The following is a 112,248-nucleotide window of genomic DNA, read 5'->3' as shown; positions in this document are numbered from 1 at the left end:
GTCGCATAGAGGGCGAGATCGGTGCGGCCGAGCGCCCAGAGGACGAGCAGCGGGACGGCGATCGAGACGCCGGCGCGCAGGGCGACGCGATGGGCGCCGGCGTGCGGGCCGAAGGCGAGGAGCTCGCGGGGGTGGGGCAGAACGGGGGTGGCGGCCATCGGGTCCTCTGATCGGGGTCCGAGCGGCGGCGGCCGGAGAAGTGTTTCACGGGTGAAGCAGATATACTTTACGTGTGAATCAGTCTGAAAGCCAGCCGGGCGACGCGGTCGACGAGATCAGGGCGGGCTGGGCGGTGCTGCGGCCCGAACTCGACACCTCCGCCGTCGACGTCGTCGGGCGGCTGATCCGCGCCTCCGCGCTGATCGTCCGGGCGACGGAGGAGCTGCTCGCCGCCCACGGGCTGACCCGCGGCGAGTTCGACGTGCTCTCCACGCTGCGTCGCGCCGGCGCTCCGCAGTCGCCGACGACCCTCCGGACGATCGCCCTCGCCTCCGCTCCCGCGATCACCAAGCGCGTGCACTCGCTGGAGCGTCGGGGCCTGGTGCGGCGCGCCGCGAACCCGGCGGACGGGCGCGGCTCGCTCATCACGCTGACTCGCGAGGGGGAGGAGCTGGTCGACCGGGCCTTCCCCGAGGTGCTCGACGCCGAGCGGGCGCTGCTCTCGGGTGTGCCCGCCGATCTGCGGGCGGAGGCGTCGCGCTCGCTCCGCGCGGTGCTCGCGAGCGTCGAGGCGGCCGCGAGCCGGTGATGCGCGCGGGGACCGCGAGGCAGCGGGTGCTCGCTACCGTGGTCCCATGCGCCTGACCTCGAGCTTCACCGTGCCGACGCGGCCGCCGGTGCTGCAGCTCGTCAAGACGGCGGCGGCCACGGTCGTCACCTGGCTCCTCGCCGGCGTCGTCTTCCCGGGGACGCTGCCCGTCTTCGGCGCGATCGCCGCGCTCCTCGTCGTCGCGCCGAGCATCAACCAGTCGTTCTCCAAGGCCCTCGAGCGCTCGGTCGGCGTCATCATCGGCGTGATCGTCGGATCAGTGATCGGCACAGTGCTCGGCGGCGAGAGCATCATCGTTCTCCTCGCGATCGTGGCCGCGATCGCCGTCGGGTGGGCCGTGCGCCTGACCCCCGCCTCCGCGGTGCAGATCCCGATCAGCGCGATGCTCGTGCTCTCGGTGGGCGCGGTCACGCCGAACTACGCGCTCGACCGCATCCTCGAGACCCTGCTGGGCGCGGCGGTGGGAGTCGTCATCAACGTGCTCATCGTCCCTCCGGTCGTGCTGGCACCGGCCGAGCGGGCGATCGGAGACCTCACCGCTCAGCTCGCCGCTGCCCTCGACGACCTCGGCGACGCCCTCCAGGCCCCCGTCCCGCGACGCCGGCTCGACGAGCTGCTCATCAACGCCCGGCTGCTGCAGACCATGCAGAGCAAGGCGGAGGAGGCGATCGCGACCGGCGAGGAGTCCCTCCGCCTCAACCCGCGCCGCTCCGCCCACCGCGACCGGCTGCTGGCCCTCGACTCCGTCGTCCCGCGGCTGGGGCGCATCGTGACCCGGGTCCGCGGCATGACGCGGACCGTGCACGACCTCTACGACGACGAGCTCGTCGGGGAGCCGACGATCGCCGACATCGCCGTCCAGCTGCACCGGGCCGCCCACGATCTGCGGCTCCTCGTGCAGTCCTCGGTCGACGTTCCCGAGCCGGAGGCGATCACGGACGAGCTGCCCGCTCTCACCGCGCCGCTCGTGATCGCGACTCCGCACCCGCAGCACTGGATCCTGCTGGGGGCGCTCGCCGAGGACCTGCGGCGCATCCGCGAGGAGATCGTCGGCGCGGAGTCCTGACGGGCGGGCGCCGAGTGGCGTCGGCGAGAGGGCTGCACTTGCTGCGCTCGGCGTCTCACGCCGCGCGACGTGCGGGTGGTGGCGGCCTGCGGTGGTCAGCCGTCCTGCTCGCCGTCCTTCCTCGATCCGCCGCCCTCGACGAGTTCGCCGTCGCCCGGGTCCGGAGCGACCTGGTGCAGTGCCTCGGGATCGCTCGCCTCGGCGTGGAGGGTCTTGCCCTCGGCGATGAGGGAGTCGTCGTCCACGAGGATCCCGGCCAGCTCGGTGATGCGTCCCCGGAGAGCGCCGATCGGGTCCTCGGTGGGCGCGTCCTCTTCGGAGTGGTCGACCTCCGAGTCGGGGTAGCGGCGGAGGGCGGCCTCGTCCCGGTCGGGCTGCGGCGCCCGCGCGTGCTCGACGCAGAGGCGGGCGACCTCCTCCGCGTGCGCGTGCATCACGGAGTGGGAGGCGTCGGGGATCTCCCAGGCCCGCGCATGCGGCATCGACCGGGCGATCTCCTCCGCCCACTCGCGCGGCACGAGCCGGTCGAACTCGCCGCGGATGACGAGGGCGGACGCGCGGATCCGGGGGACGGTCTCCTCGATCCGGTAGTGCATCATCTCGGGCAGCACGCGGGAGAACCAGCGCGGTCCGCAGAGGAGGTAGGCGCCCGCGGCGAGGATCGCGACCTTGAGGGGCTCGCGGACGCTCGACTGGGCGAAGCGGAGCGCGGCGGTCGGGAGGCGGCGCTCGTGCCGGTTCATCACGGGTCCGAGCAGGACGATGGTGGTCAGCTCCGGACGGCGCGCGGCGAGCTCGGCCACCACCTGCGTCCCCATCGAGTGGCCGAGGACGACGGGATCGTCGAGGCCGAGCTCGTCGATGACGGCGCCGACCAGCTCGGCGTAGTCGCCGATGTCCATGCGCCGCGCGTCGATCGGGTGCGGTACGCCGCCGAAGCCCGGCAGGTCGAGAGCGTGCACCGGACCGAACTCGTTGAGCGCGGGCGCGAGGCGCTCGAAGTAGGTGGCCGCGACTCCGATCCCCGGCACGAGGACGAACGTGCGCTCGCCGTCGCGCCCCACTGTGCTCACCCGCGCCCAGACGTCTCGGTGGTGCACCCGCTGGACCGAGACGTCGGTGCTGCGGGTGCGGCGGTGCGGATCCCGCCCCCGGGAGCGCGTGGTCGCGAAGACGTCGCGGACTCCGCGCCGCAGGGTCGTGGCGAGGGTGGGGAGGAGGTCGCTCGGGCGGAGCACGGGGCCTCCTTCGATCGGGGGAGTCGGTCGCTGCGAGCCTAGGCGCTCGCCGCCGGGCTCAGATCAGCATGTCGTCCGACCTGTGGAGGATCAGACGGGCCGGCCCGGTGTGGAGGACGCCGTTGGTCAGGGGGGCGGTCCGGACGCCGCCGCGCCTCCGCATAGCCCGGAACGCCCCGGGGGCGAGCACGACGTCCATCCAGGCGCAGGGGTTCGCTGGTCGTCCGCCCTGGAACTCGATCCGCTCCCCGCCCTGCTCGATCGCGAACGTGCGGCCGGCGAGCGCATCGACGTCGGCGCCGCGGACGATGATGTTGCGGCGGGTGTCGGCGGGGTCGAAGGGCCCTGCGCCGAGCTCGGCGGCGATGTGCTCGAGGGTCTCGACCGCGAAGAGCGTGATCGCCGCGGGGCGGTGCGCGCGCTGGGCGAAGAAGCGGTCGCCGACGATGCCGAGGCCTGCGCGGATCTCGATCCGCTGGGGCTGCTCGTTGCTCTCGGACGGCACCGGGCCATCGGCGGGGCGGCCCTCGTAGCGGTGCAGCGGAGAGACGACAAAGCCCACGAGCTCGATCGCGGCGGCCTCCATGAGCCCACGGTACGCCGTGAGGGGGAGCAGCGGCGTCCGCCCGTCGGAGGCTCTGCGAGGCGCTCCGGGACACCGCGACGGAGCCTGGGTTCTCGTGGCTGCGGCGGCGTCCCGAGAGGGAGCCGTCTGCGCCGCCGCCGCCGATTCGCGGAGGGGGCTCCCGGCATGTATAGTCGTACCTCGTCGCGTGCGCCTCTGGCCCACGCGATGGACTGCGCCCGTAGCTCAACGGATAGAGCATCTGACTACGGATCAGAAGGTTGGGGGTTCGAATCCCTCCGGGCGCACTCTGGTTGAGACAGAGCAGAACGGTCCGCTTCGGCGGGCCGTTCTCGTTTTAACGGTCGCTCGTTCCGGTGGCTGTCGGCGTCGGTCTCCCGGTGAGTGCAGGGCGAGGGAACAGCCGGTTCTCCGCCTCGCAGGACGCCTCTTCGCGCCGTCGACGACGTCGACCGTCTTCCGCCCGCATCCGCGATCAGTCCGCGCCCGCGCTCGCCCTCAGTCCTCGCAGGCTCTGCGATCACGTGTCGCGAACACGCAGCTCGGCTCTTCTCGCGCGCCGTTTCCTCCTCCACAGCGCCCATCTCGCGCCGTTCTCCACGGATGCAACCGTCCCGGCCGCGGTGACGTCGAACCGAGCAATACTCTCCTTCCGTGGGGCTGAACGGTCGCCGCCGACGCAGTGCGCTCGGTCGGCAGAGGAGAGGACATCGGATGAGTCGAACGGAACAGTCGGGGCGGGACGAGCGCGGACGACCCCGAGCGCGGACGGCGCGAGCGCTGGTCGGCACGACGGCGGGCTGCGTGCTCGTGAGCGGGCTGCTGGGCGGAGGCCTCGCGCCGCCGCCCGCCCTCGCCGCCGACGGTCCTCACACGACGATCGAGAACACCCTCCTGCAGGGAGGCGCGACGAACGCCGGCGTGACGACCGTCTCGGCCTGGGTCCAGAAGGGCGAGACGCTCCGGGTGGACCTCCACCCGCTCCAGGCGGGCTCGGGCACCGGCGAGGGCGAGACCGGCGGCGGTACCGCCCGGGTGACGGCTCCGGGCGGAGCAGTCCTCGACGAGCAGGACTTCGCGCCCGGAGCGGCGCCCTCGGTGTCCGCCGGCGGCTCGTTCGTGGCGGACGAGACCGGGGTCTTCCAGATCCGGGTGTCCGACGACGACGTGACGGCGCCGGTGAACCTCGTCTGGAGCATCGGCGTCCAGGACGCGCGGGGCGCGGCGGTCGCGGGCCGGGTGTGGTCCGAGTCCTATGCGATCCAGTCCGGGGCGAAGGAGTCCTACTCCTCGCCCGAGGAGCGGCGCTCCTCCTTCACCCTCCACGCCGTCACGGAGACGGGCGCCCGCTACGAGCTCGGGCTGCGCGGCTACGACGGGGTCGCCTCGACGGTCCAGGCCACGAACAAGGGCAACGTGAAGGTCGGGTCGTCCGATCCGTCCTACCTCTCGGTCCCCATGCCGCAGTCGAGCGAGGCGGGCGGCATCGGGGCGCAGTACGTGCAGGCGTCCGGACGCTCCGGGATCGACGGCCTGCAGACCTACAAGCTCTTCCTGGACCCGCCGTCGTCCGACCTGCCGGAGTCGATCGCTCCGGCCTACCGCGCGCCGACGATCGAGGGCCTCGCCTTCCGCCGGTCGACCGCGGGCTCCGACGCGGGCACGCTGACCGGCGTCCTGGGGACGCAGCCGGGCACCGTCGTCGTGGACGTCGATGCGGACGGGGACGGCTCCTACGACGGCGAGCGCGACGTGCACCTCACCCGGATCGCGGGGACGACCGGTCCCTTCTCGGTCGATTGGGACGGACGGGACGCGAAGGGCGGGACGGTCGACGTGACCGACCCCGACGTCACCTTCCGCGCCTCCATCGGCCGCACGAACGAGTTCCACTTCACGCGGGTCGACGCCGAGACGTCCGCCGGCGGCGTATCCGTCGTGAGGTCGACCGGCGGCGGCGACGACCCGTCGATGGTCCACTGGGACGACTCGCTCCTCGCCGGATCGAACTCGGAGCGGTACTCCGGCACCTCCGCGGTGACGTCCGGCGACGGCGGCATCGACTCGTCCGGCGGGGTGCACCGCTGGGAGGGCGACGACTCCGGGCGAGGCCGCATCCCCAACGCCAACGACTCGGTGCACGGCTCCTACGGCGACCTGCGGGCGATCGACGACTGGGCCTACGGCTCGGACGGTGCGGTCGCGGTCGCACGCCTCGATCCGCTCGCGCCGCACGTGACCATCGCGAAGACCTCGTCGGTCGACTCCGCCACTCCGCTGCTCCGCGGCGCCCGCGTGCCCTACCGGGTGACGCTGACCTCGGACGGGACCGGGGACTACTCCGACGCCGCCGTCATCGACTACCTCGACAAGGGCGTGCTCGACGACGCCGAGCTCGACTCCGGCTCCCTCCGCGCCTCGCAGGGCACGGCCACGATCGATGCGGAGACGGGCCGCATCTCCTGGGCGGCCGGCAGCCTGCCGGTCGGGGCGACGGCTGAGCTGACCTTCGACGTGATCGTGACCGGCGAGGGGGACCGCGCGCTGACGAACACGGCCTGCCTCGCCGATGCGCCCTTCGCTCCCGCCTCGTCCGGCACGGGGACCGACGCGAACCCCTGCGCCACCGTCCCGCACGACATCGGCGAGGGGTCGCTCCTGATCCGGAAGACCGCGTCCCAGGCGAGCGCCGAGCACGGCGGCACGGCGGGCTTCGACATCGTCGTGGCGAACACCGGAACGGTCGACGCGACGGACGTGACCGTGACCGACGTTCCGACGCTCGACCACCTGCTCGAGGCGACCATCGAGAACGGCGCCGGAGGAACGCAGCCGGCCACGGAGCCCGTCACGGGTCTCGACATCCCCGCCGGCGGCCAGGTGTCGCTGCACGTCAGCGGCCGGGTCGCCGACGGGTACGACGCCGCGACCCTGCCCAACCGCGTCTCGATCACCCACCAGCCCGAGGGCTTCGACCCGCCGACGGTCGAGAACGCCTGCGCTGACGATGCGACCTCGTCCTGCGCCGAGATCCCGGTGCCGCCCGTCGAGGGAAGGCTCTCCATCGAGAAGACGGCGATCGGGAATCAGGTCGACCACGGCGGGCGTGCCGGGTTCAGGATCGTGGTCGCCAACGAGGGGGCTCGGCCGGCGGACGGGGTGACCCTCACCGACATCCCCGAGCTCGCGCACCTGAGCGACGTCACGATCTCCCGGGACGGCGGCCCGGCGTCGTCCGACCTGACTGTCGAGAACCTGTCTCTGGCCCCTGGAGCGTCGACGACGTTCACCGTGACCGGACGGGTCGCCGACGGCGTGGACGCGTGGACCATCCCCAACCGGGCGCGCCTGACCGAGGTCCCGGAGGGCTTCGATCCGACGACCGTCCTGCACCCGTGCGCGGACGACGGCGGAGCCAGCTGCGCCCAGGTGGCGGTGCCTCCGGTCGGACTCGTGCCGACGGTGCTCGCCTCGACGGGAGCGGCGGCCGGGCCCCTCGCGGCCGGAGCCGGCGCTCTGCTCCTGGCCGGCGGCGCCCTGACGGCGCTGCGCCGTCGCTCGACCCGCACCTCGTGAACCGGAGCCCGGGCCGCTGCAGCGCGGCCCGGGCTTCCGGACCCTCTCCTCGAAAGGCACTACTGCATGACCGAGCACGGCCTCCCGTACCGCATCACCGAGCGCTTCCCTCTCCCCGATGGACGCGTCGGCGTCAGCACCTGGTGGTCCGCCGACCCGGAGCAGCTGGAGCAGCAGCTCCGCACGCGCTCCGGGCATCCGCATCCCGAGAGGGAGCCGGTCCGGAGACTGCACCTCGCGACCGCGACGATCGTGCTGATCGAGGAGCGGACCGAGGGAGGCTTCCGCCCGCTCGACCCCCACCTCCGGGCCCGCACCGATCCGCGCTGGCGCCGGGCTCTCCTGCGGTCGCGCAGGTCGGCCCGGCTCCGACGGGTCATCGGTCCGCGGGACCTGCCGAGGACGGATCCGCCGGTCGAGGTGTCACGGCACGTCGATCCGACACGTCGAGTGTGAAGGAGGCGGGCGGAGAGCTCGGCACCTGATGCGCGGTGAGGGTCTCCCCGCAAGGACGCCGTCAGGTCAGGCGGCTTCCTCGAGGTCGTCCTCGACTGCGACGGGCGCGTCGACCGGGGCGCACGGGGGAGCCGACTCGGCCGGGGATGCCGAGGCCGCGATGCGCGAGCGCTCGAGCCCGGCGAGGAGCACGGCGAAGGCCTCCTCGAGCTCGGCGGTGTCGCGGAGCAGGACGCGCTCGCCGCTCGTCGGGTCGAGGCGGACCGTCCGGTAGGCCGGGCGGGGGAGATCGGAGACCAGGGTGATGATGCCGAGGACGACGCCGCTGCGGCGGGCGCGCGCGGTCCAGCGGTTGGCGTGGGTGCGGAGAAGGATCATGACCGGGGCCGTCCTCGGTGACGTGGTGCAGGAGCGGGGGGAGGGGGGTGTCGCTGGCGGTGCGGGGATCCTCTCGAAGCTTGCTGCACGAAGGGCCTCCGCTTCCTGTGCTTGACAGCAGAGCCGAGCAGCGGTCACCGGCGCCGGGCGGCCGCCGCGGCGTGCAGGGCCCGCAGGAACTCGGGGACGACCGGGTTCCCGGTGTCGCGGGCGAGCACACCGATCTCACGGCTCGCGCCCGGATCGTCGATCGGGATCTCGCGGACGTCGTCGTCGACCGAGGACGGGCTCGGCGGCAGGATCGTGAGTCCGAGGCCGGCTGCCGCGAGTCCCCGGGCGGCGCGGTAGTCGCCGACCTCGAACGCCGGCACGGGGTCGCGGCCGTCCACGGCGAGCAGGCGCCGGGCCGACTCGTGGAGGCCGTAGCCGGGCGCCAGCATGATCAGGTCGAGGCCGCGGAGGTCCTCGACCGTGACCGAGCGCCGCGAGGCCAGCGGATGACGGGGGTCCACGACCGCGAGAAGAGGCTCCGAGTAGAGGGTCGTCGTGGTGGTGCCGGGGAGATCGGGCGGATCCGCGACGATCGCCAGCTCGGACTCTCCCTCCGCCACGGCCCGCAGGCAGAGGGCTCGGGAGCCGTGACGGAGCCCGAAGCCCACCTGCGGCCAGCGGCGGCGGAACCGGCGGATCACATCCGGCACGAGACTCTCCCCGAGGAGCGTCTGGAAGGCGAGGTCGATCCGGCCGTGCTCCACGTCACCCGCCTGCCGCACCTCAGCGAGCCCGGCGCGGATCACCGACATGCCGTCCTGAGCGGCCTCGGCGAGACGGGTCCCCGCCTCCGTCAGCACCACCCCGCGGCCCTCCCGGCGGACCAGCGGAGTGCCGACCAGGGCGGACAGCCGGGCGAGCGACCGGCTCGCGGTCGGCTGCGGGATCCCGAGCTCGGCGGCCGCCGCCGTGACGCTCCCGGTCTGGGCGACCGCGACGAGCAGGGGCAGGAGGCGGAGGGTCGCGGGCCAGTCGTCGGACACGCCACCACCCTAGATCCGGACATGACCAGAACGCATGAACAGTACGAGAAAGGGCATTAGTGATGCACCCGCAGGCGGTCTACCGTCGGAATCATGAGCACCGCCGCACGCACCCGACCGATGCGCGCAGCGGCACCCTTCTCGCAGCGGAGGCTGACCATCGCCCTCCTCGCCGCCGGAGTCGCGACCTTCGCCGAGCTCTACGCCGTGCAGAGCGTCCTCCCGCAGCTCGCGCGGGAATGGGCCCTCGCCCCGTCCGACGCCGCGCTCACCGTCTCGGCCGCGACCCTCGGACTGGCGCTCTCGGTGCTGCCGTGGGCCTCGGTGGCCGAGCGCATCGGACGGCTCGAATCCATGCGGATCGCGGTCCTCACGTCCGTGGTCCTGGCGCTGCTCGCCTGCATCGCCCCGACCTTCGAGCTCCTGCTCGTCCTGCGCTTCCTCGGGGGAGCGGCACTGGGTGCCGTCCCGGCGCTCGCCGTCGCGGCGATCCACGACCGGGTCGGAGGCGCCGGAGCGACGGCCGCCGCGACCGCCTACGTCTCCGGGACCACGATCGGCGGTGCCGCCGGACGACTGCTCGCCGGACCGCTCGCGGCGGCGCTCGGATGGCGCGGAGCCCTGCTCGTCGTGACGGCCGTCTGCGCGGCGGCGGCGATCGTCTTCGCCGTGCTCGCGCCCCGGGGCGGCGGCGCGCGCGAGGCTGCTCCCGGCGGCTGGCGAGGGAAGACGGCGCAGGTGCTCCGCGATCCGATGCTCGTCGCGATCGCGCTGCAGACGTTCCTCGCGGTCGGCGTGTTCGTCGCGGTCTACAACTACCTGGCGTTCCGGCTCGAGGCGCCGCCGTTCGCGCTGGCGCCCGCGCTCGTCTCCCTCCTCTTCGCCGCCTACCTCGCGGGAACCGTCTCCTCCCGACTGGCGGGGAGATGGGGTCCGCGGATCGGTCCCCGCCTCGTCATGCGGATCGGCGTCGCCCTGATGATCGTCGGATTGCTGGTGATGCTCGCCGAGAACGTCGCCGTGGTGATCGCCGGACTCCTCGTCTTCACGGCCGGCTTCTTCGCCCTGCACGCGACCGGCGCCGCCTGGACGGGAGCGCGGGCGGTTCCGGCACTCCGAGGGCACGCCGGTGCGGTCTACACGATCGCCTTCTACGCGGGCTCGGCCGCTGGCGGCTGGCTCCTCGGCCTGGCCGTCGGAGCCGGTGGCTGGCCGGCGCTGACGGCGGTGACGATCGGCCTGCTGCTGGTCGGAGCGGGGATCGTCAGCCTCCCGTCCCGCACCACCGCGGCCGGGCGCTGAACCCCCGCCTCCGCCGACCGCACCCCGAGCTCCGCCCGGCACCTCCCCGCAGCGGGCGAGGTGCGACATGATGGCCCGACTGCACGAAGCGGGGGACGGCATGGCGCGGAGCACCGGAGCGGACGGCTCCCCACGCGAGAGCGGCGGGACGGACGAGGGCGGCACCGACCCGCGCTACCACGCGGGCTTCCAGCGCGGCTACGACGGACGCGAGGCCGAGCGGCGCGGCGGCGGCGAGGAGCGCCTCCGCTCCCCGTTCCTGTCGGGCGGGACCTCGGGCATCGGGCGATCGGCCGGCCGGCGAGGTGGTGGGTCCGCTCCCGATCAGGAGGACGTGCGATCGGTCGACGGCCCGACGGGCTCCCGAGTCTCCGGCCGACGGACCGCTCCTGAGCGCGCGAGAGCGGCGGTGCGGGCCGTCCCGACATCCGCGGAGCCGACCGCGCCCCGACCCGCGGAGCCGACTGTCCCACTCCCGACCGAGCCGACCGTCCCGCTGCCCACCGAACCCGACTCCGCTCCCGGCGACGCGGCACCCGACTCCGGTGACCGTCACGACGCGCCCGACGCCGACCCCCGCCCCGCTGTCTCCACTCGCCGCATCGCCGGAACCCTGGCGGTCGTCGGCGCCGTGAGCGTCCTCGTCGGACTCCTCGCCCTCTGGAACAGCTCCCACAGCTGGTACGACTACTCGCCGTCGCAGAGCGCCTTCGGGCCCGAGCAGTACCTCCGCGTGCTCAGCGACAACGCGATCGGACCGTTCCTCACCGTCGGCCTGATCGCCCTCGGCCTGGCGGTCGTGGTTCCGCTGCTGAGGGCTCCCCGCCGATGACGCGGGTCCGCCTGCTCTGGGCCGCCGCCATCGCGGTCACCGTCGTCCTCTGGGCCGCCGTGCTCGCGCTCCCGGTCGTGGTCCTCCTGCTGCCGAACCAGTACCAGGGCGACTCGATCACGGTCCCGCCGGAGCTCTACGTGCGGCAGGCGCTCGCGATGGTCGCGCCGCCGCTGCAGACCGCCGCCCTGGTGATGCTGGGGGCGCTGATCGTCGTCGCGGTCGCGCGGCGCCCGCCGGCGAAGGCCCGCACGACGGAGGCGGCGAGCGGCTGGGACGACGCCGTGCTCCTCGACCGGGACGGCCGCGAGCAGCGCGGGACGGGCCCCGCAGGCCGCTGAGCATCCGCTGCTCGATCGGAATCCGCCTCCCGGGAGCATCCGCTGCTCCCCGGTCGGAAGCCGCTCCTCCGGACGCACCCGCCCCTCACGCCGGCAGCAGCTGGAATCGCTCCCGCGCCGCTCCGCCGGCGACGAGGTCCGCGAGCAGCTCGCCCAGGACCGGTCCGAACGTGAAGCCGTGCCCCGAGAACCCGGTCGCCAGAGTCACGCGGCCCACGCGGTCGAGCACGAAGTCCTCGTCGGGCGTGCTGTCGTAGAGGCAGCTGATCGGAGCGGCGCTCGCCGCGTCCACGCCCGGGATCCACTCCGCGACGTAGCCGACGAGGCGGGCGAGCGCTCCGGGCTCGGGCTCGAAGGTGCGCTCGTCCGGATCGACGACCACTCCGGTGCTGTGCTCGCCCACCTTCACCCCGACTCCGGGCGTCGCGAGCCCGTAGACGACGGGCAGGCCCGCGCGGTGGTGGGCGAAGCTCGGCCAGGAGTCGAGGGGCAGGTCGGTCGCGAAGTGCGCGGGCTGCTCCTGTGTCACGCGCAGCGGAGGGAGGCGTCGGCCGGCCGCGCGGACGAGGCCGTTCACGAGCGGCGGCGTCCAGGATCCGCCGGCCACGACGACCGCGTCCGCGTCGAGAGCGCCGTCGGTGGTCAGCACGCGCACGTCGTCGCCGCGCTCCTCGATGCCCAGCACCCGCGTTCGCGTTCGGAGGACGGCGCCGCGTCCGAGGGCGGAGTCGAGCATCGCGTCGATCGCGGCCGCCGCGTCGAGGCGTCCGCCCTCGGCGTGCAGCAGGACGTCGGTCTCGAAGCGGAGTCCCGGCCAGCGCCGCTGCGCCTCGTGCGCCTCGATCCGCACCACGGGGATCCCGTCGCGCAGGAGGACAGCCTCGACGGCGGCCAGGACGGCGGGGTCGCCGTGGTCGATCGCGCCGACCGGGTGCAGCAAACGGCGGCCGGTCTCGGCCTCGAGCCGTGCCCAGGCGCGCCCGGCCCGTCCGGTGAGGGCGCGGTAGTCGTCCTCGAGGTAGCCGCGGCGGAAGATGCGCGTCTCGCCGTGGGACGAGCCGCGGTCGTGGCCCCGCTCGAACTGCTCGACGAGCACCACGCGATCGCCGCGCTCGGTGAGGGCGCGGGCTGTCGCCGCTCCGACCAGGCCGGCTCCGACGACGACGATGACCTCTCGGGTCACGGGGTCTCCCGGGAGGCCCGGCGCACGCCGAGCAGGACCACCAGGCGGAGGAACCCGACGAGTCCCATGCCGATCAGCGCGGCGATCAGCATCAGCACGGCGATCCCGGCCACCCAGGTCGTGTCGCCGGTCACCGACTGCGCCGCGAACTCGGTGCAGAACAGCGCCAGCCCGGCGTAGCTCAGGATGAGGACGGTGATCGTCCCGGGACGGCGGAGGCGCTGCGCAGGCGTCCGCCAGAGGGCCGGCGGCTCGAGCCAGCGGCGCAGCAGCCGGATCACGAGGGTGCCGACGAGGCCGAGGAAGCCGGCCGCGATCAGGATGATGCCCGCGCCGCCGAGCCCCGACGCCTCGACGCCGGCCAGCTCGAGGGCGATCCCGATCGCGACGCCGACGGCTCCGGCGCCCCCCGCGATCATGGCCGCCCACACTCCGAAGCCGCCGCGGAGGACGCTCTCACGCTCGGGACGTGACGGGTCGGCGTCCATCGGACGCTGCTGACGCGGACGGATCGGCGCAGGGGGAGCCGACGCCGGCGCTGCTGCCGGAGCGGCCGCGGCCTCGGACACACCCCAGATCGGAGCGGCGTCCGGCGTCTGCGACTCGATCACGTTCTCGCGCACCGGCACGTAGCGCAGCGGCGCGTCGATCCGCACCTGCGGCCGCCCGCGCACGACGATCGTCGCCCCCAGGTCGGCCCCGCGCTCCAGCGCGACGGGTCCGAGGAGGAGCCCGACCGCCGGATCGATCCGCCACGCGTCCGACCGGGGAGCCGACCCGTACCACTCCGCCGACACGGCCCCGCCGAGATCGACCGAGATCGGCCGCCCGTCGCTGTAGCTCGTCACCGGCACGAGCGAGCGGCCGGAGTTGCGCACTCGCGCGCCCACCCGCCACCAGTCGTCCCCGGCGTGCGTCAGCCGCACCTCGACGTCGACCAGCGACGCCGGCACCGCCCGCCGCCGTCCGATGACCACCGCGACGACCGCGAGCCCGGCGATGACCAGCCCGCCGAGCAGGCCGACCACTCCGATGAAGATCTCCATGGGAGCAGTCAAGCAGGCGCGGGTCGCCGGCGCGGGCGCGACGAGGTGGCCTCCGGGAGACTCGATCCCGGGCGTCGACGCCGTCGCTCCGCGCGGCCGCCCCGTTCCCGACGCTCCGCCCGACCGTCGAGCCCGGAGCGGGTCACTCCGCATACTGAGGACGCGCGTCGCGTCGACCGCATCGCGGGTCTCGTCGCAGGAGGGGTCGATCATGCGCCACTGGCCTACGTCCCCCGTGCGCCGGCGCCCTCGTCGACGGGCCGGTGCGATCCTCGCTCTGCTGGGGGCTGCGGCGCTCGCCGTCGCAGCCGTCGCACTGTCGGACACGGCGGGAGGAGGCGGACCGGAGGCGGTGTCCTCCTCGGCCAGTGCTTCTGCGGCGTCGAGCAGTCCCGCGGCTCCCGCGTCGAGCAGCCCCTCGACGGACGTCGGGCCGTCCACTCCGGAAACGGAGCCGTCCGCTCCGTCCCTCGCGACGCTGGCCGCTCTCCCCTCGGTCGAAGGCCCCGCCGCCGTCCCCTACGACCGCGACCTCTTCGGACAGGCGTGGTCGGACGTCGACCGCAACGGCTGCGACACCCGCAACGACGTCCTCGGCCGCGACCTGCTCGCCCCCGTGTTCAAGCCCGGCACCCGCGACTGCAAGGTCCTCACCGGCACCCTGATCGACCCCTACGACGGCGCCTCGGTCGCCTTCGTCTCCGGGACCGACACCTCCCGCCTGGTGCAGATCGACCACGTCGTCGCCCTTAGCTGGGCCTGGCACCACGGCGCCTGGTCGTGGACGGACGACCAGCGCCTCGCCTTCGCGAACGACCCCGCGAACCTCGTCGCCGCCTCCGAGCAGTCGAACCGCGCGAAGAGCGACGCCGGCCCGGGGGAGTGGCTGCCACCGGCCGCGGAGCTGCGCTGCGGGTACGTGGAGCAGTTCGTGGAAGTGCTCAGCGTCTACGGGCTCGGGATCGACGCGCGGGACCGGGCGGCGTCGGAGGCGGTGCTGGCGGGGTGCGGGGAGTGAGGGGTGGAGGCCTGAATCGAGCGCGACGAGCTCATCCGGACACGGCAGTCTTGAACAGGTACTACCTCACCGTCGAATCCGCGCGAACCTACGAGACTCGGGACACATTGTGCAGCTCTTAGCGGACCTCCGCTACAGCTGCCGCCTGCGCTGCGCTGACGAGGGGCTGGAAGAAGCCGTTCTCGCCGACGAGTGAACTCCGATCCAGAAGCAGATTCATCGATTCGCAGGACGTCTCCGGCGCCATCAAGCAGGAGTGGCACGCGGCGAGATTCAAGCCGTCGATGCTCTGCGGGGAGGATTCGGCACAGACCGGATCGTTGGCGCACCATGTCATGGCCGTCAGCGCATTGACTACCGCCTCGGGAAGGCGGTCATGCTCTCCTTCTCGAGCAAGACCACCGAGCGTGCCCGCGGTACCACCGGTCGTCGTGTAAACGAGGATCCCGTAGTCGCCCTGCGAGGCGTAAACCCTCTCGCGAAGAGCCGGAGCGGTGTATCCCGCTGTGTGTGCCAGCCTCGCCATCACGACATGGGCGAAGGAATGCAACATCATGTACTGCGGAGAAGGATCGGCGAGCCGCGATCGGAGGTTGGACGCGTCTCGATTCCGCCGCAAAGCGTCGTACCGATCCGCTGTCGTTCGGAGGTTCGCCCAGTCATCGACCGGTGCGGCAGCGAAGCGAATGAAGACACCTTCTCCGTAGTTCTCTACCGCTGGAAGCCAGCTCTTGGAGATCGTGGAGACAGGCACCGAAGGGACGAGTGCGGTGTCGGGCTTGTATCGACGGAACCCGACCGAGGCGCGGACCTCACGCAACCTGTCGACGATGACCACGGCTTCGAACGTTCGTGACAAGATGCCACCCACCTCCCCGGCTCCTGTCATCTCGTCAGTCCGGGTCACGAAATCCTGGGTCGCTGCTGATCCGTGCTGCGCGGCGTGGAACGCCTCGAATTCTTCGTCGAGGATCGAGCGACTGACTTGCGCGTGGTCGAACGACGGTCGCCCGGATCGCAACTGTAGGACCGCCTCCACAGACACGTCGAGGTCGTCCGCGATCATTCGAGCGATCTGATCGATCTTGCCTGGCGATTGAGCCGCGAGCAGCGCTTCGTGCATCAGATGGGAGCGAATGGCGTCGGTTGCCTCATCGGCTCTGGAAGGAACCCACGGAATGTCGATCGCTGACACCACGTCACCGAACCTGACGTTGGTCGCGCCGCGTTGCTGGGCGTCCAGCGGCTCGCCACAAGATGTCTCTTCGCGACGACGGTCCCACGGCTGTCGTCCTCGACAGGTGTAGCCGTCGCGAGCCAGCCTGCTCTTGTTCAAGTCGCCGAGAGAGCGGCTGCGGCCACAATCGCATTCAACGCGAAGCGCCGAAAGCCCTGCGCCTCGCCCGCTCGTCATGAATCGCAGCTTCGGGCTTCCGCACATTTCTCCAAGACGATGGGCCCAGCGGTCCCAGGGCACGTCCTCCGCATGTCCTCTCGTCGTACAGAGCAGGACGAAACGCATCGGAACCAGCCGGCCAGCACAGTCCGCGCACGTCGGTGCCGAACCGCCCTTGACGTTGTCCGACGCCTTCCACTTGTTCATGAGGCTGCATCTGTCGCAGAACATCCACGCCGGGAATCTGGTGAACTCGAGGGCGACCGACGTCTGGTCCTGATCGTCGTAGACAGGAGCGGACCGCAACTCGCTCACCGTCCGCCCTTCGATCTGCAACTTTTCGAGAAGACGAGGGCAGTCGACCGCGGGCAGTGCCTGCGGTGAGGGCCACGCTTCGCCCGTAGGAACCATGAAGGATTCCCCGAGGATGTCGACGACCGCTCCTGGTCCGAAAGGAGCGATGGTCTCAGTGAGCCGCAGAGTGCGCGCGTCGATCACGCCCTTCCGTGTCCATTTCTTCGCACCATTGCCGGTCACGACTTCTCTCCCCACGCTTTGATTCGGACGACCGCGTCGACAGTTCGCATTGAGTTCATCGCAGGCCATCCGATCCCCGCCTCGTCGAAGTTCTTCAGGAGGCGCTCGTTCGGCTCGGAGCCTTCATAGAGGAGCTCCTCGTTCGTGTCTCGAGCGTTCTGTGCCCGACGACCCCACTCGGCGATGGCGGCATCGAGCTCCCGCCGGGAGGCCTCGGATTCTCGAGGGTCGGAAACGCTTATGTGCTCGAGGATCAGGGTGTACGCCTGTCTCACCGCAGCCGAATCGACCTCGAATCGACGAGCCGCGTCGTTCTGCCGCAACGACAGTTGCCTCACAAGCATCGCGAAGGCGGCCCGGAGGGACCGCTGACGCGCCTGGAGAGACCACGGCGTCACTGACGCGGGCTCGACGAAACGGTAGTAGGAGTCGTGGTAGACGCCGAAGCTCTCGAAGACGGACCGGTCTCGCGGCTTGTGACTCCGGAACAACGTGATGACGATTCCGGGAACGGATCCGCGCCCGACTCGACTCGTCGCCTGAATGTACTCGGAGGTGGATTTGGGGTGTCCGTTGACGAGCATCAGTCCGAGTCGGTCGACATCGATGCCGACGGAGAGGATGTTCGTCGCCGCGAGCGCGTCGATCACTCCGTCGGAGCCGGGACCTTCGCTGAGGCGGTTCAACAGCTCGATCAGCTCCGAGTCGCGCACGTTGCTGTTCAACTCCTCCACAGCGTACGTCCTGGCCGCCGACGAAGTCAGTTGCGCTCGACGGTCGAGATCACTCTTGACGTCGTCACGGAGGATCGTGACCGTGCGCCCAAGCTCTCGAAGGCTGTTGTGGTAGAGAACCAGCGTCCAATATGCGCTTCTCTGCGCGCCGGTGAGTCCGAGCGCGTCAGGCGCTGAGCCCGCCTCGATCGCGAGCCTGCCGAGGGCCCAGGCCGGGCTGTGAGCCTGGGGCATGATGCCGACGTATGTGCGGCCGGGGCGGTCCCGGTCGGGCTCGGCGAAGAAGCTGTCGTCGGCGTTCAACCCGCTCGGAGGAAAGACGGCAGTCCGCGGTCGAGCGAAAACCCCGCGTACCTGATCCGACGCAGCTCGCACAGTCGCCGAAGACGCCACGATCTTCGGTGGTCGGCCGTTCGAGGACAACATCGCGGAGATGGCTGCCTCATATGTGCCGACCACGGTTCCGAGGGGACCGGAGAGAAGATGAAGTTCGTCTTGGATGACCAGGCTCGGCGGACGGTTCTGTGTTCCCAGACCCAGCAGTGTGCCTGCCGTCGCGAGACGCGAGAGGCGAGCGAACTTGTCGACCGTTCCGACGACCATGGTCGGCGGGTGCGCATACATCGCTTCGTCGACCACCTGCACAGGTAGGCGCTTGAAGAAGGGGCACTGTGCTCGAGTGCAGTGGATGCGGAAGGAGGACTTCGTCGCGTCGAAGCCGTACTCGTCCCAATTCGAGCTACGTTGCTGCGGGACCAGGGAGGTGTCACACCACGGACACTCGCGGATCTGAAAGCTGTTCTGGGGACGATGTTGACCGCGGAGCAGCTCGAGGCGTTCCTTGGCCTGCGCGAACGTGTTCGGCGTTGCGTTCTTCCCCACCCAGAGGCCGACGGAGAACTCCGCAGTCCCCCGAAGGAGAGGCTCATCCACCCTCATCAGCTCGAGGGCGCAGAACAGCCGAGACGCACGCTGGAACTGCTGTGCCGTCAGGAGTCGCATCGTGTAACGGGTGATTACTGCCGTGCCGCCTCCGTGGATCGGTTCGACCAGGCGACGCCGGATCATCTCGATCGCGGCGAGCCCGAGATACGCCTCCGTCTTGCCGCCTCCCGTCGGGAACCAGATGAGATCGACGAGGTCCCTATCGGGATGCTGAGGGTCGGTCGTGGAGCAGAGCCCGACCAGGATGAACGCGAGCTGGAAGGGGCGCCACGACGGCTCTTCGCCCACGACCGGAACGCGGCCACGGAGCATCTGGTCCCGCATGGCTCGATTCCCGAGCTGGAAGGACTGGAAGATCGTCTCATCCGAGGCGAGGAGGTCGACGCCCTCGGACATGCGTCTGACGGCGGACGTCATCTTCTCCAGAAGCGATGAAGCGGTGCGTCGATCATTCAAGCCGCTGGCCTCTTCTCGTCGCGCCTCTACCCAATCGGAGTATTCGTCGATGAACCGGCGAAGGCCGTCGATGACGTCGGTGCGAGCGACACCTCGATCGGAGAGACGATCCAGCCGGAGGAAGGAAGCGGACGATTCCCGAGCTTTGATGGGGGGTACTGTCTTCACGGGAATCGTGACGGAGCGCAAGCCCGCAGGCTCACCCGGAGTCTCGTCCCACTCGACAGAGACCCCGTGTCCGACGCCGTACGTACGCCGCCCGCGATACCTCAGGCGTAACTCGTCCTCCTCGGGAGTCCGAGTGAAAGAGAGGGCCTCAGGGTACGGGTGAAGACGGCCGCCGACGACCTCGCAGCCGAAGCCGACCTGGAACAGGCAGTCCGCGCTCGCGGATTTCGCCCTGCCCTCCTCGACCTCACGAGCGTTCGCGAGGGAAACGGTCGTCAATGTCAGACCGCCGAAAGGGCGGTTCCGCCAGTCGATTCGAGCTCGGCCGTCGAAGACGAGAACCGAGCCGGCGAGAACCTCGGAGGAGATCGGTACAGTCGCGGGCGGCAGAGACGATCGACGCCAACCGTCCCCTTCGATCGGATAGAGCGCGGCTTCGACCTGCACGGCCAACGACTCACCGTCGTGGAGGAATGACATCCCCAGGGTGCTCGGTGCCCATCCGAACGCGCTCGTCAAGTCGAGTCCCTCCTCGGACTCCTCTTCTTCCGCTGCGAATCCACCTACCACCTCTTCATCGGGGAGAAGGTCTGATCGCAGAACCGCGTCCTCGTCCATGGAGAGGGAGAGTTCACCTCGACCACTGCGTTTCTCGGTCGGGTAAAGAGTTCCGACCAGGTAGGCGTACACCGGATCCTGGTCCAAAAGCTCATCGCTACCGCCCCTGGGCCCCAGCCAAGCCGCCCGAAGTGTCTCCACCATGGCGTCGCGGCTCTGTTCCATCGTCGGTTCCGCCGTCATGACCGGTCCTCCCACAGGTAGTCGAACTCGGTATAGGCGAGATCTGCGCCGAATTGATCGAACGTGTCAGCTACATTCACAATTGTGCAGACGTCTGTTCCGCCGTTTATCCGGCCGCGAAGTCCGCGACCGACCATCTGGATGTAACGATTAGGACTGAAGGTCGGGCGTGCGATGTAGAGAGCACGTACCTTCGGTGCGTCGAAGCCCTGGGTCAGGAGATCGCAGTTGATGAGGAACTGAGCGTCTCCGGATTTGAATCTTTCGACGGCCCTTCGCCGTGCGGGACGTCGCATCCCGCCGTCAACGGACTCCGCCGTCCTGCGTTCGAGGCGAAGTAGAGCAGCCAACGTATGAGCGGACGCGACCGAGGGGGTGAAGACGAGGATCGGCCACTCGGTCGGTTGGGCGAGGAGGTCGTCGAGGAGCAGCTGGGTCCGGTCGAGGTCGGCGCCGATGCGCTCGAGCAGCGAGCGGTTGACCTCGTTCAACTTCCGGAGGTCGGCGAGCTCCTGCGCCGTTGCCTCATAATCGCCGCCGGCGAGCACTCGGTGGTCGATGTCGGAAAGAACCCCGCGAGCCCGCAATTCGCTGACGGCACTGTCGGCTGGAAACGCCTCGAGGCGCCGTTCTCCAAAGCGGAGGGCGAGAGTTCTGTTGTTCTCGTATCCTCGGCCCTTGAAAGCTGTCGCAGTGAGTCCGAGTAGTGGTCGGGAAGTCTGGGACGACGTGAGCCCGAGCCAGGAAAGGATCTCGGTGTAGGTCTTCGAGGTCGCGGTGTGGGCTTCGTCGATGACGACGAGCGCGGGGTCGGCGAGCCATTGCAGACGGGATGCCGCGGTGTTGATCTGGCTACTCAGCTTGTCGTCGATCGCGACGACGAGTTGGAAGTCGGCGTCGGCCTCCTCCACGGCGTAGTCGCCCCAGAACCGGCTGATCTCGAGGACCCGAGCGTCCCCGAGCGCTCTCCAGACGTCGGTCCAGGTCTGAATGGCCTGTTCGCACAGCTCTTCGGATTGCGCGATCCAGAGAACGGGGCCACTGAGTTCTCCGGCCAAGACCATACGAACGACAGCCTCGACGCTCACTCGGGTCTTGCCTGCACCGGTCGGTAGCGTCAGTAGTGCGCGCTGCGGAGTCCCGGGCTTCAAGACGAGTTCGCGGATCTGGGCGGCGAGATCCTCTTGGAAGTCGTGCAGCTCCGAGAGCTCGATCCTTCCCTGGATCTGAACCGACCTCGGTTTCGTGACTTGCTGCGAACCGGCGAAAGCGATCGGGAACCCGAGGTTCTCGACGAAACCGCGCGCGGCGTCCGCGCCTGCCCAGGCTTTCGGGACGCCGTCCAGATCGTCGAGCCGCTTACGGAGCACCCAGAGAGAATCGTCCCCATGGATCTCGAGGAATATCTCAGCGACGCGCGCGTCGGATTGTGCGCCTAAGCGTTCTTCGACGACCTCCAGGAGCCCGCGCGGAAGCTCTTCTCGCAGCGCTCTCGGTCCGGCCAGGAGAAGGAGGCGCAGCGAGTCGGATGGAGCGGCGCGACACTGATTCACCAGCTCCGTCCTCCGTAGTGCTTCGTCCTCGCTGAGCACGCGCTCGACTTCGTCGAGAGTCAGTCCGAGTCCTATACAGTTCGACACCTCGAGGAGCGTGTCGATGCTGTCCAGATCGGAGTCGACGAAGATCGTGAGCCGATCTTCCGACAGAGCACGCCGCTGGCGCTGCTCGGTGCTCCCGTCAGGCCCGGACAGGCGCCGTACGATCCTCGGGCTTCGTACGATTTTGACGTTGTCGAGTTTCGCGTACCGGAATCGCAGTGACGGGTGCACGTCCTCGACCAGCTCCGCAGGAGTTCCTGGTTCGATGTCGATCGATCTTGCGAGAGCGACTTGCGCTTCCTGGAGACGCCAACTCTCCGCGAGCGCCTCGACCCCTGGAACGTGTACAGGCAACCAGGCGATCTGCAACTCGTCCAGGTCGGCGATGTCCTCGTTCTGGGCGATGAACACGGAGCCCGTGGAAGCCCACGTCACTGATCCGCGGCTGAAAGCGGGCATTTCCGCCGGTCGGTTCCTCAGCCGGCCGGCGACGGCGACGATGAATTCCACCAGTTCGCGTTGGCCTAGCGAAGCCCCGCGTTCGATGACCTCGGGAGAGAAGGACCGAAGGAGAAGAGTGTCGGAGACGTCGATCAATCGCTCCGGAGCCTCGAAGAATTCGGAGATCCGCTCGTCCGCGACCGGGAGGAAGGCACCGAACCGCTTGAGGCTCGAGCCCACGAAGTCTCCAGGTCTCCGGATCCCGTTCGACGTCTTGACTCGGCCGTGGGTACTGAGCACCCATCGTTCGAAGGAGAAGTGCGATGCGGACGCCTTGCGCCCGCCGACCGCGACGGCGGTGTATCGGCGTCGCGGTTCAGCGCCGCGCATGACGAGCTCATGTGTCCACGTCGCGGCGTCTCGAGGGGCTTCCGCTAAGCCGGGCAGGATGTCGAGGGGACCGAACGAGGAGAGGTCCTGGAGCTCGACTCGGTCCATCCGCAGGCTCTCCGCTCTGAAGGCCTGCGCGAATTCGGAGGCGAGCCACGTGCGGTAGCTCGGGAAGAGCCTGTCGTTCTCGGCGGCGGCACGGCGAGGAGCCGCTTGGAGACATCCCGCGGCGACGAGGGTGTTGAGCGGGACTCCTGCCGCTGCAGCTCGTCGTTCGGGTGGTATCCCGGAGAAGGGGGAGGAGGCGAAGAGGTCGGACGCGGGCCTGAGCTCGCCGGTCTCCGAGATGACCTTTATTCCGACTCGAAGTCGAAGCGCGTCGATCACTTTCGCGGACTCCTCACGTTCTGCGCTCTCGACGAGCTTCCAGAACATGCTCCAATCCTTATCGGGTGACCGCTCCCCGAGGCGAGAGACAAGGGCTTTCAAGGCAGTGGTCGCCGACGCGCTCCTCATGCCGAGCTCGGACAGTCGTGTCCGAACGGCCTCGTCAGTCGCAAAGCGTGGGTCGACGGACGGAATGCTCTCGGGCGACTCGAAGCCCTCCACTGGAAGCAGCGCCGTAGCGACTGCCCGCTCAATCGAGAGCCGACCCGCGGTGGTCGGAACGATCGCGGCGTGCCGAACGGCGTCGTCGCCGCGAGTCCGTTTGAGCGCACCGACGATCTCGAGGGAGGCGACGAGAGCTGCCGGCGTTCCTACCGCAGCGAGCTCCTCCAACCATTGATCGAGGCGGACCTCGCCGCCGGTGCGTTCGCCGGACTCTCTCGTCAGTGTTCGCAACCGGGAGGAGCGGGTCCGTGTCCGATAGCAACTCGAGTGCGGGGTGTCGATTCGAGAGATCTGGTCCTGCCAGAGCGCGACGATCTGCTCCGTGGCGGGTGCTGCACGGCCGTCGTCCTCGTCGGCCGCTTCGGGGAACCTGGAGAACTCGCCTGGCGCCCGTAGTGCTCCCGAGGCATCAGGAATGATCTCGCGGAACCTTGCGAGGCGTGGAATCGCCTCGGAGAGCCTGTGATCGCCGGGGCCCCGGACCTCTCGTCCACGTCCGGGGAAGAGGTCCAGATGAGCCGCCGGGTCCTTCGGATCCGATGAGCGAATCGCCACATCGAGGAAGAGCTCGGCGCAGACGTCCAACATCTCTCCGTTGAGGCGGCTTCCGGCGAGCATCGTCGTCCGGTCGTCGTTGACCTGCCAGGGCGCATTGAAGATACCGCTGGCGGTAGTGAGATCGTTGAGAGGGAACCACGCCCAGAAGTGCCCGAGGCCGGCTCGGACACCGGGCGGTACGGCGTACGAGACGGTCATGGCGGTTCTTCGCGCCGTATCCGGCAGAGTTGCAAGAGTCTCCGGGGACGGCTCGAACCGCCTGTCGGCGACAAGCCAGCGGACCTTCTTCCCGCTCGGCCCCATGAGGAAGACCTCACCACGGTCAGAAGCGTCCTCGCGCACGTGCCGCACCGTGGTCAAGGTGCCGTCGGCGTTCTGCGTGGATACCGCGAGCTCGCTGATCGAGCGCATGAAGAGCAGCAGCTCGGTGTTCAGTTCGAGGAGTTCCTCTCTGATCCGCGGGCCGCCGGAGACCAAGGGGACTTTGATGACCGTCGAGGCCCAGCCGAGCAACTCAGCCAGATGCGGATCCTCGGCTTGCGCCGCACCGGAGTCGATCGGGGTCGGTACACGCATCACAGGAAGGCGGCCGGACTGTGACTGCATCCCCTCGAAGAGCTCGACGACGTCGTCACCGTTGAACTGAAAGGACGCCTCTCTGCTGTGGATCTGCGGATTGTTCGTGATTCCGAGGAGAGATTTGAATCCCAGGCCGAATCGCCCGATCTCGTCGCCGCGCTTCTCGCTGAGGAACGCCATGGAGACAGCTCGTACACCGTCCCGGGTGAATGGTGCACCCTCGTTCGCGCAATAGAGCGCCCTGTTGGCGACTCTCAGTTCGACTCGGCCGGGAGTGGATCCCAGGGCGTCGGCGGCATTCTGGAGCAGCTCGCTCACCTGGCGCGTGCCGTATCCGCCGAAGCGGTAGCTGTCCTCCTGCCGAACATGTTCCTCCATCAGATCCCGATTGCGACGATAGGTGTCGATCGCCGTCGCCTGCAGCTCAAGCACGTATCCGCGCAGGTCAGCCACCTGTCCTTCATCCATCGAGGGTCTCCTTGTTCTGGCGCTACTGCTGGTGTGTGCACCGAGATGGGAACTCGGCCGATCGGTGGGCGGTGGTCGCGAAGGATCAGGATCCGCGATCCGAGTCGTCGGCACCGTGGGCGGCGAGCTGTTGAAGGATCATCCTGTCGAGGACATCGATGTCGACGAGCCCGTAGAAGTCGACCATGTGCTCCATCCGGCCGGCCGCACTCTGCATCGGGGCCAGTCGCGACACGGCGAGTACCTCTTGCAGAGGCACCTCCAGAAGGCGCCGGACCCCCAGCGGTCGGATGCGGAGTGCCGGCGTTCCCGCGATGCGCAGGGTGCGTTGGGACCCGAGGAGGGGGATCTCGAAGTCGTCGGCTTCGATGCGGCGGGAGTCGAGCAGTGAGGCGATCGCTCCGTTCATCGCCGCGTCCGCCGATCCGAGGATGGACTCGTCCTCCACAGTGCCCGCGATCAAGCGGCGGAGGCGCGATTGCAGGACGGGTCCTTCCGCCGCGATCGCCGCTTCGACCACTCCTTCGAGCGCGGACTCTTCGAGCAACTGCGTGGCGGACAGGGCGGCGGGACGGACGTAGGCGATGTACTCCGGTTCGACGAGCCCGAGTGCACGCTCGGGAACCTGTTCCTCGGGGACGACGGAGACGGAGGCGCCAATGGTGCTTCCGGTGTCGTGCGACGCGTTCAGGCCGCCCGTCACCTGGAGGGTCGACTGCTCGACGACCTCGTCCGCCAGGGCGCGGATCTCGTCCTCGTCGAGGGCGGGCGTCTGGACGAAGGCGAGGAGTCGGCGGATCCTCTTCGTCGCGTCCCGGACGATCGCCCGACGATCACCGGTGACGGTGACGAAGGACCGGGCGAGCGCGCGCACGAGGGCGCTGTCGCCGCCGATCGACCGACGCTCGAACAGTTGGTTGAGGTCGCTCTCCGACAACGGGCCGAGCAGTTCGGGCTCCTGTCGGAACGCTTCGCCCTGCCACCACAGGCGAGCCCAGGTGTGACGGGTCAGGTCGCTTCCGATCCATCGTTCTTTGTTGCGGTGCCCGAACCGCCATTCCGTGACGTCGGGCAGCACCGCGAACGAGACGAAGGACCAGACGTCCCCGGTCGCCGCTTCGGCGAACGGCACGTCGATCAGCTCGCGGACCACGAACGCGGCCTCACGGTCGAAACGCCCGAGGTCGTCTCCGGCGGAGTCCGGGAATCCGTGGCTCTCTGCGAGAGCGGTGACCCGCTCCCGAAGGGTCTCGAACTCCTGCTCGTCGGCGCGGTTCCCGATCGCGCGCCAGTGGGCGTCGCGGATCAACTGCCGTCCGCTCGCGGACCCGTCGTTCTTGACCCGGTCCCATTCCCCTGCCGCGATCGCCCTGCTCAGCCTCGGCCAGATGATCACGAGAGCTGCCTTCCGACGCCGAGCGTGCGCACTTTCGACATGATCGCCGCCCGCCACATCGCCAGCTCGGAGGGGACGACGGGGACGGATCCGAGGTCGTCCGCCCGGGTGAGGAGTGAGCGGAGCACGTGACCGACTGTCTCCTCCTCCCAGTCGTTCTCCATCAGGTCGTGCTGAAGCATCGAGGCGGACTCCAGCAGCAGTCCGAGAACGCCTTCCTCGAGGCCGTCGAGCAGCATCTTCTCGCGGTCGGTGGGCCTCCTGGATCCGATGGCCTTCGTGAGTTCCGCATCGCGCTCGTTGATCTGCAGCCGGAAGCCCGCGAGGAAGGCCTGGTCCAGCTCCTGAGCCGTCTCGAGGTGCCAACTGGCGGCGTTCGGCAGTCGCGTCTTGACGAAGTCGACGACCTCGACGGGGAACATGCCGATGGTGCCTTCGAGTGCCACCGAGTACCGGCGCTCAGCCAGCACGGAGCCGCGACGGCGGGCCGTCCCGGCTCCGACGTCCGCGTTCGGCAGAGCGACGACGGCGGTGGTGATCTCGACCTTCCCGTCGAGGCGGGCTCCCGGCATCGTGACCGTGAAGTCGGTGACTCCGGCGTCCGCGAGTGGGATCCGGGGAGCGGCCGCGCGGAACCTACTGGACGAACAGGACCAGGAGACGGCGAGCGCCATCTCGCGCAGCGTCAGACCGGTCTCCGTCTCGACGGCGCGAGGGTCGATCTCGACGGAGCCGCGGATCACCAGGTCGATCGAGGGGTCCCACCCCTCGATCTCGTCCCGGAGAGGAACCCACGCGTCCCCGTCGAGGAGATCCGGCGCCGACCAGCTGATCGTCGCGGGTGAGGGTGTGCGATAGGGCGCGAGTGCGTCCGCCATGTCAGCTCTTCCAATCCACAGTGAGACGCAGGGCGGCGTCGTCGACGATCGTCACGGAGAGCCACCACCGATCCGCCGCATCGGTCTGCGGCGACAACACGGGTCCCTGAACGACGGAGGCGTCGTCCTCCTGCCGACGCCAGACGAAGTCGGGCGCTGCGGCGCCCTCGGGCGGGTCCTCTTCGAGGCCACCGCCGTCTAGGACGACCTGCGCCGAGGCGACCACGGTCTGCTCGTCCTCCGACGGGGGGACCTCGACCAACGCGCGTAGGACAGCGATCCCGTCCTCGACCACGACACTCGGACCTTCGACGATGCGCGGCTTCGTCGCGCGCCGACGCCGAGAGCCGACGCCCCCGCCGCCTCCCGAGCGCTTGTCCGCGACGGGACCGTCGGACCCGGCACCCGTCCCCGAGAAGCTGCGAGTGACGGAGCCGAGACGGGCGGCCAGTCGACCGAGGCCCGCCGTCTCTGTGGAGGACTTGAACGTCTTCTTCGGTCCCGTCTCCTTCTGGATCGCCCCTCGGAGGAATGCGCCCAGATTGTTGACGACGCCGAGGTCGGTGCCGCGCAGTCCGGCCGGTACCCACGCGTCATGAGTCGGAGGTTCGGCACGACCGAAGACGTCGTCGGCCTCTTCGGACCCGATGAAGACACCGGAGTAGCCGAATCGAGGGTCGGGGTGCTCTTCGCCGATGAAGTAGTCGACGACGAGTTCGACCCTGCGCATCCGTGCGATGTGACGGCGTGGCCCACTGATCGGACATGCCGCGTCGAACTCGTCGTCCTCGGAGGGAACGGCCGGGGACAGCTGCAGTGCCATCGTTCCCACGTCGAACGGCGCTCGCTGGCGGGTGTAACGGTGGCCGTCGAGTCGACGGGCCTTCTCGAGGGCCATCGCGAAGGGTGCGACCGTCGGAATCCGATCGGCTGAAGGGACCGCTTCCTGCTTCCCGTCGACACTCGTGGAGAGGAGGAGGACTCCTTCCGGCGCGGGGACCGTTTTCGGCCAGAGGTGCCAGACCATGGAGGAACGGAGGAAGGCGATCGCTTCATCGACGGTCCTCGGTCGTTCCGAGTCGAACATCCCCAGGTCGGGGTCGATGATGACGACGTCCGTCCCGTGCTCGCCCTCGGTGAATCCCGGCAGCCCCAGTCGCGCAGACAGGTCCGCCGCTTCGAACCCCGTCACCGGGTCGGGCACGCCGTCCACCACGTCGCCCCACCAGTGACGGCCCGTGTAGACGTCGTTCCCGTCCATCCACTTGTGCGTCATCGCTGCGCCCATGACTCGCCGGCCGGCCTTCCGATCGACCGCGTGGGTGTCGACCAGGATGGCGCTCGCCCGACTGACCGAATAGTAGATGCCCTTGCCGAAACCGTAGGTCCCGCCCCCCAGCGACTGGTTCCGTGGCTCGCCCACGTTGCGGAGGAACTGGACGAAGTCGGGGCGCTCGTCCTCCTCGACGCGTGCATCAGCGCGCGCGGGACCACCGAGTCCCACGGTCCCTCGATCGCTGACCGTCATGACGAGAGTGTCGGGGGTCCATTCGGTCTTCTCGAAGAGTCCGCTCTCCGTCGGAAGCTTCGACTCGAAGTTCTCCTGCCACACAGCGGCACGATCACCGAGGCGGGAGATGTCGATGGAGAACCGGACCTCGAGCCCGGCCCGAGCGTCCCAACTGTTCTGAGCGGCTTCTCTCGCCAGGACGGTGAGGGGATCGAGTCTGGGCTGACCGAGTTGCTTCTTGATGCCGTCGGCCGCTGCCGAGCCTTCCGGCGCGAAGCGCTGGGACCACCATTCAGGCATGTAGGACCTCCTGCAGGAGTTCGTCGACACCGCGTGCCGAGGCGAAGGGAAGAAGCGCTGCGGTCCGCAGTCGATAACTCACGTCGGAGTAGTCCTCCTCGGCACTACCGGGCAAGGGGACGAGTCGGGGTGTCGTGTCTTCGACATCGAGCACGATGACGGAGCCCGTCCGGAATCGAGTCAGTGGAGGACCGTCGACCGCGGTCGACAAGCCGAGTAGAGCGAGCGGTCGGTCGAGATCGACGTCGTGAACCTCGCGGAGTCGCGCCGCGGTCTCGAGGACGGTGGCACCGTCCTCCGCTTCGAACACCTCGATCAGAAGGAGGTGCAGGCTTCGCCCGTCGTGCCTCGCCAACTGTCGGAGGCCGTGGACTTCGATGGAGTCCGAGTCCGCCACGGCCTTGACCTCGACGCAGCCGGAGGGGAACTCGAAGTCGTGCGGTTCTCGGAAGGGCCCACGCCAGGCGTCCGCGACGGTCGCGTCGATGCTCAGAGCCCGATCGAGAACGGCGAACTCCGCCGCGATCCCCATCTGCTCGATGAACGACAACCGCTTCCCTCGCTCCAGGGCGAGAAGACGCCGCCATCGGTCGATCGCTTCGAGAGCCGCCGCGCCCGCTGACCGCGGGTCGTCGACGCTCGCGATGACGTCCTCGATGAGGAGGTCGAACTCCGCGTGCACGGAGGAGTCGCCGCACGCGACGTCCAGGACGATTCCGCTGTCGACGCCGAAGGCCAGGTGGCGAACGGCGAAACGAACGGCGTCCCCGTCCCCCGGGAGCGACGGAGGTGCGATGACGAGAGGGACGAAGAGGTGACGTCGACCCTCACCGTCCACACCGAGACGGACACTTCTCGGACCCACGTCCTTCATCGGGAAGGATTCGAGCCGATTCCCCGAGGCACGGACGAGGACCGCCCAGGCGCCGACGGTCGTTCCCGTCGGACTCACGCCGTCGTTTCCGCTTCGGTGTCCTCATCGACGCCTTCGACGCGATCGTCGGGCTCCTCGATCTCCATGTTCGACAGATCGACCGAGACCTTCGTCGCCGCGACGACGAGCTCAGGGGAACGCTGGCCCGGGAAGACGACGCCGATACCGACCGGGACGACCTCGGCGTCCATGGACAGGCGGAGTCCGTCCCTGCCGCCCAGCGCCCCACCCTTCGGAGCGATGAAATAGAGGACGAGCAGACCCTCCGCGCGGGCGACGGGATCGAGGTCTCTGAGCCTGATCAGGTCCTCCTCACTGGCCTTGCGCGCGTCCTGACGGGACAGACCGAGATCGGCGACACGGTCCTCCTTGCTCATCAGGGTCTTGATGTCGGCCCCCTCGAAGCTCTCCTTCCCGTTCACCCGGCCGCGCGTGACCATGTGCACCTCGAGATCCCCGACCTGGACGGGCTCACCTTCCGGGCTCTCGACGATCGCGACGGACCACGTCTCGAGGCTCTTCTCTTCAGCAGTGGTGCACTTCTCGATGTACTGCCGCATGAGGTCGGGATCGACGTCCTTCGACTCCGTGTGCACCGAGTAGTCCGACAGGAACCTCTGAACCAGATCCACCGGAACGTGACGGTAGAGTCGCGCTCCTGTCGCTCCGGTCTCCAGAGGTCGTTCCGATCGTCCGCACGCGTCGAGGAGTGCGGTCGCGGCGTCGAGGTTGTTCTGCAGCCACCTCCGGTCGTGGTTCCGGAAGTACCGCGTCTGGAAGCGCCGCCCCTCGAACGACACGAATCGAGGGGAGGCGGCCCCCATCTTCGCGGTGATCCGCAGCGCCGGGTGCGTACTGATACGGACAGCCGCCTGTTCCGGCGTGATGTCCTCCCGCTGGAATCGGTCGATGTCGTCGCGCATCTCGTACTCGACCCGGGAGAGATGGCGGAAGTTGTCCTGCAGCTCCGCCGTCATCCAGATCCGGGGCAGGTCCTCGTAGCCGGTCCGGTAGCCGAACCAGCGCCCCATCTGCATCAGAGTGTCGTACGCGCTGGCGGCTCGAATGAAGAAGCTGACGACCAGTCCTTCAAGGGTCAGGCCGCGCGAGAGAGTGTTTCCACCGACGGCGATGACGACCTGCGAGGGCCGGGAGTTGTAGTCGAGGCGGTCGGTGCTGCGGAAGTTGTCGAGGACGACCCGGGACTCGTCGACGCTCGATCGCAGGAACGGGAGGATCTCGTCGAACGTCGAGACGGACTTCGTAGGATCCTCGAGGGGCACTCGCGTGCTCTCCGTCGCCCAGAGTGCGCGCAGTCGATCCTCCGTCCCGGACCCTTCAGTGGCGAGACCGAGCGCTGTGGCGCCCCGGTACTGCTCGATGACCGGTTTGAAGGCCTCGTGCACCGACGTCTTGACCGTGGTGTGCACCAGCATCGAGCTGTGGTCGCGGTCGCCGCGTGCTCGACGGGCAGCCGTCGCCAGCCAGAACCAGTCGAGCGCGTCGGCGAACTCGGCGGTCACCTCCGGTACGAAGGTCGCGGCGTCCTTGGTGCCGGGCCGCAGTTTCGCGACGTCGTCGTCCGGCACGATCCGGACCATGTCGTATCCGTCTTCGGGCTGATCGGTCGATGCCAGGTCGGACGTCACCGTGTCACGACCGAAGATCTTCTCGGGTCCGAAGTAGCCGTCCGGCCTGGGCAGGCTGAGGATGAAGTCCCGCGGGTACAGATCGCTCTTGTCGTAAGGGTTGATGAAGACATTGGCGAAGGGAGTCGCGGTGTAGCCGATGTAGGTCGACTTGGCGGCGAGGCCGAGCAGATCCGTGATGAGCGGATTGATGGTCGACGTCTCAACGGACGCCTGGTCCGCCTCGTCGTCGATCACGAGCATCGGGCGCTCCCGGAGCGCCGTCCGGGCCCCGTCCGTCTCGAGCCACTTCTTCAGCTTCCTCAGGACGGAGGAGTTCTTCTTCACCACCGCGACTCCGGTCTTGTTCCCGGAGAGGAGCGCAGCAGCGTCGAACGGAGGGAGTCGGAAGTCGCGGTCGAGCTCGGTCAGTCGGAACCAGTCCTTCGCCGGAACCCGCGCGAGCGCTTCCTCCAAGCGCATCTGCGTCTGCTTGCGGAGGGCGTTGTGGATACCGGAGAGGACGATGATGAGCCCGTACTCGAGATCGGCCATCTTCGCCGCCGTGGCGAGGAAGTTCGTCGTCTTGCCGCTCTGCACGTAGCCCACCACGAGACCGCGGGTACCCCAGCCGGCCTTGTCGGGTCGTTCGGTGTGAGCGACGACCTTGTCCGACGAGCTGTTGACGCTCATCAGGCGGTCGTCGTTCCAGCCTTCCGAGCGGAACTGCTCGTACAGACCGCTCCAGAACTTGTCGTCCGGGGTGGGGCCCGGGTACCAGTCCGCCTTGCCCGCGGCGATGATGACCGGTCCGCCCGTCACCACTTTCTTCTTATCCGCTTCGAACCGATCGCGGAGCTGGGCGAGTACGCCCGCGTCCAATACACCTGACATCGATTCTTCTGCGGCCTCGACGCCGTGCCGGCGCGCGTACGAGGCGAACATTCCGTAGAACATGTCGATGCTGATCGAGACCACTTATCCTTCGTCGGACGATGATGCTCGTGCAGCCTATTGAGGCCCACCGACATGGGCAACTCGAAGTCGAACCGGTTCAGCTCGATGAAGCGGCATTCGAGTCGACCCTCAGAAAAGTGAGATCGAATCCGCTTCGCGAGGACCGGCGACGAGGACGTCGCCGTCCAACGCGCCGATGAGGTGAGTCGCGATCGCAGCGCCGAGCGGGATGGGCACGGCGTTACCGATCTGCTTCGCGATGGCCGTCCGGGACCCGACGAATCGGTAGTCGGTGGGGAAGCCCTGCAAGACGGCCGCTTCGAAGAGGGAGATCGACCGCATCGCTTCGGGGTGCAGGTAGCGGCCCTTCTCCGGCTTGAAGAACTCGGTCCTGATGGTCACGGCCGGCTTGTCCCAGTGCAGCCGTCCCATCACGTCAGCCGAGCCTGTGCGGTGGTTCCTCCAGCAGTTCGCCTGCAGCTCGTAAGGGAGGTCGAACCGATTACCGCCGGGCGGGATCCGGGCGAAGCGCTGGAGGGAGAGTGATGAGTAATTCCTCCCGGTGTGCAGTTCGAGACCGGAATACGGACCCTTGAGCAGTCTTCCCGCGAACTCGATCGACCGCTCGGGGAGGTCTCTCTCATCGATGGTCTCGAAGGAGATCCGGTGCTCTGCCATCAGAGCGTCGCGAACGGTCCGGTGACGTCCGAGGTGGGAGGGCTCGGGGAAGCCCGGCGTGACGAGATCGCGACGGTGACCGATGAGTACGGCGCGCTTCCGTGCCTGAGGAGCGCCGTGGTCGGCGGCGTTCAGGATCCGGCACTCGAAGGCGTAGTCCTCGAGGACCTCTCCCGGCTGTACCGCCGCTTCGAACTCGCGGAACTGCGGCGACTTCATGAAGGCGGCGACGTTCTCTACGACGAAGTACTTCGGCCGCACGCGACTGATCGTCTCGGCGTAGGTCTTCCAGAGGTCGTTCCGCTCGTCCTCGACGTCCTGCTTGCCGAGGGTGGAAAAGCCCTGGCAGGGCGGACCGCCGATGACGATGTCGATGTCCGTCGGCATCGGCGCGTCGGCCAACCAGCTCTGAATGCTTCCCGCCCAGGCCTTGCCCCTGCCGAAATTGGCCTCGAAGGTCGCAGCGGCCGCGATGTCCCACTCGACAGCCGCGACCGTCTCGATTCGGGACGAGGCGGAGTGGAACCCTGCGGTGAGGCCGCCCGCGCCGGCGAACAGATCGAGGGTTCGAATCGGGCCGCGTTCCATGTGACAAACGTACTGTGACAAACGCACTGAAAACGGCGGCACCGCAGGCCCGAGGCGGTGGATCCTCTTACGCTCGGATCATGTCCTGGGCTTCGAGCGACGGCGTCCGGCGCTCGATGCGCAGCAACCGCGGCCGAGACACCAAGGCGGAGCTCCGCATCCGATCGGCGCTCCACGCCGCGGGACTGAGGTACCGCCTCCAACGCAAGGTGCCGGGGTCGTCCCGGCGCACCATGGACGTCGCCTTCCCCCGACAGCGCATCGCGGTCTTCGTCGACGGCTGCTTCTGGCACGGTTGCCCGGTGCATCACACGGTGTCGAAGACCAACGCCGGCTTCTGGGCGGAGAAGGTGACGAGGAATCGCGAACGGGACCGCGACACCGACCGATTACTCCGAGAGGCAGGCTGGATCGCACTTCGTTTCTGGGAGCACGAGGACCCCGACGAGGTCGTCCGGGTCGTCACGGAGACGGTCGCGTCCCGACGAGTTCAGTGACGCTCCCGCCTACAAACCCCCTCTTTGACGCCCCACCCACCCCCGTGTTACGTTCGCTCTCGGACATGTGACTGGTCGTGCAGGCAGGATCCGACGAAACGCGTAATGAGCGTCGTCGGGTCCTTTTTTTGTGCCCGGACGCCTCCTGACGCTCCGCCGGAGCACCGATGACGGTGCCGGAGGGGGCGGGGACGGCGACGGACGGCCGGGCAGCACAGCGCAGGGAAGCGCGCGTCCCCCCACACCCGGAGGAGTACCGATGAGTACCCAGGAGAGCGCGAAGGCGATCCTCGAGCACGTCGGCGGCGCCGCCAACGTGGCGAAGCTGCAGCACTGCTCGACCCGTCTGCGGTTCGCGCTGGCGGACGACGCGAAGGCCGACGTCGAGGCGCTGAAGGCGGTGCCCGGCGTGATCGGCGTCGTCACCGGCCCGCAGACGCAGGTCATCGTCGGCAGCGGCGTCAGCGAGATGTACGCGGCGGTCGAGAAGCTGCGCGGCGGCACCACCACGTCCACGGCGCGGGCGAAGCAGCCGCGGTCCCTCAAGCGCCTCGGCGCGACGATCATGGACTTCGTGGTCAGCGTGTTCACGCCGATCATCCCGGCCATCGCGGGCGCCGGCATCTTCAAGTCGTTCCTCGTCCTCGCCTCGGCGCTGGGCTGGCTCGACCCGGCCTCCGACAACTTCAAGCTGCTGTCCGCCATCCCGGACGCGGTGTTCGGATTCCTGCCGCTGCTCGTCGCCTACACGAGCGCGAAGAAGCTCGACGTGAACCGGCCGCTCGCGCTCGGGCTCGTCGGCGTCCTGGTCTTCCCGGCGTTCACGACGCTGCTCAACCAGGAGGGCGGCGTCGCGCTCTTCGGCATCCCGGTGCCGGTCATCGCCTACAACGCCCAGGTGTTCCCGGCGATCCTGGCCGTGCTGCTGCTCTCGGTCGTCGAGCGCTTCTTCACGAAGCACTCGTGGGGCCCGATCCGCACGTTCTACGTGCCGCTGATGTGCCTCGTGATCGTCGCTCCGGCCACGATCTTCCTGCTCGGCCCTCTCGGCTACTGGCTCGGCTCGATGCTCACCGGCGCGATGATCGGCCTCTACGGGGCGCTCGGCTGGGTGGCCGTCGCGCTGCTGGCCGGCGTGCTCCCGCTGATCATCTCGGTCGGCATGCACAAGGCGTTCATCCCGCCGACCATCGCGACGATGGCCAGCGCGGGCAAGGACACCTTCTACCTCGCCTCCTCGCTCGCCCACAACGCGGCGGAGGCGGGCTCCAGCCTCGCGATCGCCCTGCGCACCAAGAGCGCGACCCTCCGCGCCACCGCCTTCTCGGGCGGCCTCTCGGCCCTCTTCGGGATCACCGAGCCGGCGCTCTACGGCGTCACGCTGCAGAACAAGCGCGCCCTGGTCTCCGTCATCACGGGCAGCGTCGTCGGAGGCGCCTACATCGGCGCCACGCAGGTCGCCGCGTTCGCCCTGGTCAGCCCCGGCGTCGCGAGCATCTCGATGTTCATCGACGGGCTGAACCCCTGGAACCTGCTCAACGCCGTGATCGGCCTGCTGATCTCGGTCGCCGTCTCGTTCGTGGTCTCCTTCGTCATCTGGCGCGACGACGCCTCCGCCAGCGTCCAGGCGCTCGGCGACGTGGCGGCCGACGCCGGGAGCCCGCTCGCGCTGCAGGCGCCACTCGCCGGCTCCGTCATCCCCCTCTCGGAGGTGCCGGACCCCGTGTTCTCGGCCGGCGTGCTCGGCGAGGGGCTGGCGATCCGCCCCACCGACGGAGCCGTCCGGGCGCCGTTCGCGGGCGAGGTCATCGCGCTGCTCTCCTCCCGCCACGCCGTGGGGCTGCGCCGCGCGGACGGCGTCGAGGTGCTCATCCACGTCGGGATCGACACGGTGCAGCTGGACGGCGCGCCGTTCGAGGCGCACGTCGCGGTCGGCGATCGGGTCGAGGCCGGGCAGCTGCTCCTCACCGCCGACCTGGCCGCGATCACCGCGGCCGGCTACGACACCACGACCCCGGTGCTCGTGACCAACTCCGCCGAGTACACCGTGCTCGTCGAGGCCGCCGAGCGGATCACCGCCGGCGACCGGATCATGACCGTGACGCAGAGAGAGAAGGAGCTCGCCGATGGCGCTTCCTGACGGATTCCGATGGGGCGGCGCCCTCGCCGCCAACCAGGTCGAGGGCGCGTGGCGCGAGGGCGGGCGCGGCCCGGCGGTCAGCGACGTCGCCTCCTACAAGCCGAAGGCGGACCCGAAGGAGTACGCGATCCACCACCGCAACACGGTGGAGAGCATCACGACGGCGATGTCCGACGACGACACCGAGTACTACCCCAAGCGCCGCGGCATCGACTTCTACCACCGCTACCCCGGCGACCTCGCGCTGTTCGCCGAGATGGGCTTCACCACCCTCCGCGTCTCGATCGCCTGGACCCGCCTCTACCCGACTGGGGAGGAGGCGGAGCCGCTCGAGGAGGGCATCGCCTACTACCTCGCCCTCTTCACCGAGATGCGGCGCCTCGGGATAGAGCCGCTGGTCACGCTCTCGCACTACGACCCGCCGCTCGCGCTCGCGCTGAAGCACAACGGCTGGGTCGACCGCCGCACGATCGGGCTGTTCGAGCGCTTCGCCCGCACCTGCTTCGAGCGCTTCGGCCACCTCGTCGACATGTGGCTGACCTTCAACGAGATCGACGGCATCATCCGCCACCCGTTCACCTCGGGCGGGATCATCGAGGAGACCGTCGAGGGCAGCGTGGAGCAGGCCTGCTACACGGCGCTGCACCACCAGTTCGTCGCCTCCGCCTCGGTCACGAGGACGCTGAAGGAGCTGTGGCCCGAGTCGCGGATGGGCTGCATGCTCACGATGCTGACCACCTACCCCAACACCTGCCACCCCGACGACGTCGCGGCGACGCAGGCGAAGGAGCGGATGCTCTACCTCTGCACCGACGTCCAGGCGGGCGGCGCCTACCCGCGCCTGGCGCTGCGGGCGCTCGAGAGCCGCGGAGTCGAGATCCCGTTCGAGGCGGGCGACGCCGAGCTGCTGCGCGAGCACCCCGTCGACTTCATCTCGTTCAGCTACTACATGTCGATGACGGAGTCCGTGCGCCCCGACGCCGAGCGCACCCCCGGCAACACGGTCCTCGGCGTCAAGAACCCGTTCCTCGAGTCGAGCGAGTGGGGCTGGCAGATCGACCCCGTCGGGCTGCGGATCTCGCTGATCGACCTCTACGACCGCTACGGCAAGCCGCTGTTCATCGTCGAGAACGGGCTCGGGATGCGCGACGAGCTGACCGAGGACGGCCGGGTCCACGACCCGTACCGGATCGACTACTTCCGCGCGCACTTCGAGCAGATGATCCAGGCGGTGGACGAGGGCGTGGAGCTGCTCGGCTACGTGAGCTGGGCGCCGATCGACCTGATCAGCGCCTCCAGCTCGCAGATCTCGAAGCGCTACGGGTTCGTCTACGTCGACATGGACGACCTCGGCCACGGCAGCACCGAGCGCTACCGGAAGGACTCGTTCTTCTGGTACCAGAAGGTCATCGCCTCCAACGGCGCGGATCTGGGATGATCCTCCTCTGCCCGGAGGCGCCGTCCGGCTCTCCGGGCAGAGGCCCCGCCACCCCCACCCCAGCCCTGACGCGGCCGTCGACGGAGACACGCATGCAGACCATCAAGAAGGTGCTCAACTCGAGCGTCGTCCTCGTCGTCGACGAGCGCGGCGTCGAGCGCGTGCTCCTGGGCAGGGGGATCGGCTTCGGAGCGAAGGCCGGCGAGGCGATCGAGCCCTCGAGCGTCGACCAGGTGTTCGTGGCGCTGGACGACTCGGATCAGCGCAACCTCGTCGAGCTCCTGGCGCAGATCCCGCCGGAGTTCGTCGAGCTCACCCGCGCGGTCGTCGCCGACGCGGAGGAGCAGGGGCTGAAGCTCGACCCGCACGTGTACCTCGCGCTCACCGACCACCTGCACTTCGCGGTGGAGCGGCAGCGGCGCGGGCTCTCGGTCGCCAACCGGCTGGCCTGGGAGATGCGGACGGTCTACCCCGTGCAGTACGCGGTGGGGGAGCGGGCGGTCGAGCGGATGCGCGAGCGCCTGGACGTGGAGCTGCCCGCCGACGAGGCCGCGAACGTCGCGTTCCACCTCGCCAACGCGGAGCTCGGCAAGGTCGGGATCGACTCGCTCCGGATCGTGCAGCTCATCCGCTCGGTGACCGCGATCATCCAGCACTCCAGCGGAGCCGCGCTCGACCGCGACGACCTCCGCTCCGCCCGCTTCGTGGCGCACCTGCAGTACTTCGCCGAGCGCTTCTTCTCGGGCGGCCTGCTCGAGAGCGAGGACGACTTCCTCTTCACCAGCCTCAGCGCCCGCTACCCGCGCGCGATCGCCGCCGCCGAGCGGGTCCGCTCCTTCGTGGCGGCCGAGTACCAGGCCGCCCTGCCCAACGAGGAGGTCGCCTTCCTGGCCCTCCACATCGCGCGCGCCGCTCCGGAGTAGCGCGCTGACCCCGGAGAACCGCATGCACCGCACCACCCCCGCCCGCCCGACGACGCCCGCGAGCGAGCGCCCGTGAGCGGCACGATCCACCTCGTCCGCCACGCCGAGACCCTCTTCAACGTCGCCGGCCAGCTGCAGGGCTGGTGCGACTCGCCCCTGACCGAGCGCGGCGAGCGCCAGGCGGCGGCCCTCGGCGAGCGGATGCGCGGCGTGCCGCTCGTCGCGGCGTTCACGAGCGACCTCACCCGCACCCGCACCACGGCGGCGGCGGCGCTCGCCGGGCACCCGTCGCTCGAGGCCGAGCCGATGGTCGAGCTCCGCGAGTGGCACTTCGGCGCCTTCGAGGGGCAGCCGAACGCCTCGCTCTGGGAGCCGGTGTTCGCCGATCACGGCTACTCCTACGTGCCCTCCTCCGCCGACTGGCCGCGGATGACCGACGCCGGTCTCGACTCGGTGCTCGACGCGATCCACCGCCACGACCCCTCCGGCCGGGCCGACAGCGGTGCCACCGTGCGCGCCCGCGTGGAGGCCGCGATCGCGCGGTTCGCGCCGGCGGCGGAGCACGGGGACGTGCTGGTCGTGACGCACGGAGCGGTGCTCGGGAGCATCCTCCGCGCGCTCGACCCCGCGCACCGGCCGCAGCGGGGCTACCCGAACTGCGCGGTCGTGTCGGTGACGGACGGCGTCATCGGCGAGGTCGACGGGAGCTGCGCGACGGCCTGACCCCGCCCCTCCTCCTCCACGGACGCCCCTGTGCGCTCCGGTCGCCGACCGGACGAGCACGGGGGCGTCCGTCGTGCTCGGGACGCAGGCGGCCCGCACCCGGGCCGCCCCCGGACCTGCACGCGCGGCCGCCTCGGGACCTGCACGTCCGGTGATCCGGGACCTGCACTTTCGGCCACCTCGGCGCTGTACCGAAGTACAGGAGCCCGTCGCGAGAGCGTCCGTAGCGTCTGAGGAGTCAAGAGAAACGACTTCGAGGAGATGACATGCGAGGGCTTCAGCTCAGCGGCGTGAGCCGTGCATTCGGCGGCCACCGGGTCCTGCACGACGTGGACCTGTCCGTGGGCCGCGGCGAGATCGTCGGCTTCATCGGCGGCAACGGCGCCGGCAAGACCACGACGATGCGGCTGATCCTGGGCCTGCTCACCCCCGACACGGGGACCATCACCTGGGACGGCGCGCCGATCACCGCCGAGGACCGCCGCTCGATCGGCTACATGCCGGAGGAGCGCGGCCTCTACCCGCAGATGCGGGTCCGCGAGCAGGTGATCCACTTCGCTCTGCTCGAGGGGCACGACGCCCGGGGAGCCCGTGAGACCGCCGAGGAGGTGATCGACGCGCTGGGCCTGGCCGAGCGGGCCGACACCCTGGTGCAGGACCTCTCGCTCGGCAACCAGCAGCGCGTGCAGCTGGCCGTGTCCCTGGTGGGCGATCCGTCGCTCCTGGTGCTGGACGAGCCCTTCTCGGGGCTCGACCCGGTCGCCGTGGAGACGATGGCCGGCCTGATCCGGCAGCAGTCCGCCCGCGGCGTCGGCGTGCTCTTCTCCTCCCACCAGCTCGACCTGGTCGAGCGCCTCTGTGACACCGTCTGCGTGCTCGACTCCGGCCGCGTGACCGCGAGCGGAGCGGTGGCCGAGCTGCAGGACGACGGCCGCAGCCGCTGGCAGCTGCAGTTCTCCCGCCCCCTGGACGACCTGCTCGTCGCCGAGCTCGGCGTCACACCGGGACTGTCGGCCGAGCCGGTCCCCGGTGAGCCGGAGTCGCTGCTCGTCTCGATCGAGGGCAGCGGCCGGGACGTCCCCGAGCAGGTGCTCGCGACCCTCACCCGCCACGGCGGCCTCCGGAGCATCCGCACCGCGCAGCGCTCGCTGACCGAGCTGCTGTCCGAGCGGCTCACCGCCGCCACCACCCCTGCGGCCGAGCGCCGCCTCGAGATCCAAGGAGCAGGACGATGACCACCACGCACCCCCGCGCCGCCCACGCCCGGACCGCCGAGAGCTCCGCTCCTCCGACGCCGGCCCGGGGAGCCGCGACGATCGTCCGCCGCGAGATCCTGACCCGCACCGGGAACCGCACGATCCTCACCGCGACCCTCGCGCTGGCCGCGATCGCCGGCCTCGGCGCCGGGATCGGCGGCTGGTTCCTGGTCGACGCGACGAGGGAGGCGGGGACCGTGGTCCTCGACACCCGGATCCTGTTCGCGACCGCGATGATCAGCGCCCTGCTCGCCGCGATGGTCTACTCCTCGTCGAGTCTGGCCTCGGGGGTGGTCGAGGAGAAGTCGTCCCGGATCGTCGAGATCCTGCTGACGAAGATCGGCGTCGCCCCGCTGCTCGCCGGGAAGATGATCGGCGTCGGCCTGGTGACCCTGGCCCAGCTGCTCGTGATCGGCGGCGCCGTCGTCGGCGGGTTCAGCGTGGTCGGCGGGTGGTCGGTCCTCGAGATCGAGCTCGGCCCGAGCCTGGTCTGGTTCCTCGTCTGGTTCCTGCAGGGCTACGTGCTCTTCGCGCTCCTCAGCACCCTGCTCGCCTCGACCGTGTCGAGGCAGGAGGACCTGGGCACCGCCGCCATGCCACTCTCCGTCGTGCAGATGGCGCTGCTGATCATCGCGCTCTACGTGGTGCCGGCGAACCTCGACGAGGCCTGGGTGCACGCGCTCTCCTTCGTCCCCCTCTTCTCCTCCTACCTGATGCCGATGCGCTTCGGCCTCGACTCGGTCGGCACCCCCGAGATGGTGATCGCCGCCGTCGTCGCCGCGATCACGGTGCCGCTGCTGTTCCGCCTGGTCGTCCGCGTCTACCGCAACAACGCGCTCCGCACCGGCTCCCGCGTCTCGCTCCGCGCCTCCCTCAAGGCCGCCGACGCCTCCTAGGCCCGGCTCCCGATATCCACCACCACCACCCCTCGGAAGGACACCACCATGACCACCTCGCGCACCGCCTCGACCCGCCCCTCGCCCCTCAAGAAGCTGCTCGTCAACACCGCCCTCCTCGTCGGGGGAGCGGGCGGCGCCTACCTCGTCGTCACCTACCTCTTCTGATCCGCTCGACCGACCGAAGGACACGATCGTGACTCTCCTCGCGACTCCCGGGCTCCGCCCCGCGACCCCCGGGCACCGCCCCGCGGATCCGGCGGCCCTCCGGGCGGCGGCCTCGACCGAGCGGCTGCTCGGCGGCGGACGCCACCGCGTCGCCGCGATCGACCGCCCCGCCTTCGCCGGCCGGAACGCGTCGTGGACGATGACCCTCGACGACGGCGCCCGCGTCTTCGTCAAGCACGTCTCGCCCCGGACGGCGGGCCCCGCGGCCTTCCGCCGCTCCAGGGACTTCGCCGGCTTCGCCGCCCGGAGCCCCGAGCACGCCCCGGCCGGACCCCGCCTGCTGGCGGCCGACGAGGACGACTCCCTGCTGGTGTTCGAGCACTGCCCCGGCACCAGCCTGGCCCTCCTGCTCGTGGAGGAGCGCGTCCCCGCGGACTTCCCCGAACAGGCCGGCCGGCTCCTGGCCCGGCTGCACGCCGGCCCGGTGGCTGGCCTCACCGCGACCTCGCACCCCAGCCCTCCCGTCGAGATGCTGCGCGTCGGCATCCCGCACACCCGCTACGTCGACCTCACCCTCGCCGAGCTCGCCTTCTGGGGCGACCTGCAGCACGACGAGCAGCTCGTCTCGGCCACGGAGGATCTCCGCGAGTGGGAGAGCGGCAACCGCACGGCCCCGATCCACGGCGACCTCCGCCTCGACCAGTTCCACCTCCGCGACGGGCGCCTCCAGCTGCTCGACTGGGAGGAGTTCGGGATCGGGGATCCGGCCCGCGACCTCGGCACGCTGGCGGGGGAGTGGATCCACCGCGCGGTGCTCGACACCGTGACCACCCGGGAGGGCGCCTCCGCTCCTCCCCTCGCCTTCGACACCGCGGCCGCGGACGCCCGCATCGCGGAGCGGATGGCGGCACTGGTCCCGAGGATCCGGCGGATGTGGCTCGCCTACGCCGCCGAGACCGCCGGCGCGGACGACGCTCTCGCCGTCCGCGCCACCGCCCACCTGGGCTGGCACCTCGTCGACCGCACCCTCGCCCGGGCCTCGATGGTCTCCCGCCTCCCCGGGATCGAGCGGGCCGCCGCCGGCATCGGCCGCCGCGTCCTGCTCGCCCCCTCCGCCTACTCCACCGCCCTCGGATTCGACAGGAGCCCGCGATGACCGCCCTCACCACCCGCTCCGTCCTCGACGAGGCCGTGATCAGCGTCGACGCCGCCCGGCTGCGGGCCGAGGTCGACGGGACCGTGATCGAGGCCACCGGGCCGATCGAGCTGCGGGCCCGACTCGCCGCCACCCTCTACACCCACCTGCACCTCCGGAACCCGCTGCTCGGCGAGACCGCCGGAGGCGACGGCCAGGACCTCGCCCCCCGGCTGATCGACGCGATCCCGCACCGCACGGTCCTGCAGCCCGCTCCCTCCGGGGTGCTCGGCTCCGCCACTGTGCAGGGGGAGGAGCGCCGGGTCGTCGAGCTGGGCCGCGTCCGGGTCCTCGTGCCCGAGGTCGATCTCGTCCGCTCCGCCGACGGGGCCGTCGCCGGCGTCCGGCTGCCGAGCTGGCGCACCCGCACCACTCCCGGCTACCTCCTCGCCCTCGGCCCGATGGGACTCGATCCCGCCGACCGGGTCGTGCGCCTCTCGCTCGTCGCCGACTCGGCGGAGGACGCGCTCGCCCTGTGGGGCCCGCTCCTGGAGGCGCTCGCCGCCTCCGGAGCCCGCCACCAGGTCAAGGCGCTCTCGGACCCGCGGGCCTTCCCCCGCTCCGACGCCCTCGTCGTCTACCTGCCCGCCGACTCCGCCGACGACGTCGCCCGGAGGATCACTCCGCTGCTCGATGCCCGGCCCTCGCCCCGCACCGCCGTCTCGGCCTTCGCCGAGAGGCTCGCCGACGGCCTCGCCTACGCCGAGGACCCGGCCGACGAGCGCTCCTCCTACCGCGGACTGAGCTTCGGCCAGCACCGCTCCCGCGTCCTCGCCGAAGCGCTCCTGCGCTCCTCGGCCGAGACGATCCCCGCCGCCGACGCCTGGGCCGACGCCGCCCGCGCCGCGCGCATCGACCCGGACCGCCCGGGACTCACCGCCCGCTAGGGCCCCACGAACCTCCCCTCGATCCCGAGGGGACCACCACCTCAGCCCGAGGTACTCCACGAAAGGGACACATCATGACCACCATCTCCACCGACGCCCAGTCCGCCGACCTCACCGCCCTCGCGGGAGCGCACGACACCTTCGCCACCGTCGATGAGCTCGGCTCGGACGCCGCGACCGAGGCGCCCGCCACCACGCCCCTGTGCGTCGGCATCATCGTCGGCGCCACCCTCGGCGCGGGCTGCTGACCCGGCCCTCCTCCCGCCCGGGTGCTCCCGCAGCACCCGCTCCCCGGCCCTCCGGCCGGACCACCCGCACCACTCCCCGCACGACCCGGCGGATCCGCCGCCACCACTCATCCAAGGAGAACACCATGTCGACCATCACCGCCCAGACCGTCCAGCCCGCCGACCTCGCCGAGCTCGCCACCGCCCACGACACCTTCACCGCCGCCGACGAGATCGGCACCGACGCCGCCTCCGAGGCGCCCGCCACCACCCCGTTCTGCGCCGGCGTCATCATCGGCGTCACCCTCACCGCAGGGTGCTGACGGGCACGGGGCGACCGGTCCTCGACCGCGTCGCCCCGGCCCCTCCCGGGCGCGTGCCGTCCGCTCGCGCCGTCCGCCCATCCCCGTCCGCCCTTTCCGCGGGCACGGTCCGCCCATCCCCGTCCGCCCTTTCCGCGGGCACGGTCCGCCCGTCCGCCGCCGTCCTCACCGCCGGCCGCGACCCGATCCGCCCTCCCGCCCGCCGCCCTCTGAGGAGACCGCCATGACCACCCCGCCCGGTGCGCAGAGCGCCGCACTCTCCGACCTCTCGCTCGGCCGCTTCGGCTACTCCCGGGTGGCCCTCGTCCTGACCGGCTCCGCCATGACCCAGGTCATGCCCTACTGGATCCAGTGGGCGCGCGCCGCCGCTCCGGCGACCGAGTTCCGCGTGCTCGTCCGCGACTCGGCCTACCGCTTCACCACCCGGCACAACCTGGAGTCGCGACTGCGCGGCCGGATCCAGGACGACCGCTGGGACGACGAGATCGTCGTCGCCCACGTCGACCTCGCCGAGTGGGCCGACCTCATCCTGATCTACCCGGCCACCCTCGACTACGCCTCGCGCCTCGCGCACGGCATCACCGACTCCCCGTCGCTGCTCGCGGCCCTCACGACGGAGGCGCCGGTGTGCATCGCCCCGTCGCTCCCGCCGCGGGCGCTCGGCAACCCGGTCGTCGAGTCCACCCTCGCGCTGCTGCGCGAGCCGGCCAACTTCACCGTCATCGACCCCGTGCCCGGGCCGAGCGAGTCCAGCGACACGGCGCTCGCCTGGGTGCCGCCCGCGTTCCCCGCGGTGCTGCGCCACCTGGAGTCGCTGCGCACGGCACCGGCTGCCGCGGAGGAGGCGAGGTCGGCGTGAGCACCACCGCCCCTCCGCGGGCCCTCGTCACCGGGCTGCTCGTCACCGAGCTCTCGGCCGGACCCGACGGGACCACCGTCTGGACCCGCCGCCTCGGAGAGCAGGCGCCGCTGCCGTTCTCGCCGGTGCCCGTCCGCCTCGCAGCGCCCGATCCCCGGATCGTGCCGGGAGGCGCCGACCCGTCGATCCGCCGCTACCGCACGACCGCCCGCGCCCTGCTGCCCGCGCTCCTCCACGAGCTGTCGGAGGAGGCGCTCGTCTCCGTCGGCCGCGAGTGGAAGGGCGCGCTGGACGCGCTCCACGGCGCCCGGCCCGCCGGGGAGCCGCTCCCTCCGCGTCCGCTGCAGCGCGCCCGCGGCTGGCTCGCCGGTGGCTGGACGCCCGCCGCCGAGGAGCTCGGCGCCGGCGGTCTCCTCGAGCTCGCCGACTGGGCGGAGGCGGTCGTCGCCTCGCCGGGCGCGGTCGTGGTCCACGGCCACCCCGGCCTCGCCCACCTCGTCGTCGACGGGACCCGCGTCGCTCTGCTCACGGGCGAGGACGTCGGGCTCGCCGACCCGGTCTGGGACGCCGCCTGGGTGCTCGGGGAGCTCGCAGAGCTGCACGCCTTCCACCCCGCGCTCCGCCCGGCCCTCGACGCGCTCCGCCGCGGACTCTCGCTCGAGGAGGACCACGACGCCGAGCTGCTGCGCGTCGGCACCGCGTTCCGGCTGGCCCAGCACGCCGTCGACTGGCACCGCTCCGGGGGCGCCAGCAGCGATCAGGCGCGGCTGCTGCTGCGCCTGTCCGCCGCACAGCTGGGGGAGCGGGCGGAATGAGCGCCCGCGACGTCCCGACGCTGTCCGCCGCCCTGCCCTCCGGCGCCCGCGCGCTCGTCGTGCACCGGCCGGAGGTCCGCAACGACTCGGTCGCCCTCGCCGTGCCCGCCGGCATGCGCCACGAGCGCGACGGCGAGGAGGGGATGCTGCACCTGATCGAGCACCTCGTCTACCAGGACAGTGAGGGGGTCGCCGGTCTCGTCCGGCAGACCCGCGTCGCCGAGAGCGGCGGCGTCCTCGGCGGTCACACGCACCTCGACTACTCCGAGTTCTTCGAGACGGGTTCTCCCGGGTCGGCCGCCGTGATCGCGGAGCGGCTCGTCGAGCAGGTCTTCCGCCCCGCCTTCCGGCCGGAGCAGATCGCGGAGCAGATCCGCGCGGTCGCCTCTGAGCGGGCCGCGCGCCTCGCCCCCGCTCCGGGCGGCGTGCTGCCGTGGCCGCACCTGACCGCCCGCTACTGGGCCGACGCCCCGAACGCGCACGACGGCAGCGGCGACCTCGACCTCGAGGGCCGCGCGACCGAGCCCGTCCTGCGCGCGCTGCACAGGCGCCACTACCGCCCGGCCGGCTCCGTGCTGGTCGGCGTCACGGCCGACGACCCCGCCCGGCTCCTGGACCGCCTGGTCGCGGCCCTCGCGGAGACGCCCGATCGCGCGGCAGGACCGGTCGCCGTCCCACCTGGGACGGCCCGCCCCGAGTACCGCGCCGAGCCCGCCGCCCGCCGGCTCGCCGCGACCGCCGCCGCGCCGTCGACCCGCGTCTCCGACGAGCTGCTCGGCGACCTGATCGCCGCCGAGGCACTCGCTGCGCAGGCCGGACTCGACGCGAGCGCCGGACTCTTCGGCCCGGGCGACACCGTCGCCGACGACCTCTTCGTGCTGGTCGACGACACCGCCGTGCCCGTCGATCCGTGGCACCGCCTCCGCGCCCTCGCGGTGAGCGACGACTCCGCCCTCGAGCACGCCCGGCACCGCGCGGTGCTGCGTGCGGAGCGGCTGGTGCACGACGACGAGCGTCTGGCCCGCACCGTCGCCCGGGATGCCCTGCTGCGCGGTGCGCCCGGCTTCGCGGGCGAGCTCGTCGACTCCCTCGCCGCGCGGCCGCCGCGCCCGCTGCTCGCGGACGCCGCGGCCCGCCTCGCCGAGCAGCCCTTCGCCGCACTGGGCGTTCCCGCCGCCTCCACCCGTCCCGGAAGGAGGAGCCCATGACCGCCGCACCCCCGCTCGCCGTCGTCGACGAGCGCTCCCGCTTCGCTGTCGTCGCCCTCGGCTGGCGCGACCCGGCCGGAGACGACGGGCCCGACCGCGCTGCCCGCCTCCGCTCGGCCGTTCCCCCCGGAGCGGTCTCGCTCGCGTGGACGGCGACGGCCGGGGCGCAGAGCCTCACCGCGGTGCTCCCTCCGGAGGGCGCCGCGGCCTGGACCGCCCTGACGCTCGAGCGCGCCCAGGGAGCCGGGGATCCGGTGCTCGCCGTGGTCGGGCCCGAACGCGCCGTCCGCGAGACGTCCCGGCCCGTCTCCGTGCCCGCCGCGGCTCCGCTGCCGAGCGCTCTGCACCAGTCCCGCGAGCAGGGCTACGAGAGCACGATCGTCACCGGCGCGGACCCGTCCGGCGAAGTCGGCCACGCTGCGACGTTCCTGGCGCTGTGCCGCCTCACCGCGGGGGCCGAGCCGCTCGTCCCCGCCGCACTGCGCTCCGCCGGCGGCGATGCGGTCGCCCAGGTCGCGCGGGGCCTGCGCTCGAGCCGCCCCTCCCTCACCTGGCAGGTCGTCTCCCCGGCCGGCCAGGGCATCCCGACCCTCGAGACCGTGCTGCGCACCGTCCTCGACGGCCGCGCCGCGCACGGGGAGGGAGCACGCGCCGCGCACGCGTTCGCGCGGGCGAACCTCCTCCGCGCCTGGCGGTCGCCCGAGACGCTCGCGCGCACCCTGGTGGAGTACGAGGTGATGGGCTGGGGCGGCGCCCTGGTGCTCGATCCGGAGTCGGCGCTCGCCGCGGTCGACGAGAGTGCGCTCGAGCGGGCGGTCGCGGGGCTCCTGCGGCCCGTCGCCGACGTGGTCGGCTGGGGCTGAATCCGGCGGGCTCGATCAGCTCCGGCCGGGACGCGTCCCCAGGTCGACGAGCCCGTGCTCGATCGCCGAGACCAGGATCTGCACCCGGTCGCGCACGCCCAGCTTCTCCATCACCTTCACGAACCGCGCCTTCACGGTCGACTCGGTGACGAACAGCTCCTGCGCCATCTCGCGGTTGCTCATCCCGCGGGCGAGCAGGCGGATCACCTCGAGCTCCTTCTCGGTGAGCGCCTCGAGCAGATCGGGGTCCGGCACCGTCTCCGCCGGCACCGACTCCTCGAGCCCCTTCACCACGTGGCGCGTGACCTCGGCGGAGAGCACGGACTCGCCCGCGAGCACCGCGTGCACCGCCGCGATGATCTCCCGCGGCTTCGTGTCCTTGACCAGGTAGCCGGAGGCGCCCGCGCGGAGCAGGTCGACGACGTAGCGGTCCGTGGTGAACGTGCTGAGCCCGAGGATCGCGATGCCCGGGTGCTCGGCGTGGATCCGCTCGGTCGCGGCGACGCCGTTCATGACCGGCATCTGCATGTCCATCAGGATCAGGTCGGGCTGGAGCGTCGCCGCCTGCTGCACCGCGATCCTCCCGTCGGAGGCCTCGCCCACCACCTCGATCGCCGGGTCCTGCGAGAGGTAGTCGCGGAGGATCTCGCGGGTCATCGATTCGTCGTCCACCAGCAGCACGCGGGTCATCGCTCTCGTCCTTCGTCGGTCGCCCCCGCGACGAGCGCACCGGACGCCCGGCCCTCGAGGGGGATGGTCATGGTCGTAGTCCAGCGGCCGCCGCGGGCTCCCGCATCCAGCCGCCCGCCGAAGACGGCGCAGCGGGCCGACATCGCCTCGATCCCGAGGTGCGAGGAGACGATCGGAGCCGCGGAGGCGATCGCGTTGGAGGAGCTCAGCTGCACCTCGCCCCCCGACACCTCGAGCCGGAGCTGCACCTCACCGGCGGTGTCGCCGTGCTTGAGCACGTTCGTGCCCAGCTCCCGGACCGTGCGCCGCAGCACCTGGCGGAGGCTCGCGGGCACCTGCGCCACGGAGCCCGCCACGTCGAGGCGGACTCGGAAGCCCGCGCGCTCGATCGCGTCGGCGACGTTCCGCACGTCGTGGACGAAGCCGACAGCGGTGGTCGTGGCGCCCGAGACCTCCGGGGTCCCGAGCAGGTCGGAGTCGCCGCGGGCGGGAGCGCCTGCCTCGTCCTCGTCCTGGAGGAGCGTCACGAGGCTCCGCAGATCCTGCAGCGCCTGCTGCGCCGCGTCGCCGATGCTCTCGAGGATGCGCTCGGTCTTGGCCGGGTCCTCGACCGAGGTCGCGCGGCGGGCCTGCATGGCGATGATGGTGACCTCGTGCGCGACGATGTCGTGCAGCTCGTGCGCGAGCCGGGTCCGCTCCTCGTTGCGGATCCGCGCCTGCTCCTCCTGGATGCGGTCGGCCCGGCGCTCGCTCCGCTCGCTGCGGCCCCGGAAGGCGTTCAGGCCCAGCCCGGCGGTGCCGCCGAAGAGGACGAACGCGCCCAGGACGTAAACGGCCGTGCCCATGGCGCGGTCGACGAGCAGCACCGCGGGCAGGAGGACGAGGGTGCCGAGCACGAAGACGAGCCCCGCGCGCCAGGGGAGGAGGAAGGTGACGAAGCCGACCACCACGATGGTCGGGAAGATCAGCGCCGCGAGCAGCAGCGGCGGGGCGCCGAGCATCAGGACGACGGCGTAGACGAGGTAGAGCGAGACCGCCGCGGGGATCGCGCCGGCGAGCAGCGCCAGGAGCGGCAGGTAGGGGAGCGCCAGCTCGATCCAGCCGCGGACCGACGTGAGGTCGACGCTGCCGCCCATCAGGTCGATGACGACGAGGAGCGTGAAGGAGCCGAGCAGGAGGGACCGGGTGATCCACCCGCCGGGCAGCGTCCGCACGTCGCTCGTCCACCGCGTCGTCCCCACCACGGGACCAGGGTACCGAAGCCTCCCCCGAGCCCCGTCGGCCTTCCGTACAAGGGCGGACTGGTCTTTCGTACAGGAGCGGTGCGACGGGGCGTCGCCATGCTTATGGAGCGGTCGAGCCGATCGCACCCCTCGATCACAGGAGAACGACCATGGCCCCGATCCTCGCCGCCGCCGCCCTCGCCCTCGGAGCCGTTCTCGCTCCCGCCGCTGCTCCTGCCGCCGCTCCCGTGCAGGCCGCCTCGTCCGCCGGCGTGCAGACGGTCGCCGCCTCCTACGAGCTGCCGAAGGTGCAGAAGCCGGGCGGCATGGAGTCGATCCAGGACCGCGGCGCCCTCTGCAACCTCTTCGGGATGTGCTGAGCGCAGCTCTCGGACCGGGTCAGCCCTTCAGCGGGTCGTTGCCCCAGTTCATCAGGGAGTAGCGCCACTTCGTCTCGGTGACATCGCCCGAGGGACGCTGCTTCGCGTGCCGGTGCACGTAGCCGATGACCTTCGTCATGTGGGCGTAGTCGTCGTCGCTCAGGTCGGCCTGCTTCGTGCCGAGCAGCTCGACGATGCGGCGCCCGCTCTCGTGGCCGACGGACTCGCCGCCGCCCTCCGGCTTCTGGCCGACCTCCTTCGACTCGTCGGTACCGAGCCACTCCTCGAGCTCCTTCGCGGTCATGTTCACGGCGTCGTGGAACTCGTCGCGGGTCGTCCGCTTCTCGTCGTCGGTGGGCATCGCGGGGCTCCTCGGGTCGGTCGGTCCGGGTCGGTCGGTGACCTCCAGCGGAGCCTGTCGGAGGGGGAGAGGTCAAGCCCCGTGCGCGGTTCCAGGGCGCGCGTAGCGTCGGAGGAGTCCGCACCAGCCGACCACCGCCGACGTCCGCCGCCGGCAGAGAAGAGGCCCACATGCCCTCCCGCAACACCCTCGTCCGCAGTCTCCACGACCTCGGAGCCGCCGCCTGGTTCGGCGGCTCGCTCATGGGCGCCGTCGGCCTGAACGGCGCCGCGTCCACCTCGTCCGACCCGGCGGAGCGCCTCCGCCTCTCCTCGAACGGCTGGGCCCGCTGGACCCCTGTGCAGCTCGCCGCGATCGCCGCCCACGGCGTCGGCGGCATCGGCCTCGTCCTCGCCAACAAGACCCGCCTGGCCAACCAGCAGGAGAGCCGCACGAACACCGTCGTCAAGACCGTCGTGACCGGGCTCGCCGGTGCCGCCTCGGTGATCGCCGCGGTCGCCGGAGCGACGCAGGCCAAGCACGCCGACGAGGGCGCCCCCGGCGTGACCGAGGCGTCGGAGCACAACTCACAGGAGCTGACCACGGCCCTCCGCGTGCAGAAGGTCACCCAGTGGGCCATCCCCGTGCTGACCGCCGTCATCATCGTCCTCGGCGCCCAGCAGGGCGAGCAGCAGCGCCCCGTGAAGGGCCTCTTCGAGACCACGGCGCGGATGTTCCGCAAGTAGTCCCCGCGCTCGCGCGCAGACCGTCGGCTGAGAGTGCCCGCCGTCCCCCGAGGGTGGAGGGCGGCTGCTCTCGGCCGACGTTCTGCGCGCTGGGTCCGGCTAGCGGCAGTGTCCGCGGCTGCTGCGGGGTCGCCGTGGGGATCGCCGAGGCGGACGCGCCTGTGCTGATCTGCTCGGCGACCACCCCGCCGTGAAGGGTGATGCGGCAGCTGATCCCGCCCTGGTCATCGGAGTTTCAAGGCGCCGATCCCGCCGATCAGGGAAGCGGGGCGGGAACCGACTCCGGTCCTCCTCGGACCGGGGCGGCGAAGTCGTCGCACGACTGAGGGCCCGACCGCGGCCGGGGAGTGGAGTGGTATCGCCCGTACGCACGGAGGCGATCCGATTGACCCCGCTATCTCTACATAGGTAGCGTCATCCGTGTGCAGCCACTCCCTCGCCTCACGTCCGCCACCGCGGACGTCCTCCGGACCCTCCTCGACGCCGACGGCCCGACCTGGGGCATGGTCGTGATCAAGGCCACCGGGCGACCGGCGGGCAGCGTCTACCCGATCCTGGAGCGGCTCGAGGGAGCGGGCTGGGTGGTCTCGGAGTGGGAGGCCGCGAGCGAGCGGAGCGGCCCGCGTCGCCGGCTCTACGAGCTGACCGCGGAGGGCGCCCCGGCAGCCCGGGCCGCCGTCGAGCGGATGAGGTCGACCGCGCGGACGGCGCCGCGAGCGGCGGAGGCGACCGCGTGAGCGCGCTCCTGCGGCTCCTGTCGCTGCTGCTGCCCCCGCTCGCCCGCGAGCGCTACCTCGAGGAGTGGCGGGCGGACCTGGCCGGGGCCGCCGAGCTGGGACTGCCCCGGCGCGGCGTCGTCCTCGGAGCGCTCGCCCTGCTGGTGAGCGTCGACCGCGACCTGCCCGCGCACACCGGCGAGGCGCGGGGCACGCTCCCGCGCCGCCTCGCCCGCCGCGGACTCGCGCTCTTCGCCGCGGCCGCGCTGATGCTCAGCGGCATCGCGCTGACCGGCGGCGGGATCGTCCCCGAGCCGGGTGCCGCCTCCGACACCGCCCTTGCGGCCGTCGGCGCCGTGCAGACCGCGGTGCTCGTCGCCGCCGTCGCGGTCGCGGTCCTCGGCGCGGTCCACCTCCTCGGCGCCGCGGCGTCGGCCCGCACGATGCTCGCGCGGATCTCCCTGGTCGCGGCCGTCGTCGGCCCGGTGCTCACCGCGGCCGGCCTCCTCCTCCCCGGACCCCTCGCCCTCGTCGGCCTGCCCGTCTCCCTCGCCGGACTCGTCTGCGGGGCGATCGTCCTCGGCGGCTCGCGGACCATCGCCCTCGCACCGCGGACGGCGACCCGCGCTCAGCGCCTCCCCGTCGCCCTCGCGGGCCTCGCGCTCGTGGCGGCTGTCACGGTGGTGGGCGCGGTGGATCTGCTGGTCTGGAATCCGCAGGCGAAGGTCCCCGGCGTGGCCCTGGCGGAGATCTACGCGACCATGTCCGAGCGCGACGGCTTCGAGTTCGGCTCCCACGCGATCTGGGTCACCGGGTGGGCCGCGTTCTGGACGGCCGCCGCGATCGTCGTGACGGTCGGCGCCCTCGTCGGCCGGAGGTCGCCGCTCACTCCGCGGCGGATCGCGGTGCTCATGCTCGCCCTGGTGGCCGGCGCCGTCGTCTTCCGCTTCTTCGCCGGGTTCGGCTTCGGGATGTCGGTCGCCGACACCTTCGTCACGTCCGGCGGCGACGGCTCCCTGGTCTCGGCGATCCTGCCGCCGCTCGGACAGCTCGCGCTCGCCGGCGCCGCGATCGCGGTGGGCTGGGCGCCCCGGGTCGCCCGGCCGACGGCGGCCTCCGCGGCCTGACAGTGCTCGTGCCGGAGGAGGGCTTCGCCCGGGCGGCTCGGGATGCGCGAGATCGGGGCGGCCTGCCGACTTACCTCCCTTCCTTGTGAACAGGAACGGCCCGTTCCGGCGCGGCCGAGCGCCCTCCGACCTACTCCAACCGGCGCAGGAAGCGGGCCGGCTGGTCGAGGAAGCCGCGCCAGGTCCGCACCAGGTCGAGGTCGTCGTAGCGGCAGGGGCGCAGGCCCGTCTCGTCGAGCTCGTAGAGGTCGGCTCCGGGGAGGGCCGCGAGGATCGGCGAGTGCGTGGAGAGGACGACCTGCGAGCCGCCGGCGACCAGATCGCGCAGCTGCCCGATCAGGGCGAGGCAGCCCGACACCGAGAGGGCCGACTCCGGCTCGTCGAGGAGCCACAGCCCGCTGATCCGGGAGCGGTTCGCCACGATGTCGAGGAACGACTCGCCGTGGCTCCGCTCGTGGTACCCGCCGTCGATCCCCACCTCCTCCAGGTAGCTGAAGAAGCCGTGCATCGTCTCGGCGCGGAGGAAGAAGCCGCGCTTGGACGCCCCGGCCCCGCGGACCAGCTGGAGGTGCTCGGCCAGGTCCGACTCCGAGGCGCGGGAGGAGTGCATCGCACCCGTGGATCCGCCCTCCGCGTTCAGCCCGTAGGCGAGGGCGACCGCCTCGAGCAGCGTCGACTTGCCCGAGCCGTTCTCGCCGGTGATCACCGTCACCTGGCCGAGATCCCAGCCCTCGGCCAGCACCTGCCGCACGGGCGCGAGCGTCGCGGGCCACCGCGCGAGGTCGGCGGGGTGCTCGGGTCGGGCCTGCACGCGGCGCACCGGGAGGGTCGAGAACACCCGGTCAGTCAAGCAGGTCGACGCTCCAGCCGGCCTCGGCCAGCGCGCGGGCCGTGTCGGCGCGGGGCGAGTAGGGGAGGTCGTCGGCGCCGACCACGCGGTAGTCGGTGTCGCCGGGGCCGACCCAGAGGACGGAGTCGGACGGGCCGGCCCGGTGCAGCGCGGCGCGGACGGCGTCGGCCGGCTCCGCGATCTCGAGCACCTCGCAGCGCTCGACGCGGCGCGCGCCGTCGACCAGGGCGCGGCGGATCCGCGCGGGGTCCTCGAAGCGCGGGTGGTGGTCGGTGACGATCACCAGGTCGGCGCGCTCGGCGGCGGCCCGGCCCATCGGCGCGCGCTTGCTCGGGTCGCGGTCGCCGTCGGCGCCGAGGAGGACGAGCACGCGGCCGGGCGTCACCTCGCGGAGGGCGTCGACGGTGCGCGCGACCGAGTCGGGCGTGTGCGAGAAGTCGAGGAAGACCCGCGGCCCGTCGGCGCCGGACACGAGCAGCGTCCGCCCGGGCACGGTGACGTCGATCCCGGAGCCGACCGCCGCGGCCACCCGGTCGCGCGCGTGGCCCGCCTCGACCAGCATCACCAGCGCGAGGGCCGCGTTCGAGGCCATGTGGCGGCCGAGGAGCGGGACGGAGGTGGTCGTCGACCAGCCGTCGCGGGCGGTGAGCCGGAAGCGGGTGCGGTCGACCGCGGTCTCGAGCACGTCGATCCGCCAGTCGGCTCCGTCCCCGGCCGAGAGCGTGACGACCGGGACCGAGGCTTCGCGGGCGACCCGGCGCCCCGCCTCGGTGTCGACGACCACGACGCCGCGGCGGCTCCGCTCGGGCGTGAACAGGCGCTGCTTGGCGCGGAGGTACTCGTCCAGGTCGCCGAAGTCGTCGAGGTGGTCGTGGCTGAGGTTGGTGAACCCGGCGACGTCGAGCACGATCCCCTCGACCCGCGAGCGCACGAGCGCCTGGGCGCTGACCTCGATCGCCGCCGCCTCGACGCCGTCCTCCGCCATCCGGGCCAGGAGCGCGTGCAGCTCGGAGGCCTCGGGCGTGGTGAGGCGGCTGGCGACGACGTGGTCGGCGCTGCGGCGCTCGGCGGTGGAGCTCAGCCCCGAGACGACGCCCAGCTGCCGGAGCACCGCGTCGAGGAGGTGCACGGTGCTGGTCTTGCCGTTGGTGCCGGTCACGCCGAGGAGCACCGGTCCGCTCCTCGTGCCGTACACCTGCGCGGCGACCGGGCCGAGGGCGGTGCGGGGGTCGTCGCTGAGGAGGACGGGCAGTCCGGAGGCGCGCGCCTCGTCGAGCCCGCCCGCGTCGGTGAGCACGGCGACCGCTCCTGCCGCCGCCGCGTCGGCCGCGAACCGGGCGCCGTGGCTCCTCCTCCCGGGGAGCGCGGCGAAGAGGGCGCCGGGGCCCGCCTCGGTGTGCGCGACGGTCACCGCGGTGATGCGGACGTCGGAGCCGTCGCCGTGGAGGCGGAGCCGATCGCTCGCGAGGTCGGCGAGCGCGACACCGGCGGCGTGGAGCGGTTCGAGGAGCCGGAACACCGGCATGCGGGCCTCCTGCGGGGCGGGGCGGTGTCGCCGAGGGCCCGCGGGCGCCGCCGGGCGACCGGAGGGGGAGGGCCGGGAGGCCCATGCCTCAGCCTGCGCGCCGCTCCCCCCGATCGGGGAGGCCCTTGCCACCGCCCGGCCGGGCCGCTACCCGCCTCCGCCTACTGCCGCGAGAACGCCTCCTGGTACAGCGCCGCGAGCTCGGGGGAGCTCTCGCCGCTGAGGCCGCAGGTCAGGATCGTGTCGCCGTCGGCCGCGACCAGGTAGTCGACCCCGGTCTCGAAGACGATGGGGGCCCCGTCCACCGCCGTCTCCCTGCCCTGGGTGACCGTGACGCCGTCGCCGACCTCGCCCGCGTAGCGCTCGAGCACGTGCAGGGTGACGGTGCTCCCGTCGATCGAGCGGACCTCGGCCCGGAACGCGAGCTGAGCGGGGGCCAGCGCGGCGGCCGTCACCGGCGAGCACGCGGCCATCGGCCCGCCCGTGCTCGGCAGGATCAGCGTCGAGGTGCTGCCCCCGCCCACGCCGAGCGCGAAGGGCAGCAGGAGGGAGGCGGCGGCCCCGGCGCTCAGCGCGCCGACTCCCACGATCAGCCAGGGGGACCGGCGGCGGGAGTGCACCGTCCGCGTGCCCTCACCCGTCGCGGCGGCGATCTGCTCGGCGAGCTCGTCGCGGTCGAGCCCGGGGAGGCTCCGCGCGGGGTCGACCGTGCGGAGGAGGCGGCGGACGTCCTCGTCGTCGGTTCCGGTCATCGGAGTCCCCCTTCAGGCGCGTGCGGGTCGGTGGAGTCGTAGAGCTCGGCGAAGCGGCGCCGCGCGCGATGGAGGCGGATCGAGACGGCGTTCGCCGTGACTCCGAGGACCGCGGCGATCCCGCGGACGTCGAGCTCCTCCCACGCCCAGAGGCGCAGCAGCTCGGCGTCCCGCTCGCGCATCCGGGCGAGCACGAGGCGCACGGTCTCCTCCGCGCCCGACGCCTCGCCCTCGTCGATCTGCACCTGGGGCGGATCGACGACCGCGATCCGCTGGGCGAGCATGACCTGCCGGCGCTGCATCCGCCGGGCGTTCTGCAGCTGGAGCCGGGCGACGCCGATCGCCCACGGCACCGGGTCGTCCTCGGGGACGTCGGCGCTGCGGCGCCAGAGCGCCGAGAGCGTCGCGGCGAGCACGTCGTCGGCGGTGGCGGAGTCGGTGCGCCGCCAGAGGTAGCGGCGGACGGGATCGGCGACCGCGGCGGCGACCGCGGCGAACCGGTCGGGACCCGCGAGGGGAGCTGGCATGTGCCTCATGCTCCCTCCTGTCCGGGATCGGCGCACATCTTTCACCGGCGCGCCGGGCGGGACTCCGCGCTCTCCCAGCACCGCGGGAGCGCGGGTCGGCGCTCAACGCCGCGAGGTGCCCACGAACTCCAGCCAGCCGGCCACGAACGGCTCGATGTCGTCCACCTCGTTCAACGCGAGAGCGTCCAGGTCGACTCCGCGGCACTCCAGCGTGAGGACGTGCCCCCGCACCCAGGCGGCCGCGCGCACGGCCCCGGCTCCCTCCCACACCTCGAAGGGCTCCGGAGCCCCGTCGACCGGGATCTCCGCGATCCGCGTGGGAGCGGGCAGCGCCTCCGGCTGCACGAACGAGACGGGCGCCTCCTCCCGGCAGCAGAGCAGCGCGACGTCGTGCCGCGGATCGCCGAGGGTCGTGCGGATCTCGACGGAGGGCCCCGGCCCGCCCGGGACCGCCTCGTCGGCGAGGAACGAGAGCCCCCGCGGGCCGCCCGTCAGCGTCCACTCCGCCAGCAGCCGCGGACCGTTCCAGCCCGAGACCGCCCAGAGCGGGAGGTCGCCGAACGACCCGCGGATCCGCGCGACCCGCTCGGCGAGGTGCGCGGAGAACTCCTCCTCGCCGAGACGCCGCGCTCCGTCCATGGCCCGATCGTAGGTCGGGTGCCGCGGCACGGCCAGACCCCTCGCTACTGTGAACGTCGACCCCCGCCTCCCTTCCCCGCCGAGGAGCCCCATGCCCATCTGGACCCTGCACGGAGACGGCCGCACCGTCGAGCCCGGCGCCGTCGTCGCCCCCGGCGAGCGGCTCGCCTGGCCGGCGACGATCGCCATCGGCATCCAGCACGTCGTCGCCATGTTCGGAGCGACGTTCCTCGTGCCCGTGCTCACCGGGTTCCCGGTCGCCACGACCCTGCTCTTCTCCGGAGTCGGGACGCTGCTGTTCCTCTTGATCACGCGCAACCGGCTCCCCAGCTACCTCGGCTCGAGCTTCGCGTTCATCGCGCCCGTCACGGCCGCGACCGCCGTCGGAGGGACGGGGTCGGCGCTCGCCGGAGTCGTCGCCGTGGGCCTCCTCCTGGCCGCCGTCGGCGTCCTCGTGCAGGTCGTCGGCCTCGGCTGGATCGACAGGCTGATGCCGCCGGTCGTCGCCGGCGCGATCGTGGCCCTGATCGGGTTCAACCTGGCTCCGACCGCGTACCTCAGCTTCAAGCAGGCACCGATCACCGGGACGATCACGCTCGCCGCGATCATCCTGTCGAGCGTGTTCCTCCGCGGCTTCCTCGGCCGCGTCTCGATCTTCCTCGGCGTGGTCATCGGCTACGTCGTCGCCCTGCTCCGGAACGAGATCGACTACTCCGCGGTCGGTGCGGCCGACTGGTTCGGGCTGCCGCCGTTCACCTTCCCCGACTTCGCCTCCGGATCCACGTGGTCGGGCATCGCGATGTTTCTGCCGGTCGTGCTCGTCCTCATCGCCGAGAACGTCGGACACGTCCGCGGCGTCGCGACGATGACCGACGCCTCCGCCAACGCCAGCACCGGCCGGGCCCTGATCGCGGACGGTATGGCGACCACCCTCTCCGGCGCCTTCGGCGGCTCCGGCACCACGACCTACGGCGAGAACATCGGAGTGATGGCGGCCACCCGCGTGTACTCGACGGCCGCCTACTGGGTCGCCGGCGTCACCGCGATCCTGCTCAGCCTCTCGCCCAAGGTCGGCGCCGTCTTCAACTCGATCCCGGCCGGAGTCCTGGGCGGCGCGACCACCGCGCTCTACGGCCTGATCGGCGTGATCGGCATCAAGATCTGGATCGACAACCGCGTCGACTTCTCGCGCCCGGTCAACCAATACACCGCCGCGGTCTCCCTCGTGATCGCCATCGCCGGCTTCTCGTTCTCCTCCGGTGGCTTCGAGCTCGGCGGCATCGTCCTCGGCGCCGGCGCCGCCCTCGTGATCTACCACCTGGGCAACGCCATCGCCCGCTGGCGCCGCACCGGCGCCGACGACGGCGGCCCCCTCCCCGCCATCGGCCAGCTCGGCGGCGACCCGCAGGACCGCTGACCGCGGCCTGCTCCGTCCTGCCGCTCCCGAGACGCCGCCGTGCCGTCCGGACGCCGCCCTCCCGCGGACGTCCCGGCGCGCACGGCGGCGTCTCGGCACCCGACGGAGCCGTCCCGGCGCGCGCACCGCAGCACCGCCTCCGCTTACCACGTTCGGGTCAGTCCGCAACCCGGTGCGCTCCCAGGCGGCTCCCGCCTAACGTCGAGCGTGACGACCGCAGCAGCGGAACGCCGCACACCGAGTGAGACAGCAAGGAGCACCACCGTGCCGCAGATCATCGAGACCGTCGACGTCAACGTCCCCGTGTCCGTCGCCTACAACCAGTGGACCCAGTTCGAGGAGTTCCCGCGCTTCCTCGACGAGGTCGAGTCGATCCAGCAGGTCACCGACACCCTCACCGTCTGGAAGGTGAAGGTCGGCCCCGTCGAGCGCGAGTTCGAGGCGAACATCACCGAGCAGCACCCCGACGAGCGCGTCGCGTGGAACAGCACCGGCGGCGAGACCGACCACGCCGGCGTCGTCACCTTCCACAAGCTCTCCGACACCGAGACCCGCGTCACCGTGCAGCTCGACTGGGAGCCCAAGGGCTTCCTCGAGACGCTCGGCTCGCTCGTCGGCGCCGGCAGCCACGCCGTGAAGAAGGACCTGAACAACTTCAAGGAGTACATCGAGAAGCAGGGCACCCCCGACGGTGCCTGGCGCGGCGACGTCGAGGCCTGAGCCGTGACCGACGCAGCCACCTCGTCCGAGGGCGAGAAGAAGGCGAACGGTCTCGGCGACGACAAGACCATCCCGCACTCCGAGGACGGGCTGGCGGTGGGGGTCTCCGGAGACTCGCACTTCAACCCCGAGGAGGACGCTCCCGAGGAGCCCTCCGAGAGCTGACGCTCTCCTCCGGGGAGCCCGACCGCTCTCCTCCGCGAGATGCCACTTGTGCACACGACACGCCGCGAGGCGTGCGCACAGGTGGCATCTCGCGGTTGAAGGCTCAGCGCCAGGCCCGGGTGTACTGCGGGGGCACCGGCAGGTCCGCGCCGAGCTCGTGCGCCATCCGCACCGGAGCGTTCGGGTCGCGCAGCAGCTCGCGGGCGAGCAGCACGACGTCGGCGTCGCCGTTCGCGACCACGCCCTCCGCCTGCTCCGCCGTGGTGATGAGTCCCACGGCGCCGACCAGCGCACCGGTCGCCTTCCTCAGGTCGCGCGCGAACGGCACCTGGTAGAGCGGCGCCACCGGGATGCTGGCGTGCACGAGTCCGCCGGTCGACACGTCGAAGAGGTCCACGCCCTCGGCGCGCGCCCACTCCGAGACGGTGATCGTCTCCTCCAGTGTCCAGCCGCCCTCGGCCCAGTCGGTCGCGGAGAAGCGGACGAGCAGCACGAGCTCCCCGATCTCGGCGCGGACCGCGCGGACGACCTCGAGGAGCAGGCGCGCCCGGTTCTCGAGCGAGCCGCCGTAGGAGTCCTCGCGGGTGTTCGAGAGCGGCGACAGGAACTGATGGAGCAGGTACCCGTGCGCGGCGTGCAGCTCGATCACGTCGAAGCCGGCGTCCGCGGCGCGGCGGGCGGAGGCGCGGAACGCCTCGACGAGGCCGGGCAGATCCTCCGCGGCCAGCTCGCGCGGCTCCGCGTAGCCCTCGAACGCGACGGCCGAGGGAGCGACGGTCGGCCAGCCGCCGTCCTCCAGCGGCACGGATCCGCGTCCGCTCCACTCGCGGTAGGTCGACGCCTTCCGGCCTGCGTGGGCGAGCTGCACGCCCGCGAGCGCGCCCTGTCCGTGCACGAAATCGACGATCGGAGCCCAGGCGTCGCGCTGCTCGTCGTTCCACAGCCCGGTGTCCCAGGGGCTGATCCGCCCCTCGGGGACGACGGCAGTGGCCTCCGCGATGACGACGCCCGATCCGCCGCGCGCGAGCCCGCCGAGGTGCACGAGGTGCCACGAGGTGGGCACGCCGTCCTGCGCCTCCACCGAGTACTGGCACATCGGTGCCGCCCAGAGGCGGTTGCGCGCGGTCCTCGAGCGGAGCGTCAGCGGCTGGAACAAGGCGGTGTCGGTCATGTCTCTCCTGTCGTGCTTCTCCGCGGAACGCCGCTTCGGTACGCGATACGCCGGTGAGGGCGTACGGCGGCGGCATCTCGCGGAGGGGGTCACGTGCTCCAACCGGGAGAAGAGCCCGGCTATGCCCGGATCAGCGCGGCCAGGTCGCCCCGGGCGCGTCCTGCCAGACGGTGCTCGGCGGAGCGAGCGACTCCAGCTCCTCGAACAGCGCGTCGGGGATCTCGAGCGCGTCGTCGGCCACGAAGGAGTCGTAGTGCTCGGCGGAGGTGGCGCCGACGACCGTCGTCGTCACGCGGGGGTCGCGCGTCGAGAACTGCAGCGCGGCGGCGGCGAGCGGCACGCCCGCCCGGTCGCAGGCCGCTCCCATCGCCGCGACGGCGTCGACGATCTCGCGCGGCGCCGGCTGGTAGGCGTAGGAGGCGACCGGCTCCGGCCAGCGTGCGAGGGCGCCTCCGCCGTAGACCGCCGCGTTGACCACGATCACGCCGCGGTCCACGGACGCGTCGATCAGCTCCTCGGAGGAGCGGTCGACGAGCGTGAAGCGGTTGTGGGTGATCACGGCGTCGAACAGGCCGGTGTCGACGTAGTGGCGCAGCATCGGCGCGGGTCCGCCCGAGATCCCGATCGAGAGGGCGACGCCCGCCTCCTTCATCGCGACGAGCGCGCGGACCGGGCCGTCCTCGGCGAAGGCCTCGTCGTACGAGATGCGCTCCGGGTCGTGCAGGTAGAGCAGGGGGAGGACGTCCATACCGAGGCGCTCGCGGCTCTCGTCGAGGCTGCGGCGCATCCGCTCGGCCGAGTAGCTGCCGGTGCTCGGGTCGCGGTCGAGCTTGGTGACCACGGTGATCCCCTCGGGGACGCCGCCGCGGGCCAGCAGGGCCTCGCCGATCAGGCGCTCGCTGTGGCCGCCGGCGTACTCGTTGGACGTGTCGACGACGGAGACGGCGCGGGTGGCGGCGTCGGAGTCGAGGACGCGCTCGAGGGCAGGCACCCGGTCGAGGTCGGCGACGCGCTCGGGGCGCCAGGAGGTGCCGAGGGTCAGCCGGGTGACGGTGGCGCCGGACGGGCCGAAGGGCCGGAGGCGGGAGGACTGCGGAGTCATCCGCTCAGCCTGGCAGCGCCGGGGTCCTCCCGCATCCCGCGGCGGATGAACGGTCAGTGGACGGGAGGGCTCTGCCCGACCACGCCGAAGCCCTGAAGCGTCGACGCGAGCGTTCCGGCGGAGAGGTGGGCGATCCGGAAGACGGTGTCGGAGCGGCGCGGCCGCCTCCGAGGTCGACGAGGTGTCGCGCTCGACGGGATCCCTCCGCGGGGCCTTCCGCGGGGCTCGACGACCGGGCGGCGGACCGGCCCGAGGCCGCCCTCACGGCGGGACGCGGGCCGGTGGTGCGGCCTAGGCTCGGCGCGTGACCGTCGATACCGCCGCCGCCGACTCCTCCGCCCGCTCCGCCGCGCTCGATGCTCTCGCCACTCCGGCGCTGGTGCTCGACGAGGCGGTGCTCGACCGCGACATCGCCGCCGTCGCCGCGGCTGCCCGCGAGCGGGGCCTGGCGCTCCGCCCCCACGCGAAGACGCACAAGTCGCTCGAGATCGCCCGCCGCCAGCTCGCCGCGGGGGCCGTCGGCCTCACCGTCGCGACCGTCTCGGAGGCCGAGGTCTTCGCCGCGGGAGGGATCCGCGACCTCTTCATCGCCTACCCGCTCTGGCTCGACGCCGAGCGCGCCGGGCGGCTCCGCCACGTCCTCGCGAGCGCCCGTGTGCGGGTCGGCGTCGACTCGGCGGAGTCGGCCGAGCGCCTGGCCGCGGCCCTGCCCGAGCGCGAGGGGCTTGAGGTCGTCGTCGAGATCGACTCCGGCCACCACCGCAGCGGCGTGCTCCCCGCCGAAGCCGGCGCGATCGCCGCGGCCGCCGTCTCGGCCGGGCTCGACGTCGCCGGCGTCTTCACCTTCCCCGGCCACAGCTACGCGGCCGGCAACGGAGCGGCGGCCGCCCGCGACGAGGCGCGCGCGCTCGCCGAGGCGGTCGCGTCGCTCGCGGCGTCCGGAGTCGAGGCCCGCGTGGTCAGCGGAGGCTCGACCCCGTCGGCCGCGTTCGCCGACTCCTCGGTGCTCACGGAGCTGCGCCCCGGGGTCTCGGCCCTCGGCGACGCCCAGCAGTGGGAGATCGGCACGACGACGCCCGAGGACATCGCCGTCACCGTCCTCGCCACGATCGTGTCCCGCCGCGGCGACCACCTGATCGCCGACGCGGGCAGCAAGGTGCTCTCCTCCGATCGTGGCGCGGCCTCGAGCGGCTTCGGCCGCCTCCCGGAGCACCCGGAGGCGCGCATCCCGGTGCTCTCGGAGCACCATGCGACGATCACCGGTGTCGACCTGCCCGTGGGGACGCGGGTGCGGATCGCGCCGAACCACGTCTGCGTCGCGGTGAACCTGGCCGACGAGTACCGCGTCCTCCTCCGCGACGGCGGCGGCGCCGTCTGGCCCGTCGACGCCCGCGGGCGGAACAGCTAGGCGATCCGCGAGCGCGGGATCCGCAGGCCGAGCAGCGCGCTCGCCGCCAGCAGCACGAAGGCGGAGGCGAAGGCCGCGGTCGGCGATGCGGCGTCGGCGAGAGCGCCTGCGAGCAGCGGCCCGATCACGCCGCCCAGGTCGGACGCGGCCTGGAACACCGAGACCGGCTTGCCGCCGCGCTCGCCCGCGGCGTCACCGACCAGCGCACCCGGGGCCGTGCCCATGAAGGCGGCCGCCGCTCCGTAGACGCAGAGCAGCACGACGAGCAGCCACAGCTCCGAGACGAACGGCATCGCCAGCATCGCCACCGCCGCGACGGAGAATCCGCCGATCAGCGCCGGGCGCCGACCGACCGTGTCGACGAAGCGGCCGGCGGGCGCTAGCGCGATCGTCTGCACCACCGCGGCGATCGCGAACGCGATGCCGGTCCAGGCGGGCTGCCCGCCGAGCCCCTCGACGACGAGCACGGGGACGAGCGTCGCGCGGACTCCCATCGCCGACCAGCCGAGGGCGAAGTTCGCCAGCACCGCGCTCTGGTACCGGCGGTCGCGGGCGACCTCGCGCAGGGGCTTCGTCCTCGCCGCGGCGGACGGTGCCGCGTCGCGCTCCGGCCGCTGCAGCAGGATCAACCCGACGAGCCCCGCGATCGCGAGCGTGCCGGCGTAGAAGAAGAAGGGGGCGGTGAGCGAGATCGCCGTGAGCACGCCGCCCACCGCGGGGCCCGCCATGCCGCCGAGCAGGAAACCGCCCTGGTAGAAGCCGATCGAGCGGCCGCGCCGCTCCGGGCTCGCGGTGCGCAGGAGGAGCGTCATCGCCGCGACGGAGAACATCGCGGAGCCGATGCCGCCGACTCCGCGCAGCAGGAGGAGGTGCGGGTAGTCGGAGGCGAAGCCGACCAGCGCCGAGGAGAGCGCGACGATGCCGATGCCGACGGCGAGCACGACCCGCTCGCCGAACCGGTCGACGAGCGGCCCCACGAACGGATTCGCGACCAGCCGCATCAGCGCGAACGCCGAGACGACCGCGCCGACCGCCGTGTAGTCGACGCCGAAGCTGCGCACGTAGGTCGGCAGCACCGGCACGACGACGCCGAACCCCAGCATCACGAAGAAGGCGACGACCCCCAGCACGAGCACGTCCCGCGGCAGTCGCTCGCTGTCTCGGGAACGCCACGGGAATCGCACCTGTCGACGCTACCCCTTCTCGAGGGCCCGGCCCGCGCCTCGATGTGTCGAGTTCGCGCCGACCGTCCGACACCCTCTCCGCGATGGATACGGTCCCAGGACCCGATGGATCTGCCGGCGAATGAGGAGACGTCATGAAGAGTTCTCTGTGGTTCGGGTCCGGTCTCGCTGTCGTCGCGCTGGCGCTGACGTCGGTCCTCGGGGCGCAGGTGGCCTCGGCCGCTCCGATTCAGCCGAACAAGAACTGCGAGGACGAGTTTCAAGGGGGGTGCGTGAAGTGGTACACCGGCGTCTCGACCTGCGATCACATCGTCGAGACCAGTGCCCCGGAATATCGCGAGAAGGCCTGCGCGGTCTGGGTCACGACGGGGACGATGCACATCGAGCGATGAACGATGGTGGACCGCACGACCGCCTCATCGGCGGTACTCGTATCCGTGCTGCTCCTCGTGGGCTGCACCGAGCCGGGAGGCGATCAGGAGGCCGCTCCCTGTGTCCCGCTCGAGCGCACGTGGAACGACTACGCGCCGGAACTCGATCCCGTTCTGCGTCCACCGTTTCGCGAAGCCCTCGAGGGCTTCGACGAGAGCTCCTCGAACTCGATCGCGTCCGACGCTGCTCGTCTCGCCACGAGCAATCTGCTCTCCGCGATCTCCGGGGATCGACGAGCGAGCGAGTACTTCTGGAACGCCATGGACCTGATCGGCCGTGAGTGCGCCGAGGCGGGAGCCCCGCTGTCGTTCGACCACCACTGTGAGCAGCTGACGACGGGGAGCAGCGCCGACCACGGGCGCCCGCCCTGGGTCGTCGATCCGCCGCCTCAGCCGGAGAGCGGCACGATCGAGCCGACGATCCCGGAGTAGCTCACGTAGTAGAGGACGCCGTCGCGGTGGAGGACGCCGCGGCCGGGGTAGCTCTCGTCCGGTCCGTCGGGCCCGTCGAGGAAGCCCGGAGCCGCGGTGTCGTCGGCGGTGAACCCATCCGCGAGGAGCGCGGCGCTCCGATCCGGCCACTCCGCGTCCGGGACCGCCAGCTGCCCGACCACGACCGACACGTCGCCCTGGCCGCTCCACCGGCAGAGCACCCCGTCCTCGGCGATCTCCTGCACGACGGGGTAGTCGACGTCGTAGACCGTCGCCTCGGGCGAGAGGGCGAGGCCGTCCTCGGCGAGCGACGCCTCCTCCTCGGCCGTGAGCAGGTCCTCGCAGGGGAGCAGGGCGGTGGCCGGGGTCGCGGTGGGCAGCGGAGTCGCGCTGCCGGCGCTCGCGGTCGGCACGGCACTGCTCGGCGTCGGAGCGCTCGAGATCAGCGGTGGAGCTGTCGTCGGGGCCGTCCCCTCGTCGGCGCTTCCCGTGCAGCCGCTCAGCGCGAGCAGCCCCGCCCCGCAGGCGAGCAGCGCACCGGCGCCCCTCGCGGTCGTCGTCCGGATCATCGCGAGCCCCCTCGTCCGCGGCGGCCGCGTCGCCGCCCCCTCGATCCTCTCCTCCGCTCTTGTCGGCTGTCCACCGCCCCCGGCCGGCGCCGGGGGCGACTACCGCTTCGGCCCCGCGCCGATCGCCCAGACCCGCGGCGGCACGGTGCCGTTGACCGCGTGGTCGCCGACGATCCGCGCCTTGAACACCCACGGATTGTGGCTCGCGGCCGTGCGCGCGTTGCGCCAGTGCCGGTCGAGGTTCTTGCGGGTGCTCACCCCGGAGGCGCCCAGCGCGTCGAAGAGGTCGGAGGTCGCCCGGGTGGCCAGCTGCGTCAGGACGATCTGGGCCTGCGCCGTCTCGAGCTCGGCGAGGTCGTTCTGCCGCTCGTCCTCGAGCGGGTCGCCGTCGAGGGCCGCGTCGTGCGCCCGCTGCAGCGCGACCGCCGCGCGCTCCACGATCGCCGCTCCCGCATAGGCGGCGGCCGAGACCTGTCCCACCACCTGCAGGATCTGCGGATCCGCCGCGAACGACTCGGCGTTCCCGTGCGAGAAGATCCGGGTCCGCGCCCGCACTTCGGCCGCGATCTCGCGCTCGGCCCCAGCGATCGAGCCCGCCAGCACGGCCAGCAGCACCGCCTGGTAGAACGCGGTCTGGTAGCGGAACCGGGTCTCGAAGGCGATCACGTCCTCGGCCGCGACCACCGCCTCCGTGAAGGTGCTCGTCCCCGAGCCCGTGGTGCGCTGGCCGAAGCCGTCCCAGTCGTCGGCGTGCTCGACGCCCGCCTGGCGCGCGTCGACGATCGCGATCACCTTCTGCCCGGTGTCGGTGCGCTGGGCGAAGGTGTCGATCCAGTCGGCGAAGACGCTGCCGGTGGAGTAGTACTTCGTGCCGGTCACGGTGAACCGCGTCGGGTCGCCGTCGACCGGAGCGACCTTCGTCTGCACGTCGCCGATCGCGACCGTGCCGACCTCGGTCCAGGCGTTGCCGCCGAGCTCGCCGTCGGCGAAGCGCCGGAGCCAGCGCTCGCGGGTCCCGTCGGTCGCGAGCAGACGGTCCTCGACCAGGGCGAAGTGGCCGCGGAGCGCCTGGGGCAGGTTGGAGTCGGCGGCGGCCAGCTCCGTCAGCAGGCGGAACAGCTGGGGGAGGCTCGCGCCGGCCCCGCCGGACTCCAGCGGCACGCGCACCGCGCCGAACCCGGCCTCCGCCAGCGCTCGGATGTGCGCGACCGGCAGCTCGCGTGCGCTCTCCCGCGCCGCCGCTCCCGCCGCGATCTCGGCGAACAGCGGCCGGAACCGCCCCGCCAGCTCCTCGTAGTCCACCTCGGGCACGGCCCGCACGTCGGTCGCGGTCATCGTCGGCTCCTGTTCCGCTGCGCCCACCCCGGGCGGCTCGTGCTCGACGGTAGGGGAGGAGCCCGGTCCGCGGTCCGCCCGTGACGCCCGGTGTCCCTCCGTGACCTCCGGTGTCCCTCCGTGACGCCCGGATCGGGGAATGCCTCGCCCCCGGGGCTGTTGGCCCAGGGGATGTCCTCCACCACTCCCGTCCCCCCGTCCGACCCCCGCAGCGCCCTCGTCGTCGGTGCGACCGGCATCGGCGGCTCCGCCCTCGTCGACCTGCTCACCGAGCAGGGCTGGCCGGTGACCGCCCTCTCGCGCCGCCCGATCGACGCGCGCCCCGGCGTCACTCCGCTCGCCGCCGACCTGCGCTCCGCCGAGGACCTGGCCCGCGTGCTCGCCGACCAGCGCCCCACGCACGTCTTCTTCACCGCCTGGTCGCGTCAGGCGACGGAGGAGGAGAACATCGCGGTCAACGGCGGCATGGTCCGCGACCTCCTCGCCGCGCTCGCGCACGCTCCCGTCGAGCACGTCGCGCTGGTGACCGGCCTCAAGCACTACCTGGGCCCGTTCGAGGCGTACGGGCAGGGCGCGATGCCCGACACCCCGTTCCACGAGGAGGAGGAGCGCCTCGACGCCCCGAACTTCTACTACGCGCAGGAGGACGAGCTCTTCGCCGCGGCCGGGCGCGCCGGGTTCACCTGGTCGGTGCACCGTTCGCACACGGTCATCGGGCACGCCGTCGGCAACGCGATGAACATGGGGCTGACCCTCGCGGTCGCGGCGTCGATCCACCGTGCCGAGGGCACCCCGTTCGTGTTCCCCGGCTCGCTCACGCAGTGGAACGGACTCACCGACATGACCGACGCGACGATCCTCGCCGAGCAGATGCTCTGGGCGTCGACGTCGGAGGCGGGCCGCGACCAGGCCTTCAACGTGGTCAACGGCGACGTCTTCCGCTGGCGCTGGATGTGGACCCGGATCGCGGAGCACTTCGGCGTCGAGCCGGTCGGCCCGGGGGAGGAGCCGCAGCCGCTCGAGCAGCAGATGGCCGATGCCGAGCCCGTCTGGCGGCGCCTCGTCGACGAGCACGGGCTGATCGAGCCCGACCTCTCCCGCGTCGCCTCCTGGTGGCACACCGACGCCGACCTCGGCCGGAACCTCGAGGTCGTCACCGACATCGGCAAGTCCCGCCTCGCCGGCTTCACGGCGTTCCACCGGACGGTCGACTCGTTCACGGCGCTCTTCGACCGCTACCGCGCGGAGCGCCTGATCCCCTAGCGGTTCGCTGCGGCACCCCTCGCGATGAGCACGTCCGGCGAGAGCTGGTGGCGCACGAAGCGGAGGGTGAAGCTGCGGCGGTCTCCTCCGGCGACCCGCTCGGCGAGGACGCGGATGCCGAGGACGGCGACGACGCGCCACTGCTCGGTCTCGTGGGCGACGACGGCGCAGAAGAGGTCGCCCGGGCGCACCTCGTCGACGGTGGTGGTGAGGCTGTTCGTTCCGTGGGTCATCTGGCCGCTCCTGGTTCCGGCGGACCTCGCGGACGGCGCTTCGGGTGCGCCGCGCAGCCGTCCGCCGGTCGCTCGAGAGGGGGGCCCGAGCGGCCGGCGGCCGGTCATGCGTGCGACAGCAGGGACGAGCCCGCCGGAACGACCCCGTGCCGCAGGAGCAGTGTAGGACTGCGACCCTGACCGTGGCGCGGAATGTCAACCACTTGCGAGCGCGCTCCCGGGGTTCTCACGCCCGGAGACGACGGAACCCGCCTCCCGGGCGGGAAGGCGGGTCGTGTCGGTGTGCGGCGGCGGCGCCTGATCGGGAGCGGCTCCGGCGCGGAGGGTCAGGCGGCGGGCTCGGCGCGGCGCAGCGGGACGGCGGCGTTGCTCGTCGGCTCGGGCACGATGCGGAGGCCGGCGCCGCTGTTGGCGCGCTCCATGAGGGCCTCGACCCACTCCGGGTTGATCGTGGGCTGGCGGCTGCCCTTGAACTCGAACTGGATCGGGATGGTCGGGTGCATCCACACGCCGCGGCGGCCGGTGCCGGCCTGGGGGCTCGCGTCGAGGGTGAGCAGGAAGCGCTCGTCGCGGCGGAACTTGTTGATGATGACGATCTGGAGGTGGGCGAGGGCGCGGTCCTCGACCTCGATGGCGGCGGGGGGAGTGCCGTACAGGATGTTGCCCATGGTGTGCTCCGATCTGACGTGCGAGTGGCTGACGTCCGTCACTCTATATCGCTAGAAAGACTTCCTACTAGTTGAGCTAGCTACTTACGTCGCGGAGTGCGTTTTCTGTCCATCGCCGCCGGACGACTCGATTCTCCGACGGATCCGGGGCGCGGCAGAAGACCCCCGGAGTGAACTCCCGGGGACACGCGGTCGCGGCCGAGCGGACGCCGGTCAGGCGCGGCGCTGCTCCAGCACGCCGTCGGCGTACTCGCCGATCGGCTCGCCCGCGAGCTCCTGGGCGGCGTCGACCGTCTCGGAGTCGGCCGGGCGCTCGACGATGTCGCGCATCGTCTGCAGGAAGCGGATGACGGTCCCGGCCTCGGAGGGGTTGAGCGTCTCGGCCGCCTCGAGCATGCGGCGGTGCATCTCGTCGAGCGTCTCGCGCACCTCGCGGTGGGAGGTGGGGGTGGCGACGATGCGGATGGCCCGGCGGTCGCTCGGGTGCGGCTCCCGGACCACGTGCCCGCTCTTGACCAGCCGGTCGATCAGCACGGTCGTGGAGGCGGAGGAGATGCCGAGGTAGGAGGCCAGGTCCTTCGGGCTGACGTGCACGCCCTTCTGCTGGCGGCGCATGAGGAACTGCACGGCCAGCAGGTCGTTCTCGCCCATGCCCATGGATCCGCGGGTCCGGCGGCGCATCGCGGCCTCCGCCGTGCGGAAGGCGCGCATCGCGGCGAGGACCTCCACCGCTCCGGGCTCGGTCGCCTCACCCGAGAACCAGAAGGCCCCGGGTCGCTTCAGCGTGACCTCATCCATGAAGAACAGTCTAGACAGTCTCGTAGCAAGAACATCTAGACAAGCCAACCTCCCCCGAGGTGCTTGCCTGAAGGGGCGGCGACCACTACGAAGGGACTACTAGTTAGACGAGCTAGTGACTCATTCGCGAAGGGAGCTGCCCGTGCTGGACGAACTCGACCGCCTGCAGCCGCTCCCCGCCGACGTCGTGGATCCGCTCGTCGGCTCCACCCTGGCCGGTCGCTACCTCGTGCTCGAGCGGGTGGGGGAGGGTGGCAGCGCCGTCGTCTACCGCGCCCGCGACCTCCGCCTCGCCCGCCAGGTCGCGGTCAAGGTCCACCGCGACGTCCCGGACACCCCCAACGAGCGGGCGCGTCGCGAGCGCGAGATCCGCTTCCTGATCGACTCGCGTCACGCCTCCGTGGTGGACGTCCTCGACCAGGGCGAGATCCCCGGCGAGGAGGGCGACCTCGCGTTCCTCGTCCTCGAGTACTTCGACCGCAGCGACCCGGCGGCCGACTGGTTCGGCTCCGGCGATCAGCGGCTCATCGCGGAGGTCGGCGCTCAGGTGGCCGATGCTCTCGCGCACCTGCACGCGCAGGGCGTCCTCCACCGCGACGTGAAGCCCGAGAACGTCCTCGTCCGCTCGCGCGCCACCGCAACCGGCTTCTCCGCGCACGAGGCCAAGCTCAGCGACTTCGGGATCGCCCGCTCGGTCGACGACGCCCGGCTCACCCGCTCCGACGTGCTGGTGGGCACCGCCGCGTACCTCAGCCCCGAGAGCCTCGGCTCCGGCCCGGTCGGACCGGCGTCCGACGTCTACTCGCTCGGGCTGGTCCTGCTCGAGGCCGTCTCGGGCCGCAGGGCCTACACCGGCACGACGCTCGAGATCTCGATCCAGCGCCTCCACCACGCGCCCGTCGTCCCGGAGACGGTCCCGGCGGAGTGGCGCGAGCTGCTGACCGCGATGACCGCTCTCGATCCGGCCGACCGCCCCTCCGCCGAGGAGGTGGCACGCCGGCTCTGGGCGCGCCTGGCCGGCGGCCCCGCCGCAGCCCCCTCCCGCAGCGGAGTCACGGGCACGGTCGCCCTCGTCGCCGCGGGCCTGGTCGGCGCGGTGACGGCCCTCTCGCTCACCGGCTGGCTGGGCTGAGCGCCCCGAGCGGTCCTCGTCCGCTCAGGTTCCTCGCGAGCGTGCTCCCGTAGGCTCCGGGCGACCCTCGACCGACCCCGAGCCGCGTCGCCGCGGACCGAACGGAGCCGATCCCATGAGCCCGCGCCGCCTCTTCCGCCTGCTGTCGATCGTCGAGGCGGCGACCTGGACTCTCCTGATCGTCGGGATGCTGCTGAAGTACGCGGCCGGAGCCGGCGACTGGCCGGTGAGCGTCGCCGGGCCGATCCACGGGTTCGCGTTCCTCGCCTACGGAGCCGCGGCCCTGGTGCTCGCGGTGAACCAGCGGTGGTCGGCGGGCGCGACGGCGCTCGCGGTCGTCAGCGCGGTCGTGCCCTACGCGACGGTCCCGCTGGAGCGCGGCTTCGAGCGCCGCGGCCTGCTGGAGGGCCCGTGGCGGACGCACGCCACGGACGACCCGCGCGACCGGCGCGTGACGAGCCGGCTCCTCCGCTGGGCGCTCGCGCGGCCCGTGCTCGCCGGGGCGCTGGTCCTGGCTCTGGTCGCCGTCGTCTTCGCGGCGCTGCTGGTGGTCGGCCCGCCCGGGGGCGGCGAGGCCTGATCCCGCGCGCGGCGTGCCTCAGACGGGGCGCGTCTCCGCGTCGATGAGGATCTCGGCGGCGCGACGCGCGTGCAGGGCGGCCTCCGGGGTTCCGGCGATGGCCGCGGTGGTCTGGGCGCCCTCGGCGAGGATCGCGAGCTGCGCGGCGAGCTCGGCGCCGCCACCCGCCTCCTCAGCGAGGGTCGCGAGGAAGCGCTGGAACGTCTCCTTGTGGTCGCGCGCCATCTCGGCGACCATCGGGTTCGACGAGCCGAGCTCCCCGAAGGCGTTGATGAAGCCGCAGCCGCGGAACGAGTCCTCGGAGAACCAGTCGAAGAGGAAGTCGTAGATCGCGAGCAGCTTGCCGCGAGGTCCGTCCGCCGCGGCGACCCGGGTGGTCACGCCGAGGGTCCACTGCTCGTGCCGGCCGTGCAGGACGGCGACCACCACCGACTCCTTGCTCGGGAACTCCGAGTAGAGGCGCTTCAACGAGACGCCCGCGGCCGTGCGGAGCTCGTCCATCCCGACGGACTGGATGCCGCGCTCGTAGTAGAGCCGGTCGGCGGCCGCGAGGATCGCCTCGCGGGGAGGGCGCTCGTCGAGGATCGGGGACATCCCTCCATGGTAGGCGGTACCAGAACGGGCGTTCTCGGTCGGCTGCCGCGCTCTCCGCAGGGGGTCCGGGGATCGGACGCTGCTGCTAGCGTCGCGCTCGGGTGCGCAGGCGCCCGGGGACGGGAGGCGGACGCATGGTCGTCGCGATGCAGGCCGAGGGATTCGACGGGCCGGAGGCGCTGCGCGCCGTCGAGGTCGATCCGGGGGAGCCGGCGCCCGGCAGGGTGCGGATCGCGGTGCGCGCCGCGGGCGTGAACCCGGCCGACGCGAAGCTCCTGCGCGGGATGTTCGGGCGCGGGCGGGTGCCGGTCCGGCCGGGCAGCGAGGTCTCCGGAGTCGTGACCGCGGTCGGCGAGGGGGCCGAGGGGCCGCTCGGCCAGATCCGCGTGGGCGACGAGGTCGTGGCGTTCCGGGTCTCCGGCGGCTACTCCGCCGAGCTGGTCGCGCCCGCGAGCGCGGTCCTGCCCAAGCCCGCCGGGCTCGGCTGGGCGGCGGCCGCGGGCCTGCTGCTGGCCGGGACGACCGCCGAGCACCTCGTCGAGGCCACCCGCGTCTCCTCCGGGGTCACCGTCCTGGTGCACGGGGCGAGCGGAGCCGTCGGCTCGCTCGCGGTGCAGCTCGCGGTCGCCCGCGGAGCACGGGTGCTGGGCACCACGAGCGAGCGCGGCGAGGAGGTCGTCCGCCGCTTCGGCGCGGAGCCGGTCCGCTACGGCGCCGGGCTGGAGGAGCGCGTGCGCGCCCTGGCCCCCGGCGGCGTCGACGTCGCGCTGGACACGGCGGGCACCGACGAGGCGCTGGACGCCTCGGTGGCTCTCGTCGCCGACCGCTCGCGCATCGCCACCGTCGCCGGCTTCGAGCACGCCGCCCGCCTCGGCGGGATCCTGATGCTCGGCGGCGGACCGGGAGCCGATCCCGGCACCGCGCTCCGCGACGCCGCCCGGCCGGGCCTGCTCGACCGCGCCGGTCGCGGGGAGCTCGAGGTCGTGCTCGGGCCCTCCTTCCCGCTGACCGAGGCGGCCGCCGCGCTCGCCCTCGTCGAGTCGGGCCGCGCGCGCGGCAAGACGGTCCTGCTCCCCTGAACGAGACGTCCTCCCTCGACCTGCCGGCCCTCGGGCCCTTCGACTCAGCCGGCGCCGCGAGCCTCCTCCGCAACCACGCCCTCCCCGGAGTGGAGCGGGTCTCGGCCGACGGCCGGCGCCTGGAGCGCCTGCTCACCCTCGACGGGGCGCCGCGGCCGATCGCGCTCGAGGTGACGGAGACCGGGCTGCGGGTGGAGGCGGAGCCGGACGTGCTGACGCCGGCGGCCGCGGTCGTCCGAGCCTGGTTCGACCTCGACTCCGACGTGGTGGCGATCGGCGCCGAGCTCTCGCGGGACCCGCTGCTCGCCCGCTCCGTCGCGGCCCGGCCGGGGCTGCGCGCGACGCAGTACCCGGAGGCGTTCGAGGCGGCGGTCATGGCGGTCCTCGGCCAGCAGGTGTCCGTCGCCGCGGCCCGGACCTTCGGCGGACGCACCGCCGCGGCCTTCGGCGCCCCGGGGGAGCGCGGTCTCCTGGCCTTCCCCGCACCCGCCGCCCTGCTCGCGCCGGAGTTCGAGGCGCTGCGCTCAGCGATCGGGATCACCAACGCCCGGGCGCGGACGGTCCGGGCCGTCGCCGAGGCCTTCGCCGCCGGACCCGTGCTCGACCGCGCGGGCGACCTGCCGGAGCAGCGGCGCGCGCTTCTCGCGATCCCGGGCATCGGGCCGTGGACGGCCGACTACCTCGCGCTCCGGTTCCTCGGCGATCCGGACGCCTTCCCCGCCGGCGACCTGGTGCTGCGGAAGGCGCTCGGCCGGGTGAGCACGGTGGAGGCGGAGGCGGCGTCGCAGGCGTGGCGGCCGCACCGGGCGCACGCGGCGTTCCACCTGTGGGCGAGCACCGGAGCGGTCTGAGCGGACGGACGACCCGAGTCGAGAGTCCGCGCCCGGACCGGCGGCCGGGACCGGTCGCCGACGGATCAGGTCAGGTACTCGACGTCGTCGTACAGGATCGGCGCGTCCTCGGCGTCCGGATCCTCGACCGGGACGTCCTCGTGCTCGAGGATGACCGCGACGCCCGGGGAGACCAGCACGCAGACCTCCCGCTCGCCGGCGACCGTGAAGCTCACCATGTCGCCGCGGTTGCGCACGGCCTCGACCAGGCGCTTCTCGAGCTCCTCGGTGTCGAGGGAGACGGCGAGGAGGAAGCGGCGGCCGTCGATGCTGAGCGTGGTGCGCCGCATCGTCGCCTCGGGCTCGGGAGGCGTGCCGCGTCCGCCGCGGCCCGGCGTGACCGCCTTGACCCGCAGCGACGAGGCGTGCATCCGGATGACGGCGTTCACGAGCCCGCCTCCGGGCGCGACTCGTGGTGGCGGCGGCCGCCGGAGCGGCGGTCCTCCTTCATCTCGGACTCGAAGAGGTGGCGGCGTCCGCCGGCGAGCTCGTCGCGCGCGGCGCGCTCCTGCTCCCGGAACGCGGCGTAGTAGGTGTCGTCGTAGTCCTCGACGATCTGGAAGGTCCAGCGCCCCTCGATGACGTTGCGGCCGACGAGCTCGGCCTCGATCCGCTCGGCGGTCGCGGCGTGGCCGGCCTCGCGCAGCGCGTCGACGGCCTCGCCCAGAGCGAGGTCGGCCGCGCCGGTGAGCCGGTGGAAGCCGTAGAGCAGACCGCGGGCGTGCTCGACCGTCTCGAGCGCCTCCGAGAGCTTCCCGAGCGCCGCCACGGTGGCGTCGTCGAGACCCTCCGGGCGCAGGTGCGCGGAGTCGGGGTGGTCGTGTGAGCTGCTCATCCAGGTGAGCTTAGGCCGACCTAAATGCTCTGTGACCCCCTTGCGCCGCCGCCGGGAATGGTTCGTGCCCGGAGCGGCAGGGCGGTCAGGTGCACGTCGCGGAGCGCTCCGTCGTCGGCGACGGCGGTCAGGAAGGTGCAGGCCGGCTGGCGCCTCCGATCCGTCGGGGAGCCCGGATTGAGCAGGCGGAGACCCGCCGGGGAGACGGTGTCCCAGGGGATGTGGCTGTGCCCGAAGACGAGCACGTCGGCACCCGGATGAGCGGCGTCGGCGCGGGTCTCGCGGCCGGTCGCCGCTCCGGTCTCGTGCACCACGCGGACGTCGAGGCCGGCGACGCGGGCGCGCGCGACCTCGGGCAGGCGGGCGCGCAGCGGCTCCGGATCGTTGTTGCCCCACACGGCCAGCAGGAGCGCCGCCCGCTCCTCCAGCGCGTCCAGCGTCGCCTCGTCGACCCAGTCGCCCGCGTGCACGACCAGGTCGGCCTCGTCGACCGCGCGCCACACCTCGTCCGGGAGGGCCTTCGCCCGCTTCGGGAGGTGCGTGTCGGCGAGCAGGAGGAGGCGGACCGGACCGTCGACCTCGGGTGGAGAGCCGTCGGGGCCGGGCTGGAGCAGGGGCATCAGCGGGCGGGGCCGGGCGTCGGCTCCACTCCGCCGTCGGCGCCGGGCTCGTTCGCGGTCCCGGAGCTGCGGAGGCGGGCGTCGAGCGCCTCGAGGTCGGCGGCGAACCAGAGGTGGTCGCCGCGGTTCGACTCGACGACGAAGGCCTGCAGCGCGCTCGACTCCGCCACCGGCCCGCTGACGTCGCCGAGGATCACCAGCCGCTTGCCGTACGAGACGAACTTCTGCACGAACTCGCCGGCGATGCCGGAGCGCAGGCGGAGGAACTCGGGGTCGAGCCGGCCGACGGGCACCACGATCGTCTCGACGTCGCCGCCGTAGGTCTCGCCGATCAGCGCGATCGCGTCGTCCGGGGTCGAGAGCGCGCCTCCGTCGTCGTCGACGAGCAGGAGGGGGACGCCCTGGCGGGTCTCGGTTCTCATCGGGCCAGCCAATCACGTCGGCCGGGGAGAGGCGAGCGGTGCCGTCCGGGCCTCCGCTCGGGGCGTCCCCTCCTGCGCCGGTCGTGCTTGCGGGGACACGCCGATCAGGCGTCCGGACGGGCTGCCCGCACCGCCGCTACGAGCCCGGCAGCTCGACGCGGCGCTTGAAGCCCACGTGCGAGTCGACGAAGCCCAGGCGCAGGTAGAAGCGGTGGGCGTCGGTGCGGGCGGCGTCCGAGGTCAGCTGGACGAGCGGCGTGCGGAGCTCGATCGCAGCGACGTCCAGCACCCAGCGCATCAGGGCCGTGCCGATCCCCGCCGACCGCTCGGCGCTCGCCACCCGGACCGCTTCGACGAGCAGGCGGGAGCTGCCGCGGCGCGCCATCCCGGGGATCACGGTCAGCTGCAGCGTGCCGACCACGGCTCCGGCGCCGTCCACCGCGACCACGAGATCGTTGCCCGGGTCCTGCGCGATGCTCCGGAAGGCGGCCTCGTAGGCGGCCCCGTCCTCCTCGGCGGCGACGTCTCCGCGCCCGGCGCTGATCGGGTCGTCGGAGAGGAGCCGGACGATCGCGGGGAGGTCGTCGAGCACCGCACGCCGGAGGAGGAGGCTCCTCTCCCCGGGGCCGGCGTCGCAGGGGAGGGTCAGGTCGGCGATCATGCCCTCATCCTCCCTCTGCTCCACGGCGGGAGCGGTCGTCGGAGGCGGGCAGGACGCGGCTGAGAGCGGCAGGGGGATCCTGGTGCCCGGTCCGCACGTCCACGCGCCGCGTGCCGCAGCCGGCGCAGCGGACGTACACGACGACGCCCTCGCTGGTCCGGTGGGCCGACTCGGTCGTCCAGCCGTGCTCGTGCGGATCGACGGCGGGGGCGAGCGGCTCGGAGGGGTGCGGGGAGGGTGTGGAGGTGCGCATGGGAGCCACTGTGCTGTCATGGTCTTATGCAGCTCAACCCTTACGGCGAGTACGCGGTCCTGCTCGCCGCCTCCCTCGCGAACGACTGGCCGTCCGACCGCGCGGGCATCGAGGCTCGAACGCGCGAATACGGCATGACGATGGCCTTCGAGTCCGGCCCGGACGACCACGCCCGGACGCGCGACGTGATCGACGAGTGGCTGGAAGTGGTCGACGCGCCGACTCCGAGCGACCGGGCGACGTCGCTGAACCGCCAGATGGCCGCGATCGCCGCGTATCCGCGCCTGACCGACCACGACGACGAGGGCTGGCACCTGCACTACCGCGACCAGGACCAGTCCCTGGCGCACGTCCTCCACGCCGTCATCGCGGTCGGCACGGCGCTGCACCTGACGACCCGGGGGATGAGCCGCCTCCTGCGGTGCGAGGCCGGTCGGGCGCCGGGCGACCACTGCAGGAACGTCGTCGTCGACGTGACGCGGAACGGCCGGCAGCGGTACTGCTCCGTCCGCTGCGCGAACCGGGCCGCGGTCCGGCGGCACCGCCTGCGGCACGCGGAGTGAGTCCGTGCGGCCCCGTCACTCCGCCGCGTCGCCGCCCGGCTTCATCCAGAACGGGGAGTAGTGGTAGCCGTCGAGGTCGTCGAACTGGCGCTGGTACATGAAGGAGTAGTCGTCGGTGTCGCCGATCCGGCCTCCCGCGGCGGCGGCCCGCTCGACGAGCTCGTCGACGGCCTCGCGGCTGTCGAGGTCGAACGAGACGGTCACCTTCGAGGGGGTGCCGGGGGCGCCGATCAGCTCCTCGGTGGCGCCGACGCTCTCGTACATCGCGCGGCTCGCCAGCATGACGGACGTGTCGGGACCGATCCCGAAGCAGGAGACGTCCTCGCGGGACATCTCGGAGTTCAGGGTCCAGCCGAGCGCGGTGTAGAAGGCGGTGGCGCGCTCGACGTCGTCGACCGGGCAGGTGATGAAGAGGCTCATGCGCTCACCCTCGCCACCTGCGGGCGGGCCGTCAAGAGCTCCGCGAGGGAACTCCGGACGGCCCGCCGGGACTCAGCGGAACGACCGCAGCCGCAGGCTGTTCAGCACGACGAAGACGCTCGAGAACGCCATCGCGGCGCCGGCCACGAGCGGCCCCAGGAGTCCGGCCATCGCGAGCGGGATCGCGGCCACGTTGTAGGCGAAGGCCCAGAAGAGGTTGCCCCGGATGACCGCGAGGGTGCGGCGCCCGAGGCGCAGGGCGTCGGGCACCCGGCCGAGGTCGTCGCCGACGAGGGTGATGTCGCTCGCCTCGATCGCCGCGTCCGATCCGGCGCCCATCGCGATCCCCACGTCCGCGGCGGCCAGCGCGGCGGCGTCGTTCACACCGTCGCCGACGAAGGCGACGTGGCGGCCCTCCGCACGGAGGCGCTCGATCACGGCGAGCTTCTCCTCCGGCAGCACCTCGGCGACGACCTCGTCGATGCCGACGGCCGAGGCGACGGCCTGCGCCGCCCGCGGGTTGTCGCCGGTCAGCACCATCACCCGCAGGCCCCGCTCGCGCAGGGCGCGGACGGTGCGGGACGCCTCCGGCCTCGGCTCGTCGCGGAGGACCGCGAAGCCGCGCAGCGCCCCCTCCCAGCCGACGCCGACGACGGTGCCGCCCTCGGCGGTCGCTCGCTCGGCGCGCTCGGCGAGACCGCCCGGCGCGAAGCCCCACTGCTCCTCCAGCCAGCGCAGCCGGCCGGCGACGACCAGGCGGCCCTCGACCCGGGCGCGCACGCCGAACCCGGTGCTGGAGCGGAATCCGGTCGCCTCGGGGACGTCGAGGTGCGCGGCCCCGGCCACGATCGCTGCGGCGAGCGGATGCTCCGACCCGCGCTCGACGGCGGCGAGCATCCGCAGGCTCTCGTCGCCGCTGGACTCGACGACCTGGAACGCGCCCGTGGTGAGCGTGCCGGTCTTGTCGAGCACGACCGTGTCGATCCGGCGCCCGGCCTCGAGCACCTCCGGCCCGCGGAGGAGGATCCCGAGCTGGGAGCCGCGGCCGGTGCCGACGAGGACGGCGGTCGGGGTGGCCAGGCCCAGCGCGCACGGGCACGCGACGACGAGGACGGCGACGGCGGGAGAGACGGCGGCGGCGAGGTCGGCGCCGGCGATCAGCCAGCCGGCGAGAGTTGCCAGGGCGAGAACCACCACGACCGGCACGAAGACGGAGGAGACGCGGTCGGCGAGCCGCTGGACGCGCGCCTTGCCGGCCTGCGCGTCCGAGACGAGGCGGCCCATCCGCGCGAGCGTGGTCTCGGAGCCGACGCGGTCGACGCGGACGGTGAGCAGGCCGTGCGCGTTGAGCACTCCGCCGGTCACGGTCGAGCCGGGGCCGACCTCGACCGGCACGCTCTCGCCGGTGAGCATGCTCGCGTCGATCGCGCTCGAGCCCTCGAGCACGGTGCCGTCGGCGGCGACGGTCTCGCCGGGGCGCACGCGGAGGAGGTCGCCGACGGCGAGCGAGGACGCGGGCACGCGCTCCTCCTGCCCGTCGGCGGCGATGCGCACGGCGTCCTTCGCGCCGAGGCGGAGGAGCGCCCGGAGCGCCGCACCGGCGTCGCGCTTCGACCGCGCCTCCAGGTAGCGGCCGGCCAGCACGAGGACGGGGACGGCGGCGGCGACCTCGAGGTAGATCTCGTCGTGGCCGGAGCGGCTGCCCAGCAGCTCGAACGGCATGCTCATGCCGGGCCGCCCGGCGTCGCCGAGGAACAGAGCCCAGACCGACCAGGCGAAGGAGGCGCCGACCCCGAGGCTGATCAGGGTGTCCATGGTGGTGGAGCCGTGCCGCAGCGCCCGCCAGGCGTTGCGGTGGAAGGGCAGCGCGCCCCAGACCGCGACCGGTGAGGCGAGGGCGAGGCACAGCCACTGCCAGTTCGCGAACTGCAGCGGCGGGATCATCGAGAGCAGGACCACCGGCACGGCGAGCAGCGCGGAGACGCGGAGCCGCGTGCGCAGGGCGCGCCGCTCGCGGTCGTCGTCGCTCTGCTCCTCCTGCTCCTCCGCGGGAGCCGCCTCGCCGGTGGAGGGGACCGTCGCGCTGTAGCCCGCGGCCTCGACGGCGGCGATCGCGTCGGCCGGAGTCGTGCCGCGCGGGAGGGTCAGCGTCGCGCGCTCGAGGGCGAGGTTGACGGTCGCGTGGACGCCGGGGAGCGCGTCGAGGCGCTTCTCGACCCGCGCGACGCAGGAGGCGCAGGTCATCCCTCCGATGGCGAGCTCGAGCGGGGTGCCGGTGGTCTCGGCCACGTCAGCTCAGGGGAGCGAGGCGGTAGCCCGCGTCGGCGACGGCGGCGGCGATCTCCTCGCGGCCGAGCGGCCGGGAGGAGCCGACCGTGACGGTCGAGACCCCGTCGGGGGCGAGGGACACGTCGACCGCCGAGACCTCGGGGTAGGCGGCGAGCTCCTCGGTGACGCTGCGGACGCAGTGCTCGCAGGTCATGCCCGCGACGCCGAAGCTCTGCACGGACGCGGCCGACAGGGAGCCCTGCGCCGCGTGGCCGGCGTCGGAGCGGCCGGCGTCGCCGTGGCCGCCGCACGCGCAGGCGCCGCCTCCGCCGCAGCCGCAGCCTCCCGTCGATCCGCTCGCGGTCAGGCCGAGGTCGATCCTGGTGCTCATGGGTCCTCCTGTGTCGTGCGTCCGGTCCGATCCGGTCGATCGGCCCGGTGGGCGTCCGGTCGGCATGTCGGTCGCGGCATACCCCCGGGGGGTACTTCATGGTAAGCCCGCCGAGCCCTCTCGGCAAGGCGGGAGGGCGGAGGAGGGATGATCTCAGGGGCGGCTCGGAGCCGCGCGAGGAAGGAGGGGCGCATGGATCCCGCATCGACGCCGCACTGGGGCGAGCCCCCGCCGCGCACGCCGCAGGCGGTCCCGCTGCCCCCGCGCACGCGGTTCGAGCCGACGGCGCTGCTCGCCGCGCCCCTGCCCGCCCCGGCCGCCGTCCGGGCCCGGGTCCGTCAGGCCTCCCCGGAGCGGCAGCGCCGGCTGGCGGCGCTCGCCGCGGTCACCGAGGGGTTCGCCGTCCTGCGCACTCCCGAGCTCGCCCGGGCGCTGCGCCGGATCGCGGCACCCGCCTCCGCCGCTCCGGCCGCCGCCGCCGCGGTGCTGGCCGTCGGCCGCGACGGACTCGAACTCGCCGCCGAGCGCGCGGACGCCCTGCGCATCGCCGAGTGGGATCGGATCGTCTCGGTGGGCGTCGGCACCTCGCCCTCGGGTGCCCACCGGGTCCGCGCACTGGTCCTGGCGGTCCTCGCCCCGCCGCCCGCCTCCGCCGTCCTGCGTGCGGCGAGGCGGCGCCCGCGCACCGTCCTCGTGCCCCTGGTCGTCGCCGCCCCGGCCGCCCTCGGCTGGCGCGTGGCCGACGACCGCACGTTCCTCCTCGCTCTCGACCGCCTCCAGCGCGCCCTCGAGGAGCGTGCCCGGTGAAGGCGCGGTTCCGCTTCGCCCTCGCGGCCGTCGCCGTGCTCGGCCTGGGCCTGGCGCTGCGGTTCGTGCTCACGGGGCTGCTCGCCGACCTCGCCGGCGGAGTGGCCTACGTCGTCCTGGTGGCGCTGCTGATCGCGGTGCTCCTGCCGCGCATCCCGGGCGTGACGGCTGCCGGGATCGCGCTGGCCTGGTCGATCGCGATGGAGCAGCTGCAGGCGATCGGAGTCGCAGCGCGCCTGGTCGAGCTGTGGGCGCCGCTCCGCCTCGTCGTCGGCACCACCTTCTCCTGGCTCGACATCGCGGCCTACGTCCTCGGCGCGGTCGTCGCCGCGGCCGTGCACCTCGCCGTCGCTCCGCGCGAGCAGTCCGCCTGACGGGAGTCCGCGCCCGGCGTCTCCTGTTCGCCCGTCGGCCGGGCTGCCGCGAGGCGTCCCGGCGTCCGCCGAGGCGCCGGCCTGGCCCACCGGACCGCCGAGGTGTTCGTGCGCTCCCCGAGGCGCCGCCGTCCCCGCGGTGCCTCGCCGGCGGACGCGGTGTCTCGCCGCGGGAGCGACGCCGACCGGAGGAGCGACGCCGACCGGAGGAGCGACGCCGACCGCCGGAGCGGCGCGGTCCCTCCGCCCCCGCGCCCCTGATTAGGGTGAAGCCATGAGCGAGCCGGCACTCCCCGAGACGACGGCCCCGCGGGCCTCGGCCCCGCACGACCACCGCCGCGACCGGCGCATCCCCGAGCCGGTCGACCGGTTCGCCACCGGCGAGGAGTACCCCGAGTACCGCGTCGACCTGGAGCGGATCCGCTTCTCGCCGTACTTCGCCCGACTCTCCGCGGTGACCCAGGTCATCTCGCCCTCGGGCGTCGGCCAGGTCGTGCACAACCGGCTCACGCACTCGATCAAGGTCACCGCGGTCGCCCGCGCGATCGCGATGCAGCTGACCACCACCGATCCCGCCCAGCGCGAGCTGGTCGAGCGGCTCGGCGGCTGCGACCCGGTGGTCGTGCAGGCCGCGGCCAGCGCGCACGACCTTGGCCACCCTCCGTTCGGCCACCTCGGCGAGCAGGCGCTCGACCGCCTCGCGCGCGAGCGGCTGGGGCTCGCGGAGGGCTTCGAGGGCAACGCGCAGTCGTTCCGGATCCTCTCCGAGCTCGACGTCTGCGAGACGGTGGAGGTGGGGCTGAACCTCACCGCCGCCTCCCGAGCCGCCGTGCTCAAGTACCCGTGGGGGCGGACGGTCCACCGCCCCGGCATCGACTCCGCCGACCCGACCGAGCTGCCCCGCGGCTCGACCGCCAGCCGGTGGGAGACCGCTCCGCCGAAGTTCTCGGCGTACACCCTCGACCTCGACGACCTGCTCGACGCCCGCTCCGGCTTCGCCGCGATCGCCCCCTGGCAGCAGACCCTCGAGTGCTCGGTGATGGACGTCGCCGACGACATCGCCTACTCGCTGCACGACCTCGACGACTTCTACCGCGCGGGAGTGCTGCAGCAGGCGGCCGTCGCCGTGGAGTTCCGCGCGTTCCTCCGCGAGCAGAACGCGCTCGCCGCCCTCGACGCCGAGGAGCTGTGGGCGCGCGCCCCCGGGCACTCGCTCGAGATGCTCCGCCGGAGGCTCGTGGCCCGCGACCCGTGGATCGCGAGCGACGAGCACTTCCGCGCCTCCGTGGAGCGGGTGTCGACCGAGCTGGTCGAGGGGCTCCTCGCGCTCCCGTTCGACGGATCGACGCGTACCGAGCGCGCGATCGAGGCCTTCGTCTCCTCCTGGATCGGCCGCCTGCAGCGCTCCGTGGTGGTGCTCGCCGAGCCGAACGTCCGCTCGGGCCACCTCTCCCTCCTCCCCGACGCCTGGCACGACGTGGCCGTGCTGAAGTTCGTGCATACGCGCTTCGTGATCGACCGGCCGGACTTCGCCACCTACCAGCGCGGCCAGTCGCAGGTGCTCGAGACGCTGGTGACCCACCTCGACGCCTGGCTCGAGGACCCGCGCGACGGCTCGCGGGCTCCGCAGAAGCTGCTCGACCTGATCGAGCTCGCGACCGACGGCTACTTCCGCCTGCGCGCCGACCACCCCGACTGGCTCCCGTCGGACGAGCGCGGCCGGCCGACCTCCGACCCGGCCGCGCTGCAGCGGCTCGGCCGGGGGCGCGGTGTGGTCGACTACGTCGCGACCCTGACCGACGAGCAGGCGATGGCGCTCGCCGCCCGCCTCCGCGGCGATCGCGAGCCGTGGGCGATGGGGACCTGACGCCCCGGCGGGTGGGTTGACACCGCGCGTCGCGTGTGGACTCGGCGGCTCCTCGCCCGTCGTTCCGGGGGAGGAGCCCCCGCCCGGCCGCCGAGGACGCGTTCCGCGACCGCCCAGCGGGCGTCCAGGAAGCGCAGCCTGAACGACAGCGTAAAATCACGGAGGCACATGCCAGGATCGACAACTCGACAGGGAGTTCCGTTGGACGGAAACGCAACGACCACGCACCGCAACGTCGCATTGCTGTCCGTCGCGACCACGCTGGCTCCGCGCGTGACCACCTCGGCCGAGATCGAGGCGCGGCTCGCTCCGGCGCTCAAGCGCCTGCGGCTCCCCACCGGGCTCCTCCAGCGCGTCGCCGGAGTGCACGAGCGCCGCAACTGGGGCTCCGAGCAGGGCTTCGACGGAGCGGCGATCGACGCGGGCAAGCGCGCTCTCGCCGAGGCCGGCGTCCGCGCCGACCAGATCGGCCTGATCATCAACACGTCGGTGACCCGCAAGCACCTCGAGCCCTCGGTCGCCGTGCGCCTGCACCACGGGCTCGGCCTGCCCTCGTCGGCCATCAACTTCGACATCGCGAACGCGTGCCTCGGCTTCGTCAACGGCATGACCCTCGCCGCGCAGCTGATCGACTCCGGCCAGATCCGCTACGCGCTCATCATCGACGGCGAGGACGCCGACGAGATCCAGGTCAACACCATCGAGCGCCTGAGCCGCGAGGGCGTCAAGCGCAAGGACTTCATGAGCGAGTTCGCGAGCCTGACCCTCGGCTCCGGCGCCGCGGCGGCCGTCCTCGGCCCGGCCGACGAGCACCCCAAGGGCCACCGCATCCTCGGCGGCATCACCCGCGCGGCCACGCAGTTCAACGAGCTCTGCGTCGGCAGCGTCGACGGCATGTTCACGGATGCGAAGGCGCTGCTCAAGGGCGGCATGGAGCTCGTCCTCTCGGCGTGGAAGGAGGCCACCCGCGACTGGAACTGGAGCGGGATGGACCGCTACATCACGCACCAGGTGTCGGACGTGCACACCGACGCCCTGGTGAAGGCGGTCGGCATCGACCGCAGCCGCGTCCCCACGACCTACCCCACCCTCGGCAACGTCGGCCCGGCGTCGATCCCGATCACCCTGGCCCAGGAGGCCGAGACCCTGCAGCCGGGCAACCGGGTGCTGCTCATCGGAGTGGGCTCGGGCATCAACACCGCGATGCTCGAGATCGCCTGGTGACCGCGCCCCACCCGGCCGAGCGGATCCGCGGAGCGCTCGGCTCCACGGCCGCGGCGCAGCTGCCCCCGGCCGGGCTCGACGGGCTCGATCCCGCGTGGTCGCGCCTCGTCGACGCTCCGGACGCCCAGGGCGTGCCGCGCCGCTGGCACCTGCTCGACACAGGTGAGGCCCTCGGCACGGAGCCCGTCGGCACCGTCCTCTGCGTGCACGGCAACCCCACCTGGTCCTACCTCTGGCGCCGCCTCGCGGCCGCCACGCTCGAGTCGGCCCGCCGGGGAGGCCCCGCCTGGCGGGTGGTCGCTGTCGACCAGCTCGAGATGGGCTTCTCCCAGCGGACCGGCACCCTGCACACGCTCGCCGACCGCGTGCGCGAGCTCTCGAACCTCACCGACGTGCTCGGCCTCGACGACGTGGTCACCCTCGGCCACGACTGGGGCGGAGTCGTCTCGCTGGGCTGGGCGGTCGACCACCCGGAGCAGCTGCGCGCCACGATGCTCCTGAACACCGCGATCCACCAGAGCGCCGACGAGCCGATCCCGGCCCCGCTCCGGCTCGCGCTCGCCTCGGGTGTGCTCGGCGCCTCGACGGTCGGCACGCCGGCCTTCCTCGAGACGACCCTCGCGCTGGGGCACCCGGCGCTGCCCTCCGCGGTGAAGGAGGGATACCGCGCGCCCTACCGGTCCGCGTCGCGCCGCGGCGGAGTGGGCGGCTTCGTCGCCGACATCCCGGTCGACTCCGCCCACCCGAGCGACCCGGAGCTGCAGCGCATCGCCGAGGGCGTCAGCGCCCTGACGACGCCGGCCCTGATGCTCTGGGGCCCGCTGGACCCGATCTTCTCCGACCGCTACCTCGACGACCTCGTCGACCGCCTCCCGCACGCGCAGGTCCACCGCTACGAGGGAGCGGGCCACCTGGTGGCCGAGGACGTCGACTACTCGTCCGCCGTCCTCACCTGGCTGGGCGACCTCTCCGACGGCGAGGAGCCGTTCGGCGGCGACCCCGCCCCCGACGTCCGCCGCCCGACCGCGCCGGTCGAGCCGCTCTGGGCGCACCTCGACCGCAACGCGCAGGACGACTCGCTCGCTCTGGTCGAGATGGCGCCTCCCGGAGGCGGCGGGCCCCGCTCGGTCTCGTGGCGCCTGCTCTCGCAGCGGGTCCGCGAGCTCGCCGCCGGGCTCCGCGCCTCCGGCGTCTCCCCGGGCGACCGCGTCTCGCTCCTCGTGCCGCCCGGTGCCGACCTGACGGCGCTGCTCTACGCGTGCCTGCGCATCGGAGCCGTCGTGGTCGTCGCCGACGCGGGCCTGGGCCTGCGCGGTCTCACCCGCGCGGTCCGCGGTGCCTGGCCGGATCTGGTGGTCGGCGCCCTGCCCGGCCTCGCCGTCGCGCGGGCCCTCCGCTGGCCCGGCGGCCGGGTCTCGACGCAGACCCTGCCCCGCGCCTCCGCCTCGGCCCTCGGGGTCGACACGTCGCTCGGGCAGCTGATCGAGCTCGGCCGCGCCGAGCTGGCCGCCGACCCGGAGGCGCTGGGCGAGGCGCCCGCCGCCGACGCCGTGGCCGCGATCCTGTTCACCTCCGGCTCGACCGGCCCCGCCAAGGGCGTCGTCTACACGCACCGGCAGCTCGCCGGCGTCCGCGACGCGCTCGCCCGCCAGTACGGGATCGGACCGGGCACCGGCCTCGTCGCGGGCTTCGCGCCGTTCGCCCTGCTCGGTCCCGCGCTGGGCACGCGCTCCGCCACTCCGGACATGGACGTCACCGCGCCCCGGACGCTCACCGCGGCCGCCGTCGCCGCGGCCGCCGCCCGGGTCGACGCGACCGTGCTGTTCCTCTCGCCGGCCGCACTGGCCAACGTCGTGGCCACCGCCGGCGCGCTCGACGCCGACGACCACCGGGCCCTCGCCGGCGTGCGCACCTTCCTCTCGGCCGGCGCCCCCGTCTCGGCGGGACTGCTCGGCGAGGCGCAGGCGCTCATGCCGAACGCCTCCGCCCGCACTCCCTACGGCATGACCGAGGGGCTGCTGCTCACCGACGCGTCGCTGGAGGGCATCCGCGAGGCCGCCTCCGACGACGATCCGCGCGGAGGCGTCTGCGTGGGCGTGCCCGCCGCGGGCGTCCGGCTGCGGATCGCCCCGCTCGACGCCGGCGGCCGCGCCGCGGACGAGCCGGAGGAGATCACCGGCACGACCGGCGAGATCGTCGTCTCGGCCGGTCACGTCGAGGACCACTACGAGCGCCTCTGGCTCACCGACCGCGCCGCCCGCGTCGGCGCCGTCCCGGGCGAGCGCTGGCACCGCACCGGGGACGTCGGGCGGATCGACTCCGCCGGCCGCCTCTGGGTCGAGGGCAGGATGCCGCACGTCGTCGTCACGCCGGACGGCGTCGTCACGCCGGTCGGACCGGAGCAGCGGATCGAGGCGCGCGTCGCCTCGGTCGCCCGCGCCGCGATCGTCGGAGCCGGCCCGCGCGGAGTCGCGCAGCTGGTCGCCGTGGTCGAGCTGCGCTCGGGCGCGCGCCGCGTGGTGCTGGCCGAGGAGGCCCTCGCCGCCGAGGTGCGCGCGGCCGTCGCCCGGCCCGTCGCCGCGGTGCTCGTCGTCCCGGCGCTGCCCACCGACATCCGCCACAACTCCAAGATCGACCGGGCCGCGCTGTCGCGCTGGGCCGAGGGCGTGCTCGCCGGCGGCCGGATGGTGGCGCCGTGAGGGTCCTGGTCACCGGCGCGAGCGGCCTGCTCGGCGGTGCGGTGGCCGCGGGCCTCGTCGCCCAGGGGCACGAGGTCCGCACCTTCCAGCGCCGGCCCTCCGGGGTCGCGGGCGTCGAGGAGGCGCGGGGCTCGCTGACCGATCCGCGCGCGGTCGAGGAGGCGGTCGACGCGGCCGAGGGCGTCGTGCACCTCGCCGCGAAGGTCTCTCTCGCCGGCGATCCTGGCGACTTCGACCGCGTGAACATCGACGGCACCCGGCGTCTGCTCGCCGCCGCCGCCCGCGCCGGCGTGAGCCGCTTCGTCCAGATCTCGTCGCCCTCCGTCGCCCACTCCGGCTCCTCGATCACCGGCGACGACGCCGAGCCCGCCGATCCGGACCGGGCCCGCGGCGACTACGCGCGCACCAAGGCCCGCGCCGAGCTGCTGGCCCTCGCTGCCGACGCCCCCGGCTTCGCGGTGGTCGCCGTGCGCCCGCACCTGGTCTGGGGTCCGGGCGACACCCAGCTCGTCGCCCGCATCGTCGAGCGGGCGCGCGCCGGCCGGCTGCCGCTCCTCGGGCACGGCCAGGCGCTGATCGACTCCACCTACATCGACAACGCCGCCTCGGCGATCGTCGCCGCTCTCGGGCGGGCGGAGGAGGTGCACGGCCGCTCCTACGTCGTCACCAACGGCGAGCCGCGCCCGGTCGCCGAGCTGCTCGCCGGGATCTGCCGCGCCTCGGGCGTCGAGCCGCCGCGCTGGTCCGTCCCCGCCTCCGTCGCCCGCGCTGCGGGCTCGCTCGTCGAGCGCGTGTGGGCCGTGCGGCCCGGCGCCGACGAGCCGCCGATGACCCGCTTCCTCGCCGAGCAGCTCTCGACCGCGCACTGGTTCGACCAGCGCCGCACGCGCGCCGATCTGCAGTGGAGCCCGTCGGTCACCCTCGACGAGGGACTGGCCCGTCTGTCCGCCGCCCGCTGAGGCGCCGGCTCCCGAGACAGAGGAACGGACGGGACCCCGTCGCCGAGGCGAGGGGTCCCGTCCGTCCGGGGGCTCCCGCGACGGATCGCGGGAGGGGAGCCGAGGTCAGTCGGCGAGGATGAGGTACAGCGCGCGACGGGTCTCGTCGAGCTTGGCGGACGCGGCGGCGCGCTGCGCCTCGGTCGCTCCGCGGAACTGCTGCACGACGCCCATCAGCTTGCCGACGTTCTCCATGAAGGCGCGATCGGCGTCGCTCGCGCCGGGGGTGGCCTCCCAGGCCGCGTCGAGCTCGTCGGCGTGCTCGCGCACGTAGGTGCCGCCCGCGTCCGTGAGCTGGTACTCGGTGCCGCGGCCCTCGCCGACGGCCGTGATGAGGCCCTCGTCGACGAGCTGCTGGAGGGTGGGGTAGACGGAGCCGGGGCTGGGACGCCACGATCCGTTCGTCTTCTCGGCGATGGCCTTGATCAGGCCGTAGCCGTTCGAGGACTTCTCGGAGAGGAGGGAGAGGAGGGCCGCGCGGACGTCACCGCGTCGGGCGCGTCCTCCGCCGCGGCCGAAGGGGCCGCCGAAGCCGGGGCCGAAGCCCGGGCCGAAGCCGAAGCCGGGCCCGAAGCCGCGGCCGTGACCGCCGGGTCCGCGGCGCTGTCCGCGGCCGGGGTGCTCGTGGCGGGAGGAGTGGTCGCCGTCGCAGGAGTCGCGGCGGTCGTCGGAGAAGAAGGTCCTGGAGTTCATGGGTGTGCTGCTCTCTGTCGTGAGGGGATCCCTTTCGATCGGATCCGGTCGCCCGTCGGGAGCGGCTGCTCCCGATCTGTCGGCGATGCAATAACGATATATCGGTGACGGATCGGATGTCAACACCTGAACTGCCCGTAGCCTGGGAGCTCCCCGTCGATCGAGAGGTCCCGCATGCCGCTTCCCGACTCCGAGCTCGAGGCGTACCTCGACTCCTCCCTCCTCGCCGGGGACGTCCTCACCGGCCGCGCGAGCAACCTCGGCAACCTCCGCCGCCTCGCCGCCCGCGAGCCCGCGCACCTCTACGGCGTGGACGTGGCCGAGCACTGGACGCTCGAGAGCCTGCTCGCCCTGATGGGGGAGCGCGTGGGGATCAGCACCGACCCCTCCTTCGAGAGCGGGCAGGACCGGATCGACGCCCGCCTGACGGTCGCGGGGCTCGCCCGCTACCGCGACCGGTTCGCCGCCGCTGTCCGCGAGGGGGCGCTCCTCCTGTTCGCCACCGCGCACCCCGCGACCCTGATGGACGTCTACCGCCGCTTCGCTGCTGCCGCGACGGAGCGGGGCGCTCGCGTGATCGACGTGAACGCGCTCCCGTTCGCCGCCCCCGACGGCATCCGCGTGCCTCTCGCGGACGAGCACCAGGTCCTGTGGTGCACCGGCGGGGTCACCTGCGTCTACCGCGGGGGAGGGCTGCAGCACACGCACTCGCCGGAGCCGATGGACGCGCTGCTCGACCGCCTCGACGAGCTCGGCGTCCGCCCCGACCTGGTCGTCGCCGACCACGGCTTCGCGGGCGCGGCCGGCCGGCGGGGGCTGCCGGTCATCGCGATCGCCGACTGCAACGACCCGGCGGTGTTCGTCGCCGAGGCGCAGGGCTCGATCGAGGTGGTCGTCCCGATCGACGACGGGCTGGCCGTCCACCTCTACGAGCCGGTGATCGACTTCGTCCTCCGCGCCCTCTCGGAGCCCGCGCGCACCTGACGGCTCGTAGAATCGCCTTCGGCTCGTCGCGATCCCGGATCCGACGGGCCGACCGTTTTCGCGAGTCCCCGCACTCGCCCACCACTGCAGACGGAGCATCCGTGACCCAGCCCCACGACGGCCTCCTCCCGCGCTTCGCCGTCGGCGTCGACATCGGGGGGACGTCGATCAAGGCGTCCCTCGTCGACGTCACCACCGGCGAGCGGGCGGCTCGGCGCTTCGCGGTCGCGAATCCGCTGGGCAAGGAGCCCGAGGACTTCGCCGAGGCGATCGCCGGCATCGTCCGCGACGTCTCGCCGATCGCGGGCACGCCCGTGGGCGTCGGCTTCCCTGGGATCGTCCGCGGCGGCGTCGTCCGCCAGACCACCCACGTCTCGCAGCGCTGGGTCGGGCTCGACGCGCAGGCCCTCCTCTCGGAGGCGACCGGGGTCGACGTCGTCGTCGTCAACGACGCGGACGCGGCAGGAGTCGCCGAGCGCGAGTTCGGGGCCATGCGCGGACGCGAGGGCCTCCTCCTGCTGACCACCCTCGGCACCGGCATCGGGACGGCGCTCGTCCACGAGGGCGTGGTGATCCCCAACTCCGAGCTCGGGCACCTGCACATCGACGGTCCCGACTTCGAGCCGAAGGTCGGCTTCTCGGCCGTCCGCCGCGAGGGCATCACCCTCGAGGAGTGGGCGGGTCGCCTCAGCGTCTACTACCGGCACCTCGAGAAGCTGTTCTCGCCGCAGCTGTTCGTGATCGGCGGCGCGGCGGCGCACGTCTTCGACGAGTTCGCCCGCTTCCTCGACATCGGCACCGAGATCGTCCCCGCCCGCTTCGGCAACGACGCCGGATTCACGGGCGCCGCGATGGTCGCCGTCTCGCCCGACCGCCTGGCGCCCTGGTACCGCTCCACTCGCGGCGCCCGCCTCGACCCCGGGGCCCCCGCCATCGCCGACTGACATCATCCCTGCACCGAGGGAGCCCCGACCCGTCGAGGTGACCCGGCGGAGCGGGGTCCGTCGACGGTTCGGGGTTCGTTCAGTGAGCCGACAGGCTGCGGTAGACGGCGTCCAGCCGGGCGGCGGCGGCCGGCCAGGAGTGGGCGGCCGCCCAGTCGACGCCGCCGCGGCCGAGACTCGCCAGCTCACCGGGCGTGCCCAGCAGGGTCAGGATCGCCTCGGCCCACGCCGCGGGGGAGTCGGAGTCGAGCAGCACGCCGCTCCCGCCGTCGCGCACCGCGTCCACCAGGCCAGTCGTCCTGCGCGCGAGCACGGGAGTGCCGCTGCCGGCCGCCTCGAGCGCGATCAGCCCGAAGGTCTCGGCCGCCGAGGGCACGAGCGCCAGCTGCGCACTCCGGAGCCGCTCCGCCACCCGGTCGCGGTCGGCGGCCCCCTCGATCAGCACGCGGTCTCCCAGCGGAGCCGCCACGGCGCGCACCGCGTCGAGGTACGACTCCCGGCCCGGTGCCGCCCCGCCCACCAGCCGCAGCACCGGCCGCTCCGCCGGCGCCATCGCCGCGAGCGCCTCGACCGCCAGCAGCTGCCCCTTGAGCGGCTGCACCCGGCCGATCAGGACGACTCCGGAGCGCTCGCCGCCGCCCGGGCGGAACCGCGCGTCGACTCCGGGCGGCACCACGACGACCCGGTCCGGATCCGCGCCGTACCCGCTGACGACGTCCTCCCGCTCCGAGGCGCCCGCCACCACGATCGCGTCGGCGGAGGCGAGCACGGAGCGCTCCGCGTCGATCCGCTGCTGCGGCTCCGCGACGTCGCCCGGGGCGAGCCGGGCGTTCTTCGCGAGCGAGCCCGAGTGCATCGAGTGCGCGTGCGGCCTGCCGGTGAGCGCCCCCGCGAGGCCCGACACCCAGTAGTGCGAGTGCACGACGTCGGCCCCCTCCGCGGCGCGCGCGAACTCCGGCGCCGCGGCCGCCAGCGCGTACTTGTCGCCCGCCGGCACCGGCACGCCGACCACTCGCACACCCGGCGCGAGCATCCGGACGCCCTCGCCGCGGGTCAGCACCTCGATCTCCCAGCCGAGCGCCGCCAGCTCCGGGAGCACCGCCGCGAGGTACACGTTCATCCCGCCCGCGTCGCCCGTCGACGGCTGCTCGAGCGGGGAGGTGTGCGCCGAGACGACGGCCAGACGGGGCATCCCTCCATCGTAGGGACGGCCGTGCGTCCTCCACGGATCCCGGCCCGCGGCTCGCAGCGCCTCCGGAATCGGGTTGAATAGACGGATGCGCTCGTTCGAGCGCGGAGAGCGTGAGGTCCATGGCCCGCCAGAGTCCCCCCGGTGAGGTGCTGCCGTCGGCCGCACCCGGGCCGGTGACCGCCGGCCACGAGCCCTTCTCCGAGCAGGACATCCGCGCCCTCGTCGGAACCGCCGCCGTCGAGAAGGGCACCGCGTACGCGGACGAGGGCCGTGTGCGCGAGCTGCAGTGGTTCGGCGGCCGCACCCGCCTCTTCGGCCAGGTCCGCGGATCCGGGCGCTCGCCGTACGCCGTGAGCGTGCAGCTCCGCGACGAGGGCGAGCACTGGACCCTCCTCGGCGGCGCCTGCAGCTGCCCGGTCAAGCACGAGTGCAAGCACGTCGCCGCCGTTCTCATTGAGGCCCTGCGCCGCGAGCGCGAGGGCGGAGTGGCCGGTCCCTTCCCGGGCGAGGCCGCTGTCGACGCCGTCCCCGAGTGGCGCAGCGCGCTCGCCCCGCTCCTCGCCGGCGCGGAGCGCTCGCACACCGGCATCCCGCTCGGCCTGCAGTTCGAGCTGCTGCCCGGCGAGCCCGTGCGTCGCCCGCCCGGTCGCTACAACTCCTACCGGCCGCCGCCCGAGCCGCGCCCGCGCCTGGGCGTGCGCCCGGTGCGGATGGGCGACCGCGATCGCTGGGTCCGCACCGGCACCAGCTGGCGCGACCTCGGCTACCTGCACTACAGCCACGACTACGACGAGCGCCAGATCGACGTGATCCGCGAGATGCAGGGCCTGCTGTCCGGGCACAGCGCCTCCAGCTACTACTCGCCCGACACCTGGCTCTACCTCGACCAGTGCCGGAGCGAGGCGATCTGGGCGGCACTGCACGGCGCCGTCCGCGCGGGCATCGGCCTGGTGATGGGCGACCGCGACCAGACGCCGCTGAAGATCCTCGACACGACGGCCACCGCCTCCATCGACGTCACGCGCACCGCCGCCGGCCTCGAGCTGCGCTCGCTCGTCGCGATCGGCGACCACCCGGCGCCCGAGGAGTTCGGCTTCATCGGCGACCCGGCCGTCGGCCTCTACACGTGGGAGGGCGGCGACGAGATGCGCGCCCGCCCGGTCACGCTCATCCCGTTCGCCGCGCCGCTGCTGTCCTCCGCGCGCACGTTCCTCTGGAGCCGCGAGGCCATCCGCATCCCGGTGGCCGAGGAGTCGGCGTTCCTCACCGAGCACTACCAGCGGCTGCACCGGCTGTTCGACATCGTCTCCCGTGACGGCTCCTTCGAGGCGCCGGCGGTGCCCGAGCCGCGCCTCGGCCTCACCCTCGAGCACACCGACGGCGCGGGCCTGCGCGGCTCGTGGTGGTGGCGCTACGGAGTGGAGGGGGCGCGCGGCGGCGTGGACGCCGAGCGGCTCCCGCTGCGGGTCGGCGAGGACGCGGGCTACCGCGACCCCGAGGCCGAGCAGCGGATCCTCGACTCCCTCGTGGGAGCGGGTCTCGACCCGGAGTCGACGCCGGCCCTGGTGTCCCCGTCGAGCAGGCGCCTGCGTCCCACCTTCGACCTGCGCGGCATGCAGACCGTCGGCTTCCTCACCGGCGAGGTCGAGCGGCTCCGCGAGCTCGGCACCGTCGAGATCGAGGAGATCGGCGAGCGCGTCGAGTACCGCGAGGCGCAGACCGCGCCCGTGGTCGCCGTGCAGACCGTCGCCCAGCCCGACAGCCGCGACTGGTTCAACCTCGAGATCTCCGTCACCGTCAACGACGAGGCGGTCCCGCTGGCCGAGATCTTCCTCGCGCTCGCCCGCGGCGACGAATACATGGTGTTGCCCAGCGGCGTCTACTTCGCCCTCGACGACGAGCGGTTCGGCCGCCTCCGCGAGCTGATCGCCGAGGCCCGCGAGCTCTCGGACGACCCCGGCGAGACCCTGCGGATCAGCCGGTTCCAGTCCTCCCTCTGGGACGAGCTGGTCGAGCTGGGCGTCGTGGAGGCGCAGGCCGCCGCGTGGCGCCGCTCCGTGGAGGGGCTCTCCGGCTTCACCGCGACCGGTGCGCTGGAGTCACGGGTCCTGCCCGAGGGCTTCGCCGTGGAGCTGCGGCCCTACCAGCAGCTCGGCTACGACTGGCTCTCGTTCCTCTACGACAACCAGCTCGGCGGCGTGCTCGCCGACGACATGGGCCTGGGCAAGACCGTGCAGTCCCTCGCCCTGGTCACCCGGGTGATGCAGGAGCAGCGCGCCGCGGCCGCGGAGGCGGGCACCTCGCCGCGCCCGTTCCTCGTCGTCGCGCCCACCAGCGTGGTGCCCAACTGGGTCGGCGAGGCCAAGCGCTTCGCCCCGGACCTCCGCGTCGTCGGGATCGACGAGACGTCGAAGAAGAAGCGGAAGGCGCTCTCCAGCGTCATCGGCGAGGCCGAGCTGGTCGTCACCTCCTACGCCCTGTTCCGGCTCGACTACGAGTCGTACTCGGGCATCCAGTGGTCGGGGCTCCTCCTCGACGAGGCGCAGTTCGTCAAGAACCGCCAGTCGGCGACGCACCAGCTCGCGCGCCGGCTCGACGTGCCCTTCAAGCTCGCCATCACGGGAACGCCGATGGAGAACAACGTGATGGAGCTCTGGTCGCTGCTGTCGATCGTCGCTCCGGGCCTGTTCCCCTCGCCCGCCGGGTTCGTCGAGTTCTACCAGAAGCCGATCGAGCGCGAGGCCGACAGCGAGAAGCTCTCGCAGCTGCGGCGGCGCATCCGCCCGCTGATGCTGCGGCGCACCAAGGAGCTCGTCGCCAAGGAGCTGCCGCCCAAGCAGGAGCAGACCCTCGAGGTCGAGCTCGGCCCGAAGCAGCGGAAGGTCTACGACACGTACCTGGCGCGGGAGCGGCAGCGCGTGCTGGGCCTGATCGGCGACTTCGAGAAGAACCGCTTCGCGATCTTCCGCGCGCTGACCGTGCTGCGCCAGGTCGCGCTCGACGCGGCACTGGTCGACGAGGCGCACGAGAGCGTGCCCTCGACCAAGCTCGACCTGCTCGACGAGCTGCTGGGCGACGCCCTCGGCGAGGGGCACCGCGTGCTGGTGTTCAGCCAGTTCACGCGGTTCCTCGGCCGGGTCCGCGGCCGGCTGGACGCGGCGGGCATCGAGTACGCCTACCTCGACGGAGCGACGAAGAAGCGCGACGAGGTCATCGAGCGGTTCCGCTCGGGCGCGGCGGGCGTGTTCCTGATCTCGCTCAAGGCCGGCGGCTTCGGGCTCAACCTCACCGAGGCCGACTACTGCATCCTGCTCGACCCGTGGTGGAACCCCGCCACCGAGTCGCAGGCGGTCGACCGTGCGCACCGCATCGGCCAGACCCGCTCGGTCATGGTCTACCGCCTGGTCGCGAAGGACACGATCGAGGAGAAGGTGATGGCCCTCAAGGAGGCGAAGGCCGCGCTCTTCGCCGCGGTCATGTCGGACGACGGCGCGGCGGCCACCGGCGGGATCACCGCCGAGGACGTGCGCGAGCTGCTGGGCTGAGCGCCGCCGCTACTCGCGCACCTGCTCCAGCAGGGTCGTGACGGCGGCGCGGGTGTCGGCGGCGAGCCGTCCGAGGCGGTGCGCGGCACGGATCGACACCGGCCGGTACGGGTGCACGAGCCGCCGGGCCGCCGTGCAGGGCAGCGCGAACGCCGCGACGACGCCCGCGTCGATCCCGTCGAGTCCGCCGTCGTCCCGGCCGAAGACGAGCTCCCGGCCCTCGCGCGCGAGAGCCTCCGGCAGGTCGGCCTCGCCGATCGGGAGGCGCAGCACGGCGAGCAGGCCGGCCGCCTGCACCCGGCGCGGCAGCGGGCGTCCGAGGCGTCCCGCCGCGTGCACCGTGAAGAAGTCGGCCTGCTGCTCGAGGATGCCCGTGACCGTCTCGGCGAGGCGCTCCATCTCGGGGTGCAGCGAGAGCCGGGCGAGCCGGCGGTAGCCGTGCACCGCGACCCGGGCGTCCACCGCGAGGGCCAGCGCGACGGGGCCGGCGAGGGAGGCCGCGGCGCGGTCGAGGAGCGGGCGCGACCTCACCGTCGGCTCCGGCGGGCGGACGTCGATGCCGCGGATCTGCGGCGAGGCCGCGAGCACGTCGCCCAGGGCGTCGGCGATCCGGTGCCGCTCGGCGGCCCAGACGGACGCGAACGCGCGGACCTGCTCGTCGGGGTGGGCGCGCGCGAGGGGGAGCACCCGGGCCACGGTGGCGTGCTCGATCGCCCGCAGGTACGCGGTGGCGACGATGGCCTCGCGGTCCAGCGGCACCTCCTCGAACTCGCGCACCGAGAAGTGCTCGCGCAGGGCGCCGTGCGCGCTGCGGTGGTGGTCCTCGAGGTCGAACGGTTCCGCGATGCCCACGTCGTGCTCCTCCGCTAGTCCGGTCCCTCCATCCTGGGCCCCCGGTGCGAGAGGCGGAAGAGCACGCGCCCATCCCTGGGACACTGGGAGCCGGTCATCAGGCGGCCGGGGGAGCGGGGCGGGATGAGCGGGGCCCGGACCTCGGCGATCGGCGCCGTCCTCCTCGCCGCCGTCTGCTTCGGCACGACGGGGACCGCCCAGGCCCTCGGAGCGGCGGGCGTGGATCCGCTCCTCCTCGGGGCGGCGCGCATCGTCCTCGGCGGCGCCCTGCTGGCCGCTCTCCTCGGCGTGGAGGCTCTGCGCCGGCGGAGCCGCTCCCGCCCGACCCGCGCCGTCGTGCTGCTCGTCGTGCTCGGAGCGGTCGGCGTCGCCGCGTACCAGCCCGCCTTCTTCACCGGCACCGCGCAGAACGGCGTCGCGGTCGGCACGATCGTCGCCCTCGGCTCCGCTCCCGCCTTCACCGGCCTGCTGGAGTGGCTCGTCCTGCGGACGACGCCGAGCCCGCGCTGGTTCGCCTCGACCGCGCTCGCCGCGGTCGGCGTGGTGCTCCTCAGCGGAGGCGGATCCGGCGGCGTGACACTCCCCGGCCTCGCCGCGTCGGCCGGCGCCGGCGCCTCCTACGCGCTCTACGCCGTCTGCGGCAAGCTGCTGCTCGAGCGCGGGCTCAGCCCCGTCGCCGCCATGGGAGCCCAGTTCGGGGCCGCGGCGCTGCTGGCGCTCCCGTTCCTGCTGCTGGGCGATCCGTCGCGGCTCTCCGGCTCGATCCCGGCCGTGCTCTGGCTCGGAGTGGTGACGGTCGCCGTGGCCTACACCTTCTTCGCGCGCGGCCTGCGAGTGCTTCCCGCGGCGACCGTCTCGACGCTCACCCTCCTGGAGCCGGCGACCGCGACTCTCCTCGGAGTGGCGGTGCTGGGGGAGCGGCTCACCGCGGGAGCCGTCCTGGGCATCGCGGTGCTGGTGGCGGCGGTGCTGCTGCTGGCGGTGCGGGGGCGCCGCCGTTCCGGTGCGCGGAGAGAGGCGCCGCCGCGCTCCGCGGAGTAGCGTCGACTCCCACCGACCCGACGACGAGGCGGAGCGCATGACCAACCCGTGGCTGGCCCGCCCTGGCAGCGGTCGGCGGCGCGCGCTGGTCGAGGAGTCGTGGGAGCGCGCACGGCGGCGGCGCCTCGATCCGGACCGGCTGACGGCACCGCTCTCGTTCTCGGGCGACGACCTCCGCGAGTACCGCACCGGGCATCCGCTCGCCTCGGTCCTCCCGGTGATCCGCCGCCTGCTGGTGCGCGACGCCGACGAGGACAGCGGCGTGCTCGTCGCGGTGGGCGACGCGCTCGGGCGGCTGCTCTGGATCGACGGGGACCAGCACCTCAAGAGCCTCGCCGAGGGGATGTCGTTCGTCGAGGGCGCGGCGTGGGCCGAGCCCGACGTCGGGACGTCCGCGCCGGGGACGGCCCTCGTGCTCGATCACGGCGTGCAGATCCACGGCGCCGAGCACTTCGCCTCGCTCGTGCACCCGTGGAGCTGCACCGCCGTCCCCGTGCACGACCCCGAGACGCACGAGATCCTCGGAGTGATCGACATCACCGGCGGCGCCGACGTCGTCGCCCCGCAGACCCTCCCGCTGATGGAGGCGACCGCCGCCGCCGCCGAGAGCGAGCTGATGGTGCAGCGGCTCCTCCGGCCGCGGCGGCCCGCCGCACGGAGCACGGCCGCGGCCCGGGCGCCGAGCCTGCGGGTCCTCGGGCGCGAGACGGGCCTGGTGACGGCCGCCGGAGCGACGCTCGAGCTCAGCAGCCGGCACGCCGAGATCCTGACCCTGCTCGCCTGGCACCGGGCCGGGCTCTCGGCCGAGCAGCTCGCCCTCCTGCTCCACGGCCGGGACGACGCGGTGGTCACCGTCCGCGCCGAGATGGTGCGGCTGCGCCGCGCGCTCGAGCCGACCCTCCCGCGCCTGGTGCCCCTCTCGCGCCCCTACCGCCTGGCGAGCCCGGTCGACCTCGACGCCCGCCAGGTGCTGGGCCTGCTCGACCGCGGCTCCCACCGCCTCGCCCTGGACGCCTACCGGGGCGCGCCGCTGCCCTCGTCCGAGGCGCCGGGGATCCGGGCGATCGCCGGCGAGCTGCGCCTGCGGGTGCGGGCGAGCGTCCTCGCCGATGCGGCGCCCGCGACCCTCCTCGCCTGGGCGGAGGGCCCTGACGGCCGCGACGACGCGGAGGTGTGGCGGGAGCTCCTGCGCGTCCTCCCGCCCCGCTCGCCCCGGCGTGCCGGTGTCGCCGCGCACCTCGAGACGATCGAGGCGGAGCAGCGCTGAGCCGTTCCGGTCGCTCCCGGGAGTGCCGCCGGAGCCGTCCGGCCGCGGAGCCGCCTCGCTAGCCTCGACGCATGAGCACCCTCGCACCACCTCCCCGGGCCCTCGCGAGCGGAGTCGCGGGGGGCCTGCTCCTGATGGCGGTCTTCACGATGTGGTGGGCGAGCGACACCACGGTCGGCTGGCCTGCACCGGCGGCGACGACCGCCGTGACCCTCTGCGCGCTCGCGGCCGTGGTCTTCGCCGTGCAGGCCGTCCGCCTCCTCGTCGCCCGGCGGAGGATGGCGGTGGAGCTCACCGACGCCGATCGCGCGGCGAAGCCGAACGGCGTGCTCTTCGGGGCGGTCTTCGCCGCGGAGGGCGTGCTGATCGGTGTCGCGGTGGGCGTCCTCACCGGCACCGGGCTCGAGCGGTTCCTCGTGCCGGCGATCGCCGTGATCGTGGGCCTGCACTTCTACCCGATGGCGAGGATCTTCGGCCGGACCCTCGACCTCTGGCTCGCCACCTGGACGACGCTGGTCGGAGCGATCGGAGTCGTCGTGGTCCTCGTCGACGGCTCCGCCTGGCCGCAGGTGTGGTCCTGGGTCGGCGCGGGGGCCTCAGCGGCCACGGTGACCTACGGCGTCTACATGAGCCGGATCGCCCAGAGCCTGCTCGCGACCGTCTGAGGTCCGGGCCGCCGGGCCCTCCTCCTCGGGCGGCCGCGTCTCCGCCCGGCCGGTCCGGCCTCCGTCCTCGCCGCTCCCGCCGGTGCGTCGACCCGTGCAACGTCGTGCAACCCCCCGCGACGTAGCGTCAGGACCGGGCGCCCACCCCGCGCCCACGACAACGACGTCGATGGAGGTCCACATGACGCTGTACGCCGACCAGGTCGCCGAGCAGGCACCGCAGGAGCCGGGTTCCACGGTCTACGCGAATCCAGGCACGGAGGGATCCGTCGCCTCCTTCCGCTCGCGCTACGACCACTACATCGGAGGCGAGTACGTCGCCCCCGCGAGCGGCCAGTACTTCGAGAACATCACCCCGATCACCGGGAAGCCCTTCTGCGAGATCGCCCGCGGCACCGCCGCCGACGTCGACCGCGCCGTCGAGGCGGGCTGGAAGGCGTTCGCGAGCTGGGGGAAGACCAGCCCCGCCGAGCGCTCGAACATGCTCCTGAAGATCGCCGACCGCATGGAGGCGAACCTCGAGCTGCTCGCCGTCGCCGAGACGTGGGAGAACGGCAAGCCCGTGCGCGAGACCCTCGCCGCCGACATCCCCCTCGCCGTCGACCACTTCCGCTACTTCGCCGGAGCGATCCGCGCGCAGGAGGGAGGCGTCTCCGAGATCGACCACGACACGATCGCGTACCACTTCCACGAGCCGCTGGGCGTGGTCGGGCAGATCATCCCCTGGAACTTCCCGATCCTGATGGCCGTGTGGAAGCTCGCACCGGCGCTCGCCGCGGGCAACTGCGTGGTGCTGAAGCCGGCCGAGCAGACGCCGGCGTCCATCCACGTGCTGCTCGACCTGATCGGCGACCTCATCCCCGCCGGCGTGCTCAACGTCGTCAACGGATTCGGGTTCGAAGCGGGCGCCCCGCTCGCCTCCCACCCGCGCATCCGCAAGATCGCCTTCACCGGCGAGACGACCACCGGCCGCCTGATCATGCAGTACGCCAGCGAGAACCTCATCCCGGTGACGCTGGAGCTGGGCGGCAAGAGCCCCAACGTGTTCTTCGCCGACGTCGCCGCGGAACGCGACTCCTTCTACGACAAGGCGCTCGAGGGCTTCTCGTTCTTCGCCCTCAACCAGGGCGAGGTCTGCACCTGCCCGTCGCGGGCGCTCGTGCAGCGCTCGATCTACGACGACTTCGTCGGAGACGGCCTCGAGCGGGTCAAGCGGATCAAACAGGGCAACCCGCTCGACACCGCCACGATGATCGGCGCCCAGGCCTCGAACGACCAGCTCGAGAAGATCCTCTCCTACATGGACATCGGCAAGCAGGAGGGAGCGAAGCTGCTCATCGGCGGCGACCGCGCCGACCTCGGCGGCGAGCTCAGCGGCGGCTACTACGTCAACCCGACCGTGTTCGAGGGCCGCAACTCGATGCGCATCTTCCAGGAGGAGATCTTCGGCCCCGTCCTCGCCCTCACCTCCTTCGACGACTTCGACGACGCGATCGGCATCGCCAACGACACCCTCTACGGCCTCGGCGCCGGCGTGTGGAGCCGCAACGGCGCCCAGCTCTACCGCGCCGGCCGGGCCATCGAAGCAGGCCGCGTCTGGTCGAACACCTACCACCAGTACCCCGCGCACGCGGCGTTCGGCGGCTACAAGCAGTCGGGCATCGGACGCGAGAACCACAAGGTGATGCTCGACCACTACCAGCAGACGAAGAACCTCCTCGTCTCCTACGCGGAAGGACCGATGGGCTTCTTCTGAGCTGGTTCGCACGGGCTCCTCGTTCCTCGTCGCCCGTGCCGCGGTCGGCTTATTGATGTGGCCGGGTGGGGAGGAGCGGGGAGCGTCCGCACCGAGACCGATCCGCTGGCACGCGGATCCGCCGTTCGGTGCTGGTTGGCACGGGCTCCTCGTTCCTCGTCGCCCGTGCCGCGGTCGGTTCGCCGACGTGGCCGGGTAGGGAGGAGCGGGGAGCGTCCGCACCGAGACGGATCCGCTGGCACGCGGATCCGCCGTTCGGTGCTGGGCCCTGCGGGCGAGGCACCTGGCGACGCGCGGAAGGACGGTGCTCGGCCCTGCGGGCGAGGCACCTGGCGGCGCGTGGGAGGACGGTGCTCGGCCCTGCGGGCGAGGCACCTGACGACGCGCGGGAGAACGGTGCTCGGCCCTGCGGGCGAGGCATCGGACGAGGGGGCGCTCGCTCGTGCTGATCGAGTAGTCCGCGCAGCGGCGTATCGAGACGCCGCCCGGAGGAGTGTCCGGCGTCAGCGGTCGGGCGCATATAGACATTCCGCACAACGAGCGAAGGAGCACCACCCATGACCTCCACGAGGGTCGACGTCACTGCGGAGGCGGCAAGCATGCTCCGCCGGATGACGGCGCTGCACGGGCCGCTCATGTTCCACCAGTCGGGCGGATGCTGCGACGGCAGCTCCCCGATGTGCTTCCCCGCCGGGATGTTCCGCACCGGCGCCTCGGACGTGCTCGTCGAGTCGCTCCGGCTCGACGGCCTGGACCCGATCGACTTCTGGATGTCCCGCTCCCAGTTCGAGTACTGGAAGCACACCCACCTCACCGTCGACCTCGTCGACGGGCGGGGCAGCGGATTCAGCGTCGAAGCCCCCGAGGGCAAGCGCTTCATGATCCGCAGCCGACTGCTCACCGACGACGAGCTCGTCGAGTTCGGGCTCCTCCCCGCCGGAGCCGTCGGGCCCTGAGCCGGCTTCCCTGACCCGTTCCCCCTGACCCGTTCCCGTCGCAGATCCTCGCCGACCGGCGACATCCCGGTCCAGCGGTGTCAGCCGCCCGGAGCAGGAGCGGGCGGCGCCTTCCCCGTGCTCAGCTGCACGCCCACCACCGATCCCTTGTCCACGCGGGTGCCCGCGGCCGGACCGGTGCCGGCCACGGTGTTCATCGGCTGCGTCGAGTCGACCTGCGACGTCGCTCCGGGAGTGAGCCCTGCGGCGGTCAGCGCCTGTGCGGCGGAGTCGCTGGTCCGGCCCGACAGGTCCGGCACGGTGACCTGCGGCGCCGCGATGAGCGACTGGTCGGCCTGCGGGAAGTCGGAGCCGCCGTAGCGGGAGTCGATCGCCGTCATCAACGGCTTCCAGATCCGGTGGCGTGCCGAGGGCGCCCAGCCGCTGTCGAAGTCGATCGAGTCGAGGTTCACCCTCGAGCCGTCCGCGCGTGCCGAGATGCTGCCGACCCAGACCGCGAGGGAGGTCTCGGTCGAGGCGCCGATGGCCCAGGTGTCGGCGGAGTTGTCGGTGGTGCCCGTCTTGGTGATGTGCTGGATGCCGTTCTTCGGATCGTCCTCGACACCCGTGCCCTCGGCGGTCACCTTGAGCATCGTGTACTGCATCGCCGAGGCGACCCTCGACGACACCGCCCGGCTGCAGGTCGTCTCCACCGGCTCGATCTCGCGGCCGTCCGCTCCGACGATCGCCGTGATCGCGACGGGGGTGCAGGTCGTGCCGTTCGCGGCGATGCCGGAGTAGGCGGTCGCCATGGTGAGCGGTGCGATCTCGTTGGTGCCGAGGACCGCTCCCGGCGACTGCACGAGCGCGGTCCCGTCCGCGCGGTGCACTCCGAAGGCCTCGGCCTGCTTGCGGATCTCGCACTGGTCGAGCAGGTGCGACATCCCGGTGAAGCCCGTGTTCAGCGAGTAGATCGTCGAGTACAGCGCCGTCTGGGTGTCGGTGTAGCCGCCGTCGCCGGCGTTCTTGGGGTTGTAGGAGTCGTAGTCCCAGGTGCCCTCGCAGCTGTCGGCGAAGCCGGTCCAGTTCTTCTGCTTCGAGTCGAACTGCTCGAGCAGGGTGTGCCCGCGGTCGAGCCACTCGGCGAGCGTGAACACCTTGTAGGCGGAGCCGGTCTGGAAGCCGTTGCCGCCGCCCGCGGACGCGTCGACGTTGAGGTTGATCGCCGAGAACTCCGGCCCGCTCGCGATCACGTCCGGGTCCTGGCTGTAGCGCTTGTTCTGCACCATCGTGAGGATGCGCCCGGTGCCGTTCTGGACGGCGACCGCCGTCGCCCCGACGTCGAAGCGCGGATCGGAGGAGGGGACCTGCTCGTCCATCAGCTCCTGCGCGGTCCTCTGCAGGTCGAGATCGATCGTCGTGTAGACCTTGATGCCGCCCTGCTTGATCGCCGCGTAGCGCTCGTCGTCGGTCGCTCCGAGCGCCGGGTCGTCTCGGAGGACGTGGGTCACGTAGTCGCAGAAGTAGGCCGCGCTGCCGGCCGTCTGGCAGCCGGTGGACGGCGGGGTGATGTCGGGGGTGATCGCCTCGGCGGCCGCGGCGTCGTGCGCGGCCTGGTCGGAGCTCCCCGTCTCGAGCATCCGATCGAGGATGTAGTCGCGCCGCTCCCGGGTCTGCGCGTAGCCGTTCGCCTCGCCGTTGGCCGTGTCGTCCGGACGGTCGAAGCGGAACTTCTCGGGGTTGTTCACGATGGCCAGGAGCGAGGCGGACTGCGCGAGGGAGAGGTCGGCCGCCGGGATGCCGTAGTAGTACTCCGCCGCGGCCTCGATGCCGTAGACGGTGCCTCCGAACAGCGCGATGTTGAGGTAGCCGAGGAGGATGTCGTCCTTCGAGGACACCTTCTCGAGCCCGATCGCGAGCCGCATCTCCTTGAGCTTGCGCTCGGCCGTGGTCGCCGTCGCCTCCGCGTACGCGCGGTCGCGGTCCGCCTCGTCCGGGATCGACTCGGCCTTCTGCACCAGCACGTTCTTCACGTACTGCTGCGTGATCGACGAGCCGCCCTGGGTGTCGCCGTCGAGGAGGTAGGTACTGGCGATGGCGCGGAGGGTGCCCTGCAGGTCGATCCCGCCGTGGTCGTAGAAGCGCGGGTCCTCGCTCGCGACGAGCGCGTCCTTCACGGAGTCGGCGATCCGGTCGGCCGGCACCTCGATCCGGTTCTGGTCGTAGAAGGAGGCCAGCAGCGTCGGATCGTCCGGGTCGCCCGCGTAGACGTCGCTCTTCTGCATCAGGCGCCCGACCTCGAGGTAGCTCGGGAGGGACTGGAACGCCGAGATGGTGCCGGAGGTCGCCGCGCCGGTGAGCGCGGCGGCGGGGGCGACCACGAGCGAGGCGAGCAGACCCGCCAGGACGCTGACGATCACGAATCCGAACAGCGCGCCGAGAGCCCCGTGGACGGTTCGACGGGGCTGGAAGACGGGGACGTTCGGTCGCTTCAGGATGGATCCTCTCGCTGCACCAGCACCCTAGGCGAGGCCTGCGACATCCCCGACGAGGCGCGCCACGGCCGCGCCGGACGCCTGTCCGCCCGGAGTCGGCGCGACGGCGCCTGCGCAGGCCCGACGCCTGCGACAGCAGAAGGGGCCGACCCCCGGCGGGATCGGCCCCTTCACGGGACGGGCGACGTCTCTACTCGATCAGGTCGCCGTTCAGGTCCGAGATGTCGTTCGGATTGGCCGGAGCCTTGCCCGTGCTCACCTGGAGGGGGATCACCCCGCCGGCGACCGCCGTCTCCTCCGCGCTCGGCGTCGTCGACACGACGGAGCCCTCAGGGATCGTCGCGGAGTCGACCGACTCGTGCATCCCGACGACGAAACCGGCGGCGGTGAGGATCGCCGTGGCGCTCTCGACCGTCTCGCCCGTCACGTCGGGGACCTCGGAGTTCGCCGCCGATCGGGGCGAGTACGCGAGCATCGAGGCCGGCGGTGCCGTGAAGTCGTCGCCGCCGTACTTCTCGTCGAGCGCCGTCATGATCGGCTTCCAGATGGCGTGCCGGGCGTTGGAGGCGCGGATGGTGCCCTTCTCGCCCGTCAGGCTGATGAAGCGCAGGTTCTGCTTGGTGTTGTCGGCGAAGCCGTTGATGCTGCCGACCCAGACCGCCAGGGAGGCGGCCTTGCTGGCGCCCGCCGTCCATACGTCGGCGGCCTCGTCGGTGGTGCCCGTCTTGCCGATGTGCTCGATCCCGTCGAAGGGGTTCGAGGCGTAGGCCGTTCCGGAGGTCATCACCCGCTGCATCGCGTACTGCATCCCTCGGGCGACCTCGGGCGACACGGAGGGCGTGCACGCCGATGCCGGGGCGGCGACGGCGTTGCCCTCGCTGTCGGTGATCCGGTCGATGACGATCGCCGAGCAGGTCGTGCCGTCGTTCGCGATCCCCGCGTAGGCGTTGGCCACCGTCAGCGGCGCGATCTCGTTCGTCCCGAGGACCGAGGCCGGCCCGTTGGCGAGCTCGCGGCCGTCGGCGCGGTGCATCCCGAACGACTCGGCGGTGGTGCGGATGTCGCAGAGGTCGAGCTGCTGCGCCATTCCCATGAAGCCGGTGTTGATCGAGTTCGTGGTCGCGCCGAGCGCGCTCATCGAGCTCGCGTCCTCCGACGGGTCGTCGTTGCGAGGCGAGAACTTGCCGTAGTAGCCGCCGTCGCCCTCGACGTTGCACTTCTGGGGGTAGGAGCTGAAGCCGGAGGTGGGGGAGGCGAACGACTCGTTGACGGTGTGCCCCGCCTTCAGCCACTGCGCCAGCGTGAACACCTTGTAGGTCGATCCGGTCTGCACGCCGGAGCCGCCGCCCATGCTGAGGTCGACGTTGAGGTTGATCGCGCTGTAGCCGGGGTTCGCGGCGAGGAACTGCTCGTCCTGGCTGTACTGCGTGTTCTGCACCATGGAGAGCACGCGGCCCGTCTTCGCCTCGACGGAGGCGGCCGTCGCGCCGACCTGGAAGCGCGGGTCGACGGAGGGGATGTAGGCGTTGAGCGCCGCCTGCGAGACCTGCTGGATGTCGAGGTCGAGGGTCGTCACGACGTCGAAGCCGCCCTGGCGGATGCGCTGATAGCGCTCGTCGTCGGTCGCCCCGAAGACGGAGTCGTTGCGGAGGACGTTCAGCACGTAGTCGCAGAAGTACGCGGCGTTGCCGGCGGTGGTGCAGCCGGTCGAGGGCTCCGTGATGTTCGGGGTGATCGGCTCGGCGACGGCCGCGTCGTGCGCGGCCTGGTCGATCCGGCCGTGCTTGAGCTCCTCCGACAGGATGTAGTCGCGGCGCTCCTTGGTGGCGGCGTAGCCGTTGGCGGCGCCGTTCGCCTCGTCGCCCGGGTTGTCGAAGCGGAACTTCGCCGGGTTGTTCACGATCGCCAGCAGCGCGGCCGCCTGCGAGGTCGAGAGCTGGCTCGCGGGGATGCCGTAGTAGTAGTTCGCCGCGGCCTCGATGCCGTAGACGGTGCCCCCGAAGAGGGCGATGTTGAGGTAGCCGAGCAGGATGTCGTCCTTCGACGCCTCCTTCTCGAGTCCGATCGCGAGGCGCATCTCCTTGAGCTTGCGCTCGGGGGTCGGGTCCGTCGCCTCCTGGTAGGCCTTGTCGCGCGCGGCCTCGTCGGTGATCGACTCCGCCTTCTGCACCAGGACGTTCTTGACGTACTGCTGCGTGATCGACGACCCGCCCTGCAGGTCGTCGCCCGTCAGCGTGACGGCGATGGCCCGGAGCGTGCCCTGGAGGTCGATGCCGCCGTGCTCGTAGAAGCGCGGGTCCTCGCCGGCGACGGCGGCGTCCTTCGCGGACTGCGCGACGTCGTCCCAGCCGACCTCCACGCGGTTCTGGTCGTAGACGGAGGCGAGGAGGGTCGTCCCGTCGCTCGCGTAGACGTTGGTGCGCTGCATCAGCTGGCCCACGTCGAGGTAGCCCGGCAGGTTCTGGAACATGCCGATCGTGTTGCTCGTCGCCAGGCCCGTCAGCGCGAGAGCCGGCGTGACGCCGACGGTGATCAGGACGCCCGCCACGGCGCTCATCCCGATGAACCCCATGACCGCCCGCAGCGACATCCCGAGCGGCCGGACGGAGCGGCGGGATGCAGTGGGAAGTGCCATGGAGCGGTCGTCCTTTCGACGCGGCGCCGGGCCGCGGAGATGTGAGGGAGGGTGGCGAGAAGCCTCGCGAGCAGTCGCGCGATCCCCCGGGTTCATGGTACGTGACGGGTGCGCCCGCGGGGCGTCCTCCTCCCGGTGGAGATCAGGAGCTGGCGGGTGATGCGCAGGAGCGGGCGCGTCCGGGGTGCTGACCTCGGGTCGATGCATCCGTATCGTGGGGGGAGCGCCGCTCCGAGGGGCGCTGCAGCACCCGTTCCACCCACCGCTCCGGGGCCCCGGGCGGCCGGCCCCGGCAGAAAGCGCACACCATGGCACGCATCCACGACGACGTGACCCAGCTCGTCGGCAGGACCCCTCTCGTCCGCATCAACCGGCTGGAGGGCGCCGACCAGGCGACGGTCCTCGCCAAGCTCGAGTTCTACAACCCTGCGAACAGCGTGAAGGACCGCATCGGCGTCGCCATCATCGACGCGGCCGAGGCCTCCGGCGAGCTGCACCCCGGCGGGACGATCGTCGAGGGCACGAGCGGCAACACCGGCATCGCGCTCGCGATGGTGGGTGCCGCCCGCGGCTACAAGGTCGTCCTCACGATGCCCGAGACGATGTCCGTCGAGCGCCGGGTCCTCCTCCGCGCCTACGGAGCCGAGATCGTGCTCACCCCCGGCAGCGAGGGCATGCGCGGAGCGGTCGAGCGCGCCCGCGCGATCGTCGACGAGACCCCCGGCGCGATCCTCGCCCGCCAGTTCGAGAACGCCGCCAACCCCGAGGTGCACCGCCGCACCACCGCGGAGGAGGTCTGGGAGGACACCGACGGCGAGGTCGACGTCTTCGTGGCCGGCATCGGCACCGGCGGCACCATCACCGGAGTCGGCCAGGTGCTCAAGGAGCGCAAGCCCGGTGTGCAGATCATCGGAGTGGAGCCGATCGACTCCCCGCTCCTCACCCAGGGCACCGCCGGTCCGCACAAGATCCAGGGCATCGGCGCCAACTTCGTCCCCGCGATCCTCGACCGCGAGGTCTACGACGAGATCATCGACGTGACGCTCGACGACTCCGTGCGGGTGGCCCGCGAGATGGCCGCGCAGGAGGGGATCCTCGGCGGCATCTCCTCCGGCTCGATCATGTGGGCCGCGCTCGAGGTCGCGAAGCGCCCCGAGAACGCGGGGAAGACCATCGTCGCCATCGTCTGCGACTTCGGCGAGCGGTACATCTCGACCGTCCTGTACGAGGACCTCCGCAGCTGAGCCCCTCGAGACGAGGCGGGACGCCCCGCTCCGGACGCGACGGTCGGCCGGAGCGCCGCGTCCCGTCCGGACCGGAGCGTCCCGGGCTCCTCGCCCTGCTCCGCGAGGACGTCCGCACCGCCCGGGAGCGCGACCCCGCCGCCCGGAGCGCGGTGGAGGTCGTCCTCTCCTACCCGGGAGTGCACGCGGTCTGGGTGCACCGCGTCGCGCACGCCTGGTGGCGGCGGGGCCTCCGCCTGCCCGCCCGGCTGCTCAGCCAGGCGGCGCGCGCGGCGACCGGAGTGGAGATCCACCCCGGTGCGACCATCGGCCGGCGTCTGTTCATCGACCACGGCATGGGCGTCGTCATCGGCGAGACCGCGCGGATCGGCGACGACTGCATGCTCTACCACTCCGTCACGCTGGGCGGGAGGTCGGCCCGGCGCGAGCGTCGGCACCCCACGCTCGGCGACCGGGTGGTCGTCGGCGCCGGCGCGGTCGTCCTGGGCCCGCTCGTGCTCGGATCCGACGTCAGCGTGGGCGCGAACGCCGTCGTGGTGAAGGACGCGCCCGACGGAGCGGTGCTCGTCGGCATCCCGGCCCGCGATCTGCGCGATCAGGGCGGGGAGGAGGACCCGCTCGCCGGGTCCGGCCGCTCCACCGGACCGGCGGGACGCGTCTAGCCGGTGACGCTCAGTCGTCGCCCCTCGGCGAGATGTCGCGCGGGGCGCTCTTGATCTGCGCGAAGGCGTCGAGTGCGTGCGCCCGCGTCTCCTTGAGGTCGACGAGGGGCGCCGGGTAGCCGTCCGCGCCTCCGGTCAGCGTGTCCTCGAGCGTCCACGGCTCGTGCACGGCGGCGCCCTCGACTCCGTCCAGCTCCGGCACGTTGTGGCGGATGTACTCGCCGGCCGGGTCGAACTTCCTCGACTGCGTGACCGGGTTGAAGACCCGGAAGAACGGCGACGCATCGGCTCCCGAGCCCGCGACCCACTGCCAGTTCGCGGCGTTGCTCGCCGGGTCCGCGTCGACCAGGGTGTCCCAGAACCACTCCTCGCCCACCCGCCAGTCGACCAGCAGGTTCTTGATCAGGAACGACGCGGTCACCATCCGGACCCGGTTGTGCATGTAGCCGGTGCTCCAGAGCTCGCGCATACCGGCGTCCACCAGGGGGTAGCCGGTGCGCCCCTGGTGCCAGGCGTCGATCGCCTCCTGGCCGGGGCGTCCCCACGGGAAGGAGTCGAACCGGGTGTCGAAGTTCGCGGTCGCCAGATCCGGCCAGTGGAACAGCAGGTGGTAGCAGAACTCGCGCCAGAGCACCTCGGAGAGGAACCGGTCGCTGCCGTCGCCGCGGTGCAGGCCCTTCGCGTGCGCCTCCTCCAGGGCGTGCCACACCTGGAAGGGGCTGATCTCGCCCCACCTCAGGTGCGGGGAGAGGTTCGAGGTGGCGTCCTCCGCCGGCCGGTCGCGACCGTCTGCGTAGTCGTCGAGCTGCTCCGCGAGGAACGCGCGCAGCCGGTCGGCCGCCGCCTTCTCGCCGGGGACCCAGCGCTCGCGCAGCCCTCCCGCCCAGTCGGGACGCGTGGGCAGCAGCTCCCAGTCGTCGAGGGAGTCGGAGGCGATCTCTCCCGTGACGCCGTCGAGCGAGCGGGGGCGGGGGAGCGGCGCGCGCGGCGTCGGCTTGGCGCGGCAGGCGCGGGCGAAGGGCGTGTAGACGGAGTAGGGGCCGCCCGCGCCGGTCTGCACGGTCCACGGCTCGAACATCAGCGAGCCCTGGTGGCTCTCGGCCTCGAGGCCGCCGTTGCGGAGCGATTCCTTCACCGCCGCGTCGACGGTGCGCTCGGCCCTCCCGTAGCGGCGGTTCCAGTGCACGGCTCCGGCGCCGATCTCCTCGGCGAGCTGGAGGACGACGGCCTCGGCCGGCCCGCGGCGCAGGATCAGCGGGGCGCCGTGCTCGCGCAGGTCGGCGGCGAGGGCTGCGAGGCTGCCGTGCAGCCACCAGCGGGAGGCGCCCCCGAGCGGACGGATGCCCGCCGACTCCTCGTCGAGCACGTAGCAGACCGCGACGGGGCCGCCACGGCCGATCGCAGCGCGCAGAGCGGGGTTGTCGGCCAGGCGCAGGTCGTCGCGGAGCCAGACGAGGGTGGGGGAGGTGTCACTCATGGTGACCACCATGATCCGCGAGTCCCGCGCCGCGGCGAAGACCTGGCCGGTCGCTGCGGCCCGTGCTAGCGGGGACGGATCAGGAGGAGGCGATGCCGTCGCGGAGCTTGTCGCAGAGCGCGGTCAGCTGCTTCAGCTCGTTTTCGTCGAGGACGCCGCCGACCTGCTCCGAGATGGTCCTCATGTGGGTGAGCGCGACGCGGCGGAAGAGCGCGTAGCCCTCGTCGGTGATCGCGATGATCGTGCCGCGGGCGTCCGCCGGATCCTCGCTCTTCTCGACGCAGCCGCGGGCGGCGAGCCGGTCGATCAGCCTGCTGACGCTGGGCTGCGTCAGGAGGACGTGCCGGTTCAGGTCGCGCAGCCGTGCGCGCCGACCGGGCTGCCGGGTGAGGTTGAAGAGCACGTCGTACTCGTTCATCGAGATCTCCCGCGAGGGGAACTCGGTGCTCAGGGTGCGCATCACCTGGACCTGGGCGCGGAAGAGCGACTCCCAGGCGGCGACGGCCTCTCTCGACCCCACTGGTCCTCCTTCTCGGCGCTCAGGAAGCGGTTCCCTGACATCCAGACGCCGTACAGCCTACGCCGGGGTGCTGAGAGGAGGGGAGTCGGAGGAAGGGGGCCGGGGGAACGACAGAAGGCCGGCCGCTGAGGCGAGCGGCCGGCCTTCATTCCCTTGCACCAAGAGTGTCCTGCAATCACTTCTCGCGCTTCCCGCCACAGCAAACGGTCGACGCACTTGAACTATATAACGACCCGGTAACGACGCAACCCTCTCTTTCCTGAATCCTCCCTGAGCCGCCCCGCCCCGCCCGTCGCCGCGCCCGCCCGCGCTCCGCACGACTCTCTCCTGACCCAGGACGCCCCGTCTGCCGCCTCCGACGTCCCCCAGGGCACCGAGGCCCGCGGCTTCGCCCTGTACGTCGGCATCGACGAGGCCAAGGCCCGCGCCGCCGGAGTCGACCTCGGCCGCCTGGTCGA

Annotated in this window: 104 protein-coding genes, 1 tRNA gene and 1 pseudogene (1 of these 106 only partly in view); 57 read left to right on the top strand and 49 right to left on the bottom strand. The window is 72.4% G+C overall.

The genetic code is table 11. The features are described from left to right. A protein-coding gene (locus C5B98_RS10390) for an FUSC family protein (protein WP_104327757.1) crosses the window boundary here: on the bottom strand, window positions 1-158 show its 5' end (the start). The gene continues 889 nt to the left of window position 1, outside the view; only the first 158 of its 1,047 coding nucleotides appear in the window; its start codon is at window positions 156-158; the stop codon falls past the left edge of the window. 74 nt (window positions 159-232) lie between these two features. Between C5B98_RS10390 and C5B98_RS10385 the strand changes: the two genes are divergently transcribed. Then, window positions 233-748: a MarR family winged helix-turn-helix transcriptional regulator gene (locus C5B98_RS10385; protein ID WP_104262354.1), complete on the top strand. Its 516-nt coding sequence runs from the start codon at window positions 233-235 to the stop codon at window positions 746-748. 46 nt (window positions 749-794) lie between these two features. Beyond that, window positions 795-1,835 carry an aromatic acid exporter family protein gene (locus C5B98_RS10380; RefSeq protein ID WP_104225996.1) on the top strand — a complete coding sequence of 347 codons (1,041 nt, stop codon included), beginning with the start codon at window positions 795-797 and terminating at the stop codon, window positions 1,833-1,835. Window positions 1,836-1,930: 95 nt separating this feature from the next. Here the strand turns inward: C5B98_RS10380 and C5B98_RS10375 are convergent, their stop codons facing one another. Further along, window positions 1,931-3,073 (bottom strand): alpha/beta fold hydrolase, encoded by a 1,143-nt coding sequence (locus tag C5B98_RS10375; protein WP_104327756.1) that lies wholly within the window; start codon window positions 3,071-3,073, stop codon window positions 1,931-1,933. Window positions 3,074-3,131: 58 nt separating this feature from the next. Beyond that, entirely contained in the window at window positions 3,132-3,659 is a 528-nt protein-coding gene (locus tag C5B98_RS10370) for an MOSC domain-containing protein (protein WP_104327755.1), read from the bottom strand. Between the two features lie 214 nt (window positions 3,660-3,873). Here C5B98_RS10370 and C5B98_RS10365 point away from each other — a divergent pair. The 3 genes from C5B98_RS10365 to C5B98_RS10355 all read left to right on the top strand — a co-directional run bounded on the left by C5B98_RS10365 (window position 3,874) and on the right by C5B98_RS10355 (window position 7,691). Then, window positions 3,874-3,946, top strand: a tRNA-Arg gene (locus tag C5B98_RS10365). A gap of 427 nt (window positions 3,947-4,373) precedes the next feature. Then, window positions 4,374-7,235 (top strand): DUF11 domain-containing protein, encoded by a 2,862-nt coding sequence (locus C5B98_RS10360; RefSeq protein ID WP_146076950.1) that lies wholly within the window; start codon window positions 4,374-4,376, stop codon window positions 7,233-7,235. 66 nt (window positions 7,236-7,301) lie between these two features. Then, window positions 7,302-7,691: a hypothetical protein gene (locus C5B98_RS10355; RefSeq protein ID WP_104309376.1), complete on the top strand. Its 390-nt coding sequence runs from the start codon at window positions 7,302-7,304 to the stop codon at window positions 7,689-7,691. A 66-nt stretch (window positions 7,692-7,757) separates the two neighbouring features. On the opposite strand, the gene C5B98_RS10350 is transcribed toward C5B98_RS10355, so the two are convergent. Both C5B98_RS10350 and C5B98_RS10345 read right to left on the bottom strand, forming a co-directional pair. Continuing rightward, entirely contained in the window at window positions 7,758-8,069 is a 312-nt protein-coding gene (locus C5B98_RS10350) for a hypothetical protein (protein WP_104233493.1), read from the bottom strand. A 134-nt stretch (window positions 8,070-8,203) separates the two neighbouring features. After that, window positions 8,204-9,103: a LysR family transcriptional regulator gene (locus C5B98_RS10345; RefSeq protein WP_104327753.1), complete on the bottom strand. Its 900-nt coding sequence runs from the start codon at window positions 9,101-9,103 to the stop codon at window positions 8,204-8,206. 93 nt (window positions 9,104-9,196) lie between these two features. Between C5B98_RS10345 and C5B98_RS10340 the strand changes: the two genes are divergently transcribed. From C5B98_RS10340 to C5B98_RS10330, 3 genes are all read left to right on the top strand, one after another. Then, on the top strand, window positions 9,197-10,405 hold the full coding sequence (locus C5B98_RS10340) for an MFS transporter (protein WP_104327752.1): 1,209 nt from the start codon (window positions 9,197-9,199) through the stop codon (window positions 10,403-10,405). 67 nt (window positions 10,406-10,472) lie between these two features. Further along, window positions 10,473-11,237: a hypothetical protein gene (locus C5B98_RS10335; protein WP_146076949.1), complete on the top strand. Its 765-nt coding sequence runs from the start codon at window positions 10,473-10,475 to the stop codon at window positions 11,235-11,237. Beyond that, on the top strand, window positions 11,234-11,578 hold the full coding sequence (locus C5B98_RS10330; RefSeq protein ID WP_104327750.1) for a hypothetical protein: 345 nt from the start codon (window positions 11,234-11,236) through the stop codon (window positions 11,576-11,578). Before C5B98_RS10335 ends, C5B98_RS10330 begins: the two co-directional genes overlap by 4 nt. Before the next feature lie 85 nt (window positions 11,579-11,663). Here C5B98_RS10330 and C5B98_RS10325 read toward each other — a convergent pair whose 3' ends face one another. Next, the gene (locus C5B98_RS10325; protein ID WP_104327749.1) at window positions 11,664-12,761 is read right to left on the bottom strand and encodes an FAD-dependent oxidoreductase; all 1,098 of its coding nucleotides are present in this window, start codon (window positions 12,759-12,761) and stop codon (window positions 11,664-11,666) included. Beyond that, window positions 12,758-13,807, bottom strand: a complete 1,050-nt coding sequence (locus C5B98_RS10320) for a hypothetical protein (protein WP_104225986.1) — start codon at window positions 13,805-13,807, stop codon at window positions 12,758-12,760. The genes C5B98_RS10325 and C5B98_RS10320 overlap by 4 nt, the downstream gene beginning before the upstream one ends. Before the next feature lie 211 nt (window positions 13,808-14,018). Here C5B98_RS10320 and C5B98_RS10315 point away from each other — a divergent pair, with 211 nt between their 5' ends. Beyond that, complete coding sequence (locus C5B98_RS10315; RefSeq protein ID WP_104327762.1) at window positions 14,019-14,825, top strand: HNH endonuclease family protein; 807 nt, start codon at window positions 14,019-14,021, stop codon at window positions 14,823-14,825. A gap of 118 nt (window positions 14,826-14,943) precedes the next feature. On the opposite strand, the gene drmB is transcribed toward C5B98_RS10315, so the two are convergent. From drmB to C5B98_RS10270, 9 genes are all read right to left on the bottom strand, one after another. Then, complete coding sequence (gene drmB / locus C5B98_RS16670; protein WP_146076948.1) at window positions 14,944-16,758, bottom strand: DrmB family protein; 1,815 nt, start codon at window positions 16,756-16,758, stop codon at window positions 14,944-14,946. After that, window positions 16,755-19,862, bottom strand: coding sequence for a helicase-related protein (locus C5B98_RS10305; RefSeq protein WP_104327747.1), 3,108 nt, complete (start codon window positions 19,860-19,862; stop codon window positions 16,755-16,757). Before C5B98_RS10305 ends, drmB begins: the two co-directional genes overlap by 4 nt. After that, window positions 19,859-24,508, bottom strand: a complete 4,650-nt coding sequence (locus C5B98_RS10300) for a sacsin N-terminal ATP-binding-like domain-containing protein (RefSeq protein WP_104327746.1) — start codon at window positions 24,506-24,508, stop codon at window positions 19,859-19,861. Before C5B98_RS10300 ends, C5B98_RS10305 begins: the two co-directional genes overlap by 4 nt. A gap of 85 nt (window positions 24,509-24,593) precedes the next feature. Further along, window positions 24,594-25,904, bottom strand: a complete 1,311-nt coding sequence (locus C5B98_RS10295; protein ID WP_104327745.1) for a hypothetical protein — start codon at window positions 25,902-25,904, stop codon at window positions 24,594-24,596. Further along, window positions 25,901-26,782 (bottom strand): hypothetical protein, encoded by an 882-nt coding sequence (locus tag C5B98_RS10290; protein WP_104327744.1) that lies wholly within the window; start codon window positions 26,780-26,782, stop codon window positions 25,901-25,903. Before C5B98_RS10290 ends, C5B98_RS10295 begins: the two co-directional genes overlap by 4 nt. A 1-nt stretch (window position 26,783) precedes the next feature. Then, entirely contained in the window at window positions 26,784-28,592 is a 1,809-nt protein-coding gene (locus C5B98_RS10285) for a hypothetical protein (protein WP_104327743.1), read from the bottom strand. After that, complete coding sequence (locus tag C5B98_RS10280; RefSeq protein ID WP_104327742.1) at window positions 28,585-29,544, bottom strand: PD-(D/E)XK motif protein; 960 nt, start codon at window positions 29,542-29,544, stop codon at window positions 28,585-28,587. Before C5B98_RS10280 ends, C5B98_RS10285 begins: the two co-directional genes overlap by 8 nt. Next, entirely contained in the window at window positions 29,541-32,132 is a 2,592-nt protein-coding gene (locus tag C5B98_RS10275; RefSeq protein WP_104327741.1) for a Z1 domain-containing protein, read from the bottom strand. Before C5B98_RS10275 ends, C5B98_RS10280 begins: the two co-directional genes overlap by 4 nt. A 108-nt stretch (window positions 32,133-32,240) precedes the next feature. Beyond that, on the bottom strand, window positions 32,241-33,377 hold the full coding sequence (locus tag C5B98_RS10270; RefSeq protein WP_104226076.1) for a DNA cytosine methyltransferase: 1,137 nt from the start codon (window positions 33,375-33,377) through the stop codon (window positions 32,241-32,243). Between the two features lie 80 nt (window positions 33,378-33,457). Between C5B98_RS10270 and C5B98_RS10265 the strand changes: the two genes are divergently transcribed. The 15 genes from C5B98_RS10265 (at window position 33,458) to C5B98_RS10205 (ending at window position 47,795) form a co-directional block, all read left to right on the top strand. Next, entirely contained in the window at window positions 33,458-33,874 is a 417-nt protein-coding gene (locus tag C5B98_RS10265; protein ID WP_104225976.1) for a very short patch repair endonuclease, read from the top strand. 259 nt (window positions 33,875-34,133) lie between these two features. After that, window positions 34,134-36,014, top strand: coding sequence for a beta-glucoside-specific PTS transporter subunit IIABC (locus tag C5B98_RS10260; protein ID WP_104327740.1), 1,881 nt, complete (start codon window positions 34,134-34,136; stop codon window positions 36,012-36,014). Continuing rightward, window positions 36,001-37,452 (top strand): glycoside hydrolase family 1 protein, encoded by a 1,452-nt coding sequence (locus C5B98_RS10255; RefSeq protein WP_104327739.1) that lies wholly within the window; start codon window positions 36,001-36,003, stop codon window positions 37,450-37,452. The genes C5B98_RS10260 and C5B98_RS10255 overlap by 14 nt, the downstream gene beginning before the upstream one ends. A gap of 92 nt (window positions 37,453-37,544) precedes the next feature. Next, the gene (locus C5B98_RS10250) at window positions 37,545-38,375 is read left to right on the top strand and encodes a PRD domain-containing protein (protein WP_104327738.1); all 831 of its coding nucleotides are present in this window, start codon (window positions 37,545-37,547) and stop codon (window positions 38,373-38,375) included. A gap of 72 nt (window positions 38,376-38,447) precedes the next feature. Next, on the top strand, window positions 38,448-39,098 hold the full coding sequence (locus tag C5B98_RS10245) for a histidine phosphatase family protein (protein ID WP_104327737.1): 651 nt from the start codon (window positions 38,448-38,450) through the stop codon (window positions 39,096-39,098). Window positions 39,099-39,388: 290 nt separating this feature from the next. Next, window positions 39,389-40,333 (top strand): ABC transporter ATP-binding protein, encoded by a 945-nt coding sequence (locus tag C5B98_RS10240; protein WP_258063493.1) that lies wholly within the window; start codon window positions 39,389-39,391, stop codon window positions 40,331-40,333. After that, window positions 40,330-41,250: an ABC transporter permease gene (locus C5B98_RS10235; RefSeq protein ID WP_104225127.1), complete on the top strand. Its 921-nt coding sequence runs from the start codon at window positions 40,330-40,332 to the stop codon at window positions 41,248-41,250. Before C5B98_RS10240 ends, C5B98_RS10235 begins: the two co-directional genes overlap by 4 nt. Before the next feature lie 196 nt (window positions 41,251-41,446). Beyond that, on the top strand, window positions 41,447-42,574 hold the full coding sequence (gene lxmK / locus C5B98_RS10230; protein WP_258059357.1) for a class V lanthionine synthetase subunit LxmK: 1,128 nt from the start codon (window positions 41,447-41,449) through the stop codon (window positions 42,572-42,574). Further along, window positions 42,571-43,500, top strand: coding sequence for a T3SS effector HopA1 family protein (locus tag C5B98_RS10225; RefSeq protein WP_104327736.1), 930 nt, complete (start codon window positions 42,571-42,573; stop codon window positions 43,498-43,500). Before lxmK ends, C5B98_RS10225 begins: the two co-directional genes overlap by 4 nt. Before the next feature lie 74 nt (window positions 43,501-43,574). Then, window positions 43,575-43,748: a hypothetical protein gene (locus C5B98_RS16990; protein ID WP_181027122.1), complete on the top strand. Its 174-nt coding sequence runs from the start codon at window positions 43,575-43,577 to the stop codon at window positions 43,746-43,748. 125 nt (window positions 43,749-43,873) lie between these two features. Beyond that, complete coding sequence (locus tag C5B98_RS16985; protein ID WP_181028725.1) at window positions 43,874-44,050, top strand: hypothetical protein; 177 nt, start codon at window positions 43,874-43,876, stop codon at window positions 44,048-44,050. 223 nt (window positions 44,051-44,273) lie between these two features. Beyond that, window positions 44,274-44,909, top strand: coding sequence for a flavoprotein (locus C5B98_RS10220; RefSeq protein WP_104225100.1), 636 nt, complete (start codon window positions 44,274-44,276; stop codon window positions 44,907-44,909). Continuing rightward, window positions 44,906-45,724 (top strand): hypothetical protein, encoded by an 819-nt coding sequence (locus C5B98_RS10215; protein ID WP_104327735.1) that lies wholly within the window; start codon window positions 44,906-44,908, stop codon window positions 45,722-45,724. The genes C5B98_RS10220 and C5B98_RS10215 overlap by 4 nt, the downstream gene beginning before the upstream one ends. After that, on the top strand, window positions 45,721-46,932 hold the full coding sequence (locus C5B98_RS10210) for a pitrilysin family protein (RefSeq protein WP_104225098.1): 1,212 nt from the start codon (window positions 45,721-45,723) through the stop codon (window positions 46,930-46,932). Before C5B98_RS10215 ends, C5B98_RS10210 begins: the two co-directional genes overlap by 4 nt. Then, the gene (locus C5B98_RS10205) at window positions 46,929-47,795 is read left to right on the top strand and encodes a hypothetical protein (RefSeq protein ID WP_104256258.1); all 867 of its coding nucleotides are present in this window, start codon (window positions 46,929-46,931) and stop codon (window positions 47,793-47,795) included. The genes C5B98_RS10210 and C5B98_RS10205 overlap by 4 nt, the downstream gene beginning before the upstream one ends. Before the next feature lie 15 nt (window positions 47,796-47,810). On the opposite strand, the gene C5B98_RS10200 is transcribed toward C5B98_RS10205, so the two are convergent. Beyond that, window positions 47,811-48,485, bottom strand: a complete 675-nt coding sequence (locus tag C5B98_RS10200) for a response regulator transcription factor (RefSeq protein WP_104225096.1) — start codon at window positions 48,483-48,485, stop codon at window positions 47,811-47,813. Further along, complete coding sequence (locus tag C5B98_RS10195) at window positions 48,482-49,729, bottom strand: sensor histidine kinase (protein ID WP_258063492.1); 1,248 nt, start codon at window positions 49,727-49,729, stop codon at window positions 48,482-48,484. The genes C5B98_RS10200 and C5B98_RS10195 overlap by 4 nt, the downstream gene beginning before the upstream one ends. A 149-nt stretch (window positions 49,730-49,878) precedes the next feature. On the opposite strand from C5B98_RS10195, the gene C5B98_RS10190 reads away from it, so the two are divergent. Continuing rightward, window positions 49,879-50,088 (top strand): hypothetical protein, encoded by a 210-nt coding sequence (locus tag C5B98_RS10190; protein ID WP_104225965.1) that lies wholly within the window; start codon window positions 49,879-49,881, stop codon window positions 50,086-50,088. 19 nt (window positions 50,089-50,107) lie between these two features. Here the strand turns inward: C5B98_RS10190 and C5B98_RS10185 are convergent, their stop codons facing one another. Next, window positions 50,108-50,449, bottom strand: coding sequence for a DUF3140 domain-containing protein (locus tag C5B98_RS10185; RefSeq protein ID WP_104327734.1), 342 nt, complete (start codon window positions 50,447-50,449; stop codon window positions 50,108-50,110). A 170-nt stretch (window positions 50,450-50,619) separates the two neighbouring features. Here C5B98_RS10185 and C5B98_RS10180 point away from each other — a divergent pair, with 170 nt between their 5' ends. The 3 genes from C5B98_RS10180 to C5B98_RS16980 all read left to right on the top strand — a co-directional run bounded on the left by C5B98_RS10180 (window position 50,620) and on the right by C5B98_RS16980 (window position 53,017). Then, entirely contained in the window at window positions 50,620-51,174 is a 555-nt protein-coding gene (locus tag C5B98_RS10180) for a hypothetical protein (protein ID WP_104225963.1), read from the top strand. A 422-nt stretch (window positions 51,175-51,596) separates the two neighbouring features. Beyond that, window positions 51,597-51,911, top strand: coding sequence for a PadR family transcriptional regulator (locus tag C5B98_RS10175; RefSeq protein ID WP_104249735.1), 315 nt, complete (start codon window positions 51,597-51,599; stop codon window positions 51,909-51,911). Next, window positions 51,908-53,017 carry a hypothetical protein gene (locus C5B98_RS16980; RefSeq protein WP_181065519.1) on the top strand — a complete coding sequence of 370 codons (1,110 nt, stop codon included), beginning with the start codon at window positions 51,908-51,910 and terminating at the stop codon, window positions 53,015-53,017. Before C5B98_RS10175 ends, C5B98_RS16980 begins: the two co-directional genes overlap by 4 nt. Before the next feature lie 130 nt (window positions 53,018-53,147). On the opposite strand, the gene C5B98_RS10165 is transcribed toward C5B98_RS16980, so the two are convergent. From C5B98_RS10165 to C5B98_RS10145, 5 genes are all read right to left on the bottom strand, one after another. Continuing rightward, window positions 53,148-53,855, bottom strand: a complete 708-nt coding sequence (locus C5B98_RS10165; protein ID WP_104268547.1) for an AAA family ATPase — start codon at window positions 53,853-53,855, stop codon at window positions 53,148-53,150. Between the two features lie 4 nt (window positions 53,856-53,859). Beyond that, window positions 53,860-55,392: a Mur ligase family protein gene (locus C5B98_RS10160; RefSeq protein WP_104327733.1), complete on the bottom strand. Its 1,533-nt coding sequence runs from the start codon at window positions 55,390-55,392 to the stop codon at window positions 53,860-53,862. A 161-nt stretch (window positions 55,393-55,553) separates the two neighbouring features. Beyond that, window positions 55,554-56,144 carry a hypothetical protein gene (locus C5B98_RS10155; protein WP_104327732.1) on the bottom strand — a complete coding sequence of 197 codons (591 nt, stop codon included), beginning with the start codon at window positions 56,142-56,144 and terminating at the stop codon, window positions 55,554-55,556. Next, on the bottom strand, window positions 56,141-56,671 hold the full coding sequence (locus C5B98_RS10150; RefSeq protein ID WP_181065518.1) for an RNA polymerase sigma factor: 531 nt from the start codon (window positions 56,669-56,671) through the stop codon (window positions 56,141-56,143). The genes C5B98_RS10155 and C5B98_RS10150 overlap by 4 nt, the downstream gene beginning before the upstream one ends. A gap of 102 nt (window positions 56,672-56,773) precedes the next feature. Continuing rightward, the gene (locus C5B98_RS10145) at window positions 56,774-57,310 is read right to left on the bottom strand and encodes a hypothetical protein (protein ID WP_104327730.1); all 537 of its coding nucleotides are present in this window, start codon (window positions 57,308-57,310) and stop codon (window positions 56,774-56,776) included. 91 nt (window positions 57,311-57,401) lie between these two features. Between C5B98_RS10145 and C5B98_RS10140 the strand changes: the two genes are divergently transcribed. The 3 genes from C5B98_RS10140 to C5B98_RS16975 all read left to right on the top strand — a co-directional run bounded on the left by C5B98_RS10140 (window position 57,402) and on the right by C5B98_RS16975 (window position 59,612). After that, window positions 57,402-58,727 (top strand): uracil-xanthine permease family protein, encoded by a 1,326-nt coding sequence (locus tag C5B98_RS10140; RefSeq protein ID WP_104224156.1) that lies wholly within the window; start codon window positions 57,402-57,404, stop codon window positions 58,725-58,727. 264 nt (window positions 58,728-58,991) lie between these two features. Beyond that, window positions 58,992-59,447, top strand: a complete 456-nt coding sequence (locus C5B98_RS10135) for an SRPBCC family protein (RefSeq protein WP_104224157.1) — start codon at window positions 58,992-58,994, stop codon at window positions 59,445-59,447. Between the two features lie 3 nt (window positions 59,448-59,450). Then, window positions 59,451-59,612 carry a hypothetical protein gene (locus C5B98_RS16975; protein ID WP_181065517.1) on the top strand — a complete coding sequence of 54 codons (162 nt, stop codon included), beginning with the start codon at window positions 59,451-59,453 and terminating at the stop codon, window positions 59,610-59,612. 103 nt (window positions 59,613-59,715) lie between these two features. On the opposite strand, the gene C5B98_RS10130 is transcribed toward C5B98_RS16975, so the two are convergent. Beyond that, window positions 59,716-60,783, bottom strand: coding sequence for an NADH:flavin oxidoreductase/NADH oxidase (locus C5B98_RS10130; RefSeq protein WP_104224158.1), 1,068 nt, complete (start codon window positions 60,781-60,783; stop codon window positions 59,716-59,718). Window positions 60,784-60,913: 130 nt separating this feature from the next. Further along, window positions 60,914-61,885, bottom strand: a complete 972-nt coding sequence (locus tag C5B98_RS10125) for an aldo/keto reductase (protein ID WP_104224159.1) — start codon at window positions 61,883-61,885, stop codon at window positions 60,914-60,916. Window positions 61,886-62,189: 304 nt separating this feature from the next. Here C5B98_RS10125 and C5B98_RS10120 point away from each other — a divergent pair, with 304 nt between their 5' ends. Further along, window positions 62,190-63,293 carry an alanine racemase gene (locus C5B98_RS10120; protein ID WP_104224160.1) on the top strand — a complete coding sequence of 368 codons (1,104 nt, stop codon included), beginning with the start codon at window positions 62,190-62,192 and terminating at the stop codon, window positions 63,291-63,293. Here C5B98_RS10120 and C5B98_RS10115 read toward each other — a convergent pair. After that, a complete protein-coding gene (locus tag C5B98_RS10115) occupies window positions 63,290-64,477 on the bottom strand; it encodes an MFS transporter (protein ID WP_244229579.1) in 1,188 nt (395 codons plus the stop codon). The genes C5B98_RS10120 and C5B98_RS10115 overlap by 4 nt on opposite strands. Before the next feature lie 134 nt (window positions 64,478-64,611). On the opposite strand from C5B98_RS10115, the gene C5B98_RS10110 reads away from it, so the two are divergent. Next, window positions 64,612-64,869 carry a hypothetical protein gene (locus tag C5B98_RS10110; RefSeq protein WP_104224161.1) on the top strand — a complete coding sequence of 86 codons (258 nt, stop codon included), beginning with the start codon at window positions 64,612-64,614 and terminating at the stop codon, window positions 64,867-64,869. A gap of 3 nt (window positions 64,870-64,872) precedes the next feature. Next, window positions 64,873-65,340 (top strand): hypothetical protein, encoded by a 468-nt coding sequence (locus C5B98_RS10105; RefSeq protein WP_104224162.1) that lies wholly within the window; start codon window positions 64,873-64,875, stop codon window positions 65,338-65,340. On the opposite strand, the gene C5B98_RS10100 is transcribed toward C5B98_RS10105, so the two are convergent. Together C5B98_RS10100 and C5B98_RS10095 are read right to left on the bottom strand one after the other, a co-directional pair. Then, window positions 65,298-65,909, bottom strand: a complete 612-nt coding sequence (locus C5B98_RS10100; protein WP_104224163.1) for a hypothetical protein — start codon at window positions 65,907-65,909, stop codon at window positions 65,298-65,300. The genes C5B98_RS10105 and C5B98_RS10100 overlap by 43 nt on opposite strands. 99 nt (window positions 65,910-66,008) lie before the next feature. Continuing rightward, window positions 66,009-67,244 (bottom strand): acyl-CoA dehydrogenase family protein, encoded by a 1,236-nt coding sequence (locus C5B98_RS10095; RefSeq protein ID WP_104224164.1) that lies wholly within the window; start codon window positions 67,242-67,244, stop codon window positions 66,009-66,011. Between the two features lie 171 nt (window positions 67,245-67,415). On the opposite strand from C5B98_RS10095, the gene C5B98_RS10090 reads away from it, so the two are divergent. Next, entirely contained in the window at window positions 67,416-68,507 is a 1,092-nt protein-coding gene (locus C5B98_RS10090; protein WP_104224165.1) for an SDR family oxidoreductase, read from the top strand. Here the strand turns inward: C5B98_RS10090 and C5B98_RS10085 are convergent. The 3 genes from C5B98_RS10085 to C5B98_RS10075 all read right to left on the bottom strand — a co-directional run bounded on the left by C5B98_RS10085 (window position 68,504) and on the right by C5B98_RS10075 (window position 70,206). Then, entirely contained in the window at window positions 68,504-68,740 is a 237-nt protein-coding gene (locus C5B98_RS10085) for a hypothetical protein (RefSeq protein WP_104224166.1), read from the bottom strand. The two genes, C5B98_RS10090 and C5B98_RS10085, sit on opposite strands and share 4 nt — an antisense overlap. A gap of 326 nt (window positions 68,741-69,066) precedes the next feature. After that, window positions 69,067-69,408 (bottom strand): ATP-dependent DNA ligase, encoded by a 342-nt coding sequence (locus C5B98_RS10080; RefSeq protein WP_104224199.1) that lies wholly within the window; start codon window positions 69,406-69,408, stop codon window positions 69,067-69,069. Between the two features lie 213 nt (window positions 69,409-69,621). Further along, a complete protein-coding gene (locus tag C5B98_RS10075) occupies window positions 69,622-70,206 on the bottom strand; it encodes a MarR family winged helix-turn-helix transcriptional regulator (RefSeq protein WP_104224167.1) in 585 nt (194 codons plus the stop codon). 142 nt (window positions 70,207-70,348) lie between these two features. Between C5B98_RS10075 and C5B98_RS10070 the strand changes: the two genes are divergently transcribed. Together C5B98_RS10070 and C5B98_RS10065 are read left to right on the top strand one after the other, a co-directional pair. Next, complete coding sequence (locus C5B98_RS10070) at window positions 70,349-71,338, top strand: serine/threonine-protein kinase (protein WP_181065516.1); 990 nt, start codon at window positions 70,349-70,351, stop codon at window positions 71,336-71,338. 115 nt (window positions 71,339-71,453) lie between these two features. Continuing rightward, complete coding sequence (locus tag C5B98_RS10065) at window positions 71,454-71,918, top strand: DUF3817 domain-containing protein (protein WP_104224169.1); 465 nt, start codon at window positions 71,454-71,456, stop codon at window positions 71,916-71,918. An 18-nt stretch (window positions 71,919-71,936) separates the two neighbouring features. Here the strand turns inward: C5B98_RS10065 and C5B98_RS10060 are convergent, their stop codons facing one another. Continuing rightward, on the bottom strand, window positions 71,937-72,512 hold the full coding sequence (locus C5B98_RS10060; RefSeq protein ID WP_104224170.1) for a TetR/AcrR family transcriptional regulator: 576 nt from the start codon (window positions 72,510-72,512) through the stop codon (window positions 71,937-71,939). A gap of 134 nt (window positions 72,513-72,646) precedes the next feature. Between C5B98_RS10060 and C5B98_RS10055 the strand changes: the two genes are divergently transcribed. Together C5B98_RS10055 and C5B98_RS10050 are read left to right on the top strand one after the other, a co-directional pair. Further along, window positions 72,647-73,591 (top strand): NADP-dependent oxidoreductase, encoded by a 945-nt coding sequence (locus C5B98_RS10055; protein WP_258062321.1) that lies wholly within the window; start codon window positions 72,647-72,649, stop codon window positions 73,589-73,591. Beyond that, complete coding sequence (locus C5B98_RS10050; protein WP_308470856.1) at window positions 73,588-74,442, top strand: AlkA N-terminal domain-containing protein; 855 nt, start codon at window positions 73,588-73,590, stop codon at window positions 74,440-74,442. Before C5B98_RS10055 ends, C5B98_RS10050 begins: the two co-directional genes overlap by 4 nt. 65 nt (window positions 74,443-74,507) lie before the next feature. Here the strand turns inward: C5B98_RS10050 and C5B98_RS10045 are convergent, their stop codons facing one another. From C5B98_RS10045 to C5B98_RS10020, 6 genes are all read right to left on the bottom strand, one after another. Then, entirely contained in the window at window positions 74,508-74,870 is a 363-nt protein-coding gene (locus tag C5B98_RS10045; protein ID WP_104224172.1) for a hypothetical protein, read from the bottom strand. After that, a complete protein-coding gene (locus C5B98_RS10040; RefSeq protein WP_104224173.1) occupies window positions 74,867-75,316 on the bottom strand; it encodes a hypothetical protein in 450 nt (149 codons plus the stop codon). Before C5B98_RS10040 ends, C5B98_RS10045 begins: the two co-directional genes overlap by 4 nt. A gap of 20 nt (window positions 75,317-75,336) precedes the next feature. Then, on the bottom strand, window positions 75,337-75,936 hold the full coding sequence (locus C5B98_RS10035) for a metallophosphoesterase (RefSeq protein WP_104224174.1): 600 nt from the start codon (window positions 75,934-75,936) through the stop codon (window positions 75,337-75,339). Continuing rightward, window positions 75,936-76,358 carry a DUF4180 domain-containing protein gene (locus C5B98_RS10030; protein WP_104224175.1) on the bottom strand — a complete coding sequence of 141 codons (423 nt, stop codon included), beginning with the start codon at window positions 76,356-76,358 and terminating at the stop codon, window positions 75,936-75,938. The genes C5B98_RS10035 and C5B98_RS10030 overlap by 1 nt, the downstream gene beginning before the upstream one ends. A 136-nt stretch (window positions 76,359-76,494) precedes the next feature. After that, window positions 76,495-77,019 (bottom strand): GNAT family N-acetyltransferase, encoded by a 525-nt coding sequence (locus C5B98_RS10025; protein ID WP_104224176.1) that lies wholly within the window; start codon window positions 77,017-77,019, stop codon window positions 76,495-76,497. A gap of 4 nt (window positions 77,020-77,023) precedes the next feature. Then, window positions 77,024-77,272, bottom strand: a complete 249-nt coding sequence (locus tag C5B98_RS10020) for a hypothetical protein (protein WP_104224177.1) — start codon at window positions 77,270-77,272, stop codon at window positions 77,024-77,026. A 26-nt stretch (window positions 77,273-77,298) separates the two neighbouring features. Between C5B98_RS10020 and C5B98_RS10015 the strand changes: the two genes are divergently transcribed. After that, the gene (locus C5B98_RS10015; protein ID WP_104224178.1) at window positions 77,299-77,835 is read left to right on the top strand and encodes a CGNR zinc finger domain-containing protein; all 537 of its coding nucleotides are present in this window, start codon (window positions 77,299-77,301) and stop codon (window positions 77,833-77,835) included. Between the two features lie 15 nt (window positions 77,836-77,850). On the opposite strand, the gene C5B98_RS10010 is transcribed toward C5B98_RS10015, so the two are convergent. The 3 genes from C5B98_RS10010 to C5B98_RS17290 all read right to left on the bottom strand — a co-directional run bounded on the left by C5B98_RS10010 (window position 77,851) and on the right by C5B98_RS17290 (window position 80,914). Beyond that, complete coding sequence (locus C5B98_RS10010) at window positions 77,851-78,255, bottom strand: VOC family protein (RefSeq protein WP_104224179.1); 405 nt, start codon at window positions 78,253-78,255, stop codon at window positions 77,851-77,853. A 72-nt stretch (window positions 78,256-78,327) separates the two neighbouring features. Continuing rightward, window positions 78,328-80,544 carry a cation-translocating P-type ATPase gene (locus C5B98_RS10005; RefSeq protein ID WP_258062322.1) on the bottom strand — a complete coding sequence of 739 codons (2,217 nt, stop codon included), beginning with the start codon at window positions 80,542-80,544 and terminating at the stop codon, window positions 78,328-78,330. 1 nt (window position 80,545) lies between these two features. Next, complete coding sequence (locus tag C5B98_RS17290) at window positions 80,546-80,914, bottom strand: heavy-metal-associated domain-containing protein (RefSeq protein WP_104224180.1); 369 nt, start codon at window positions 80,912-80,914, stop codon at window positions 80,546-80,548. Window positions 80,915-81,106: 192 nt separating this feature from the next. On the opposite strand from C5B98_RS17290, the gene C5B98_RS16970 reads away from it, so the two are divergent. From C5B98_RS16970 to C5B98_RS09975, 6 genes are all read left to right on the top strand, one after another. Beyond that, on the top strand, window positions 81,107-81,721 hold the full coding sequence (locus C5B98_RS16970; RefSeq protein WP_181065515.1) for a hypothetical protein: 615 nt from the start codon (window positions 81,107-81,109) through the stop codon (window positions 81,719-81,721). After that, window positions 81,718-82,095 carry a DUF2809 domain-containing protein gene (locus C5B98_RS16965; protein WP_104262387.1) on the top strand — a complete coding sequence of 126 codons (378 nt, stop codon included), beginning with the start codon at window positions 81,718-81,720 and terminating at the stop codon, window positions 82,093-82,095. Before C5B98_RS16970 ends, C5B98_RS16965 begins: the two co-directional genes overlap by 4 nt. Window positions 82,096-82,369: 274 nt before the next feature. Beyond that, window positions 82,370-83,962: a deoxyguanosinetriphosphate triphosphohydrolase family protein gene (locus C5B98_RS09990; RefSeq protein ID WP_104224182.1), complete on the top strand. Its 1,593-nt coding sequence runs from the start codon at window positions 82,370-82,372 to the stop codon at window positions 83,960-83,962. Between the two features lie 168 nt (window positions 83,963-84,130). Then, window positions 84,131-85,186, top strand: a complete 1,056-nt coding sequence (locus C5B98_RS09985) for a 3-oxoacyl-ACP synthase III (protein WP_104224183.1) — start codon at window positions 84,131-84,133, stop codon at window positions 85,184-85,186. After that, entirely contained in the window at window positions 85,183-87,885 is a 2,703-nt protein-coding gene (locus C5B98_RS09980) for an alpha/beta fold hydrolase (protein ID WP_258063491.1), read from the top strand. The genes C5B98_RS09985 and C5B98_RS09980 overlap by 4 nt, the downstream gene beginning before the upstream one ends. Then, window positions 87,882-88,844: an NAD(P)-dependent oxidoreductase gene (locus C5B98_RS09975; RefSeq protein ID WP_104224184.1), complete on the top strand. Its 963-nt coding sequence runs from the start codon at window positions 87,882-87,884 to the stop codon at window positions 88,842-88,844. The genes C5B98_RS09980 and C5B98_RS09975 overlap by 4 nt, the downstream gene beginning before the upstream one ends. A gap of 105 nt (window positions 88,845-88,949) precedes the next feature. Here the strand turns inward: C5B98_RS09975 and C5B98_RS09970 are convergent, their stop codons facing one another. Next, on the bottom strand, window positions 88,950-89,576 hold the full coding sequence (locus C5B98_RS09970) for a PadR family transcriptional regulator (RefSeq protein WP_104224185.1): 627 nt from the start codon (window positions 89,574-89,576) through the stop codon (window positions 88,950-88,952). A 174-nt stretch (window positions 89,577-89,750) separates the two neighbouring features. Between C5B98_RS09970 and C5B98_RS09965 the strand changes: the two genes are divergently transcribed. Both C5B98_RS09965 and C5B98_RS09960 read left to right on the top strand, forming a co-directional pair. Then, on the top strand, window positions 89,751-90,560 hold the full coding sequence (locus tag C5B98_RS09965) for a phosphatase (RefSeq protein ID WP_104224186.1): 810 nt from the start codon (window positions 89,751-89,753) through the stop codon (window positions 90,558-90,560). A gap of 101 nt (window positions 90,561-90,661) precedes the next feature. Then, window positions 90,662-91,504 (top strand): ROK family protein, encoded by an 843-nt coding sequence (locus tag C5B98_RS09960; RefSeq protein WP_258062325.1) that lies wholly within the window; start codon window positions 90,662-90,664, stop codon window positions 91,502-91,504. A gap of 79 nt (window positions 91,505-91,583) precedes the next feature. Here the strand turns inward: C5B98_RS09960 and C5B98_RS09955 are convergent, their stop codons facing one another. Then, window positions 91,584-92,696, bottom strand: coding sequence for a glycosyltransferase (locus tag C5B98_RS09955; protein ID WP_104327729.1), 1,113 nt, complete (start codon window positions 92,694-92,696; stop codon window positions 91,584-91,586). Between the two features lie 119 nt (window positions 92,697-92,815). Here C5B98_RS09955 and C5B98_RS09950 point away from each other — a divergent pair, with 119 nt between their 5' ends. After that, window positions 92,816-96,241 (top strand): DEAD/DEAH box helicase, encoded by a 3,426-nt coding sequence (locus C5B98_RS09950; RefSeq protein WP_104224188.1) that lies wholly within the window; start codon window positions 92,816-92,818, stop codon window positions 96,239-96,241. Window positions 96,242-96,250: 9 nt separating this feature from the next. On the opposite strand, the gene C5B98_RS09945 is transcribed toward C5B98_RS09950, so the two are convergent. Then, window positions 96,251-97,093 carry a hypothetical protein gene (locus C5B98_RS09945; RefSeq protein WP_104327728.1) on the bottom strand — a complete coding sequence of 281 codons (843 nt, stop codon included), beginning with the start codon at window positions 97,091-97,093 and terminating at the stop codon, window positions 96,251-96,253. A gap of 123 nt (window positions 97,094-97,216) precedes the next feature. Here C5B98_RS09945 and C5B98_RS09940 point away from each other — a divergent pair, with 123 nt between their 5' ends. From C5B98_RS09940 to C5B98_RS09920, 5 genes are all read left to right on the top strand, one after another. Then, complete coding sequence (locus C5B98_RS09940; protein WP_104233440.1) at window positions 97,217-98,134, top strand: DMT family transporter; 918 nt, start codon at window positions 97,217-97,219, stop codon at window positions 98,132-98,134. 37 nt (window positions 98,135-98,171) lie between these two features. Beyond that, window positions 98,172-99,401, top strand: coding sequence for a GAF domain-containing protein (locus C5B98_RS09935; RefSeq protein WP_104327727.1), 1,230 nt, complete (start codon window positions 98,172-98,174; stop codon window positions 99,399-99,401). Window positions 99,402-99,472: 71 nt separating this feature from the next. Then, window positions 99,473-100,066 (top strand): hypothetical protein, encoded by a 594-nt coding sequence (locus C5B98_RS09930; protein ID WP_104327726.1) that lies wholly within the window; start codon window positions 99,473-99,475, stop codon window positions 100,064-100,066. A 181-nt stretch (window positions 100,067-100,247) separates the two neighbouring features. Continuing rightward, complete coding sequence (locus C5B98_RS09925; RefSeq protein WP_104327759.1) at window positions 100,248-101,822, top strand: aldehyde dehydrogenase family protein; 1,575 nt, start codon at window positions 100,248-100,250, stop codon at window positions 101,820-101,822. A gap of 557 nt (window positions 101,823-102,379) precedes the next feature. Further along, a complete protein-coding gene (locus C5B98_RS09920; RefSeq protein WP_104233437.1) occupies window positions 102,380-102,778 on the top strand; it encodes a DUF779 domain-containing protein in 399 nt (132 codons plus the stop codon). An 80-nt stretch (window positions 102,779-102,858) separates the two neighbouring features. Here C5B98_RS09920 and C5B98_RS09915 read toward each other — a convergent pair whose 3' ends face one another. Continuing rightward, window positions 102,859-105,177: a transglycosylase domain-containing protein gene (locus C5B98_RS09915; RefSeq protein WP_104327725.1), complete on the bottom strand. Its 2,319-nt coding sequence runs from the start codon at window positions 105,175-105,177 to the stop codon at window positions 102,859-102,861. Window positions 105,178-105,442: 265 nt separating this feature from the next. Next, entirely contained in the window at window positions 105,443-107,887 is a 2,445-nt protein-coding gene (locus C5B98_RS09910; RefSeq protein WP_159939720.1) for a penicillin-binding protein, read from the bottom strand. Between the two features lie 308 nt (window positions 107,888-108,195). On the opposite strand from C5B98_RS09910, the gene cysK reads away from it, so the two are divergent. Both cysK and epsC read left to right on the top strand, forming a co-directional pair. Beyond that, the gene (cysK, locus tag C5B98_RS09905) at window positions 108,196-109,131 is read left to right on the top strand and encodes a cysteine synthase A (protein WP_104237779.1); all 936 of its coding nucleotides are present in this window, start codon (window positions 108,196-108,198) and stop codon (window positions 109,129-109,131) included. A 95-nt stretch (window positions 109,132-109,226) separates the two neighbouring features. Beyond that, entirely contained in the window at window positions 109,227-109,793 is a 567-nt protein-coding gene (gene epsC / locus C5B98_RS09900) for a serine O-acetyltransferase EpsC (RefSeq protein WP_104224204.1), read from the top strand. A gap of 10 nt (window positions 109,794-109,803) precedes the next feature. On the opposite strand, the gene C5B98_RS09895 is transcribed toward epsC, so the two are convergent. Together C5B98_RS09895 and C5B98_RS09890 are read right to left on the bottom strand one after the other, a co-directional pair. Continuing rightward, on the bottom strand, window positions 109,804-111,270 hold the full coding sequence (locus tag C5B98_RS09895; RefSeq protein WP_104266779.1) for a deoxyribodipyrimidine photo-lyase: 1,467 nt from the start codon (window positions 111,268-111,270) through the stop codon (window positions 109,804-109,806). Between the two features lie 79 nt (window positions 111,271-111,349). Then, window positions 111,350-111,730 (bottom strand): MarR family winged helix-turn-helix transcriptional regulator, encoded by a 381-nt coding sequence (locus tag C5B98_RS09890; protein WP_104224206.1) that lies wholly within the window; start codon window positions 111,728-111,730, stop codon window positions 111,350-111,352. Between the two features lie 330 nt (window positions 111,731-112,060). On the opposite strand from C5B98_RS09890, the pseudogene C5B98_RS17285 reads away from it, so the two are divergent. After that, window positions 112,061-112,248: pseudogene (locus C5B98_RS17285) on the top strand (winged helix family transcriptional regulator); the annotation flags it as partial.

The sequence above is a fragment of the Rathayibacter sp. AY1A5 genome (genome assembly GCF_002930875.1).
GTDB lineage: Bacteria > Actinomycetota > Actinomycetes > Actinomycetales > Microbacteriaceae > Rathayibacter.
The sequence above is the reverse complement of the archived record's forward strand: the minus strand, read 5'-3'. Positions and strand labels throughout refer to the sequence as shown.

Excerpts from the sequence above, each read along its gene's own strand:
- C5B98_RS10030 (WP_104224175.1), bottom strand. The coding sequence starts at position 76,358 with ATGAGAACCGAGACCCGCCAGGGCGTCCCCCTCCTGCTCGTCGACGAC.
- C5B98_RS09970 (WP_104224185.1), bottom strand. The coding sequence starts at position 89,576 with ATGAACTCCAGGACCTTCTTCTCCGACGACCGCCGCGACTCCTGCGAC.
- C5B98_RS09895 (WP_104266779.1), bottom strand. The coding sequence starts at position 111,270 with ATGAGTGACACCTCCCCCACCCTCGTCTGGCTCCGCGACGACCTGCGC.
- C5B98_RS09910 (WP_159939720.1), bottom strand. The coding sequence starts at position 107,887 with ATGGCACTTCCCACTGCATCCCGCCGCTCCGTCCGGCCGCTCGGGATG.
- C5B98_RS09955 (WP_104327729.1), bottom strand. The coding sequence starts at position 92,696 with ATGCCCCGTCTGGCCGTCGTCTCGGCGCACACCTCCCCGCTCGAGCAG.
- C5B98_RS09935 (WP_104327727.1), top strand. The coding sequence starts at position 98,172 with ATGACCAACCCGTGGCTGGCCCGCCCTGGCAGCGGTCGGCGGCGCGCG.
- C5B98_RS10210 (WP_104225098.1), top strand. The coding sequence starts at position 45,721 with ATGAGCGCCCGCGACGTCCCGACGCTGTCCGCCGCCCTGCCCTCCGGC.
- C5B98_RS10020 (WP_104224177.1), bottom strand. The coding sequence starts at position 77,272 with ATGCGCACCTCCACACCCTCCCCGCACCCCTCCGAGCCGCTCGCCCCC.
- C5B98_RS10010 (WP_104224179.1), bottom strand. The coding sequence starts at position 78,255 with ATGAGCCTCTTCATCACCTGCCCGGTCGACGACGTCGAGCGCGCCACC.
- C5B98_RS10085 (WP_104224166.1), bottom strand. The coding sequence starts at position 68,740 with ATGACCCACGGAACGAACAGCCTCACCACCACCGTCGACGAGGTGCGC.
- C5B98_RS10225 (WP_104327736.1), top strand. The coding sequence starts at position 42,571 with ATGACCGCCCTCACCACCCGCTCCGTCCTCGACGAGGCCGTGATCAGC.
- C5B98_RS10285 (WP_104327743.1), bottom strand. The coding sequence starts at position 28,592 with ATGCCTGAATGGTGGTCCCAGCGCTTCGCGCCGGAAGGCTCGGCAGCG.
- C5B98_RS10270 (WP_104226076.1), bottom strand. The coding sequence starts at position 33,377 with ATGGAACGCGGCCCGATTCGAACCCTCGATCTGTTCGCCGGCGCGGGC.
- C5B98_RS09925 (WP_104327759.1), top strand. The coding sequence starts at position 100,248 with ATGACGCTGTACGCCGACCAGGTCGCCGAGCAGGCACCGCAGGAGCCG.
- C5B98_RS10205 (WP_104256258.1), top strand. The coding sequence starts at position 46,929 with ATGACCGCCGCACCCCCGCTCGCCGTCGTCGACGAGCGCTCCCGCTTC.
- C5B98_RS10055 (WP_258062321.1), top strand. The coding sequence starts at position 72,647 with ATGGTCGTCGCGATGCAGGCCGAGGGATTCGACGGGCCGGAGGCGCTG.
- C5B98_RS10110 (WP_104224161.1), top strand. The coding sequence starts at position 64,612 with ATGAAGAGTTCTCTGTGGTTCGGGTCCGGTCTCGCTGTCGTCGCGCTG.
- C5B98_RS10185 (WP_104327734.1), bottom strand. The coding sequence starts at position 50,449 with ATGCCCACCGACGACGAGAAGCGGACGACCCGCGACGAGTTCCACGAC.
- C5B98_RS10090 (WP_104224165.1), top strand. The coding sequence starts at position 67,416 with ATGTCCTCCACCACTCCCGTCCCCCCGTCCGACCCCCGCAGCGCCCTC.
- C5B98_RS10305 (WP_104327747.1), bottom strand. The coding sequence starts at position 19,862 with ATGACGGCGGAACCGACGATGGAACAGAGCCGCGACGCCATGGTGGAG.
- C5B98_RS10220 (WP_104225100.1), top strand. The coding sequence starts at position 44,274 with ATGACCACCCCGCCCGGTGCGCAGAGCGCCGCACTCTCCGACCTCTCG.
- C5B98_RS10300 (WP_104327746.1), bottom strand. The coding sequence starts at position 24,508 with ATGGATGAAGGACAGGTGGCTGACCTGCGCGGATACGTGCTTGAGCTG.
- cysK (WP_104237779.1), top strand. The coding sequence starts at position 108,196 with ATGGCACGCATCCACGACGACGTGACCCAGCTCGTCGGCAGGACCCCT.
- C5B98_RS17290 (WP_104224180.1), bottom strand. The coding sequence starts at position 80,914 with ATGAGCACCAGGATCGACCTCGGCCTGACCGCGAGCGGATCGACGGGA.
- C5B98_RS10190 (WP_104225965.1), top strand. The coding sequence starts at position 49,879 with ATGGCCCCGATCCTCGCCGCCGCCGCCCTCGCCCTCGGAGCCGTTCTC.
- C5B98_RS10255 (WP_104327739.1), top strand. The coding sequence starts at position 36,001 with ATGGCGCTTCCTGACGGATTCCGATGGGGCGGCGCCCTCGCCGCCAAC.
- C5B98_RS10125 (WP_104224159.1), bottom strand. The coding sequence starts at position 61,885 with ATGACTCCGCAGTCCTCCCGCCTCCGGCCCTTCGGCCCGTCCGGCGCC.
- C5B98_RS10260 (WP_104327740.1), top strand. The coding sequence starts at position 34,134 with ATGAGTACCCAGGAGAGCGCGAAGGCGATCCTCGAGCACGTCGGCGGC.
- C5B98_RS10330 (WP_104327750.1), top strand. The coding sequence starts at position 11,234 with ATGACGCGGGTCCGCCTGCTCTGGGCCGCCGCCATCGCGGTCACCGTC.
- C5B98_RS16990 (WP_181027122.1), top strand. The coding sequence starts at position 43,575 with ATGACCACCATCTCCACCGACGCCCAGTCCGCCGACCTCACCGCCCTC.
- C5B98_RS10155 (WP_104327732.1), bottom strand. The coding sequence starts at position 56,144 with ATGACCGGAACCGACGACGAGGACGTCCGCCGCCTCCTCCGCACGGTC.
- C5B98_RS10080 (WP_104224199.1), bottom strand. The coding sequence starts at position 69,408 with ATGGGCAACATCCTGTACGGCACTCCCCCCGCCGCCATCGAGGTCGAG.
- C5B98_RS10290 (WP_104327744.1), bottom strand. The coding sequence starts at position 26,782 with ATGGCGGACGCACTCGCGCCCTATCGCACACCCTCACCCGCGACGATC.
- C5B98_RS09990 (WP_104224182.1), top strand. The coding sequence starts at position 82,370 with ATGAGCGAGCCGGCACTCCCCGAGACGACGGCCCCGCGGGCCTCGGCC.
- C5B98_RS10160 (WP_104327733.1), bottom strand. The coding sequence starts at position 55,392 with ATGCCGGTGTTCCGGCTCCTCGAACCGCTCCACGCCGCCGGTGTCGCG.
- C5B98_RS09950 (WP_104224188.1), top strand. The coding sequence starts at position 92,816 with ATGGCCCGCCAGAGTCCCCCCGGTGAGGTGCTGCCGTCGGCCGCACCC.
- C5B98_RS09920 (WP_104233437.1), top strand. The coding sequence starts at position 102,380 with ATGACCTCCACGAGGGTCGACGTCACTGCGGAGGCGGCAAGCATGCTC.
- C5B98_RS10105 (WP_104224162.1), top strand. The coding sequence starts at position 64,873 with ATGGTGGACCGCACGACCGCCTCATCGGCGGTACTCGTATCCGTGCTG.
- C5B98_RS09985 (WP_104224183.1), top strand. The coding sequence starts at position 84,131 with ATGCCAGGATCGACAACTCGACAGGGAGTTCCGTTGGACGGAAACGCA.
- C5B98_RS10065 (WP_104224169.1), top strand. The coding sequence starts at position 71,454 with ATGAGCCCGCGCCGCCTCTTCCGCCTGCTGTCGATCGTCGAGGCGGCG.
- C5B98_RS10145 (WP_104327730.1), bottom strand. The coding sequence starts at position 57,310 with ATGGACGGAGCGCGGCGTCTCGGCGAGGAGGAGTTCTCCGCGCACCTC.
- C5B98_RS16970 (WP_181065515.1), top strand. The coding sequence starts at position 81,107 with ATGGATCCCGCATCGACGCCGCACTGGGGCGAGCCCCCGCCGCGCACG.
- C5B98_RS16985 (WP_181028725.1), top strand. The coding sequence starts at position 43,874 with ATGTCGACCATCACCGCCCAGACCGTCCAGCCCGCCGACCTCGCCGAG.
- C5B98_RS10180 (WP_104225963.1), top strand. The coding sequence starts at position 50,620 with ATGCCCTCCCGCAACACCCTCGTCCGCAGTCTCCACGACCTCGGAGCC.
- C5B98_RS10140 (WP_104224156.1), top strand. The coding sequence starts at position 57,402 with ATGCCCATCTGGACCCTGCACGGAGACGGCCGCACCGTCGAGCCCGGC.
- C5B98_RS09965 (WP_104224186.1), top strand. The coding sequence starts at position 89,751 with ATGCCGCTTCCCGACTCCGAGCTCGAGGCGTACCTCGACTCCTCCCTC.
- C5B98_RS10130 (WP_104224158.1), bottom strand. The coding sequence starts at position 60,783 with ATGACCGACACCGCCTTGTTCCAGCCGCTGACGCTCCGCTCGAGGACC.
- C5B98_RS10040 (WP_104224173.1), bottom strand. The coding sequence starts at position 75,316 with ATGAGCAGCTCACACGACCACCCCGACTCCGCGCACCTGCGCCCGGAG.
- C5B98_RS10035 (WP_104224174.1), bottom strand. The coding sequence starts at position 75,936 with ATGCCCCTGCTCCAGCCCGGCCCCGACGGCTCTCCACCCGAGGTCGAC.
- C5B98_RS09930 (WP_104327726.1), top strand. The coding sequence starts at position 99,473 with ATGAGCACCCTCGCACCACCTCCCCGGGCCCTCGCGAGCGGAGTCGCG.
- C5B98_RS10095 (WP_104224164.1), bottom strand. The coding sequence starts at position 67,244 with ATGACCGCGACCGACGTGCGGGCCGTGCCCGAGGTGGACTACGAGGAG.
- C5B98_RS10360 (WP_146076950.1), top strand. The coding sequence starts at position 4,374 with ATGAGTCGAACGGAACAGTCGGGGCGGGACGAGCGCGGACGACCCCGA.
- C5B98_RS10350 (WP_104233493.1), bottom strand. The coding sequence starts at position 8,069 with ATGATCCTTCTCCGCACCCACGCCAACCGCTGGACCGCGCGCGCCCGC.
- C5B98_RS10380 (WP_104225996.1), top strand. The coding sequence starts at position 795 with ATGCGCCTGACCTCGAGCTTCACCGTGCCGACGCGGCCGCCGGTGCTG.
- C5B98_RS10235 (WP_104225127.1), top strand. The coding sequence starts at position 40,330 with ATGACCACCACGCACCCCCGCGCCGCCCACGCCCGGACCGCCGAGAGC.
- C5B98_RS10015 (WP_104224178.1), top strand. The coding sequence starts at position 77,299 with ATGCAGCTCAACCCTTACGGCGAGTACGCGGTCCTGCTCGCCGCCTCC.
- C5B98_RS10315 (WP_104327762.1), top strand. The coding sequence starts at position 14,019 with ATGCGCCACTGGCCTACGTCCCCCGTGCGCCGGCGCCCTCGTCGACGG.
- C5B98_RS10150 (WP_181065518.1), bottom strand. The coding sequence starts at position 56,671 with ATGCCAGCTCCCCTCGCGGGTCCCGACCGGTTCGCCGCGGTCGCCGCC.
- C5B98_RS10265 (WP_104225976.1), top strand. The coding sequence starts at position 33,458 with ATGTCCTGGGCTTCGAGCGACGGCGTCCGGCGCTCGATGCGCAGCAAC.
- C5B98_RS10060 (WP_104224170.1), bottom strand. The coding sequence starts at position 72,512 with ATGTCCCCGATCCTCGACGAGCGCCCTCCCCGCGAGGCGATCCTCGCG.
- C5B98_RS09940 (WP_104233440.1), top strand. The coding sequence starts at position 97,217 with ATGAGCGGGGCCCGGACCTCGGCGATCGGCGCCGTCCTCCTCGCCGCC.
- C5B98_RS10100 (WP_104224163.1), bottom strand. The coding sequence starts at position 65,909 with ATGATCCGGACGACGACCGCGAGGGGCGCCGGTGCGCTGCTCGCCTGC.
- C5B98_RS10340 (WP_104327752.1), top strand. The coding sequence starts at position 9,197 with ATGAGCACCGCCGCACGCACCCGACCGATGCGCGCAGCGGCACCCTTC.
- C5B98_RS09890 (WP_104224206.1), bottom strand. The coding sequence starts at position 111,730 with ATGCGCACCCTGAGCACCGAGTTCCCCTCGCGGGAGATCTCGATGAAC.
- C5B98_RS10075 (WP_104224167.1), bottom strand. The coding sequence starts at position 70,206 with ATGGATGAGGTCACGCTGAAGCGACCCGGGGCCTTCTGGTTCTCGGGT.
- C5B98_RS10200 (WP_104225096.1), bottom strand. The coding sequence starts at position 48,485 with ATGACCCGCGTGCTGCTGGTGGACGACGAATCGATGACCCGCGAGATC.
- C5B98_RS10025 (WP_104224176.1), bottom strand. The coding sequence starts at position 77,019 with ATGATCGCCGACCTGACCCTCCCCTGCGACGCCGGCCCCGGGGAGAGG.
- C5B98_RS10335 (WP_146076949.1), top strand. The coding sequence starts at position 10,473 with ATGATGGCCCGACTGCACGAAGCGGGGGACGGCATGGCGCGGAGCACC.
- C5B98_RS10320 (WP_104225986.1), bottom strand. The coding sequence starts at position 13,807 with ATGGAGATCTTCATCGGAGTGGTCGGCCTGCTCGGCGGGCTGGTCATC.
- C5B98_RS10250 (WP_104327738.1), top strand. The coding sequence starts at position 37,545 with ATGCAGACCATCAAGAAGGTGCTCAACTCGAGCGTCGTCCTCGTCGTC.
- C5B98_RS10370 (WP_104327755.1), bottom strand. The coding sequence starts at position 3,659 with ATGGAGGCCGCCGCGATCGAGCTCGTGGGCTTTGTCGTCTCTCCGCTG.
- C5B98_RS10355 (WP_104309376.1), top strand. The coding sequence starts at position 7,302 with ATGACCGAGCACGGCCTCCCGTACCGCATCACCGAGCGCTTCCCTCTC.